74 protein-coding genes and 1 tRNA gene are annotated in these 90,826 nt (G+C 56.0%); 36 read left to right on the forward strand and 39 right to left on the reverse strand.

Annotated features, from left to right (window positions below):
- Positions 1 to 400: 400 nt before the first annotated feature.
- The 9 genes from VLX68_02875 (at position 401) to VLX68_02915 (ending at position 9,077) form a co-directional block, all read left to right on the forward strand.
- Positions 401 to 1,069 carry a helix-turn-helix domain-containing protein gene (locus VLX68_02875; protein ID HUI91169.1) on the forward strand — a complete coding sequence of 223 codons (669 nt, stop codon included), beginning with the start codon at positions 401 to 403 and terminating at the stop codon, positions 1,067 to 1,069.
- A 5-nt stretch (positions 1,070 to 1,074) separates the two neighbouring features.
- Positions 1,075 to 2,412 (forward strand): TolC family protein, encoded by a 1,338-nt coding sequence (locus VLX68_02880; protein HUI91170.1) that lies wholly within the window; start codon positions 1,075 to 1,077, stop codon positions 2,410 to 2,412.
- Between the two features lie 131 nt (positions 2,413 to 2,543).
- Positions 2,544 to 3,461 carry an HlyD family efflux transporter periplasmic adaptor subunit gene (locus VLX68_02885; GenBank protein HUI91171.1) on the forward strand — a complete coding sequence of 306 codons (918 nt, stop codon included), beginning with the start codon at positions 2,544 to 2,546 and terminating at the stop codon, positions 3,459 to 3,461.
- Positions 3,462 to 3,807: 346 nt separating this feature from the next.
- Positions 3,808 to 4,836, forward strand: coding sequence for an ABC transporter ATP-binding protein (locus tag VLX68_02890; GenBank protein ID HUI91172.1), 1,029 nt, complete (start codon positions 3,808 to 3,810; stop codon positions 4,834 to 4,836).
- 13 nt (positions 4,837 to 4,849) lie between these two features.
- Entirely contained in the window at positions 4,850 to 5,581 is a 732-nt protein-coding gene (locus VLX68_02895; GenBank protein ID HUI91173.1) for an ABC transporter ATP-binding protein, read from the forward strand.
- On the forward strand, positions 5,578 to 6,684 hold the full coding sequence (locus VLX68_02900) for an ABC transporter permease (GenBank protein HUI91174.1): 1,107 nt from the start codon (positions 5,578 to 5,580) through the stop codon (positions 6,682 to 6,684). The genes VLX68_02895 and VLX68_02900 overlap by 4 nt, the downstream gene beginning before the upstream one ends.
- On the forward strand, positions 6,681 to 7,808 hold the full coding sequence (locus tag VLX68_02905) for an ABC transporter permease (protein HUI91175.1): 1,128 nt from the start codon (positions 6,681 to 6,683) through the stop codon (positions 7,806 to 7,808). The genes VLX68_02900 and VLX68_02905 overlap by 4 nt, the downstream gene beginning before the upstream one ends.
- Before the next feature lie 126 nt (positions 7,809 to 7,934).
- The gene (locus tag VLX68_02910) at positions 7,935 to 8,456 is read left to right on the forward strand and encodes a zinc ribbon domain-containing protein (GenBank protein ID HUI91176.1); all 522 of its coding nucleotides are present in this window, start codon (positions 7,935 to 7,937) and stop codon (positions 8,454 to 8,456) included.
- A 24-nt stretch (positions 8,457 to 8,480) separates the two neighbouring features.
- Entirely contained in the window at positions 8,481 to 9,077 is a 597-nt protein-coding gene (locus VLX68_02915; protein ID HUI91177.1) for a methyltransferase domain-containing protein, read from the forward strand.
- Between the two features lie 13 nt (positions 9,078 to 9,090).
- Here the strand turns inward: VLX68_02915 and VLX68_02920 are convergent, their stop codons facing one another.
- From VLX68_02920 to VLX68_02980, 13 genes are all read right to left on the reverse strand, one after another.
- On the reverse strand, positions 9,091 to 9,762 hold the full coding sequence (locus VLX68_02920; GenBank protein ID HUI91178.1) for an isoprenylcysteine carboxylmethyltransferase family protein: 672 nt from the start codon (positions 9,760 to 9,762) through the stop codon (positions 9,091 to 9,093).
- 62 nt (positions 9,763 to 9,824) lie between these two features.
- The gene (locus VLX68_02925) at positions 9,825 to 11,606 is read right to left on the reverse strand and encodes a DUF4153 domain-containing protein (GenBank protein ID HUI91179.1); all 1,782 of its coding nucleotides are present in this window, start codon (positions 11,604 to 11,606) and stop codon (positions 9,825 to 9,827) included.
- Between the two features lie 394 nt (positions 11,607 to 12,000).
- Positions 12,001 to 13,002, reverse strand: coding sequence for an OmpA family protein (locus tag VLX68_02930; GenBank protein HUI91180.1), 1,002 nt, complete (start codon positions 13,000 to 13,002; stop codon positions 12,001 to 12,003).
- The gene (locus VLX68_02935) at positions 13,002 to 13,397 is read right to left on the reverse strand and encodes a hypothetical protein (protein HUI91181.1); all 396 of its coding nucleotides are present in this window, start codon (positions 13,395 to 13,397) and stop codon (positions 13,002 to 13,004) included. Before VLX68_02935 ends, VLX68_02930 begins: the two co-directional genes overlap by 1 nt.
- Before the next feature lie 268 nt (positions 13,398 to 13,665).
- Positions 13,666 to 15,165 carry a radical SAM protein gene (locus VLX68_02940; GenBank protein HUI91182.1) on the reverse strand — a complete coding sequence of 500 codons (1,500 nt, stop codon included), beginning with the start codon at positions 15,163 to 15,165 and terminating at the stop codon, positions 13,666 to 13,668.
- 440 nt (positions 15,166 to 15,605) lie between these two features.
- The gene (gene recN, locus VLX68_02945) at positions 15,606 to 17,270 is read right to left on the reverse strand and encodes a DNA repair protein RecN (protein ID HUI91183.1); all 1,665 of its coding nucleotides are present in this window, start codon (positions 17,268 to 17,270) and stop codon (positions 15,606 to 15,608) included.
- 169 nt (positions 17,271 to 17,439) lie between these two features.
- Positions 17,440 to 18,342 carry an NAD(+)/NADH kinase gene (locus tag VLX68_02950; GenBank protein ID HUI91184.1) on the reverse strand — a complete coding sequence of 301 codons (903 nt, stop codon included), beginning with the start codon at positions 18,340 to 18,342 and terminating at the stop codon, positions 17,440 to 17,442.
- A gap of 139 nt (positions 18,343 to 18,481) precedes the next feature.
- The gene (locus tag VLX68_02955; protein HUI91185.1) at positions 18,482 to 19,828 is read right to left on the reverse strand and encodes a hypothetical protein; all 1,347 of its coding nucleotides are present in this window, start codon (positions 19,826 to 19,828) and stop codon (positions 18,482 to 18,484) included.
- Positions 19,829 to 19,833: 5 nt separating this feature from the next.
- The gene (locus VLX68_02960) at positions 19,834 to 20,955 is read right to left on the reverse strand and encodes a prephenate dehydrogenase/arogenate dehydrogenase family protein (GenBank protein HUI91186.1); all 1,122 of its coding nucleotides are present in this window, start codon (positions 20,953 to 20,955) and stop codon (positions 19,834 to 19,836) included.
- Positions 20,952 to 21,704: a hypothetical protein gene (locus VLX68_02965; protein ID HUI91187.1), complete on the reverse strand. Its 753-nt coding sequence runs from the start codon at positions 21,702 to 21,704 to the stop codon at positions 20,952 to 20,954. The genes VLX68_02960 and VLX68_02965 overlap by 4 nt, the downstream gene beginning before the upstream one ends.
- A gap of 540 nt (positions 21,705 to 22,244) precedes the next feature.
- On the reverse strand, positions 22,245 to 22,868 hold the full coding sequence (nadD, locus tag VLX68_02970) for a nicotinate-nucleotide adenylyltransferase (protein HUI91188.1): 624 nt from the start codon (positions 22,866 to 22,868) through the stop codon (positions 22,245 to 22,247).
- Positions 22,869 to 22,912: 44 nt separating this feature from the next.
- Positions 22,913 to 23,680, reverse strand: a complete 768-nt coding sequence (bamD, locus tag VLX68_02975) for an outer membrane protein assembly factor BamD (GenBank protein ID HUI91189.1) — start codon at positions 23,678 to 23,680, stop codon at positions 22,913 to 22,915.
- A gap of 530 nt (positions 23,681 to 24,210) precedes the next feature.
- A complete protein-coding gene (locus tag VLX68_02980) occupies positions 24,211 to 25,005 on the reverse strand; it encodes a tetratricopeptide repeat protein (GenBank protein HUI91190.1) in 795 nt (264 codons plus the stop codon).
- Between the two features lie 110 nt (positions 25,006 to 25,115).
- Between VLX68_02980 and VLX68_02985 the strand changes: the two genes are divergently transcribed.
- The 5 genes from VLX68_02985 (at position 25,116) to VLX68_03005 (ending at position 32,337) form a co-directional block, all read left to right on the forward strand.
- Positions 25,116 to 27,731: an LptF/LptG family permease gene (locus tag VLX68_02985; GenBank protein ID HUI91191.1), complete on the forward strand. Its 2,616-nt coding sequence runs from the start codon at positions 25,116 to 25,118 to the stop codon at positions 27,729 to 27,731.
- Complete coding sequence (locus tag VLX68_02990; protein ID HUI91192.1) at positions 27,728 to 28,108, forward strand: response regulator; 381 nt, start codon at positions 27,728 to 27,730, stop codon at positions 28,106 to 28,108. Before VLX68_02985 ends, VLX68_02990 begins: the two co-directional genes overlap by 4 nt.
- A 10-nt stretch (positions 28,109 to 28,118) precedes the next feature.
- Positions 28,119 to 29,876 (forward strand): diguanylate cyclase, encoded by a 1,758-nt coding sequence (locus tag VLX68_02995; protein HUI91193.1) that lies wholly within the window; start codon positions 28,119 to 28,121, stop codon positions 29,874 to 29,876.
- 209 nt (positions 29,877 to 30,085) lie between these two features.
- Entirely contained in the window at positions 30,086 to 30,934 is an 849-nt protein-coding gene (locus tag VLX68_03000; protein HUI91194.1) for a sigma-70 family RNA polymerase sigma factor, read from the forward strand.
- Between the two features lie 482 nt (positions 30,935 to 31,416).
- On the forward strand, positions 31,417 to 32,337 hold the full coding sequence (locus VLX68_03005) for a ParA family protein (protein ID HUI91195.1): 921 nt from the start codon (positions 31,417 to 31,419) through the stop codon (positions 32,335 to 32,337).
- Here the strand turns inward: VLX68_03005 and VLX68_03010 are convergent.
- Together VLX68_03010 and VLX68_03015 are read right to left on the reverse strand one after the other, a co-directional pair.
- Entirely contained in the window at positions 32,302 to 33,156 is an 855-nt protein-coding gene (locus VLX68_03010) for a hypothetical protein (GenBank protein HUI91196.1), read from the reverse strand. The two genes, VLX68_03005 and VLX68_03010, sit on opposite strands and share 36 nt — an antisense overlap.
- Positions 33,153 to 33,983 carry a hypothetical protein gene (locus VLX68_03015; protein HUI91197.1) on the reverse strand — a complete coding sequence of 277 codons (831 nt, stop codon included), beginning with the start codon at positions 33,981 to 33,983 and terminating at the stop codon, positions 33,153 to 33,155. Before VLX68_03015 ends, VLX68_03010 begins: the two co-directional genes overlap by 4 nt.
- A 69-nt stretch (positions 33,984 to 34,052) precedes the next feature.
- Between VLX68_03015 and VLX68_03020 the strand changes: the two genes are divergently transcribed.
- The 4 genes from VLX68_03020 (at position 34,053) to VLX68_03035 (ending at position 39,873) form a co-directional block, all read left to right on the forward strand.
- A complete protein-coding gene (locus VLX68_03020; GenBank protein HUI91198.1) occupies positions 34,053 to 34,436 on the forward strand; it encodes a spore germination protein GerW family protein in 384 nt (127 codons plus the stop codon).
- A 109-nt stretch (positions 34,437 to 34,545) separates the two neighbouring features.
- The gene (locus VLX68_03025) at positions 34,546 to 35,991 is read left to right on the forward strand and encodes a right-handed parallel beta-helix repeat-containing protein (GenBank protein ID HUI91199.1); all 1,446 of its coding nucleotides are present in this window, start codon (positions 34,546 to 34,548) and stop codon (positions 35,989 to 35,991) included.
- A gap of 523 nt (positions 35,992 to 36,514) precedes the next feature.
- Positions 36,515 to 39,565, forward strand: coding sequence for a hypothetical protein (locus VLX68_03030; protein HUI91200.1), 3,051 nt, complete (start codon positions 36,515 to 36,517; stop codon positions 39,563 to 39,565).
- Between the two features lie 2 nt (positions 39,566 to 39,567).
- Positions 39,568 to 39,873 carry an STAS domain-containing protein gene (locus VLX68_03035; protein ID HUI91201.1) on the forward strand — a complete coding sequence of 102 codons (306 nt, stop codon included), beginning with the start codon at positions 39,568 to 39,570 and terminating at the stop codon, positions 39,871 to 39,873.
- A gap of 281 nt (positions 39,874 to 40,154) precedes the next feature.
- On the opposite strand, the gene VLX68_03040 is transcribed toward VLX68_03035, so the two are convergent.
- Positions 40,155 to 41,939, reverse strand: a complete 1,785-nt coding sequence (locus VLX68_03040) for a hypothetical protein (GenBank protein HUI91202.1) — start codon at positions 41,937 to 41,939, stop codon at positions 40,155 to 40,157.
- Positions 41,940 to 42,354: 415 nt separating this feature from the next.
- Between VLX68_03040 and VLX68_03045 the strand changes: the two genes are divergently transcribed.
- Positions 42,355 to 42,693, forward strand: a complete 339-nt coding sequence (locus tag VLX68_03045; GenBank protein ID HUI91203.1) for a hypothetical protein — start codon at positions 42,355 to 42,357, stop codon at positions 42,691 to 42,693.
- 21 nt (positions 42,694 to 42,714) lie between these two features.
- Here VLX68_03045 and VLX68_03050 read toward each other — a convergent pair whose 3' ends face one another.
- The gene (locus tag VLX68_03050) at positions 42,715 to 43,569 is read right to left on the reverse strand and encodes a glycosyltransferase (GenBank protein HUI91204.1); all 855 of its coding nucleotides are present in this window, start codon (positions 43,567 to 43,569) and stop codon (positions 42,715 to 42,717) included.
- 101 nt (positions 43,570 to 43,670) lie between these two features.
- Here VLX68_03050 and VLX68_03055 point away from each other — a divergent pair, with 101 nt between their 5' ends.
- Together VLX68_03055 and VLX68_03060 are read left to right on the forward strand one after the other, a co-directional pair.
- Positions 43,671 to 44,267 carry a rhodanese-like domain-containing protein gene (locus tag VLX68_03055; protein HUI91205.1) on the forward strand — a complete coding sequence of 199 codons (597 nt, stop codon included), beginning with the start codon at positions 43,671 to 43,673 and terminating at the stop codon, positions 44,265 to 44,267.
- 10 nt (positions 44,268 to 44,277) lie between these two features.
- Complete coding sequence (locus tag VLX68_03060; protein HUI91206.1) at positions 44,278 to 44,799, forward strand: NUDIX domain-containing protein; 522 nt, start codon at positions 44,278 to 44,280, stop codon at positions 44,797 to 44,799.
- A gap of 10 nt (positions 44,800 to 44,809) precedes the next feature.
- On the opposite strand, the gene VLX68_03065 is transcribed toward VLX68_03060, so the two are convergent.
- The 4 genes from VLX68_03065 to VLX68_03080 form a co-directional block, all read right to left on the reverse strand.
- Positions 44,810 to 45,685, reverse strand: a complete 876-nt coding sequence (locus tag VLX68_03065; protein HUI91207.1) for a hypothetical protein — start codon at positions 45,683 to 45,685, stop codon at positions 44,810 to 44,812.
- Positions 45,686 to 45,875: 190 nt separating this feature from the next.
- Positions 45,876 to 46,319 (reverse strand): hypothetical protein, encoded by a 444-nt coding sequence (locus VLX68_03070; GenBank protein HUI91208.1) that lies wholly within the window; start codon positions 46,317 to 46,319, stop codon positions 45,876 to 45,878.
- A gap of 92 nt (positions 46,320 to 46,411) precedes the next feature.
- Positions 46,412 to 47,437 (reverse strand): FecR family protein, encoded by a 1,026-nt coding sequence (locus VLX68_03075; GenBank protein HUI91209.1) that lies wholly within the window; start codon positions 47,435 to 47,437, stop codon positions 46,412 to 46,414.
- A gap of 10 nt (positions 47,438 to 47,447) precedes the next feature.
- Positions 47,448 to 48,029 carry a sigma-70 family RNA polymerase sigma factor gene (locus VLX68_03080; protein HUI91210.1) on the reverse strand — a complete coding sequence of 194 codons (582 nt, stop codon included), beginning with the start codon at positions 48,027 to 48,029 and terminating at the stop codon, positions 47,448 to 47,450.
- Positions 48,030 to 48,240: 211 nt separating this feature from the next.
- Here VLX68_03080 and VLX68_03085 point away from each other — a divergent pair, with 211 nt between their 5' ends.
- The 8 genes from VLX68_03085 to VLX68_03120 all read left to right on the forward strand — a co-directional run bounded on the left by VLX68_03085 (position 48,241) and on the right by VLX68_03120 (position 56,903).
- Entirely contained in the window at positions 48,241 to 49,683 is a 1,443-nt protein-coding gene (locus tag VLX68_03085; GenBank protein ID HUI91211.1) for a serine/threonine-protein kinase, read from the forward strand.
- Between the two features lie 191 nt (positions 49,684 to 49,874).
- Entirely contained in the window at positions 49,875 to 51,170 is a 1,296-nt protein-coding gene (locus VLX68_03090) for a hypothetical protein (GenBank protein HUI91212.1), read from the forward strand.
- Positions 51,171 to 51,668: 498 nt separating this feature from the next.
- A complete protein-coding gene (locus tag VLX68_03095; protein HUI91213.1) occupies positions 51,669 to 52,541 on the forward strand; it encodes a hypothetical protein in 873 nt (290 codons plus the stop codon).
- A gap of 126 nt (positions 52,542 to 52,667) precedes the next feature.
- Positions 52,668 to 53,165 (forward strand): sigma-70 family RNA polymerase sigma factor, encoded by a 498-nt coding sequence (locus VLX68_03100; GenBank protein ID HUI91214.1) that lies wholly within the window; start codon positions 52,668 to 52,670, stop codon positions 53,163 to 53,165.
- A gap of 284 nt (positions 53,166 to 53,449) precedes the next feature.
- Positions 53,450 to 53,629 (forward strand): hypothetical protein, encoded by a 180-nt coding sequence (locus tag VLX68_03105; GenBank protein HUI91215.1) that lies wholly within the window; start codon positions 53,450 to 53,452, stop codon positions 53,627 to 53,629.
- 22 nt (positions 53,630 to 53,651) lie between these two features.
- Positions 53,652 to 54,404, forward strand: a complete 753-nt coding sequence (locus VLX68_03110) for a hypothetical protein (GenBank protein ID HUI91216.1) — start codon at positions 53,652 to 53,654, stop codon at positions 54,402 to 54,404.
- On the forward strand, positions 54,404 to 56,155 hold the full coding sequence (locus tag VLX68_03115; protein HUI91217.1) for a caspase family protein: 1,752 nt from the start codon (positions 54,404 to 54,406) through the stop codon (positions 56,153 to 56,155). The genes VLX68_03110 and VLX68_03115 overlap by 1 nt, the downstream gene beginning before the upstream one ends.
- Positions 56,156 to 56,159: 4 nt before the next feature.
- Entirely contained in the window at positions 56,160 to 56,903 is a 744-nt protein-coding gene (locus VLX68_03120; protein ID HUI91218.1) for a hypothetical protein, read from the forward strand.
- A gap of 118 nt (positions 56,904 to 57,021) precedes the next feature.
- Here VLX68_03120 and VLX68_03125 read toward each other — a convergent pair whose 3' ends face one another.
- Both VLX68_03125 and prfB read right to left on the reverse strand, forming a co-directional pair.
- Entirely contained in the window at positions 57,022 to 57,780 is a 759-nt protein-coding gene (locus VLX68_03125) for a Nif3-like dinuclear metal center hexameric protein (GenBank protein HUI91219.1), read from the reverse strand.
- Between the two features lie 256 nt (positions 57,781 to 58,036).
- A complete protein-coding gene (gene prfB / locus VLX68_03130; protein HUI91220.1) occupies positions 58,037 to 59,089 on the reverse strand; it encodes a peptide chain release factor 2 in 1,053 nt (350 codons plus the stop codon).
- A gap of 336 nt (positions 59,090 to 59,425) precedes the next feature.
- Between prfB and VLX68_03135 the strand changes: the two genes are divergently transcribed.
- Complete coding sequence (locus tag VLX68_03135) at positions 59,426 to 61,816, forward strand: vitamin B12-dependent ribonucleotide reductase (protein HUI91221.1); 2,391 nt, start codon at positions 59,426 to 59,428, stop codon at positions 61,814 to 61,816.
- A 120-nt stretch (positions 61,817 to 61,936) separates the two neighbouring features.
- Here VLX68_03135 and VLX68_03140 read toward each other — a convergent pair whose 3' ends face one another.
- From VLX68_03140 to VLX68_03155, 4 genes are read right to left on the reverse strand one after another with little or no spacing between them, the layout of a single operon-like run.
- Positions 61,937 to 62,446 (reverse strand): hypothetical protein, encoded by a 510-nt coding sequence (locus tag VLX68_03140; protein ID HUI91222.1) that lies wholly within the window; start codon positions 62,444 to 62,446, stop codon positions 61,937 to 61,939.
- On the reverse strand, positions 62,443 to 62,934 hold the full coding sequence (gene lepB, locus VLX68_03145) for a signal peptidase I (protein ID HUI91223.1): 492 nt from the start codon (positions 62,932 to 62,934) through the stop codon (positions 62,443 to 62,445). Before lepB ends, VLX68_03140 begins: the two co-directional genes overlap by 4 nt.
- Before the next feature lie 7 nt (positions 62,935 to 62,941).
- The gene (locus tag VLX68_03150; protein ID HUI91224.1) at positions 62,942 to 63,301 is read right to left on the reverse strand and encodes a PIN domain-containing protein; all 360 of its coding nucleotides are present in this window, start codon (positions 63,299 to 63,301) and stop codon (positions 62,942 to 62,944) included.
- A complete protein-coding gene (locus VLX68_03155; protein ID HUI91225.1) occupies positions 63,298 to 63,495 on the reverse strand; it encodes a type II toxin-antitoxin system VapB family antitoxin in 198 nt (65 codons plus the stop codon). The genes VLX68_03150 and VLX68_03155 overlap by 4 nt, the downstream gene beginning before the upstream one ends.
- A 140-nt stretch (positions 63,496 to 63,635) precedes the next feature.
- Between VLX68_03155 and hemW the strand changes: the two genes are divergently transcribed.
- Positions 63,636 to 64,778 carry a radical SAM family heme chaperone HemW gene (gene hemW, locus VLX68_03160; protein ID HUI91226.1) on the forward strand — a complete coding sequence of 381 codons (1,143 nt, stop codon included), beginning with the start codon at positions 63,636 to 63,638 and terminating at the stop codon, positions 64,776 to 64,778.
- A 10-nt stretch (positions 64,779 to 64,788) separates the two neighbouring features.
- Here the strand turns inward: hemW and greA are convergent, their stop codons facing one another.
- Positions 64,789 to 65,274, reverse strand: a complete 486-nt coding sequence (gene greA / locus VLX68_03165) for a transcription elongation factor GreA (GenBank protein HUI91227.1) — start codon at positions 65,272 to 65,274, stop codon at positions 64,789 to 64,791.
- A gap of 326 nt (positions 65,275 to 65,600) precedes the next feature.
- On the opposite strand from greA, the gene recF reads away from it, so the two are divergent.
- From recF to gyrA, 5 genes are all read left to right on the forward strand, one after another.
- Positions 65,601 to 66,698 (forward strand): DNA replication and repair protein RecF, encoded by a 1,098-nt coding sequence (gene recF / locus VLX68_03170; GenBank protein HUI91228.1) that lies wholly within the window; start codon positions 65,601 to 65,603, stop codon positions 66,696 to 66,698.
- Entirely contained in the window at positions 66,695 to 66,988 is a 294-nt protein-coding gene (locus tag VLX68_03175; GenBank protein ID HUI91229.1) for a DUF721 domain-containing protein, read from the forward strand. The genes recF and VLX68_03175 overlap by 4 nt, the downstream gene beginning before the upstream one ends.
- Before the next feature lie 21 nt (positions 66,989 to 67,009).
- Positions 67,010 to 68,947 (forward strand): DNA topoisomerase (ATP-hydrolyzing) subunit B, encoded by a 1,938-nt coding sequence (gene gyrB, locus VLX68_03180; GenBank protein HUI91230.1) that lies wholly within the window; start codon positions 67,010 to 67,012, stop codon positions 68,945 to 68,947.
- Positions 68,948 to 69,081: 134 nt separating this feature from the next.
- Positions 69,082 to 69,858: a 5'/3'-nucleotidase SurE gene (surE, locus tag VLX68_03185; protein HUI91231.1), complete on the forward strand. Its 777-nt coding sequence runs from the start codon at positions 69,082 to 69,084 to the stop codon at positions 69,856 to 69,858.
- A gap of 164 nt (positions 69,859 to 70,022) precedes the next feature.
- Positions 70,023 to 72,590 carry a DNA gyrase subunit A gene (gene gyrA, locus VLX68_03190; protein ID HUI91232.1) on the forward strand — a complete coding sequence of 856 codons (2,568 nt, stop codon included), beginning with the start codon at positions 70,023 to 70,025 and terminating at the stop codon, positions 72,588 to 72,590.
- 126 nt (positions 72,591 to 72,716) lie between these two features.
- Here gyrA and VLX68_03195 read toward each other — a convergent pair whose 3' ends face one another.
- The 11 genes from VLX68_03195 to VLX68_03245 all read right to left on the reverse strand — a co-directional run.
- Positions 72,717 to 75,152 (reverse strand): SLBB domain-containing protein, encoded by a 2,436-nt coding sequence (locus VLX68_03195; GenBank protein HUI91233.1) that lies wholly within the window; start codon positions 75,150 to 75,152, stop codon positions 72,717 to 72,719.
- A 291-nt stretch (positions 75,153 to 75,443) separates the two neighbouring features.
- Positions 75,444 to 76,391, reverse strand: coding sequence for an NAD-dependent epimerase/dehydratase family protein (locus VLX68_03200; protein ID HUI91234.1), 948 nt, complete (start codon positions 76,389 to 76,391; stop codon positions 75,444 to 75,446).
- Entirely contained in the window at positions 76,388 to 77,086 is a 699-nt protein-coding gene (gene ftsE, locus VLX68_03205) for a cell division ATP-binding protein FtsE (protein ID HUI91235.1), read from the reverse strand. The genes VLX68_03200 and ftsE overlap by 4 nt, the downstream gene beginning before the upstream one ends.
- Positions 77,083 to 77,892 carry a class I SAM-dependent methyltransferase gene (locus VLX68_03210; GenBank protein HUI91236.1) on the reverse strand — a complete coding sequence of 270 codons (810 nt, stop codon included), beginning with the start codon at positions 77,890 to 77,892 and terminating at the stop codon, positions 77,083 to 77,085. Before VLX68_03210 ends, ftsE begins: the two co-directional genes overlap by 4 nt.
- 5 nt (positions 77,893 to 77,897) lie before the next feature.
- On the reverse strand, positions 77,898 to 79,181 hold the full coding sequence (locus VLX68_03215) for a peptidylprolyl isomerase (GenBank protein ID HUI91237.1): 1,284 nt from the start codon (positions 79,179 to 79,181) through the stop codon (positions 77,898 to 77,900).
- Between the two features lie 4 nt (positions 79,182 to 79,185).
- The gene (locus VLX68_03220; protein HUI91238.1) at positions 79,186 to 80,109 is read right to left on the reverse strand and encodes a peptidylprolyl isomerase; all 924 of its coding nucleotides are present in this window, start codon (positions 80,107 to 80,109) and stop codon (positions 79,186 to 79,188) included.
- Positions 80,110 to 80,155: 46 nt separating this feature from the next.
- The gene (gene mfd, locus VLX68_03225; GenBank protein HUI91239.1) at positions 80,156 to 83,584 is read right to left on the reverse strand and encodes a transcription-repair coupling factor; all 3,429 of its coding nucleotides are present in this window, start codon (positions 83,582 to 83,584) and stop codon (positions 80,156 to 80,158) included.
- Positions 83,585 to 84,417: 833 nt separating this feature from the next.
- The gene (locus tag VLX68_03230; GenBank protein ID HUI91240.1) at positions 84,418 to 85,014 is read right to left on the reverse strand and encodes a hypothetical protein; all 597 of its coding nucleotides are present in this window, start codon (positions 85,012 to 85,014) and stop codon (positions 84,418 to 84,420) included.
- Between the two features lie 776 nt (positions 85,015 to 85,790).
- A tRNA-Lys gene (locus VLX68_03235) sits at positions 85,791 to 85,862 on the reverse strand.
- 408 nt (positions 85,863 to 86,270) lie between these two features.
- Positions 86,271 to 89,690 carry a hypothetical protein gene (locus tag VLX68_03240; GenBank protein HUI91241.1) on the reverse strand — a complete coding sequence of 1,140 codons (3,420 nt, stop codon included), beginning with the start codon at positions 89,688 to 89,690 and terminating at the stop codon, positions 86,271 to 86,273.
- Between the two features lie 19 nt (positions 89,691 to 89,709).
- Positions 89,710 to 90,826, reverse strand: a 1,117-nt coding sequence (locus tag VLX68_03245) for a glycosyltransferase family 9 protein (GenBank protein ID HUI91242.1), incomplete at its 5' end; no start/stop codon positions are given.

Below are 90,826 nucleotides of genomic sequence, written 5' to 3' on the forward strand. Positions count from 1 at the left end.
AAGTTCCATGGTGTCTCCAAGCAACACTTCCCCCTTTATTTAAAAGAAATGGAATTTAGATATAACAACAGAAAGAATAATCTGTTTCAAATAATCACTCAAAAGCTGAGCTTTTTGGTGCCAAATCGTTTATAATCACCTAGAGAAGATATCTGGTGGGGCAACCACTTCGCGGTTTCCCCTGGCCCCGGCTTTCCCGCGCGACGCGGGACGATCCGGGGGCGCACCCCTTCCAGCAAAGGTGCGCGCGAGTTCGCTCGCATCGCGCTCGCGAGGCGTCGCACCTTCGCAACGCAACCATTAAGGAGGGCCGCCGCCGTGCTTCGCGGCGGGGCGCCCGGATTTTTTATATTGATTTATCTTTTAATTTCCGTTATATTTAACCATACGGTTAAACCATATGGTCAAGCAAAAAATAAAAAAGGCATTACCTCCCCCTGATCTTACCACCGAGCAGAAGATCCTTGCCGCGGCGCGGCAGGAGTTCTGCGAGCGCGGCATCGACGGCACCCGGATGCAAGCCATTGCGGACAGGGCCGGCGTGAACAAGGCGCTGCTGCATTATTATTTCAGGACAAAGGAAAAACTTTTCCATATCATTATACGCGACCTAGTCACCACCATCTGGGGCAAGATAAACCGGGAGCTCGACAGCGCAGGCACGCCAGCGGATGCGCGCACCGTGATTTCCACGCTGGTGTCCGCGTACATCAATACGTTCGCGCAAAACCCGGAATATCCCCTGATCTTGATTCATCAGCTCCTGCATCGCGACAAGAACGTGCCTCTCATTCTCAACCAAGTGATCGCATCGCTCGGTGAAGGACCAAAAAGGCTCACCTCGCTTCTGAGCAGCGAAATCCGCGCAGGTAGAATCAGAAAAATCGAACCCATCCATTTTATTCTAAACCTCATCGGCATGATCATGGTGACCTACGTTTCCCGGCCCGCGTCAGAAATGCTCTCGCGGGCTTCGGGACTTACCCTCACCTATGATGAGGAATTTTACGAAACAAGAATAAAGGCCATCACCGACATGATTTGCGAAGGAATCCTGCTCAAGGAGTAATAACAATGAGAAAAAATGGCGAGATTTTTAAAGTGGTCATTGTCCTTCTCTGCCTTCCGGCCATCATTTTCAGCCTCAGCCTGAGGCAGGCGCAGGAATCCCTTTTGTACAACAATCTCGACATCGTCGCGGCGTACCAGGACTACTGCAAAAAATCCTTCGAGGAGGCGGAGGCCAAGTCGGGATGGTGGCCGTCGCTCGACGTAGTGGGATCGTATGATTATTTCTCGGAGCGAAACTCCATAAAGTTCCCGGACAACCTCCCCGTGCCCCCGGCGAGCCCGCTGTCGGCCCTGGCCGGAAAATCGCTCACCATGGGCAACTACTACCGCGCCGAGGCCGGCCTCGACCTGAGTTACCCGATCACGTCCGCGTTTGTCAACATCTTCAACGTGCGGTACCGGCACCTCGGCCTCCAGATGAAGGACGCGCAGAACGAAGGGCTTAAGAGCCAGCTTTCCTTTAAACTGGGCGCGCTGTATTTCCTCTGGAGCCTGTCGTACGGCCAGGCCGAGGTGTACCAGACGCTCGTGACGCAGCTCACCGAGCAGGCCGCTCAGGTGAAGAACCTCAAGACCGGCGGCGTCGCGTCGTCGTCGAACGTGCTCGATGCGCTGGCGCGGCTCGCGAGCGCAAAGGCCGACCTCGTGACCGCGCAGAACCAGACCGACTCGCTCAGGCTTGAACTCGTGGACTTTACCCAATGTAAAGATTCGGCCCCCGTGCCCGAGGAGTACTCGTTCGACCTCGATCCGGCCGCGCTCATGGCGCTCGACACCGTGACGCTCAACGACACGCGGCCGGAGCTCGCGGCCATGGACCTCGGCATGAACCAATTGCTCGCTCTCCAGGACATCATCCGCGGCCAGAAATATCCCAACCTCATCGCGGTCGCCGGATACCGGTACGGAAACCCCGGGCTCAGAATGGGCGGCACCGATTTCATGGGCTATGCCGAGGCCGGCCTGACCCTCAAATGGAACCTGTTCGACGGGTTCAAGGTGACCAACCAGAGAAAGCAGACGGCGCAGCAGGCGGAGATCATCAAATACCAGAAGCAGCAGCAGATTGACGCATTTAACAATGCGATCAAGAACGCGAAGTTGCAGATCACGCGGGCGATTCGCCAGCAGGACGCGGCGCAGGCCTCGCTTGCCGCCGCAGAAGCGGTGGTCACCGATGCAAAGAACAGCCTCACCGCGGGCATCGTGACCCAGACCGATTACCTGAATGCGCTCACCGCACGCGCGCGCGCCGCCCTGGCCGTGAAGCAGGCCGCGTTCATGAGGAACATGGCCGTACTGCAACTGTATTTCGCGTCAGGAAAGGAACTTAAGTTTTAAAAAAAATCACCGCTGAGACACAGAGGACACAGAGAAAAAAGTGAAGAGTGAAGAGTAAATAAAAGAATGTGTTTTTACTTGCTGCTGACCGCTGAAAACTGACTGCTCATCAATAAATGAAAGAGGTGCATATGAATACCAGACAACCCGCGAACGTCCTGAAAATCATCCTGCTTATCACGCTTGGATTTCTCCTCTCCTGCAGTTCCATGAACAGCAAGAACTTCATCGGCTCGGCCGTGGTCGAGGCGCAGACCTACCAGGTCGCCACCACGGCCCAGGGCACCATCGTTGCGCTGTACAAAGAGGAAGGCCAGCAGGTGGCCAAGGGCGAGCTCATCGCCGTCATCGACACGGTGCCCCTGGTGCTCAGGGTCAACGAGGTCAACACGTCGCTCGCAGAGCTCCTCGGCAGCATTGCCGCGCAGAAAGACCAGCTCTCGTCGCAGGAATCCGACGTGAAGGGCGTCGAGCGCGAATACAAGCGGATCGCGGAGCTCGTTGCCCAGGGGTCGGCGCCCTCGCAGCAGAAGGACAACCTGCAGACCCAGGTAGAATCGTCAAGCCTCAGGGTGCAGGCCAACAAGATGTCGCTTACGGCACTCGCGGCAAAAATAAGCACGATCAACGCGCAGAAGGCCGAGCTCATGAACCAGATCGCGCACTGCTACGTGCGGTCGCCGGCGCCGGGCACGGTCTTGACAAAATATAAAAACCTCGGCGAGGTGGCGCTGCCCGGCAACCCGGTGTTCGAAATCGGCGCTTACGACACCATGCAGGTCGATTTCTACGTACCGCAGACCATGCTCGCCGGGTTCAGGCTCGGCCAGGCCGTACGGATAAGACTGGATGATCAGGGAAGCGGCAATAAAAAGAAAGAGACGTTTGTTCCCGCACAGATTACCTGGATTTCAAGCGATGCAGAATTTTCGCCGAAAAATATCCAAACGAGAGAAAGCAGGAATGAATTGGTTTTTAAGATTCGAGCATTAGCGGCTAACAAAGACGGGATATTAAAAAGAGGACTTCCGGTTGAGGTATGGAGATAAATTTAGGTTATCTGGCGATACGATTTTAGCCGCGCGTGAAACGATGGCAACAAATCATATTTCCCCTCTCCGATTCGGAGAGGGGCGGCCCGCAGGGCCGGGGTGAGGTCGCCTTTTGTCGATAGATGTTCGATGGGCGCCACGGCCGAAGTTGACTAATCGGAACTCCGCTGCCGCGTTAGGGGCGACTGGAGGCCGCGCCGGAGCGCGGTGCTGCCCGGCCCTCGCCGAAGGCATATAGGGGCCGTGGCAGCCCGAGCCGAAGGCGAGACCGGAAGGACGGCCGACCCGAGCCTGAGGTTTGCCGAGGGCGAGGGGAACGCCCAATTGAATTAAAAAGACTATTATGAATTATTCCATCGAAATAAAAGACCTTTACAAAAACTACTCCGGCGAAAAAGCACTCGACGGCGTGAGCTTCAATGTTCCGCACGGCTGCCTCTTCGGCCTTATCGGCGCCGACGGCGCGGGCAAGAGCACGCTCATGCGCATCCTGACCACGCTCATCGACGCGGACAAGGGCGAGGCGCGCGTGCTCGGCATGGACGCGCAGAAGGATTACAAGAAGATCCGCACCATGATCGGCTACATGCCGCAGAAGTTTTCGCTCTACCCCGATTTGTCGGTGGAGGAGAACCTCACGTTCTTCGCCGACATCTTTGACGTGTCGGCGGCCGAGCGCGATGCGCGAATGCAGCGGCTGCTGTCGTTCGCGCGGCTCGAGCCGTTCCGCGGCAGGCGTGCGGCAAACCTTTCAGGCGGCATGAAGCAGAAGCTGGCGCTCTGCTGCTGCCTGGTCCATACCCCGCGGGTGCTGTTTCTCGACGAGCCCACCACGGGCGTTGACCCGGTGTCGCGCAAGGAATTCTGGGAAATTTTGCGCGACTTGCGCAGCCAAGGGATCGCTATCCTGTTTTCAACGCCCTACATGGACGAGGCCGGAAAATGCGACGACCTGCTGCTGCTCGATCACGGCAGGGTCATTGCCGCCGGCACACCGGCCGCGCTCGTGTCGTCGTTTCCGTACCTTCTTTACAGAGTGGAAAGTCCGGCCGGATCGCTCGCCTGGCCGCGCGGCAGGGCCCTGCCACAGGGGATTGCGGCGATATACCCGAGTTCCGGCGCACTGCACGCCACCTGCTCGGACACGTCCATGGACGAAGACCGGCTGTTATCCCTGGTGCATCCGGCAGTTCCGGCCGCTCAAACGGCCGCCCGCATCCGGCCGGGAATCGAGGACGCGTTCATTTATCATTTGTCAACTCATCCCGCGGCGCTTTCCGCCCCTCCTGTCGGGCGGGCGCAATCCCCTCTTTCAAGAGAGGGGAAGCCGAGCGAAGCGGGGAAGGGTGAAGTGGAAGAACTCAACGGATAGAATTTTCGGTCCTATGGCTCTCTCAATAGAAACAAAAGACCTCACCAAAAAGTTCGGCGGCTTCACCGCGGTCGACCGCATCAGCATCGCTGTTGACAAGGGCGAAATCTTCGGCTTTTTGGGCGCCAACGGCGCGGGCAAGACCACGGCCATCCGCATGCTGTGCGGCCTGCTCAACCCCACCAGCGGGGAAGGCCATGTGGCAGGGTTCGACATCATGAGGCAGACGGCCAGCATCCGCACGCGCATCGGGTATATGTCGCAGAAATTTTCGCTGTATTCCGACCTCAAGGTCATGGACAACCTCCGCTTCTACGGGTCGCTCTACGGCCTTTCGGGAAAGGCCCTTGACGAACGCATCAGCGCCATGGCCGGCTTTCTGGGCCTGCTCGACCTGCTCGGCCGCACCACGTCCGATATTCCCTGGGGATGGCAGCAGCGGCTCTCCCTGGCCTGCGCCAATCTTCACAAACCGGAAATTCTTTTTCTCGACGAGCCGACGGGCTCGGTGGACCCCGTAAGCCGCCGCAACTTCTGGGACCTGATTCAGGAGCTTTCCGCCGGCGGCACCACCGTGTTCGTCACCACGCACCATATGGACGAGGCCGAATATTGCAACCGCATCTCCATCATGGTGAGCGGCAGGATAGCGGCCGTGGACTCTCCCGCCGCGCTCAAGCGGCGCCACGGCGTTGCCACGCTGCACGACGCGTTCCTGGCCATCGTGGAAGGGGGCGCGCAGTGAACCGGCGGCTGTTTGCGATCCTGCGCAAGGAAACGTGGCACATCCTGCGCGACTGGCAGTCGCTCATCATCATCATCGCCATGCCCACGTTCATGATGTTTCTGTACGGCTACGCGTTCGACGTGAACATCAACGACGTGCCGGTGCTCATCGTCGACCCGCAGCCCACGCCCGAAACCGCGGCCATCGCAAGGGCCGTGGACCACAGCAGCCTGTTCAAGGTCTCGGGGACCGTGCGCACGCTGCAGGACCCGCTCGAGGTGTTCAAGACCACGAACATCCGCGCCATTATCCGCTTCATGCCGGGATTCACCGCCGACCTGCGCCGCGGCGGCGCGCCCGCAACGGTGCAGGTGCTCATCGACGGGGCGGACCAGAACCTCGGCACCATCCTGCGCAACGCCGCCGAACCGTTTTTACAGAAAACGGTGTTCGACCTGCTGCAATTGCGCATGCCCGCGGGCATCACGGTGAAACAGACCATTCTTTACAACCCGCAGCAGAAGGCCGCCCAGTTTTTCGTGCCCGGTTTGGTCGCGCTGTTCCTCATGATGATCTGCGCGCTGCTCACGTCGCTCACCATCACGCGCGAAAAGGAGCACGGCACCATGGAACAGCTGCTCATTTCGCCCGTGCGGCCCGTCGAAATTCTTGTTGGTAAAATCGCGCCCTACATCGTGCTTTCCGCGCTCGACGGGTTCATCATCCTCGCGGTCGGGCGGTTCGTGTTCGGCGTGCACATCATGGGCAGCCTGCTCCTGCTCTCGGCCGCGGCGTTCATCTTCATTTTCGTGGCGCTGAGCGTGGGCCTGCTCGTGAGCACCGTGGCGAAAAAACAGGAACACGCCATGCTCATGGTCATGCCGCCCACCATCCTGCCCACGGTGATGCTGTCCGGGTTCATTTTTCCGGTGGCGAGCATGCCGGTATGGCTGCAGGTTCTGTCGGCAATACTTCCCCCGACTTACTTCCTCCAGATCATCCGCGGGGTGATCCTCAAGGGCGTGGGGATGGCGGTGCTGTGGCCGCCCGTGCTGGTGCTGTCGCTCATGGGACTTTTTCTGCTCGCGCTGTCGGTGCGGGCGTTCAGGGAGAAGGCATGAACTTTCTCAGACTGGTAATCCAGAAGGAATTCGCCCATATCAGGGCCGACGAGATTACGATACGCCTCATGATCGCGCCCGTGTTCGTGCTCATGTTCATCCTGGGCTACGCCATCACCACCGAGGTCAAGAACGTCACCATCGCCGCGGTTGACAGAAGCGACACGCCGGCGAGCCGCGACCTGGTGCAGACCATCCAGCACAACCCGTTCTTCATATTCAAGGGATACGCAGGCTCCGAAACGGAAGCCCGGCTCATGCTTGACAGAGGCGACGCGAGGCTCGCCTTGCTGATTCCCGCCGACTTCGGCAAAAACCTCGGCAACGGCGCCGCCGACGACGTCGGGCTCCTGGTGGACGGACAGGACGCGAACTCGTCGAACGTCTCGTCGGGCTACATCCAGTCCATCATCCTGCTGTGGAGCCGCGGCATGCTCAAGCAGCGCCTCGCTGCCGCCGGCGTGAATGTGCGCACCGTGCTGCCCGTCGACGTCCGGCCCGAAATCTTTTTCAACCCCATGCTCAAGTCGTCCTGGTACATGATACCGGCCCTCGCCGTGGTCCTGGTCACCATGATCACGGCGCTGCTCACGGGATTTTCCATCGTGCGCGAGAAGATGTCGGGGACGCTCGAGCAGCTCATGGTGACGCCCATCGGCCCGGTGCATGTGGTGATGGGCAAGGTGGTGCCCTACGCGCTCATCGGGCTGGTCGAGCTGACCGTGGTGCTGGTGCTCGCTACGCTCTGGTTCCGCGTCCCGTTCCACGGCAACTTCGGCGTGCTGCTTTTGTTCGGCGCCGTGTACATGATGTCGTCGCTGGGCGTGGGTATCCTCGTTTCGACTGTGGCGCGCACCCCGCAGCAGGTATTGTTCATGCTGTGGTTCTTTCTCATTTTCTTTTTGTTCCTCTCAGGACTCTTTCTGCCCCTCGAACAAATGCCCGCATGGGTGCAGAAGCTCACCTACATCAACCCGCTGCGCTATTTCATGTTCGTGCTGCGCTCCATGTTTCTCAAGGGCAGCGGGCTTGCCGAGCTGTGGCCGCAGGCCGCGGCGATGCTCGTGATCGGCACCGTGCTGTTCGGCGCGGCATTGGCGGCGTTTCAGAGAAAAGTTTCATAAAGATTTTCCGGGGGAGAGGTATACTGCTGACCGCCGACCGATGACCGCTGTCTCCTTATCACCACACGCGCCGGGATTCAAGTATTTTTTCATCAAGCCATTATCTGATTTCGGAGTTAGATAACCATGCCTTTTTACGAATTCTCCTGCCCAAACTGCAACACCATATTCACCTTTTTCTCGCGCACCGTGAACACCAAGAAGATCCCTGATTGTCCGAAATGCAAAAAGCGAAAACTCGAGCGCCGCATATCCCTGTTCGCCGTGGGCGGCGGGTCGAAAAAGGGAGAAGATGACCAAGCCGGAGCTAAGCCGACCGACGACCTGCCCATTGATGAGGGAAAAATGGCAAAGGCCATGGAGACGCTTGCAAGCGAAGCCGGCCGCATGGACGAAAACGATCCGCGCCAAGCGGCAAACCTCATGCGAAAGCTTTCGGACATGACAGGGCTTAAATACAACGACAAGATGAACGATGCGCTGGCGAGGCTTGAGTCCGGCGAAGACCCTGATGCGATCGAGGCGGAAATCGGCGACTCGCTGGAAAACGAGGACCCCTTTATTTTACCCGAAAAGGGCGAGACCGGCAAACCGGCCGCTCCTAAAAAGACGAAAATGGAACGGGACGAAAATGTTTACGATTTGTAAATATTTCCTCTCTTGAGGTTACAAATGCCAACACAATCGGACCTCGAAATACGGCGCTTCAACGAATGGGCAAAGACCTACGACCGTTCGTTTCTCCAGCGGCTGTTCTTCGGCCCCATCCATTCGAGGGTGCTTGACATTTGCAATTCATCCGCGGCGCCGCCCGCGAGCGTGCTCGACGTCGGCTGCGGCACGGGCAGGCTGCTCTATCTGGCGGCGACGCAATGGCCGGGGGCGAAATTTTCCGGCGCCGATCCCGCCCCCAACATGATCTCGGCGGCCCGGCGCCTCAACCCGAACGCGGAATTCACGGTTGCCAAAGCGGAATCCCTGCCGCTGCCGGATCACTCGGCCGACCTCGTGATGAGCAGCATGTCGTTCCATCACTGGGAGGACCAGCGCAAGGCATTGAAGGAAATCGCGCGGGTGCTGCAACCCGGAGGAAGGTTCTGCCTGGCCGACCACACGGCGGTGCTGGCAAATCTTCACGGGGAACACGCGAAAAGCAAGGGGCAGCTCAGGCTGTTGTTCGAAGAAGCCGGGCTTGACGTGGTGATACAGAAGAGAATGTGGACGAGATTCGTGCTGATTTCGGTGGGGCAGAAAAAGGCCGATCGCTGAATCAGGCGCAGGGCTACCATACGAAAGGTATCAAACGGTATCTTATTTTTTTCATGTACGCATCATATCCCTCCAGCCCTTTGGAAAGCACCGCCTCTTCATTTTTAATCCTGAATGATATTAGGCACGGAATGATTGCCGCCGGAATCAACGAATAAAGCGAGCCCAGTACAAGCGGCGCAAAACCAAAAATGACCGTGAATGCCAGGTACATCGGATGCCGGATGACCGCATACATTCCCGTGTCGATGACTTTCTGGCCCCTCTGAACCTCAATCACGCGTGACGCAAAGCTGTTTTGTTTCATGACGGCAAAAAGCATGATGAATCCGGCAAACATCATGACCGCAGAAGCAATCACCAGTTGCATCGGCACGCTTGACCAGTGAAACCGATAATCGAGCCCCGAAACCAGCAGCATCAAAAGAGCGCAGAGAACCAGCAGGGCCATGACGACCTGCTGGGGCCTTTCCTTCTCGTCACCTCTCACCCTTTTCTTAAAATAATCCGGGTTGTCAAAAGCGAAGTACAGCAAGACGGCGAGAAACGGCAGGATAAATGCGCCGAGAAAGAGCCAGCCGTTCAAGAAACGAAGGCTGCCGGCGCCCAGGAATAAGGGAATGCCGAACATCAAAAGGCACAACAGACCGTTGACAAATGCTTTTTTGACAAGAGCGAACGGCACGTCTTGTCCTGCCACTGGAAATGAATCTCTTACGCACCGATTGCCGCGAGGGCTGAGCAATTTCATTGAACAGCCCTCTTCACTTTTTTCACCAGAAAATCAACATTGACCGTTGACAAATCCAACCCGGTTTCTTTTTTCCTGCCCGACAGGTTTTCGAACATGCACAGGATGCTGAAGTTTCCGTCTTCATGAAGGTACAACCCCACTTTTCCACAGCCCGCCGCGGGTCCCTTTTCAAATGCGGCAATCACGTCCTTGAGAAGTATTGTCGATGACCCGGCGCCCGGCGAGGAAAAAACAAACCCCTGCAGCATGCCGTCATACGCGACCGTTAACCGGCCCTTTTCGATGACGGCGGGTTTCTGCGCATTGCGGGTCGGGACGCTCATTTTGACAAAATAATCAAAATCATTTTTGTCCACCGCGTACGTCGTGTCGTACAAAGAGTAGCCGAACCATTCCTTTTCATCATAATTCCATTGCCACCGTTCCTTGTATGAGATCCCCAATTGCAATGCGAATGCCTTTGGCGTCAGCGTGTCCTTGCTGTTGGAGAATCCCGAAAACACGCCGAGCCTGTCGTAATCGTACAAATATTTCGTGATGGAGCAAATGTCTGCTTTCACCTTTTTCGGCAGTTCATCGCGGGATTTCGCAAGCTTTCCGTTTTCGATCAGGGAGTATTTTCTCAAAATGGCATTAAGCCTTGCCTTTTGGTTCAGGAAAGACACATTGTCCGCGCTCCATGGCCCGAAACTGGAGCAAAAGGCGAACGCGAAGAGCGAAAGCGGCACCATGATCAGGTTTTTGTTTTTCCGCACCGTCATGAAGACCGAGATGAACAGGAGCCACACCGCCAGCTCGACCACGTAATATCGCCGGAAGGTGACGCCGTATTCCGATGCCCTTGTGTAAATCGCAACCGCCAGCAGCACCAGCAGCGGGAACTGGAGATAGTAAAAGGGCCGGCCGAACCACGCGCTCCATTTTGAATTCTCGTCCTTCTGGAACGGAAAAACGATCATCAACGACGCGATGCCGAAAGCGGCAAACGAAAGCACGAGGTACGAAACCATGCCGTCCGGCAGTTTCCACTGTGCAATGATTTTTCCCGTGTACGCGTAGAGAATGCCCAGGTACACCGTCGTGAGCGGCAGCAGCACGAACAGGGCGATGTTTTTGATCCACCCGGGTTTGTAGGCGGTGATTTCCTCGGTATTTCTCAACTCGGGCACGCCGGCCAGAAAGAACAGCGGCGTGAAAATCCACAGTGTCACTATCACTATCCTGATCTCCTGGTGTTCTAGGAGCTTGGTCTTGAACAACGCGTCGATCGCCGCGAGCGCCGTACTTGTCCCGCCGAGGATGACCACGGTGTAAAGCGCGGTGATGAGGGACCGGGAAAACAGGTTCGCGTGAAGATGCCAGAACAGTGTGTCGCAACGCAGGCAGCTTTTCACGGAAATAAACGGCAGAAGGCAGGAAATCACGAGATAGAGCCAGAACATCGATTCATGGGAGGTCTTCAATGCCGCGTTGGGAAGGGAAAAGAAATACAGTGCCGTAAAAGCGACGGAGCACAATTCCAGAATTAGCGCAAGCTTTTTTTGTATCCATTCCGATTCGGCCGCCATCCGAATTGAATACAGCAAAGGAACCAGAACAAGAATGCTCATGAACAAATTGCGTGAAAAGTAATTCAAGGAATTTAGCTTGAAAATGTCCATGAAGAGATGGTTTGCGGCGCCGACGATAAGAAAAAGCGTCAAAAAGGGGAAGCGGCGCACTGTTTCTTGTGTGGCTGATGACAATTCGCGGAGGGAGAGGAGTTTGAATTTCATCGTAATTGTCGCCTTTCTGGAATTTTCATCCAATAAAATTAGGTTACATTATAAATCACTTCCCGCGCTCTCAAAAATCAAGTAAAGAATTCACCCGCCAAGCAGGTGGCCTTAGTTAAGCCTGTCTGGGCGTTCCGCGGCTTCGCCGCGGCGGCGTCCGGGCAGCACCGCGCTCCAGCGCGGCCCCCAGTCCGGCCTGACGCTTGGCATAAGTCAACTTCCATTCTTGTTTTTTGTGGCGCATCATTCTTGTTTTTCTTCCCCGCCATTAGCGCCGCCAGGTAAATGGCTGCGTCATCCGCCCATAGGACTGAATTTGTCTCTATAAAAATAAAAAGGCCCGTGCCATTTGACACGAGCCTTAATTACAATCGACAACCAACGAAAAACGAATTTACTTTATGTCAATAACCACCAGATCCACCCGCCTGTTCTTCGCCCTTCCCTCTTTCGTGCTGTTGGTCGCGATGGGCCGCTTGAACCCGTAGCCCACGTACGAGAGCCTGCTTTCCGGGATGCTCTGCGAAACAAGGTAGTCGCGCACGTTCTTGGCACGGCGCGTGGACAGGTCCTTGTTGTAGGCCTCGGTGCCGATGTTGTCGGTATGGCCTTCCACGGCCACGCGGCACTTGGTATACACCATAAGAATGCCCGCGATCTTCGCGAGGCTGGTCTTGAGGTCGGGCGTCAGGTCGGCCTTGTCAAAGCCGAACAGCAGGTCTGACACGGAGATGATGGTGCCGCGCGCGTCCTTTCTCACCTTGATCAGCTCGCTCTGTAGCGACATGAACTTTTTCTCGGCATCCTCGCGTAGCTTGCGGTTCTTCTCGTTTTCCGCGTCGAGCTTCGACCTCAGTTCAGACGCCTTGTCCCGCTCGATGCCGGCGATCTTGTCGCCGATCTGGTTGATCTCGCTGTGGATGGAGTCCCGCTTGGCCGAGATGTTCGCGAGTTCGTTGTCGAGGTCGTTGCGCTGGAACTGGAGCATGGCGGCCTCTGCCGAAAGCGAGCACGCCTTGAACATTTCGAGCGCGCGCTTCTCCTTGACGCCCGACCCGAGCCAGTTGAGGATGCCTTTCTTCTGCTGGCCGCCGGGGAAATTCTCGAGCATGTACTGGTAGGTGACCTCGATGCGCGCCAATGCGTATGTGTAAAGATCGATGTCGGTGAGCTTGCCGCTCGCCCGCTGCTGGTAGGCGTCCTTGAGTTCGTTCTTGAGCTCGAGGACGGCGTTGGTCAGCGCCGCGGGTCCGTGCGTGGGGCTCGAGGTGTCGGGTGCGGCGGCGGGCGCGGCCGCTGGCGCGGGCGCCGGAGCAGGCTTCGAAGCCGAATCTGCCGCTGCCCACAAGGATATCGCCGCCGTCGCAAGGATGATGGGAAGAAGAATGCGTTTCATTACTTGCCTCCCTTCATCTCGTCGAGCACCTTCTTGTAGGTGTTCAACTGCTCATCATCGTCGCTGAGTTTCTGGCGCGCGCTCTCCACGACCTTTTCGGTTTTGGCCAGCTCGATTTTCGACAGGGCCAGGCGGTAATAAATGATGGCCAGGTCGAACGCGGCAAACGCGTCTTCCTTCTGGCCGGCCTGGTCCCTGATATTGGCCTGCGATACCAGCGAGTCGCCGCTGGTGATGTCGGGAGACTTCAGGTTGTTCTGGTCGCAGTAGTTCTTCAGCGTCGTCGCCTCGGTCTGGTCGGCACGCAAAAGCATGTTGTATCCCGTGTCGTCGCAACCGCCCATGCACAGGACAAACACCGCCGATGCGATGCCGGCAAGCAATTTCCTTATCATAAGAAACCTCGCCTGTTAATGGTGAAGTGCTGTGAAAAAAATATAATTGGGTTTTGGGGGTAATGCAAACCAATATTTGGCCGTTGTGGAGCCAAAATTAAAAAAATCTGGGCGTTACCCTGCTACGCAGGGCCGGTCTCCCTCCGGGCCACCTAACGCGCGGCGATAGGAAATTTGCCGCGTTTTGTATTCTTCCTATCGGTAAATTACACCGTTTCCCCTCTCCTTGTGGGAGAGGAGTCGGGGTGAGGTCTGGACAAAAGTAACCTTATGCCTCCGCATCGACCGCAACCGCATCGGCTGTTTTCTTCCGGCTATTCTTATTTGTCATCAACCTGCGCACCGGTTCCAGCCACAACCCAATCCTTCTTTGCACAAGCCATACAAGCCCCAGCCACAGCACCCACAAAAAATACAGGTTGTGCACTTTGCAAAACTTCACAGCCTGCCGCAGCCAGTACGACGGCCTGCGGTAAAATTTGAAAAAGCTTTTCCTGCCGAATTCCTCGATGAACTTGGTGGGATAGATGCTCGTGCCGCGTTCCTTGCCCGCGGGCGTGTTGAAGTCCTCGTCTGTGACCTTGCCCTGCTCGCGGGCCCTCTGCCATAGGATGGACCCGTAGGTGTAGTCGAGGATCCAGAAGCTCGTGACGTCGAGCGGCAGCGACGCAGCGAACTCGTAGGTGCGCCTGAAATGCTCCACGGTCTCCATGGGCGCGCCGAAAATGAACATTCCCGCGGTGTAAAGCCCCGCCCTGTCCGCGAGCCGCACCGCGTTGCCGATGGTCTCCACCGACGCGCCTTTGTTGTAAAAGTCAAGCACCTCCTGGTTGCCCGACTCGAGTCCGAAAGTGATGAGCACCACGCCCGCCTTTTTCATGAGGGAAAACAGCTCGGCGTCGGCCGCGTCGGCCCTTCCCTGCACCGCCATGGTGAGCCTGGCGCCAAGGCCGATGATACCGCTCAGGATCTTCTTGGCGCGCACTTTGTCGGCGGTGAAATTGTCGTCCACGATGCCGAGGATCCGGTAGCCCTGTTCTGCGATGAGCCGTATCTCCTCCACCACGTTTTCGGCGCTGCGCGACCGGTATTTCTGGTACGCGAGCGCGGCGTGCGCGCAGAACGTGCATTTTTTGGGGCAGCCCCGCGACGTGATGATCGTGGTGATGTCGCGGCTGCGCTTGCCGAGAATGGAATACCCCTTGTTGTCGCGCAGCAAATCGCGGCGCGGAAATTTTATCGTGTCAAGGTCGTCCACATAATAGTATGGCTTGCCGGTTTTCACCGCGCCGGAAGCGTCGGTGAAAATCACGCCGGGCAATTGCTCCGGACTTTTCCCGGCCAGCACCGCCTCCACGATCTCGACGATGACCTTTTCCGCCTCGCACGCCACGGTCAGCACCGTGCCCGGTATGGGCCGTGGGTGCAGGATGCAGTCGGGACCGCCCACGATCACGGCCAGGCCGGGGCGCATGGCGTTGATCTTCCGGATGATGCCGAACGCGTTTTTCCTGCTGAAGCTCAAGAGCGAGATGCCCACCAGGTCGGCATCAGCGATGAGCGCGGAAAGATGCTCATCGGTATATTTCTCGGCGTTGTAGTCGCAACAGTCAACAGCATAGCCCGCGTCAATCAATTCAGCGGCAAGGTAAAGTATGCCCAGCGGCGGGGAAATTGTTTTTTCCTGCTGGGTGAACTCCTCGTCGTTCCCGCCGAATATTTTCACGTCGCCCGCGGGATAAATAAAGACAATTTTTTTCTGAGGCATTTAGATTTTTCTCACTTATAAATAAAGAAAAATTTGGGCGCCCCGCCGCTTTGCGGCGATGGCCGGGCAGCATCGCGCTCTAGCGCGACCTCCAATCCTGCCTGGCGCTGGGCATAAGCCAGACGCCCTTCTGTGTTTTCTTCTTCGCCATCAGCGCCGGCCCCGAGGCAGGAGGAACAGCCGCTTGTGCTGTCCGAGCCTGCTAATCTTGCTTCTTGCCGGCCTGGCGAGTTCACAAGTGGCCCGACTGCCGAGGGGGATCCAGGCGGCGCTGCAGGCAAAAGCGTTCTTTGCCCACTTTCTTTCGCTGTAGAAAGTAGGTCGGGATCCAGGGGCTGAAGGCCCCGGCTCCTTGCCGCGATTCGTCGTGCTTAGGCACAACCCCACTATTTATAATGAAATACCAAATCTTTTTAACAGAAAATATGAATTTCGATCAATTATTTCTTTTTCAGCAATTCCTCAGCATGCTTCTTGGATATCTCGCTTTCACTCCCCAGCATGCGCGCAATTTCGGCGACCTTTTCCTTTTCGGAAAGTTTTTTCACCATGGTGACGGTGCGGCCGGCCTGCGCGTCCTTGTACACGTGGTAATGGTGGTCGGCAAGGCTGGCGATCTGGTGCAAATGCGAAATGCAGAGCAGCTGGTGCGTGGCGCTCAGCGCCGCGAGCGCCTTGGCCACCTCTTTCGCGAGCATGCCGCCGATGCCCGAGTCGATTTCGTCGAACACGAGGATCGGTATATTGTCGTGCGCGGCGAGCACGGCCTTGATGGCAAGCATGAGACGCGAGATCTCGCCGCCCGAGGCAATCTTTACAAGCGGGAGGACCGGTTCGCCCGGGTTGGTGCGCACCGCGAATTGCGCGTCCTCGAGGCCGAAGGCCTGCGGCGCCTCGAACCGAACGAACTCGGTGTGCCATTCCCCTCCGGTAAAGCCGAGCTTCACCATCTGGCCTGTGATGGCCTTGTCGAAAACCGCGGCGTGCTTCCTGCGCGCGGACGAGAGGCCGCGGCCCGTCTTGAGGCATTCGTCAAGCGCCGCCTTTTCCCTGCCGGCAAGAACGCCGCGGTCCGCATCGGTGTTGACCAGCGCATCGAGGTCGGCCTTGAGCGCCTGCTCCTTTGCCAGCAGGCCGTCAAAATCGCAGGCATATTTCTTTTTGAGCCGCTGGATCTTGGCGAGCCTCGCGTTTATCGCATCAAGCAGTTCGGGACTCACCGATGCTCCCGATTTCTCAAGGTACTCGCCGCAAAACGCCTCGAGCGCCGAAAAAACCGCCGAAGGCGCCTGCAAATCGTTGAGCCAGGCTTGCGCCGAAGCGTCGTACCGGCTCAGGAGCTCCAAGTTTTTCCTGATAATGCCGATCTGCCTGCTTATCGAGGTCTCGTCGCCGCCGAGGATGTCGTTGATTTGCGCCACGCATTCGATGCGCTGGGCCGACGTTGACGCAAGGGAAAGTTCTTGCTCGAGCTTCGCCTCCTCGCCCACGGCAAGGCCGAGCGTCTTCAACTCGTTGTACTGGAACTCGAGCACGTCGCGTTTTGCCGCAAGGTCCGCGCTGCGTTTGTCATGCTCGGCAAGCGCGCCGCGGGCCGCGACGTACGCCGCAAAGCGGACGGCGTATTCGGCGGCCGGTTTGTCGACCCCCGGCAGGCGATCGATGGTGCGCTGGCCGTTCTGCGGGTCGAGCAGCGACTGGTGCTCGTGCTGTCCATGGAAATCCACCAGGTTGTCGCCAACGGTTTTGAGCACGGAGAGCGGCACCGGCACCTGGTTGATGTACACGCGGTTCTTTCCGCTCCTTGAAATAACGCGGCGCACGATGCACGCGCCGCCCTCCACCCCGATGCTGTTTTGAACGAAAATATCGGCCAACGGCTTTCGCATGGCGGAAAGCTCGAACACGCCGCTCACTTCCGCTTCGTCAAAGCCGCTGCGCACCTGCTCGGCCGACGCGCGCTCGCCCAGCAAAAGGCCGATGGCGCCGACGAGGATCGACTTGCCCGCGCCGGTCTCCCCCGTGAACACCGAGAAGCCGGCGGAAAATTCCACCTGCACGTCCTCGATGAGGGCCAGGTTTTTTATGTGCAGTTCGCGGATCATGATTTTTCCAAATGCAAAGAAGAATTCGCGACAGAGACTCGCAGGACACGGAGATTATAAATAGTTTAAAGTTGAATGCGTCTTCCATTGTCACTTCCAACTTTCAACATTCAACGTTCAACTTCATTTCATTTATCTCAATGCTCTCTGTGTCTCCGTGGTGATTTTTTTATTCTTCCGGCCTTTCCCCCGCCTTGAGGTCCTTGCCCCAGCCGAGCTTGGTGCGCAGCAAGTCGAAATGCGAGCGCTCCGAAAGCTGCAGCAAATTGGTCTGGTCGCCGCAGTAGCTCACCACGACCTCGTCGCCCATGGTCAGGCGCATGTTGTCAATGCCGTCGGCGCTGATCATCACGCTGGCGTTTCTGCCGCCCGCCACGAGGCGCACCTGCTTGTCGCACGGCAGAATGAGCGGACGCTCGGTGAGCGAGTGCGGGCATATCGGCGTGAGCAAAAACGCCTTCACCGTTGGGTCGACGATGGGCCCGCCCGCGGAAAGCGAATAGGCAGTGGAGCCTGCCGGCGACGCGATGATGAGGCCGTCGGAAACGAACTCGGTGATGAACTCGCCGCCGCACCACGCCTTTATCGACACGAGCTTGGGCTGGTCGAACCGGTTGATGAAAATGTCGTTGAGCGCGCGCATGGCCTTTACTTCTTTACCTTCGCGCATGATGCGCGCCTCGAGCAGCATGCGCATGGTGGTACGGTAGTCGCCCTTGCTCATTTTGTCAAGGTCGGCCTCGAGGCTCTCGGGCCCGATGTCGGTGAGGAACCCGATGCCGCCCATATTGACACCGATCACCGCCTTTCCCGAGAAATGCGACAGGTGAACCGCGGAAAGGAACGTGCCGTCGCCGCCCACGGATATCAGCGCTTCGCTTTTGGCAAGCAATTCTTCCTCACTCGCGCACACGCCCGCGGGCCGTGAAACGTGCGACGTGAGCGCCGGGTGGAAAAATACCGGAACCTTGGAGGCGTTTGACCATTTGACAATCCGGTCAAGGACCGAAAGGATTTTCTGATTTTTTTTGAAGGCAATAATGCCGTACGAGGTAATTGGCTTCATGTTCATAATAATAATCCCTGATTTATAAGGAAGCAACCAGATTTCAGCGGTCAGCAGTCAGAAATCATCTTTTTTCTTATCACTCTTCAATATTTATTCTCTGAGGTCTCTGCGGTGAATTTTTCTTTGCGTTCTTTGCAAGAAATCATTCTCTAAATTCACAGACTGATTTAAGAATTTCCTCAAACCTGGGCCACCGTCTTAAAATCGCCCCGTCATTCACCGTCGTCTTGCCCATGCAACGCAAACCCGCCACGGCAAACGCCGCGGCCACGGGCGCCGGCATCTCCCCTGAAATATCGAAACCGTCGAACTGGCGGTCGCCGTCGATCACGAGGCCGTCGGGCATTTCGCCCACGCGGGCGCCGAGCTGATTGACGCATGAGACAAGCTGCGCGATGGCGTCGGGCTCGTCGTTGCGCAAATCGGCAAGGCCGCGGAACACCGACTGGCCCTCGGCGAACGCGGCGAGCACCACCATGGCGGGCAGCTGCGCCGCATACTGGAACAGCGGCGCGCACTCCACCTTCCTGCCGCTGTGGCCGAACTTCTCGAGGGCCACGGTCCCGCACGAGCCGAACGACGTTTCGCCGGTCTCCTGCGTGGCCACGATGCCTCCCATTTTCTTGAACAGCGCGAGGGTCGCCGTTTCCCACGACTCCAGCCCCGCGTTTTCGATGATGAGGCTTCCCTTGGGCACAATGCATTTCGCCACGGCGAAAATCGCGGCGAGCACGTCGTCGCCCGGCACGCGCACCTCGACCTGTTTCTCCTCGCGTTTCGAAAAATCGGCCGCGACCGTGAACATGACCGGGCCCTCGGACTTTTTCCCCAGCTGCATGAAGCGCATGCGCCGCACGAGCGGGTCTTCGGCGTTATCGCGCAGGCTGCTCGTGACGCTCAGCGTGTAGCCGAACGCCGGAAGAATGTGGCGCAGCGGGCTCGCCAGCACCGTGTCGGTGACCAGCGATACCTGCTTTTTTAGTCCCAGCGCAAGTCCCAGGATCGGGTGCACCTCGTCGGTCCGCTTGACCGTGTCGCGCACCCTGAAATTGTCTCCTCCGTCAAGCGACAGCGCGGTTTTGCCGTTGACGCCGCTTGCCTGCAGCCCGCACCCCATTTCTGCGGCAAGCTTTGTCCATTCGTCAAGCCTGGCCTTCGGCAGCGGGTCGATCACGAGCGTTTTCTTTAGTCCCAAAAGCAGAAAAACGGTAAAATCGCGGTAAGGGATTTCGTCGTACGACAGCGTGATCGGCGGCGGAGCATCCCCGTTCACCGGCTGCACCGTGCAGCTATCGCCGTCGCAGGTAAACGCGGCATGGCCCGCGAGCATCTTTTCCCACCACGGCACGAGCGGGATGTCGCGCAGAGGCGATATCCGTGCCGGGGCGCCGGCGGCGAGCCCCATGATAACGGCCGTGAAAAAACAGTCGCTTGACGGCGGCAGCACCACCGTCCCCTTCATTTCCCGTGCAGCACGAACCTCAAGCACGCCGTTCACTCCCTTTCCCATGCTGTCAAACCGAGCCCGTGAAAGAGACCGACGGCGGCAGCCGCAATATCCTTGGTTTCAAACGCGAGCCGTATGGTGCCGGCATCGTTTTCGCGCACCTTGATCACCTCGATGTCCTTGATGTTGATGTTCTCCTTTGCGCACGCGTTGGCCATCAGCGCGATCATGCCGGGCTGGTCCTTGACCACGACGTACACGTCGCACGGCGCCTGGATGAACCCCTTGCTCGACCCCGGAATTTTTGCCCGGGTGGCCGCGGCCGAATCGAACGATTCCTTGAGCGCATCGGCCAGCAACCCCTGTTTCATGCCGGACAGCACGGCGATCACCTCGTCGATGACCGGCGCGATGCGCGATTTGTTGGTCAAAAGGATATCGTGCCACAGGGCGTAGGGCGACGACGCGATGCGCGTCATGTCGCGGAACCCGCCCGCGGCGAGCGACAGCGTGCCAGGGACCCGCCTGTCCATGGCGGCGGCCACGTTGACAAGCGCAACGGCCAGCAAGTGCGGTGTGTGGCTCACGGCGGCGGCGATCGTGTCGTGCGTTCCCGGGTCGAGCACCGCGTGCCGGCAGCCGAGTTTCGCCTCGAGAAAGGCGGCGAAACCCTTGACCACCTCTCCGGGCGTGTTTTCCCGCGGCGTCAAGACATAGAGGGCGTTTTGGAACAGGTACGGGTCGGCCAACGACGGACCGCGCTTTTCCGATCCGGCCATGGGATGCCCGCCGATGAAATACGCATGTCTTGGCAGGCAACGCTGCGCCGCGGCGACGATTTCGCTCTTGGTGCTGCCCACGTCGGTGATGACGCACCCTGCGGGAAGGTCGAGCGCGCCGAGACGCTCGATCGCCGAAATGATCGCGTGGATGGGAGAGCATAAAAACAGGCAACCGGTGTTTTTTATCACGGTGTCGAGCGCGGCATAGGGATGGCCCTCGTCGATGCAGCCCAGCGACAACGCGGCAGTGATGCTCTCCTGCGACGACATGCCGATGATGCGGCCCGTGTAGCCCGACGCCTTGAGCGCAAGCCCGATGGAGCCGCCGAGCAGCCCCACGCTGTAGATGGCCACATTTTTTGGAGCAAATGCAGGGAGAGGGCTCATTCCGGCTTGTCCAGTGTGCGGTTGAAAAGGTACAGCATCTCGCCTTCTTTGGTGAGCGGTATGATGCAGTCGCGGTAAAACCCGAGCATTTCCCTTACGTCAATAACATGCCTGACGCCCCGGTCGGCCTTTGCCTGGGCCGCGGCCACTTTCACGCGTATCCGTCCTATGATCTTATCCTCAACCTCTTTTCTGGTAAGCAGCGCGAGCATGCCGCGGCGGTCCTTGGAACGTATCAACGCGGTATACCGCGCAGGGTCGCGGCGGAATTTGCACTCTCCCACATAAAGTGCGCCGTAATGGATGCGCCGGGCAATGGCCTGCAGCGCATAGACGTCGTGCTCGACGCTCGAGCCGAAATGCCCGTCTTTTCCCGGCCGGCAGATGCGCGGCACCAGCTTGAGATATGCCGCCATGATTTTAACGGTCAGGTTGATCGCGTCCATGTTTTTGATGTGCAGTCCCGTGGGAGGCAGCGACACCGTGCGCCGTGTTTTTGGCAGCCCCTTGCAGAACGGTCGCTCCTCGGGAACGCAGAACCTTCCGAACAGTGCGTCCATTTTCTCCTGGTGCCAAAGCCGAAGCGAAAAAAGGCTCTGCCGCGCTGCACCCGCAAACCTGCTCTTTCCGGGCTTATACACCGACGGATTGAACCTGAATTGCGCACGGTCGATGAGCTTGAAGATGATTGTCTCCTCAAGCCCCTCGAGCAGCGCGGAGATGTTTGCAAGGTTGAAAGTGTCCGGCATCCTCGGTCCGAATTTTGATTTATGATTAAGGACAGGCCTTAAATATAAATAATGATAGGTTTTTGAGGGGAGGAAGACTGGAGGGAAGGGGTATCAATTTATTATTGCTGATTTAGATAATAAGCATGGCGCCCCGCCGAATACGGCGGCGACCGTCCTTCCGGTCTCGCCTTCGGCTCGGGCTGCCCGGCGCTAAGCCGCTTCGCGGGCGTCAGGGCAGCACCCGCTCCGGCGACGGCCTCCGGTCGCCCCCGGCGCGGAACATCATCCTCTCCTTTGCGAACTCATCAAGCGACCTTCGGTACAGGTCCCGCCTACCCTAGCGTTGAATAATTTTTGACAAAGGATAATCCCCTTTGGATTTATTTTTCAATCTTATTGATTGAATGTGTCATTGCGATGAGCTGTTTGCGACGAAGCAATCTCCCATTAAAAAAATAAAACAATATTCACCACCCCCTGGTCGGGTTCGGGGCTGAAAGCCCCAAGAATCACAAACCAAATGGCAATGGTTGATTTCCGATCGAGCCTGGGAAGATTTTACCTTTTGTAAAGCCCGTGCTTTTTAATATACCGCTCCACTCCCACGGGTAGCAGATGCTCGCACGAATATCCTTTTAACAGATATTCGCGTATCATGGTGGAGCTTATCGCCCATTCGGGCGAGGGGAACTCGCGGATGTCTGCGCCGGCAAGTTCAGGCGGCGCGGCGAGCGTGTGGCCGGGACGGTGCGCGACGCACAGGGTCACGGACGCGAGGATGTCCTTGTAACAGTGCCAGGTGGAGATTTCCGGCAGGTTATCAGACCCTATGATAAAAAACAGCCGCCACGACTGGTGCCGCGCCGAAATGGCTCTAATGGTGTCGATGGAATACGACACGCCGCCGCGCCTGATCTCTCCGTCCCATACCGACAGGCCGGCCGACATTTTAACGGCAAGCTCGGTCATGGCGAGCCGGTCATCAGCGCTTGCTATGCCTTCGTTGTATTTGTGCGGAGGAATGCCCGACGGAACAAGATACACCTTTCGCAAACCGAAAAAATCGCGCGCAAGACACGCAGTGGCGCAATGGCCGTTGTGGATGGGATTGAAAATGCCGCCCAGGATCCCGACGGCAGGTTTCTTTTTTTGTAAAGTCTTTTTGCGGCTCGATGGTTTCATGAAGCCAGCGCCCTTGCCTGCAAACAGCGCATAACGACGCGCCGTTACCTGGGCAGTTTGGATTTGAGGGTCTGGGCCTTTTTGATGATCGCCTCGTCGCTGGTCTGGTGCAAAAGCCCTTCGATCACCGTCGAAGCCTCACCGGTCCTGTTGGTTTTGATGAGGTCTTCGGCGGTGCCGAGCAGTGCCAGCGGCACCAGCTTGCTCTGCGGGTATTCATCCTCCACCAGCCGGTAATACACGATGGCGGATTCAAACTCATCGATTTTTTCGTAAAACCGCGCGGTCTGGTATGCCTTTTCCGCGAATTTGTCATCAGCCTTGGCAACGTAGAATCGCGCGCTGTCGGCGAGCGGGCTTTTCGGGAACAGGTCAATGAAGTCCCGGAGGCGCGTCTGCGCCTCACGTGTGGTGGTCTGGTCAAGTTCGGGTGCGGCCGACAGCATGAACATGGTATAGCCGAGAAGAAAATACGATTCCTCGTAGAACGCGGAGCTGGGATAAGTCTGGACGATGCGGTCGAACCCGGACTTTGCCTCTTCGTATTTCTTGAGCGCAAGCTGTGACTTTGCCTGGTAATACAGCATCGAATCGTAGGCGTTGTGGCCCGGGCACTGGGCAAGCACGTCGGTAAGAATGTTTTCAACGTCCCAATATTTTTTTTTGTTGAACTTCTCGACGGCCTTTTTGAATTTGCCGTCGCAGTCGTAGAGATGTTTGGCCCTCGGCAGTTTAACGGTATCAGCCGCCAGCGCAAAAAAGGCAAAAACAAGCAGCAACGTGATGACGGAGGAGAGTGATTTTTCTTTCATTTCATTTCCTGTTTTTGCCGAGCCTCATGCCCGGCAATGCACCTCAAAATACTTTTTATTACGTGCAAGTGGTATAAAGTGATGGATGAGTTCGCGAACTTTTATTAAAAGAAAATTAGGCTGGGCGTTCCCCTCCCCTCACACAGTTCGGGTCGGGTCGGTCTCCCTACAGGCTCGGCTACTCGCCTCGTTGCCGGACCGCCCGCGTCTTGATATACCACTTCAACTAAAGAGTGGCTACTCGACGACCGGGCCGTGTTAAAAGCCGGCATGAGGCAAACGACATAGTAAAATGCGCGAAGCGCAACTACCTTACATCAGGGAACAAAGTGACAATTCGCATTTGCTCAATTGATTTTGCTGCGCGTTAGGCCGGAACGGAGGTCGCTCTGGAGAGCGATGCTGCCCGGACGCCCCGCAAAGCGGCCTCGCGCCGGGCAGCCCGAGGCGTAGCCGAGACCGGAGCGAGGGCCGACCCGAGCCTAAGTCTTGACGAAGGCGAGGGGAACGCCCAGATCTTTTTTTATTAGCTACTTCATATCGCTTAAATACTTCTGCGCCCGGGGCACATACTCGCTTCCCGGATATTGCTCGATCAGCTTTTTCAATTCCGTCTTTGCAAGTTCGTTTTGTCCCATTTTCATATAGCACATGCCGAGCTTGAGCTGCGCGGCGTCGGCCTTGGCGCTGTTGGCGAAGGTGAGTACTTTCTGGAACTGTAAAACCGCCTTTGTCCAGTCGAGCAATGCGTAGCTGCATTCGCCGCTCCAGTACCAGCAGTTGGCGGTAAAGGCGCCGGCGGGATACTGCCTGATGATATCGGAAAACATTTTCTGCGCCTGCTCGTAATTTCGGCTGTTGAAGGCGCGCAGCGCGGCCTGGTAGGCATCGTTCTCGGATCCGGCCGCCGGAACGGCCGGCGCGGGCGACGGCACCGGGGCGACCGTCGCTGTTTTAGCGGGCAGCCTCGACGCGGATGCGTCCTGCAGCGCCGCAACTTTTGCCTGCAGGTCCTTCACGGCCTCTGCGAGAAACGCAAGCCTGGTTTCCAGCTCCTCGATTTTCGCAGAGGAATTGTTTGCCCCGTCCGCCGAAACAACGGCCGGTCTCTTGTCAATCTCGGCGAGCCTGGCGTCGACGGCGTCAATTGCGGCCCGGGCCTCGCGCGCGGCCTTGAGCGCCTCCTCGGAATTTTCCTTCACTTGCACAATGTCAATCTCCGGAAGCACTGAACCGTCCTGCGTTCCGGGCGCCGTGCCGGCGCAGCCGGAGAACAGCGCAAAGGCCGCGCCGTAGGCAATCAAAGCACCTGATGAATGTTTCATGGTTCCTTTTCCCCAATAAAAAGTAGCCTATTAAAGTATATATTCATCCGGAGGCCGGTCAAATCAATGTTTCCTTGAAGGCCGCTCAACAACGAGGTATTTTAAAAAAAATGATTCTCTACCGTTACATCATCCGGGAGCACATTCTTCCGTTTTTGTATTCCCTCGGGATCATCATTTTCATATTGTCCATGCAGTTCCTGGTGCAACTGCTGCCGAACATCATCGCAAAGGGGCTGAGCCCCGGTGTCGTGCTAGAACTCTATCTTATCAACATCGCGTGGGTGATGGCGCTCGCCATACCCATGGCGATCCTCGTCTCGACGCTCATGGCGTTCGGCCAGATGTCGGGCAACAACGAGATCATGGCGATCAAGGCGTCGGGCCACAACGTCACCTTCCTCCTGGCGCCGGTGTTCGCCGCGGCCTGCGTGCTCACGGTGCTCACCAATTACTTTAGCAACGACATCCTGCCCGACGCCAACCACCATGCCACGAACCTGCTCACCGACATCTCGCGCAAGAAGCCGGCCGCGCTCCTGGAGCCGGGCGTGCTCATCACCTCGTTCGAGAATTACGCCCTCTACGCGAAAAAGGTGAACGCGAACACCGGCGCGCTCAGGGACGTCAAGATCTTCTCCCAGGTGCCGGGCGAGGACCCGTCCACCACCGTGGCGGACCACGGCGAGGTCACCTTGACAAAGGATGAAAAGCTCCTCAGGCTCACGCTGTACAACGGCGAAACCCACCGGCAGAGCGTCAAAAACAAGAATGAATATTTCGTGGGCCGCTTCAAGCGGCAGGTCATTTTCATCAAAAACGTCGACACCGAGCTCAAGCGCACCAACTCGAGCAACCGGAGCGACCGCGAGATGAGCTCGGAAATGATGCTCGACGAGATCGCGCAGTACAAAAGAACGAGGGCGTCGTATTTCAAAAGTTTTGCGGGCGTCATCGACTCGTCGCTGTCGCGGATCGACGCGCTTGAGCGTATGGCCCGGGACACCGGCGCCGCGGCACCGCGCGATTCGGCCGCCGATTCGGCGAAAACGTTCGCCGCGTGGCTCTCGATGTTCAACACGCCGGCGGCGAAAGAAATAGGCGCCACCGACGCCCGGAGCGCGCAGAGCCTCTCGGGCCGCCTCGCATCCCAGGCGCGATACGAAACCCAAAAGATTGCCCAACTCATGGTGGAGGTGCATAAAAAATTTTCCATCCCGGTTGCGTGCATCGTTTTCGTGCTCATCGGCGCGCCGCTGGGGATCATGGCAAGGCGCGGCGGCATCGCGGTGGGCGCCGCCTACAGCCTGTTCTTCTTCATTGTCTACTGGGCGTTTCTCATCGCCGGCGAAAGCATGGCCGATAACTTGGTCATATCGCCGTTTGCGGCGATGTGGACCGCCAACATCGTGATCGGCGCCTGCGGCATCTTCCTGCTCCTGCTCATGATAAAAGAGACGAAATTCATCTCCTTCGGGTTTTTCTGGAAGCTGTACCACGCCGTGTTCGGAAAGCCCGCTGAGGGAGCGGGGGCCGGGCGCGGCATCGGAAGCACCCTGCGCCTTTACTGGAAGGAATCCGTGGAGGTCCCTTACCGGCTGCTTTCGCGAGTCATCGGCATACTGCCCGCCTATCTCATCAGGAAATTCTTGGGATACCTGGGCGGGCTGTTCATCGTCATCGTCATAACGGTGATCGTGGTCGACTACGTCTCGAACCTCAGGCGTTTCGAGGATGCGTCGTTTTTCACGGTCGCGCTGTACTACTGGTACTACCTTCCCTGGCTCTTCGGGTTCGTGTTCCCCATCGTGATTCTTCTTTCGTCAATGGCCTCCATCGGCTCCATGGCGCGCCAGAACGAGCTCACCGCCATCAAGGCCGCGGGCGTCAACATCCGCCAGCTCACCCTTGCGCTGCTCGTGCTCGGCATGCTGTGCGCCGGATTCGGGTTCTACATCAGCGAAGGCGTTCTGCCGCAGGCCAACACGGCGCGGCGGCAACTCGACGACCAGATGCAGGAGCACCGGTCGGTGGCGCGCGGGGCTCCGGCGCCGCCGCGCGGCAAGCCGCCGGCCACGCATCAGGAATACCGCCGCAATTTCTATTATTTCGGCGACAGCCGGAACATCTATTTCTTCAGCGACTTCCGCACCGAACCCCTGTACGCGCGCTGCGTGCGGCGCGAAACGTTCGACGGCCACGTCATCAGCAGAAGGATAGCCGCCGACGCCGCCGATTACAAAAACGGCAAGTGGAAATTCGTCAAGGGCACCGTGACCACTTTTGTCAGGGACTCGGCGTCGGTGCGGCCCTTCGACACGCTCGCCGACACCATTTTGTCGGTGAAGCCGGAGGACATGGTGGCGCAGATCAGAAGTCCCGAGGAAATGGGCTACTGGGAGCTGGCAAGTTACATCAATAAATCGCGGCGCCGGGGCGAGGACGTGTCGAAATGGCGCGCGCAGCTCGATTTCAAGATCGCGCTGCCTTTCATGAATTTCATCGTGATCCTACTCGGCCTTTCCATTTCGGCGCGCGCGGGCAGGAAAGGCGGCGCCGTGCTGTTCGGGATCGGGCTCATGCTCTGTTTTTCGTTCTGGATCATATCACAGTTCGCCATTTCGTTCGCGCAGAACGGCCAAATCCCCGCGCTCGTGGGCGCGTGGTTCGGCAACATCCTGTTCCTGGCGGTCGCGTTGCCGCTGTACCAGAGGGCGTCCCGATGACCGTGCCGGCGAAGCCCAAGGTGCTCCTCGTGGACGACAGCCACGACATCCTCGACCTTCTCGAGGTGTTCCTGTTTGGAAAGTATGACTGCGTTACGGCCCTCAACGGTTTTGAGGGGCTCAAGACCGCGCGTGAGCTTTCGCCCGATCTGATCATCACCGACATCATGATGCCGGTGATGGACGGCATCAAGTTTTTCAACAGCCTGCGGCAGGACCCGAAAATGGCCGCCATTCCCGTCATCGCGATTACCTCGTTTGTAAAGAAAACAAACGTCAAAAGTCTTGTGTCCATGGGGTTCAGCGCGGTGCTGACGAAGCCCTTCAAAAGGGACGTCATCATCGGCGCCGTGGAAAAGACGCTTAAAAGACAATGACTGGGTTCAGATGAAACACGGCAAACGGAACATAGCACTGGCGATCGGCCTGCTCGCCGCAGGAACGGTGCTCCATTTTATCGGAGGCGCCGCCGCGCGGTTCGGCGAACCGGTGGCGCTGGCGGCGGCGCTGGCGGCGCTCTTGTTCCCGGGACCGCGCCGGCGCCCCAGGCCGTCGGCCATTGACATAGAGGAATCAGGCGGGTCTGCGATGGCCCGCGAGATCGAGCACGAAGTGACGAGGGAGACCACCCGCGTCAACGTGCGCGTTCTCGGCGCGCAATACCGCAAGGAGCAATGGGCCGCCATCGAAAAGGTGGTCGACTCCATGCTCGACACCTTTCTTCATCTCATGCGCCGCAGGCTCGACGCCCATACCATCGCGGTATTATTCCCTACCAACGACGGGGGATACAAGATCCGCAAATACGATTCACAAAGCGACTGCATCAACGCGGAAGCCGTGATCTATCCCGGCAAGGGCGTACTGGGCAGTTTTCTCAAGGACGGCCTCAAACAGCTCAACCTGCACGACATCGTGAGCGACAGCGTGACGCTCCACTATTATACCCGCGACGCTGGGATCCGCTCGCTCATGGCGAGCCCCATCGCGGCCGACGACGGCGTGGAGCGCGGCACCGTGATCGTCGACAGCACCAAGCAGAAACACTTCTCCGATGAAGACCATGCCTACCTGAGCACCGTGGCGCGCCTCATCGGCATGGCGGTGTATTACGCGTACGTCTTCACCGACCACAGACTCGAGCATCAGCGAATCGCCGCGATGAGCACCATCGAAAACGACTTTTTCCAGTACAAAAGCATCGACGCCATCCTCGACAAAATCATCGAGATCATTCCGTTCGCCATCACCTGCGACCGCATCACCCTGAGCCTGCTCAACCACGACAGGGAGACGGCCACGGTGTACCGTGCCTGGGGCGCGGGAGCAGAGGAGTTCAAGGGAATCACGTTTTCGCTGTCGGATAAATCGCTGGCCGGCCTCCAGTATGCCAAGAACATGGCCTTTGCGCGCAATTTCGCAGATGACCGCGTGGAAATCCGATACGCCGAGGGCGAGCCACAGTCCGGCGATTTGCAGTCGTTCCTGGCGTACCCCATCGGGGTGGGCGAATGTATGGGCGGCGTTTTGCTCGAGTCGGCGAAAAAAGACGCCTTCACCGAGGCCAACCGCGACCTGCTCGGCCGCATCGCAACATCGGCGGGGCTCGCCATTGTCAAGCTGCGGCTGTACGAGCAGGCGCAGAACCTCGCCACGCACGACGGACTCACCGGGCTCATCAACCATCGCGAGTTCCAGTCGGCGCTCAAGGCCGAGATCACGCGCGCCATTAGGTATAACGATCCGCTGTCGCTTGTTTTATGCGACATAGACTTTTTCAAGAAGATCAACGACACGCACGGCCACCCCTTCGGCGACCTCGTTCTCAAGGAGATCGCCAGCAAGCTGCAGTCGAACATCCGGGACGGCGTCGACGTCGCTGCGCGGTACGGGGGCGAAGAATTCGCGCTGGTGCTGGTGAAGACCGACGGCAAGGCCGCCAAGGAGACCGCCGAGCGCATCCGCCAGAACATCGCCGACGCGCCGTTCAAGGGCACGCATGGCGAAAAACTGCGGGTTACCATGAGCTTCGGCATCGCGGAGTACCGCGAGCACGCCAAGCAGCTCGACCAGCTCATTACAAAGGCGGACAAGGCGCTGTACCGTGCCAAGGAAAACGGCAGAAACCGGGTGGAGATATTTTAATTTTTCCTTGAAAAATCTTCTCCGATACGCTAAAATATCCTGGGTCATATTTTTACACACCCCGGCACAAAAATGTTGTATTTTGGAGTGCACCCAATTTATTTACATTGGTTTTTCGCTGCGCCCGTAACCGTACCATGCAAGGCCGTAACCGGTAGGAGCCTTCGTTTTTTTTCCAAAAGCATCCTGTGAAGGCATAGTCTGTCCCTATGGAAAAAAACCAATTTCTCACTGAAGAAAACTCGCTGGCCCTTTACCTCAAAGAAATCGGCAAAAACAAGACCCTTCCGGTTGAAGAAGAGGCGCAGACCGCGGTACGCATCCGCAAGGGCGACCGCAAGGCGCTCGAAAAGCTCGTGAAGGCCAACCTCCGCTTCGTAGTGTCGGTCGCGCGCAACTACCAGAACCAGGGGCTCCCCCTTTCCGACCTCATCAACGAGGGCAACCTGGGCCTCATCCGCGCCGCCAAACGCTTCGACGAAAAAAAGAATTTCAAATTCATCTCCTACGCCGTATGGTGGATACGCCAGGCCATTTTGCAGGCGCTCGCAGAACAGTCACGCATCATCAAGCTGCCGCTCAACCGCGTGGGCACCATCCATAAGATCGGCAAGGCGCAGAGCAGGCTCGAGCAGAAATACCGGCGCATCCCCAACGTGGAGGAGATCGCCCGCGAGCTCAAGCTTGACGAAGAAGAAGTTCAGGAGACCATCAAGATCGGCAACTCGCACATGTCGCTCGACGCGCCGCTCCAGCAAGGCGAAGACAGCAAGCTTTTGGACCTTCTCCAGGACGAAGACCAGGAGCTGCCCGACGACGGCGTCATGGAAATATCGCTCCAGGAGGAGATCAACCAGACCCTCGACACCCTCACCTGCCGTGAAAAAGAGGTGATCAAACTCTACTTCGGCATCGGCGAGGAGACCGCCCACACGCTCGAGGAGATCGGCCAGCGCTTCAACCTCACCCGCGAGCGCGCCCGGCAGATCAAGGAAAAGGCGCTGCGCAGGCTCAAGCATTCGTCAAGGAGCCAGCGGCTGAAGGTGTACCGAGCTTAACAATTTCCTTTTAGAAATCTGGCGTTACCCCGTTTGCAGGGGCGAATAATATTTCGCCCCTGCAAACGGGGTCTGTTCTCCTTCCGGTCACCCCTTCGGGTGCTTCTCCCTCGTCAGGGATTTCCAAGGGTCACAAGGGTCGTCGGGCTTCGCCTCGGGCTGCCACGGCCCCTATATGCCTTCGGCGAGGGCCGGGCAACACCACCGCGCTCCAGCGCGGCCTCCAGTCGCCCCTAACGCTCGATTATCGGTATATATCCGTATTTGTCAATGTCGTTTTCGGATTTCATCGCAGTCCTTTTTCTGTTGCAATCAGCATGTATTGATTTTTTGGTTGAAAAATTTTGGCATTATCGTCACGATGTTTATATATTACAATTATCTTACCTTTAACGTTACAGGAACGGGCATGAACCGCCGTCGTTCCTTGCCAGCCTGTCATAAAAAAAAATCAGATTGGATAAGGCTTTTCTGACAGTGCCATGAAAACCATTTCGGTTTTGAATTACAAGGGCGGCGTGGGCAAGACCACCCTTACCGCATGCGCCGGACAGGCCCTCGCGCTTACGGGCTTCCGCGTCCTTGTTATCGACAATGACCCGCAGCACAACCTGTCGTTTCTGCTGGGTGCGGACGGAAAGCGGCCCACCATCCGGGACGTTTACCATGGTTCGATAGGAATCGCCGCGCAGCAACTCCTGAAATCAATTATAAAAACCTCTCTTACAAATCTCAGCGTCGTGCCGTCGTGCAGCGAATTGTGCGCCAGTGATATCAAGGATCCTTTCCTGCTTAAGAAATGTTTTGTCTATTCCGCCCTCGATCATTTGTTCGACTTTATCCTGATTGACAATAGTCCCGGCATGGACCTGCTTCAGGAATCGTCGATTCATGCATCCAACGAAATATTCGTGCCCACCGAACTTTCACCGTTCGCGATCAACGGGATTTGCGAAATGAGAGACATGCTGACCCGAAGGTTCCCGGACGGGTGCTCGATTTCAAAGATCATACCGAATTTTTACCGGAACACCAAGTCGCATGATGCGGCTATTTTTGATCTTGAGGAATATTTCCCGGGAAAAATAACCCAAACCGCCATTCCCTTCGACAGCGTGTTCGACGCTCTTGTAAAGGAGCGGAAAATCCTTTATCTGCACCGCCTCAGCTCAAAGGCGGCCGCCTATTGCATAAAGCTCATTCACGAACTTTTTAATCTCGAAGAGGAAGCAACCTGGCAGATGGTCATGGAAAAAAGAAAAGAGAACATAAGCGCGGAAGCACGAACCCGTTTTCTTGCGCATCCGTTAACCAAAAAAAAGTCATCGCCGCAAATTGCACCGAAAGAACCTGCAGCTCCCCCGCCGTTACTTTCCGGCCCAATCGATGGTCAGCCCCTTTGACCATCCCAGCACCGGGTGATCGGCGAACGCGGCGTTCACCGCCGTGCCGCGCCAAGCAACCGTGACCCCGAAGCTGATCATCACCGGATTCGTGGTAAACGCCGCGGCGAGCGCCGCCCTGTTGAACACCCAGTACTCTTCGGCCAGCGACAGACGGAACCGCCACTGGCCGTCGTCCTCCGCCTCGCAGAGAATACCCTGGCTGCCCAACGCGTTGGCCGTCGTGTGCACGCCTGCGCGGACGGTAAAAGGCGCGGTGTATCCTTCAGTGGCCGCGTTTTTTAGGGGAATGTGGAGACACGACAGGGAGATCGCGGCGATCCTGAACGGAATTAATGCCGAGGCTCCCGCGTCGAGGCGCGTCTGGGCAGGTTCATCGCCGGTGTAGAGGCCGGCCCGGTATCCCGAAATCTCTACTGAAGGATTGACAAAAGGTATTTTGGTTGTTCCAAGCGACAGCGTGCCCTGCTGTTCAAAATAGATGCGCAGCGCATCGAAATGGGCGAACGAAAGTTTGGCGGTAAATCCCTTTACCGAGCAGAACCCGCCCAGCCCCACCTGGACCATGTGGGACGACTCCAGGTTGTCCATTGGGTCAAAGTAATCAATGCCGGCGACCGTGACGCCGTAACGAAAGGTGTCCGCGTAAAAACATGCGGGAGTAAACGGCTCGCGGCCCGAAATCCCCTTTTGTTGGATAATGGCGCCGAAGGTGGCCATGGAATACCCGAGGGGGACTGGCTCCCTGCTGGCAGGAAAAACAAACCCGGCAATCAAGAGAATTAAAATGGCGATGCCTTGTGGCCGGCGCGGGGTCATCTCCAGAGGATTCCCTTCTTCCGAATCATGTGTTTGTTCCCATTTTCGGATATTTCCGCCACCACGAAAAACGGGCCTGCAGGAGCGGGCCTGCCGCCGGCCGCAATGCCGTTCCAGAGAAACTGCCGCGAAGGAGGCGTGGGCAGATCCAGATATTTTCTTCCGTCAAATCCGTAAATTGAAACAACGGCCGTTGCCGCGGCCGGCAGGCTGAGCTGAATTGACAGAAAATCATCTTTGCCGTCGTTGTTGGGGGTGAACGGAATGGGCCCGATATCGAGCTGGGCTCCGCTTGCACGCCACATTGCGTCACTGTTCGGCTGGCCCGGTGATGCCTTTGACGCAACGACCCATGCCTCAGGCAGCAGCCCGCTCACGGTGAGCGACACGCGCGCCAGCGACTGGTCGGTCCATGAATCAAACCAGTGCGAGTCCCACCCCGCGCTTTCGCAAAGCACGCCTGAACTGTCCCATACATACAGCGTATCATGATAATTGTCAAGCGCGCGCCACCGAACCGGCTGGATGACAGAAACGGTCGCCGGATATTTTGCCGAAAACAGCGTCATGTCCTTGGTAAGTACCACAAACCCGTTGGCGGGCACGAAAAAATCCGTTGCCGTGATGAGGCAGGAGTCATCCAAATGACCGTATTTCCAGTTTTTAATGTTGATTGACACACCGGAAGTGTTGGCAAGCTCAAGCCATTCGGGGCAATCCGTCTGCGCCCTGGGGAATATTTCATTTATTTTGATTGCCGTCCCGGGTGATTGCGGCCACGCCGCACAAATATACCACCACGCCACTGCGGCAACAGCAAACGCCAATTTTTGTTTCGGAACCCGTGCGCGATACATAATTTATGAAAATAGATAATAGAACAAAGGAGAACTAAAATGAATCTCACCGACGTCATCAAGACCGCGATGGACCAGATTCAGTATATTGCCAAAACGGAAACCGTGATCGGCGAGCCGATTCAATCGGGGAACGTCACCCTGATACCGGTGTCAAAAATTTCAGTGGGATTCGCCGCGGGCGGCGCGGGAAATGAGAGCAAGGCCGGCTCAGGCGCAGGCACCGGCGGCGGCATCAACATCACGCCGGTCGCGTTCATCACCATTGTGGATGACAAGGTGCAGGTACACCCGGTTTCAAAATCCGACCCGGGATTGGGGAAAATTCTCGCTTTAGCGCCCGACCTCATTAAAAAAGTGGCTGCGTTCATGAACATGAATAAGAATGAGGCAAAGGATAAGAAAGAGGATAAAAAGCATTAAAAATCATTTTGACTGCTGATTGTAGCTTTTCATTTTCCCAATTCTTTCCATATCCTTTGTATCCATCCCGCGCCTCCCTTTATACTGTTTTCATGTATTTTTCATCCCTATGAATACAGGTACATATCCAAAAGACGACCCAAAATACCTCTGGGTCATTCCTTCGGACGAAAACGACGGCCAAGGAACCTTTGACCGGCCTTTCGGCAGGATCGCGGCAGCGTTAGCCAAGGTAAAGCCGGGCCAAGTGATCGTGCTCAAGGCCGGAACCTACCCCGGCGATGTGACGGTTGAAAGGTCCGGGATTTTCGACAAACCCATTTACCTTGTTGCAGACAAAAGCGCAGCGGTCGTTGTTGCGGCGGCATGCTGGTATTTCTACGACGCTTGCGATTTCATCGTGTCCGGCATCACCTTTAAAGATTCTCCCCTGGGAAGTTTAGCGCTTACCGGAGCCTGCGAGCGCAACCGGTTTGAACACTTGTCGTTCATCGATTGCGGCAGCCGGCAAAAAGCGTCATGCACCATGTTCTTCGGCGGAGCAGGCGCTTCATGCAACATGGTTGAATTCTGTAATTTCGAAAGGTCTTTGCAGCTATCCGGCAATGCGGGAAAGAAACCTGATGACATTGTCGTCGGCCTCATGATTTCGGAAGGAGACAGCCGCGAGGGTCAGCCGATCACCAATCATGTCGTCCGCAGGAATAGATTCACCAACTATGATTACGGCGTCCTCATCGGCGCGGAAGACGCCACTGCTCGGCAGTATGGGCATATTATTTCGTTCAACACGATCGAGAACTGCGGCCGCGAGGGTATTATGGTTAAATGCGGTGACACCCAGGTGAAAGGCAATGTGCTAACGCGCTGCCTGTGTCACTCGATTTCCGTGGTCACGGGCGAAGGCAGCGTGGTCGAGGACAACCGGATTGTCGACTGCGGCATTGGTATCCGCGTTGCCGGGAAAGGTCATACCGTTGTGAACAACTGCATCGTGCGAAGCAGCAACGAGGCCATCTGCGTCATGGAGAAAAACGGAGCGGACGGCGTCGCGTCCCAAAACATTTTCATCGAACAGAACACCTGCGCTCTTTGGTCGCAAAAAGCGCAACCGTCGCTGCCGGCCATAAGCATAGCCTCCGGATCAAGCGCCATCATTAAAAAGAACTTGTTCTGGGGTGCGGGTGACCCGTACCGTTTTACAGGCGCAGGTAACAATAAGGAAAAGCATCTTATTTTCGACAATATTTCAACCTACGGCAGCACCGCGCCTGACGGCGTGACAGCCGGCCGATTTAAATTGGGTTCACAAGAGCAGGATAATTTTGACAATGATTCCGGTTACGGAGCAAGCGGCTGGATGTGCAGGCCCGAGCCATATGATCCAGACAAGGAAATTCTTAATGAGTCTTTGTGCGGACAATCAAACACACCTAATGAAATGGAATATCTTGAAAAAGATGATGAGCGCGGAAATGAAACAGGGATCAGCGGAGCTCTCCTGAAGTCCATGTTTTTCAGCGAAGACGAATCCAGGAGGAATTCATCTCTATAATTTCTTTTTACATCTTCTCATATTTTCTCTGATTTTTTCGTCAACGCGTCTCATTTTGAAACCATACTGCCTTTTTTCCTTCATTATTTATCCAATAATCTACAAATTAATTATTTTTTAGCAATTTCATTTGCTATTATATATATATTCAACGAACGTGCCGGATTTCTTACTCAATCACCGGATTATTGGATATAACCAATTTTATTTATATCCTTCCAATTTCAATAATAAATTTCAAATTTATTTTAAATTCATATCTTATTGTAATTCAATATGTTACAGTTACAAAGTTACCACGTTATTATCACTATTTGCTTGACGGATGAAATGTATCTATTTATTTTGAAAAGTCTATTATAATTATTGAAATCCACCTCGGCCAGGAGCGATGATTTTGAAAAAGTCAGCAAAACACAAGGCATCAAACCCAAAGTCTGCAAAACACCACTCTGTAAAACAAAAAAAAATAACTGGAAAATCAGAGTCTCAAAAAGCCGTCCGTCAAAAACCGGCTTTTATTGTGCCCGAGATAAAGCCTGCAAACCTGCCCCGGGAAATGAGGCCGTGGGCGATCTGGATCTGGAATTTCAACATCACTAGGGAAGAAATTGCCAGCCAAATAGCCTTCTTTATTGAAAAAGGTTTCGGCGGCGTGGCGATAAAAGCAAGCAGAGACATGACGCCTTCATTTCTTTCTGAAGAATTTTTCAGTTTATTTCTTTTTGCGTTGCAAACCGCTCAGAGGGCGAAAATCGGAATACGGCTTGCCGAGGACTTTTCTTTGCCTTGGAACGGCGCGTTCGACAACATCGCAGGAAAAAACCGGCACCTCAGGGCGCAATGCCTGGTGCTTGAGCATTCCGAGGTTATTCATAGTAAAACCGTTTTTGAGAGGATCATCGCCGACCCTCAAAACGCCATTGTCCAAATAGGGAAAATCGAAAACGACAGGGTCATCGTTTCCAAAACAAAAACAATTCCCGTGACCCAGGACAAAAACACGGTGTCTTGGAAGGCGCCCGCAGGGTCGTGGCAGGTGATGATATTCAGGAAAAAATATGTAGCAGACCCTGTCTGCGCCTATATACCCAATGCCTTCAGGGAGCAGACCGCACGATCCTACATCGAAACGGTATGGGAGTCCTTTAAAAAAAGGTTTTCAAAATTCATGCCTCTCACCTTCGAGGGCTTCATCACAGAGGTTCCCGCCTACCTTCCTGCTGACAATTCCATTCCCTGGGATGACGATCTGGTGGTGAAATACCGCTCAAAGTACAAAAAAAACCTTGTTCCGCTCCTTCCCAGCCTGTTTTTCAATTCTGAAGCTGCGCATATTAAAAACAGGCCGCACGTATACTCGTTTCTGGCCCAATCCCTGCATGAACGGTTTACGCTTATTCTTGACAAATGGTGCAAGAAATACAGGCTTTCTCACTGGGTGCTCTGCGCAGAGCGGCCGGTGCAGAAGGCAGCGAACATGCTGCGCGACTGCACCGCGATTCCCGTTCAAGGCTTCGCCTCCGTGGGGATACAGAACCAAGAGGGCTGCGAGGAAAACGCCGGCATCGTGCGGGCCATGGCGGACGCCAACGCCAAGGAATTCAGACGCGAGACCATAACCGTGATCGGCAGGAACCGTCAGGGTAACGCCGCCACGCTGCAGAGTCTCAAAAGCGAAATTGACCAGAATGTCCTGTCGGGCCCGTCGCGCATCGTTTTAGACGGATGCTTTTTCTCGGTCGACCACCGGAGTTACGTTAAAACGCCGTACAACCCGTCATGGTATTCGCCCGGCGCCGACAACATGCTCCTGCTGTGCGACTACGCGGCGCGCGTGAAAAAGCTTATCGGCCCGCTCCAGCTTTCGCGCCAAGCGGCCATCCTCATGCCATCGAACTCCATCCTGGCCGACTACCTGCCGGGCAACGACGAGGCGGTGCGCAAAGGTATGCTTTCGCTCCATAAAACCATGGACGAGCTGTCCCACCTCACCCTGGACTTCGACATCATCAGCGAGGAGCAGCTGTTGTCGTGCTCGCTCTTTTCGAACGGTGAATTCAACACGCCCAGCAAAGCGAGAAAAGGGAACTACCAGGCCCTCCTCATCCCGTATGCTCGCCTTGTCTCAAAAAACCTCTTCGTTTTTCTCGAACGAATGGCGAGCAAGAAATCGACGATCGTCTTCATCGACGAGGCGCCGCAGGGTACCATCGACGAGGGCGTCACGCCGCCGTTCACGTCGCGTGTGAACAAGATCGTGCACTCGAAATCGGGCCGGGTGTATGTGTCGCCGGCCGCCAACCTCGAAAGCATACTCGCGCATGTCAAGTCGATGGTGGCGGTCACGGTGCAGGGGAAGAAATGCCCCGACATCGTTGCCTCCTCGGGAAGCGCGGGGAGCCAGACCGTGTACTGCCTGCAGAATAGGTCGGACTCACTCGATTACTTCGCCGCGGTGGAGGTGCCCGAAGAGAAGTATTTCTACTTCTCCGACTGCGCCTCGGGGGAAACCCACGAGATCATCGATGTCCAGCGGAAGGACGATACCTGCAGGATCAACCTCAATTTCTCACCGCGGCAGACCTATTTCATCATCGCGACGTCCCAGAAACAGGCCGTGACGTCGATGCCCAAGGGTCGAAAGCCCCCTATCAACGTCATCGGCACCGTGCAGCGCAACTACCGCATCGTGCTCAAGGACCAGTGGCAATTCTCGCCGTGCTCCCTCAACGTGCTGCCGCTGGCTGCATGGAACACCCGCATCGGCCTGTCACGCGAGTTCGGCGGGTATTCCCATTTCTACGAGACCTATTTCGAGGTGAAGGAACTGCCCTCCATGGCCGTGTTCTCTTTGTGCGGCGTGGGCGGAGCGTGCGCGGTGCTTGCAAAAGGGGAAAAGTCTGTTGAGGTGAACATCAACGGCACGCGCATCACCGAGACCGGCTCGCTGGCTCCTGCCGCGCTCCTTGCACTGTTCCCGCCGCCGGCGCCGGCGCAGTCGCTGACGGGCGTAATCCAGGAGCCGCTCCCCGCGGAACACGGACACAAGCCCTGCCTCGACCTCTACTGCAAAAACGTGCTCTGCTTCAACATCAAGGACTCGCTGCGGAAAGGGCTCAACAGGATTTCCGTTAGGACGCTCGGCCTCGTGTTCGATCCCATGACCATCACCTATCCGCCGCTCATCGCCGGCACCTTCAACATACTCAAGGGCAGCAACGGCTGGGTGATCGATACAACCGAGCCGATGGTGGGACATGATTCATGGACAAAATACGGCTACCCGTACATGAGCGGGTGCGGCACCTACAAGCAGGTCTTTGAGATTCCGAGCGACTACAACCGGCTCGTGCTCAAGTTCTCGCAGGTGTCGGGCCCTGTTTCGGTGGGGCTCAACACCACCAAGCTCGGCACCTACACCTGGCATCCGATAGAAATGGACATCACCGACGTGTGCGAGTCGAAGCGAAACGAGCTGTCGGTGAGCGTGATGAACACGATCGACAACGTCATCAGAATGAACGGAAGGCCGTCCGGGCTCATCGGCGAGGCGTACCTGGACGTGTATTGACCATGGCGACCCTTACCTATAAATTCGGTGAAAAACTGTTCCTCGGCAACGCCGACGCCCTGAGCGTGATCGTCGACAAGATGTTCGAAAACAGGGACGCGGCGACCATCGTGTTCGACATGGAAAATGTCAAGCTGTGCGACTCCTACGGCCTCAAGTTCCTCATCAATTACCAGCGCAGGGCGAACAGCACGGGCAAGAAGCTCGTGCTGTACCGGCCCGACCAGTTCCTCCGGGAGATGTTCGCGAGCACCAAGCTGTCGCATTTCTTTTTCATCGCCGATGCTCTTGACGATATGGGAAAATAAAAGATCGCTCTTCAGTCCTTCCCCGTGGCCACAGGCCCTCCGGCAGAAACGCCCGCCGGCATACGGCATGCCTGTTAGATCATTGAGAAGCCATTCTCTATGCCGCAAAAGAGATAGCCGCAGTAAAAGAAACTAAAACCGCCAATCAAACGCCGCAAAGAAAACGGGCACATCCGTCGCGAAATGACGATTTGTTCCGGCAGGAATGCGCGAATGAAAAACGGGCGGGGGCTTTTCAGCCCCGCCCGTTCGATACAGTGCCACCTTGAAAAATAGCCGGATTAGTTTTTGGTAATGTAGATATCGTCAACCGTGTACGTGGACCCGACCACGTACGCCCCTCCGGGCACGGCCGGGCATTTGAAACCGACAAGCATGGTCACCGCGGTAAAATCCACCTTTGACGCCCATGTCGAAAGAGGGATCCAGACCTCATGCCACTTGCCGTCCGCAACATACCCGTAATCGGTCGCCTTTACAAACAGCGTGTCGGCGCTGTCGCCCGAGGCCATTCCGATCCCGATTTCAGGCGTATTTCCCATCAGCGCCACGTGCAATTTTCCCGCCGCGTAAACCGTGAGCGACTCCGGGGTATACGACTCAAATCCCCATTCCGAATAATGCGCTCCGTTGGTGGTCAGCTCATACGCCTTGGTCCCTTCGAAATGGTCGTACGGCGTCCAGTTGAAGTAGGTCTTGTTGCCGAGGGAATCCGGCAGGTCCCAGACGGAATAACTGCTGCTCAGGACGCCTCCGGTCGAGGGACGTTCGGAAAATATGACAACGCCGTCGATGACGATGATTTTTTTTATGCTGATGGTAAAGGTCTTCTGGAAAAAACCCCCATAACTGTCGGTGACTTTGACTACCACCGAAAACGTGTTTTTCAACGAATCGTACGCTATGGGACTTTTGGTATTGAGCGCGCCCCATGCTATTGCGAACAGCGCGGTGTCACCGCCCACCAGGGTAAACTGGTAGGTCTCGGAAGCCGAATCCCTGTCGACCGCGTGCAGGATTCCCACCGTGGTGCCGGCCGCCGAGTTTTCAAGGACCGACGTATCGCTGATCAGGATGTCGGTGGGCCGGTGGACGATGGTGACGGTGAGCGCCGAATCCACGGTGGCGCCGGAATCGTCCCGCGCGCGCACGCGGATGGCGTAAGCGGCCTTGACCTTTGCGTCAAGCGGGGCGTTTACCAGAAGCGAATCTTTCCTGATGATAAAGCTCGCGTTGTCGCCCGCGCCGGCGCCGGCCGCCAGCGAATAGGTGAATTGGTCGCCGACGTCCGCGTCGGTCGCGGAAAGTTTCCCCACGAACGCCCCCGCCGCGGCCGTGTCGAGCACCGAGGCATTGCTCAGCAGGACCGCGCTCGGGGCATGGTTGACATGTGCGACTGTTATGGTGAACGCCTGCTCGACGGCCGCGCCGGAATCGTCCAGGGCCTTTATCCTCACCGTGTAGGACGCCTTTACCGTCGCGTTGAACGCGACCGCGGTAAGCAGCGAGTCCCCGCTCACCGTGAAACTGGCATTGTCGTCCGAACCAGTCCCCATCGCGAGCATGAAGGTGTGATGGTCGGCCGCATCGCTGTCCGTGACGGAAAACGTGCCCGTGAGCGAGCCGACCGCGGCGTTGTCCCTGATGCCGGCGCTTACGAACGCGAGCGCCGTTGGAGCATGATTGATATGGAGGATGGCGATGATGAAGGTCGTATCGAATGATGCCTGGTTCTGGTCTTTGGTCCGTACGCGGATCGAGCAGGTCTTTGTAACGTTATAGTCAAACGACACCGCGGCAAGAAGGGAGTCGTTGCGGATGATGAAACTGGCGTTGTCGGCGGCGCCAACCCCCGAGACAAGCGAATAGGTGAACACATTGCCCGCATCCGGGTCCTGCGTTGAAAAAATCCCGACCGCCGTGTTGGATGCCGCGCCTTCAACCAGCGTCGTGTTCGAAAGTGAAATGCCGGTTGGCGGGTGGTTCGATTTCGTGGGCGAGCACCCGGAAAACATGAGCGCCGCAACGGCCAGAGCGGAACAGAGCAGAAATACTTTTTTAATCATGCAACCTCCCTTTTATAATTCCATGTTGAAAATCCGGTTATTGAACTGCAGGTGACTGTTGTGAAAATCAAACCAAAATAGGTGGGCGGAAGTTGCAGTGTCAAGCCGCAAAATCTTTCCCCATGGAAAAAATCCGTTGTTTACCGGTTGCAACGTTCCGAGGCCGCGAATCTCGTTTGTCTCAGCCGTTGGCCCATGATATTTTTTTACCTTGTCAAATCGAATTGCCTTTTTCAATTGCCATAATCACAAACACGACCTGCAAAACTCAATGATTTCTCATGTCATCAACACGATCTCTCGCCTCTCTTCTCTTTCTTCCGCCATCATCGACACCTCATCACTTATTTACCTTTCGAAAATCAATTGCCTCTCGCTGCTCGCCGGATCATGCAGATTGTATTCCATACGGGAAGTGGCTGACGAATTCAATGAAGGAATCGCGGGCATTGAAATCATCGCTGCTCCAACGAAAGATTTATCCACGGATCAGAAATTGATTCAAGTCTGCGTCATCAACAAATTTCCCCTTATCTCGGAGGATAAAAAGCTGCTGGTGGAAGCCCAGCGATGCAATATCATTTATTTCAACTCGCTGATAATGCTCAATTTTCTGCTTCTCAAGAAACAAATCACCGGCGAAAAATATTCATCCCTTGTTCAAACTTTAAGGTCTGTTGCGAGATACGGAGAAAACGTATGGCGTTTTGGAGAGCTGGTGAACAAACTTGTCAAAGCAGAATCAAATACCTAACCGGCCCGGGCCAGACCCGTCTCACCAGGACAGCAGCCTCTTGACAAGCCGCGGCACCGAGCCCACCCATCCCTGCGGGCCCACGATCTTCATCACCTGCTGGTGGTTGTGCATGTAGTCGCGGAACCATTTCATGCGCTGGTACACTCGGCTGCCGCCCGTGGCCGCCTCATGGTGGATGACGATGGCGTCGCCGACATACCGTCCGAACTTTTTCTGGCGCGCCAGCCGCAGGCCGAATTCCACCTCGAACAGGTATCCGTTGCCGATGATGTCGGGGCTGAACCCGCCCGCGGCGAGGAAGGCTTCGCGCCGCACCGCCATGTTGCAGCCGCGCGGATTGTTCACCACGCAGGCGCCGGGCATGTCGAAGTTGCCGAAGAAGAGGCCGATCCAGTTGAACCAGCCCACGATCCTGCCGCTGGTCTTGCGGTCTTTCGGAAGAAAGAGCCCGAAAATCCACTCGTTGACGATGCAGATGATCTCTTCGAGCGGCGGCCGCTTCCTTGACAGGCGCACTTCCCTGCCGCCGGTGTAAGGAAGGTCAGGGTATTGTTCGAACGCGACACGGTGCGCCTCCATCCACCCGTGCACCGGCACTGCGTCGTCGTCGAGGATGAGGATGATGTCGGCAGACGAGTTTTTGATGCACGTGTTCATAGTGATGGTTGTGCTCGGCGACGGAAGTTTCTCAATGCGGAGGTTCGGATCGGCCGCAAGCGACTGCTCCAATTCCGGTCCCGGCATGTCGCCCTGAAGGCCAAGGCAGATCCTGAGCGTAGGGTACAAAACCCGTATGCCGGCCACCGTCGTTTTGAGGTTTTCAAACCTTTTATAGCTGGGGATAACCACTTCGCATGTTAACGGAGACGCCATCTGATTCCCGGAAGATGTGATTTGGTATGCTATCAAATATATTTTGTGTAGCGGATGACGAAAAGCCGAATGCTGTTTTTATTGTACGGAGGACTGGTGGAATGCGATACTTTTTTCTTATCATGTGCATTTTTTTTGTCCAGTCAGCGCCAGCGTATCATGCGCTGAGCGCGGACACCCTTTCCGCGTGGATAACGGGCGGACCGCCATTCAGTTTCATCCTTATTGACGTGCGCGACACCAGCGAGGTCGACACGGTGATGGGAAACGCCGCATGCCGGCCCTATCATATGTCGCTCAACCAGGGCGTGTTCGCCGCCAATTATTCGCTGATCCCGAAAACAAGCAACGTGATCCTCTACTGCAGATCGGGCGGCCGCAGCGCCCAAGCCGCGACCATGCTTGACGGCGCGGGCTTTGCCAGTGTTTACAGCATGTCCGGCGGATTCAGCTTATGGACAGGACCCAAACAGCCCCGCGCCAACCTTCTGCCGATTTCGGATCTGCCGGAAAATTCCATGACGGCGAACACTTCTGTGGCGTTTTCAAGAACTGCCGGGCATCTAAAAACAGAAACAAGTACCGGTATGACATGTCATTTTACCGGGCATCGCAGCATTATAAGACTCGTTGATCTTAAAAACGGTTCAACCCAGATTTTCGACACCAAAGGGAAAATTTTAAAATTTTGCTGGTAATAAGGCTGCCGTGATCCAACACACGCATTTTAAATTCTGCCCCAAATGCGGCAGGCGCGGCATTAGCGCGGCCGATGCAAAAAGCATGCATTGCAAGTCATGCGGATACGTGTATTTCCACAACTGTACGGCGGCCGTGGCGGGGATTGTGGAGACCTCGAAGGGCATCATCCTCACCGTCAGGAACGCTAACCCCAAAAAGGGAAAGACGGACCTCCCGGGCGGTTTTACCGAATATAACGAATCAATGGAAGAGGCGCTGGGCCGGGAAATAAAGGAAGAATTGAATATCGGGATTTCCCGCATGAAATATTTCGGGTCGTTTCCCAATGTATACCGCTATGAGAATGTAACGTATTTCACCATTGACACTGTTTTTATTTGCAAACCGGAATCTCTTTCAACTCTGCGTATGAATGGCGAGATTGCCGCCGTGATGTATGCGAAGCCGGAGGCCATCGACTTCTCACGGATCGGTTTTCCCTCCACCAAACGCGCTTTGCGGAAATACCGGGCGCTGAAAATCCGTTAGAGGCGGATTATTATTTGTAAAACCTGCCCGCCCACAGCCTGCCGCTTTTGTCAATAAGCAGCGATTTGACGCATTGACCCGCGAACCCGACGAGTTCGGCGCGGCCGCTTCCCGGCGCAACGCGGAAAAGCCCTTTCTGCGTGCCCAGAAAAAGCGTGTCGTGTGAATCTTTTTCAATGGACCAGACCAGATTGTCTTTCGGTTCAAGCAGTATGGTCCTGCACCGGTCCCTGGCGATGATTGCGCAAAGGCCGAGCCCGCCGGCGATAAAAAGCGAGTCGTAGGCGTTCACCACCCAGCACACGACCCCCTTGCAGTACTCACGCGTGCCGGTGCCGCTTTCCCTGTCAAACACCGATATGCCGCGCATATGCGCCACGGCGATTTCTTTTCCGAGAAAGGCGATGTCATGCGCATCGTACAAGGGCTTGAACATGATCATGCTGTCGTTGCGCTCGAAACGTATGCCCATTATTCCCGCGATCCAAAGTCTTCCCCGCTCGTCCTGCTTCATGGACCATGCCGCATATTGCGCCCATGACACCGGAAGCAGCGTGTCTTTTTCCGCTCGGTAAACGCCGGAATAATACGACGACGCGAACAATGCCCCGTTTTCCCTGAACACCATGGAACGGAGCGGCAGCCTCCCCACGCGCCCGATGCGGCGAAACGCCTCGGGATGGTCGGGGTGAAACTGGAAAATGCCGTCCTCGGAGGTGGAGAAGTAGATCGAGTCGTTGTGCTGCTTGATGGAATAGACCCAGGTGCGCGGGATGGGATGAAAGGGACAGGTGTTTTGTTTTTTTTCGCAGGAGACAAGAAAAAATATCAGGACAGTGCCAAGGATGATTTTTATCCTGATGATTGTGACGCGGCGGATGTGCATGGAATAAAAATAAACGATAGGGAGTTAGGTCGATGAAGAAAAAAGCCCCTGAGGTTTTTCAGGGGCTTATCACCTTAGGCGACTGAGGTTTGTGATGCGTCATTCCAGCGAAAGCGGGAATCCATGTCTCACCTGGTGACTGGACTCCCGCGTGCGCGGGAGTGACGTCGGCAGTCAGTATCCAATTACATTAATTCACCTGACGGTTGATTGTTTCCTGGTCGACGTTCTCCCGAAGAGCATCGGCAAAGGAACGTTCTAGGACAATTGGTTTAGCACTCGGATCGTTACCGTCAATGATAACAACAAGCTGGGGATTATCAATCCAGGGCTGAACTTGCACGGCATCAAACGAGAATTCCTTATTTTCCAAAACTGTTTTTACTTTACCTTTCTCAACCCATCCTGCTTTTCTGTCCCCGTCTTGGACTTTCAACGCATCCTTTGCTTTTTCCACAACAACATACCGGCCTTGTTCCTCCATGACAAACAACGGCTTTTCATACACTTTTCTGATCCGGTTCTGATACACCGGCACATCCTTCTGCACCGGAATCGCATACATCTGCTTTTGCGCCCACGCTGCGCACGGCAGCAGCATGCCCACGGCAATCAATACTCTTAGATATCTCATAATATCCTCCTTTGTCAAGTCTCGTTTTCCTTTTCTCCGACGAGCGCATGGTTTCCCGGGATTCTCCCCGCGCCCAAAATTATGCAAAACATTTATTCTGTTTTATTCGCTCCTTTTACGTCTTCAGGCATCATATGGCTTTCTCCAGAACTGCCGGGCAGCGTGCCTGATCCCGGCCTGGAAAGAGCGCCCTCAATATAGTCCCGCAGGAATTTCTCACGCACCCTGAGCATCTGGCTGTTCTGGATCATCACATTGATGATGGAGTCCCGGTTCGCGAACGCGCCGTCGCCCTGTTTGAGCATGGCCGTGATCGAGGGCCTTCTCTCATGCTCGAGTTTCACCGCGCCCTCCACGACATTCACCATGGCATAGACGCTGTCGGCAATGACGCTGAACACCGTGCCCACGGCAACGATCCGCACCGTGGGTGTCTGCACCACAAACTGCCTGAACTTGTTTTTCTCGACGGTAAAAAGCGCCGTTCCCTTGGTGAGTTCGACCAAAACCGTTGTATCGGTCCTTGATTTCACGTTGATCACGGCCGCCGGCCCCGCCTCGATGCCGGTCTTGCCGCCCAGCCGTATGAGCGCCTCCCGGTCCTTTTTCACCGGTACTTTTCCGACGCGAATGTTGACGGAGTCAAACACCAGCACCATGTTTTTCTTCTGATCCGATCCGTTCCGCACCACAACGGTTTCAGGCAATGCCGTATTGTTCTCCGGGCCGTATTTCCCGCTCTTCACCGAGGGGCTCACGTGTCTGAAGTTTATGGACGCGTAGTCGTTGAAGGGGCCTTTTACGAGAAAATATCCGCAGACCAGCGCCGCGATGATCCCCGCAGCAATCGCGAATTTATAAATAGAAGATGCCGGAAAAGAATATTCATGACTCTTAAAAGCGGCTTCTTTTCTATGCAGTGTCTGAGCTTTTAAAATAATGGCATCGACGGTTTTGTCAACCAGCTCCTGCGGCACTTTGTTTTCCGGATTTTCCCCGGCTATCACCGCCAGCAATTTCTCCCTGCACGCAGCACAATCGGCAAGATGCTCCTCAAACGGCGCCGATTTGTTTCCGCGGCAGTATTCCAATATCTGGCTTTGCTTGAGACAGTCCATATAGGCCTCATTACTTCGCGACGACGCGACGCATACCCTTTTTTATTTTTTGAACAATCTTCGCCTTCTTCGAATAAATGGTATCAACCGCCACGCCCATCACCGTTGCAATGGTCTCCGGCGGCATGCATTCTTCAAAGTAAAGATGGTAAAAAAGCCGTTCCTGCGGCGAGAAATCGACAAGCAAGCCCTTTATTTTTTCCATTATCTCGCCATTTTCAAGGGGAAGGAACCCTTCCTCTTCGTCAATGACATTCTCGGGCGGCTCGACCGGTCCTTTTCTCCTACGGTTGAGCGCATTTATCGCCGTTGTGCGGGCAATGGTCATCAGGTAAGTGCCCAACCCCGCCTTTTCAGGGACATACGCCTTGAGCTTCCTGCAATCACCATCGAAAAGAGAGACAAACACCTCCTGAAATACATCCTTTATTTCATCCTGGTCCTTCGCCGAATATCTACGAAAAACCCACGTTATTGTCTGCATCACCAGCCTCCCGTACCGGCTGATCAGTTCGTTGAGCGCGCCCTTGTCGGGCGGCTGTGCAACACACCGCGCTACCAGGGATGCGTCATCGGTGAGGTGTATTTGCATAAGGGTCGCCCCGGAATCACTATTCGCTGGTACCTGACTACATATACAATTATTTTAAAAAAACCTACCCGACTATTTAACTTTGATTTTGCCGATTTAAACGATGACGCTGATTTTAAACATTGAAGAAGAGCTTGCTTACATTATAGCTCATCCTATTTACTTGTGCAATAAGCGTATGCAATTCGATTGAAAAAGATGGACCCGCTTCATGGCTGTATCCTACGGCGTTCCGGCTGAATTCATCAACGCCCTCTATAAAAAAGACGGCGTCATAGCGCTCGGCTTTGAGCAGTATCTGTGCGAATCGCTGATCGGATCGGGCGGGCTTGGCGTGGTGATCAAGGCGAAGAAATCCGCGGGGCTCACGGTCGCACTCAAGTTCCTCCACACCCAGGCGCAGGGTGACGCGGGCGACATTCTTGAGCGGTTCAAGCGCGAGATCCGCGCCACCAAGATCGTGGGCGACATCTCGGACTCCTGCGTGCGCGTGTATGAGTGCGGCGAATACGCCCTGCAGAACTTCGGCTCCATCCCGTTTTTCAGCATGGAATACGTTCCCGGCCTGAGCCTCGAGGACTTCATTCTGCTGCGGGAGACGCCGTTCACCCCGCTCGAGATATGGGTGCTGGCGCGCCAGATCGCCATGGCGCTCGACGACATCCACGCCAAGGGCATCGTGCACCGCGACATTAAACCCAGCAACATCCTCGTGCACGAAACGAGGCGCATCGTGAAGGTGACGGATTTCGGCATATCGCGCGACGTGTCGTCCGACACGGGCGTCACCATGGCCATGGACGACGGCATTCCGGTGATCCTCGGCACCCCCAACTACCTTTCGCGCTACTACTTCGACACGGTGCCTGTTGACAAAAGCGACGTTTTCGAGAAGAGCCCGGGCCGGTTCACGCGCAGGTCGACGGGCGAGCATGTCACCGCCGACTCCGCCGGCCGATATGTGTGCGCCTACAAGGGTGAAAAGCTCGACATCAGCGTGCTGGCGTCCACCATCCTTTTCGAGCTCGCCACGCGGGTCAATCCCTTTGCCGGCTCGCCGCTGCCCTCCATCCTCACCGACATCATGCGCGGCATGCGCCTCGACCTCAAGACGTTTTTCCGCGACCATCCCGATTTCTTCCACGACCAGGCGCGGAAAAAACCCGCCTTCATCGAGCGCCTCGCCCGGATTATACGGAAGGGATACAACGCGCCGCGCAGCAGGACCTACGCAAGCGCCGGCGAACTGATCCGCGACCTTGACGGCGCGATCAAGTCGTTCTGCGGACGCGTGCCCGGCGCGGCCGAAAAGGACGACATCATGGCCACCATCCTGGGCAAGACGCTTGTTGACGAATACGAACACGTGCTGCGGCGGTGCGAACGCGCCGTGCGGGACAACGCCGAGGCCGACGACAAGACGAATATCAACCGGATCATGCTCTTGTACAAGCTCAAGAAAACAGAGCGCCTCATGGCGTGCCTCGACCTTCTGCATGCGAAAACCGCCGAACTTGCCAGGAAAAAGGAGCCGGAGCGGACCAGCTGCGCGTTTCTGCTGGAATTGTGGGAGAAGCTCGAGCGCTTCGGTATCGAGGATCGGTATCGGGAAAACAGCGCGCTGCTTAAAACCGCGCTGCAGAACGCGCCATGATAAAAAATTCACCATGGAGGCAGGAGAGCACGGAGAAAAGAATGGAGTTGGAGGTTGAAGGTTGAAAGCAGCAGCAAGAACAAAGCACATTTAACTTTCAACTTCCAACTGTAAACTGTTGGTTCCCTCTGTGTCCTCTGTGTCTCTGTGGCAAATCTTATAACAGGTGTAGAACACTCACAGGATCTCCCATGCCCGATGACACCGTCATGCAAGTGACCAAGCGGTTCACGGAACCGCTTTCACTCGAGAACATCTCGGGCGTATGCCCGGGCTTTGTGCGCGCAAAACAGATGCTTAAAATCGGCAGAGACGTCATTGCATCGGACGAAATCCTGGTGGAGGAGGTCGCATATCCTTCGCTGGAAAAAATGACCGCCGAGCTCAAGAGCCTCGGGCTCAAGGCCGGGCTGGCATCGTCATTCGAGCACATGTCGGCGCCGCCGCCAAAATATGCCTACACCGACAACAAGGAGCTGTTGACGTGGTACATCACGCCGGTGCCGCCGGTCACGCTCGCCATGCTCCTCGCGCAAATCAAGGACCGATTCCCTCCCCATTACACCTGGAACAGAATGGCGTTTGTCCGCGATGCGCTGACTGCGGTGCGCGAAAGCTTCAGGCTGTCGTTCAAGGTGCGCAGAAATCCCCTGGCCGCCGTGAGAGACGCCTTCGATACCACGCGACGCGCATGGCCGCAGCGGCTCCCGTCGCGCGAGCGTCTCGCCCTTGCCGCCCTGCTTGCCGACATCATGCGGAAAAAACACAACGCAGGCATTTTTCACAACAACATCTTCCCGCACACCGTCTTTTTCTCCCAGGCCGTCACGCCGAGGTTCCTCAACAATTATTCGGGTGTCGAGCCAACCGTGATGGCCCAGTATATCCCGCCGGCCATCCGGCACCGCGACGCGGCGCTGTCTCTCGGTGCACAATCGCAAGACACCTACAGCGTCGCGCTCGCTGCCTATGAGCTTGTCACCGGCGAGCCGCTCAACGGGCCCGCGTTCGATCTCGACCCTCCGGTGGCTTTCAACCACCCCGTTCCCGACTTTCTCACGAAACGTTTTTCAGGCGTTTTATCGTTTATCAATCCCTGCCTCGGCTTCGCCCGCGCACTGTGGGACGCGGTGTTCAGGCACTACGACGAGTTCCTCGCGACGTTTAACGAGTCGAACTGGCCGCGCTTTCGCAGGCTCAACGAGGCGACCGGCTCGTTTGCGCGCTCGATTCCCTTTGTCCGGAAATTCCTGAACATCTGGTTCCCGACGCGGACCGCATGGGCGCTGCGCATCGTCCTCGATTACCGCGCCAACGAAAGCATCTTCGGCGCGACGGGCAGATTGTTCAAATCCTCCCATGTCAAAAAAAACGCGGATTGCGCGTTTCTGTCCCGCGCTTTTCCCAAAAGGCCGTTTTCGCAAAAGTCAAGGTTGGCAAGGCTGATACAGGAAATCATTGATGAGAATACAGTGAGAGAGCCGTAATCGGTTTTTTATTGATAAGATTAAAATGAGCGTTCCCCCGCTTCGCGGGGCCGGCCTTCTTCCGGGCTCGGCTGTTCGCCTCGTTGCTGGACCGCCGAGTCGCCTTCGTCTCGATACGCCGCTTAAAAGCGGCTACTCGACGACCGCGGCGAAGTTCTGCTTCGTCAACAAACCATTTTGGCGCCGATCGGACAATTTCTCCGCATCACAATTTAATAGGTATGATGTATGGCAGGCCGGAAATATCGCGAAAATGCAATATTTGGACCGGCCGTGCAAGTTTTCGGATGCGAAATAATAAAAACAATTTGGGGCGCGGCCGGGCCGCGGCCAGGGGGATGCTTCCCCCACCAGATTATTTTTATCTTTTCATATCAACCGCACTACCATGAGATAACCCTGTATTCCCTTGACACTGCCTCCCCAATCGTTTTAATTTACTGATAGCGAGAACTCATCCCCCCATCGGAAACAAACCCTTATACTGGAGGAAACGGTATGAAAGTCCTGGCAAGGATCCTTTCTGTTCTGGCGGTTTCCTGTCTGTTGTTCGTCATGCTCGCCGGCTGCGGCGTGAGCGAGAAGAAACTCAGCGACGCGGAGCAGCGCATGCAGACGCTGCAGGCCAACGGCGTTCCCGACTCGATGCTCACCGAGGCGAGGGTAATGATCGCGCAGGCGCGGACGGCGAAAAAGCTCGGCAACGGCATCGGCGCCAAGGCCGATTACGATTCCGCAATGTCAATCCTTACGAAGGCCGAGGGCAGTTACGGCGCCACCACGGCAGAGGTCCAGCCGCAGGTCGAGGCGGCGCGCAAAGCGCTCGGCGAGAAAAAACTCAACCTGTCCGGCGCCAACCTGAAGGAGGCGGACAGCCTTCTTGGGGTCATCGACGCGCTGGTAAACGCTAAAAACTGGCCCGATGCAAAGGCCAAATGCCAGGAAATAACCGCCATTTTCGCCGGCCTTGAAAAAGACGAGCAGCTTGCAAAAGAGGTGAAGCCGAAAATCATCGGCACCTGGATCGGCATATTTAACGACAAGGAAAACGGCGCCAAGGCGGTGGAGAAAAAACAGTACACCTTCGCCGCCGACGGCAAAGTTGACATTACAGAAGAGCGGTCGGGGCTGACGAGTCCTGATCTCAAGGAGGATTGGAAGTTCCAGTCGGCCGGCAGGTACGAGTTGAAGGGGGACACCATTCTCATCTCGGTCACCCATGAAAAACGCCTCAAAATGGTCTACCAGCATCTCAAGCAGAAAAAATGGGTAAAGGACGAAAAACCGCTGTATGACTCGGTGATCACCAGCGGCAAAAAGGACCGGTACGTGGCGTTCGGGGACCTCAAGGATAATTTCAAGAAAAAGTAATGCCGCCGGTTTTTCGCATGGAGGAAATGAAGGCGGGCTGCGATGCCCGCCTCTTTTTTTAATCGGAAAAATATTTTTGAGCGGAATGCCTTTTCATCCGTGTCTATCATAGAGAACCGGCACTGTATGAATCAAGATCCCGGGACAGTTCCTGCGCAGGAGCTGTACGAAAAATACGGTTTTCTGATCCACCGCATCTGCCTCCGCATCCTCGGCTCGGAAGACGACGCCAAGGACGCGCTGCAGGCGGTGTTTCTAAAGCTGCTGCAGCAGTACGCCGGAATCCGGGATAAGGAAAGGACCGTTCCCTGGATTTTCAACACGGCCAAGCACCACTGCTTCAACATGCTCAGGGCGAATAAAAAATTCGTTGACGGCATCGAGCCGGACGATATCGCGGAAGTGAAGGATGAGGGAGATTGTTTTGAAAAGAGAAACCTGATAAAAATGATCTTCATGAACCAGAGCAGGAAAGTTCGGGACGCGGTGTATTACACCTATGTGGAAGAGTTTGACCAGCGGGAGATACAAAAGATTACCGGCCAGTCTCCCGCCACCATACGGAGAAATCTCATTAAATTCAAGAATAGCCTTCCCGGAATCAGGAAAAGGCTCGGGATATGAATAAAAAAGCTGTTGCGATCTTGATTTTTTTTATATTTACGGGGTGTAATACCTCCTCGCACTATGAAGCCTGCCCGGGGTGCATCAGCCCGTCGGTAGTCCTATCCTTCTATAACGCCTCGACAAATCAGAAAATAATCCTTTCGGGATTGACTGCGATCTATTCCAACACCGACACCATTTCGGTTTCTTCAAATTCAAGGACCGATTCCGATTGGTGCTTTTTCAGCCCTGCCGATTCGGCTTACTCGGTTTTCCACGGACCCGGCAGTTATAAAATCATAATGAATGATCCGTTATACGCACAAGATTCCCTCGATACGATAAGGGTCGTCGACGACGGCACCGTTTGCAAAAGAATTTACACAAGGTACTTTGACGTCGGGCTGGTTCCGAAGTCTTTGGCGAAAACAGGCAGAAAACAAGCTCTCATCATCCGCCAGTCAACAAAACTCGGATGCTGATTCGGGATTAACCGGAAATTTTATGGAACATGAATTTGACAAGATAGAACTGCTCTCCTACTTTGCGGGAGACCTCCCAGCCGCAAAACGGGACGCAATCAAACGGCATGTTGCATCGTGCGAACAATGTGCCGGGTATCTTGCATCGCAGGAATCCGAAAAGGCTGCCTTTCTACGGGAGCAGCCGTTCGAGACGACCGCAGCCCGGTCAAGCGTTCGACACACAGGGAAGCTGCTGCTCTACACCCGCAGACAGGCATATGCGCTTGCCGCCTCGCTCATACTGTTGGTAGGCGCGAGTTACCTGTTCCTGTCGAGCAGGCCCGAGCCCGGCTACCGGATCAAGGGCGAAACGGCACTCAAACTGTTTGTGAAGAACCGCGAGGGCGGCGTTGAAAAACGCGCAGGCCGGGAATATTTCACCGGCGAGAAGATACAGTTCTTGTATTCCTGCGGCGCGAAAAACAATTTCGCGCTCGTCAGCATGGACACCGCGGGCGCAGTCACGGTGTATTACCCGCAGTCGCGCGACAGCTCGCTTTCGCTCGAGCGCGGCCAGGACCTGCCGCTCCCCAACAGCATCGCGCTCGACGAATACACCGGCCGCGAGCTGTTCATAGGTATCTTCTCGGAAAGGCCCTTTTTCGTGCCGCGCCTTGTTGAAAAGCTTAAAATTTCATTTGACAGACGCCACTCCATCGATTCAACCGCAATTGACGATAAGGAATTTACGGCCGTGCCGTACCTGCTTTCCATTCAACGGGAGAAGCGCTGATGCCGAAGCATTCACTGCTCCTCATCATCCTCCTTGCCTCGTCATTTCTTGCTTTTGGCGAACGTTACGCGCTGCTGGTGGGCAACAGCACGGCGTCCGGCAATTATGCCGAACTCAAGTATGTCCAAAATGATCTTGCCGCTCTTTCGGACATCCTCATCGATTTTTGCGGGTTTGCAAAAGAGCATCTGGTGATTCTTTACAACCAGACGCCGCAGGATTTCGAGCGCGCGCTCGGCGATTTTTCCGAACGGATGAGCGGCTCAAAAGGCAACATGTTCCTTCTTTATTATTCTGGTCACGCCGACGTTGCCAACCTCAAAATGGGAAGCGGCGATTACCCGCTCAGGACGCTGAAGGACAAGCTCACTGCCTTCCCCGCCGACATCCGCATCGGCATCTTTGACGCGTGCCAGAGCGGCAGCTTCACGCGCATCAAGGGCGGCAGGCTCGACGAGCCGTTTCTGTTCAGGGACGACGCCAAGACCAAGGGCCAGGTGATCCTCTGCTCGAGCTCGATAGACGAAAACGCGCAGGAGTCCGACCGGTACGGGAACTCCGTTTTCACGTTCCACTTTGTCAATGCGCTCCGCGGCAGCGGCGACATGGCCGGCGACGGCCGCGTAACGCTGGGCGAGGCGTACCAGTACGCCTACAACCACACCATCTCGAGCACGGCAGGCACCTCGGGCGGCGTGCAACACCCCTCCTATCAGTTCCGCATCCAGGGCGAGGGCGACATCGTGCTCGCCGACCTCAACATCCGCACGCGCGGCATCCTGCTTTCGGGCGACGTGGCCGGCGACATCACCATCCTCAGCGACAAGGGGATCGTGGTGGCAGACCTTGCGAAAAAGGCGAATACCGGCGTCATGATCGCGCTTAAGCAGGGCGCCTACCAGGTGATCAACGGCAGGGGCGAGCAGCGCTTCATCGCACGTGTCAAGGTTGACGAAAAGTCCGTGGTCGCGGTGAAAAACGCCGACTTTTCACCCGACGAACAGGCCGCGGCCAATAAAAAGGGCGAAGAGACCCGGCGCGGGGCGCAGATCGGCATTACCCTGTCCGGCGAGTACGGCATGTACAACTTCACCGGTCTTTCTTCCGCCCTCGCGCAGCGTTTCGCGGGTTTCAACGCGTTCTCCATGAGCCCGGGGTTCGCCTTTCCGAAATACCTCATGGTGCCGGCGATAACCGGTGAGGTCATTGTCAGGAAACAATACGAGGCGCACCTGGGGTTTGGAAATTACTACACCGCCTCGTCTTCACATTACAACGGGGCTGAAATGAACCTGACCGATAATTCGTCCTACGCCTGCCGGCTGCAGGTGGCGCAGGCGCTGAACGTCACGGCGATCGACATCGGCGGCGGCTACCGTTTCCAACTACCCTATGTAAAAAATTTCTCCCTGCACGTGGGGCTCATGGTTTACGAACCGGAGTTGAAAGTTCAGTCCACGTTCTATGATTCTCTGTACGACAGGGAAGTCTCCGGTTCGGCCACCTACCGGGGAACCGCCGCGGCGCCGTACCTTGCCGTCGGCTACACCTGGCCCGCGCTCAAATGGCTGGACATCGGCGCGAAAATCCGCTACCGGTACCAGTACGGCACATGCGGGCTCGGCATCGATTCGCCCGTCCCGGAGCAAAATCCCGCCGGAGCCGCGCTGACGCCGCTTTCCTGCAACTTTGGCGGGCTGGACGGCAGCGTGTTTATCAACGTGCATCTTTCATTTACAAGATCGGAATGATTTTATGAATACCGTTTTTCGAAGCATCCTTGTCACCGCCGTGGCCCTCCTTGCGGGATGCGCCTCGAACATGGCGCCGAATAGCATCGGCACGCCCCAGAACCCGCCGTTCCCTACTACGCAAAGCATCCTGCCGCTGGCCGCGGGGAACCAATGGGATTATTCCTACACCGCCTACGACCCGCTCGGGAACAAGATCAGCCCGAGCAGGGTCAACCTCGTGCTCACACTTCCCGCTGTTTACGGTCTTGTCAATGACACCCAGCTCGTGGCCATCACCCGGCAGAATTACCAGCAGGACTTTCCGGCATACGTTTATAAATACGAATGGGACAACCGCGACAGCGGCGCGCTCGTGGTGCACCGGGGAGCCTATGCGCTTGACAAGCGCGGGTTATACGTCATCGGATGGTACCGCGATAGCGTAACGCACCTATTCCCGGCCGAAAAGCTGTGGCTCGCCTACCCCGCCGATAGCGGCAAGACATGGACCTACAATCCCGATTCCGCAAACGATTCCGCCTTTGCCGTCACCATGGAAATCCTGTCAACGCGAGCGCAGTTTTTTGTGCCCAACTCAAGCATGGTGACGGGCGGCGCGTTTTACAAATGCTACCTCTACAAAGAGACAGGCATCGGATATGTGAGCTATTATTACTACAACCCGGACATCGGCTGCGTGGGGTATCTCAATTACAGCAGCGGGAAACTGACGGCAAGCTATTACTTGAAAAACTTCAATGGATAATTATTGCACCTCGGCGGTCCGAGAACCTGTCTTGCCTTGCTCATTCATATATGACGGCAAACAATCATCTGTGGTTGGAGAAAAAGGGCGGCGGAAGCGAAGTTTGCGGAACGAACACTCACACCAGCGTCGGCACATCCAGAAACGCCGTCTTAACCTCAAATTCCTTTTCCAGTTTTTTCCCGACCGCCTTGACACCGGGTTTTTCCGAATGATAATGCCCCAGGTATAGCACGTTGAGATGTCCTTCGAGCGCTGCGTGATGGTTCCAATGTGAAGCCTCTCCGGTGATAAAGCAGTCAATCCCCTTTTCAATCGCCTCCGGAATGGCGTCTGAACCGCCGCCGGAAACGATGGCGACGCGCCTGCATTCCTTTTTTCCGAATGGAAGATTGAAAAACTCGCCGCCGATGATTTTCCCGCACGACCTTCCTATTGCGTCAACCGTCATTTCTTCCGGCAAAACGCCTTCACAGCCGATGTAATTGCCCTTGTATTTTCCAAATGGCTTTACCGATAAGAGTCCAAGCGCCTTCGCGAGCACGGCATTGTTGCCGACCTCGGGATGCAGGTCGAGCGGCAGGTGCGCGGCGTACAGGCTGATGCCGTGATCGAGCAGGAACCGCACCTGCTCGCGCCCGGCTCCGCGAATGCTTTTGAGGCCGTCCCAGATCAGGCCGTGGTGCACCACGAGCATCTGGCACCTTTTCGCGGCGGCCTTTTTATACGCCACCATGCACGCATCAACCGCCAGGCCGATTTTTTTTACCTGCTTAACGCCTTGCACTTGAAGGCCATTGCAGGACGAGTCTTTGATTTTTTCGATTTCAAGAAATGAGTTTAGATAGTTGACGATATTATCTCGGCTGGTTGTCATAATATTTTCCTGTTCTTATTTTTTTTCAAATGAACAGCTATATTATTTCAACTGATTATTTTTCCACAACGACCGCGGCTACAAGGGTGCGCCCAGTGAGAGGTTCGGGCTTGCAACTGCCGGCACCTGGCTGCACCCAGGAGGGGGTAGCGGAGTACCGGCGCGCAAATACTTTGTCGAAAACGAGAATATTGAAAAAAGCGCGCCGGGACGCAGCGAGGGGGAAACCTCTCCCACTAGTAAATTGATAAATTTTCTATTGGAAATTCAGCAAATAAGCCTCAATGAACATATCCAGGTCCCCGTCCAATACTCCCTGCGCGTTCGACGTCTCCACCTCGGTACGGTGGTCCTTCACCAGGTTGTACGGATGGAGCACGTAGGAGCGGATCTGGCTTCCCCATTCGATCTTCTTCTTCACCGCAAGCTTGTCCTGGCGCTTCTTGTCCTCCTGCTCCTTGTAAAACTGCTTGACGCGGCTCTTGAGAATCTTCATCGCCACATCCCGGTTCTTGATCTGCGAGCGCTCGTTCTGGCATGCCACGACGATGTTGGTGGGGATATGCGTCATGCGCACTGCGGAGTCGGTCTTGTTCACGTGCTGGCCGCCGGCGCCGCTGGAGCGGTAGGTGTCCACACGGATGTCTTTTTCGTCAAGCTCGAAATCGTCGGCGTCCTCGATCATGGGATAGGCATACACCGACGCGAACGAGGTATGGCGCCGTGCATTGGCGTCGAACGGCGAGATGCGCACGAGCCGGTGCACGCCGCATTCCGCCTTGAGATGACCGTACACGTAATCGCCCTGCACTTGGGCAGTGACGCTCTTGAGACCCGCGCCCTCGCCGGGCTGGCTCTCGAGCACGGTGTAGGAGAAGCCCTTGTTCTCCATCCACCGGCAATACATGCGGAACAGCATCTCGCACCAGTCGCAGCTCTCGGTGCCGCCGGCGCCGCTGTGGACGGTGAGGATCGCGGGCCGGTCGTCGTCCTCGCCCGAAAGCTTGCGCACGAACTCGAGATGCGCTATTTCCGATTCAAGCTGCGACGCGTGCTCGGTGAGCTCAGCCGTAATACCCGCGTCAGGATCATGCAGTGATAGGTTAAACAATTCAAGAATGTCGTCGGAGTCTTTTTTCGTCTTGTCCCATTGGGTGATGACGTCCCTGAGGCTTTTTATTTTCTTGAGGGTCGCCTGCGCTTTTTCGTTGTCGTTCCAGAACCCTTGTTGTGTCGTTTCCTGTTCGCTTTCTAAAAGGGTTTTTCTCTTTTCATCAACGTCAAAGATACCTCCGCAGGTTTTCGACACGGCCCGCTAGGTCCAACAGATGATTTTTTTCAAGTTTTTCAGCCATTGCAACTCCTTTTTTATTTCATGGATGCTTTAAAATACAATAATAATTTCAACTCTCATAAATTTCTTGCCAATACGTATTAAATACGATAATATTAAAATTGTTGGAACACAATATGTTTGAAGTTTTAGCAAACAACATACCATATATTGTATATTTTTTACTTTTTAATCTTGATTTAAAACCGTTCCATTCATATTTTAAAAACACGCCCTTTTTTAAATCGTAGTATAATGAAGATAAAATGAAGCGTAAATATTCAAGCCTTGTCAATTAAGGAGTAATGTCGCATGTCATTAGAAACTTCGTCGCTGGGCGGCGCTGCAAACAAAACCGTGAAGTCGGCGGTGGTGAGGACCGCTCCACAGGTCGAGGCGGAAATCAAGGGTGAAACAATTCATGACCGCCTCCTCAAAAAAAAGGTGAAGCTCTCCGACAACGCGCGCATCGTGCTCGAAAAGCGCTACCTTAAAAAGGACGATAACGGCGCCGTGCTCGAGGGACCCGAGGAAATGTTCTTCCGCATCGCCGAAAACATCGCGGGCGCCGAGAAGAAGTTTTCCGCCGACGCGAACGCCGACGTGTGGACCGAAAAATTCTACAACGTCATGACCGACCTGGACTTTCTTCCCAACTCCCCGACGCTCATGAATGCGGGCCGCGAGCTGCAGCAGCTCTCAGCGTGTTTTGTGCTGCCGGTGGGCGACTCCATGGAGGAGATATTCGAATCAGTCAAGAACACCGCCCTCATCCATAAGAGCGGCGGCGGCACGGGATTTTCCTTCTCGCACATCAGACCCAAGAACGACACCGTAAAATCCACCAAGGGCGTTTCGAGCGGGCCGCTGTCGTTCATGCGGGTGTTCGACGTGGCCACCGAAACCGTGAAGCAGGGCGGCACGCGCCGCGGCGCCAACATGGGGATCCTCAACTGCACGCACCCCGAGATAATGGACTTCATCGAGATCAAGGAAAAGGACGGCGTTTTAGCCAACTTCAATATCTCGGTCGGCATCACCAAGGAATTCATGGAAGCGCTCAAGCGCGACGGTGAGTACGACCTCAAGAACCCGCGCTCGGGAGAGGCCGTGGGCAAGCTCAAGGCGTCGCAGGTGTTCAAGCGCATCGTGGAGCTTTCGTGGAAAAACGGCGAGCCGGGCATCGTGTTCCTCGACAAGATCAACGCCGACAACCCTACGCCGCAGCTCGGCGAGATCGAAAGCACCAATCCCTGCGGCGAGCAGCCCCTGCTTCCTTACGAGTCGTGCAACCTCGGCTCCATCAACCTCGCGCACATGATCACCGAAACCAACGGAAAAAAAGAGATCAATTACCTCAAGCTCGGTAACACGATCCGCACCGCGGTCCGTTTCCTCGACAACGTGATCGAGGTGAACTCCTATCCCCTCCCGCAGATCGAGAAGATGACAAAGGGGAACCGCAAGATCGGCCTCGGCGTAATGGGTTTTGCCGACCTGCTCATCGAGCTCGGCGTGCCCTACAATTCTCCGGCGGCGGCCAATGTGGCCGAAGAGGTCATGAAGTTCATCCACGAAGAGGCGCGCCGTGTGAGCGCGTTCCTCGCGCAGGAGCGCGGGGTGTTCCCCAACTTCAAGGGATCGGTGTACGACCGCGAGGGCGGGCTCAAGGTGCGCAACGCCACCGTGACCACCATCGCGCCCACGGGCACCATCAGCATGATCGCCGGCGCCTCAAGCGGCATCGAGCCGCTGTTCGCCATTGTCTATGAAAAAAACGTGCTCGACGGCCAGCACCTGCTCGAAGTGCACCCGGAATTCAAGCGTGTGGCGCAGGACGAGGGGTTCTATTCAGACGAGCTCATGAAAATGGTCGCATTCTCGGGCAGCCTCAGCAAGATCTACGGCATTCCACGCCGCATCCGCGACATCTTCGTCACCGCGCACGACATCGAGCCGCGGTGGCACATCAGCATCCAGGCCGCGTTCCAGAAATACACCGACAACGCCGTTTCGAAGACCGTCAACTTCAAGAATGAAGCGACCGCAAAAGACGTCGAGGAGGTCTTTCTTTACGCATACGAGCTCGGGTGCAAGGGCGTCACGGTGTACCGCGACGGCACCAGGAAAAACCAGGTGATCACCTCTGGCACGTCGGCAAAAAAGGGCGCGACCCAGACGGGCGGCGACATCGCCATACCCGGCACCATCCATCCGCGGCCGCGGCCGGCCGTCACACACGGCCGCACCTATAAAACGAAAACCGGGTGCGGCAACCTGTACGTAAACGTCAACGCCGACAACATCGGGCTGTGCGAAATTTTCACCCAGATGGGAAAATCAGGCGGCTGCCCCGCATCAAACTCCGAGGCGGTTTCACGGCTCATTTCCCTGGCATTGCGGGCCGGGGTCGATCCCAAGTCCATCGCGGAGCAGCTGCGCGGCATCAGGTGCCCGATCCCCACGTGGATGGAAGGCGAGATGATCCTTTCATGCGCCGACGCAATCGGTCATGTGCTCGAACAGGGCATCGCGGACTTTGAAGGCAAGACTGAAGGCGTGACCAGCGGGACCGTGGCGAAAATAAAATACACCGGGCTCGACCTTGGCTTCTGCCCGCAATGCCCGCAATGCGGCACCATGCTGGTGCATGAGGAAGGCTGCGCAACGTGCAAGACGTGCGGGTATTCAAAGTGCGGATGATCGCCACTTGTAAACCTCACTGCAAAGGCGCAAAAGTCGCAAAGAGAAATTTACTCCAGAAGATATTCTTATCCAACCCACCTTTGCGTTCTTTGCGTCTTTGCGGTGATTTGATATGAACTAGTGTAGCGTCTTAATCTCTTTCACCTCGGCAATTTTCCATTTGCCCTCAATCTTTTTCCAGGTCATTTCAATTTCGCGCGCATCATACTGTTTTGGGCCGCCCTGAAGATCGGTGCCGATTCCCTCCGCAGTCATTGTCGCGGTGGCGCTTGCGCGTCCCGGCGCCATGGTCAACGTCACGTCCTTAAACACCACCTTAAGCTCCGCCACCATGTTGATGCCCTGGGCAAATAACCCGCACACTTCATCGAGCCCGGTGATCTGGGGAACCGGCTCGCCCGGCGCTATGATACAGTCCGCTGCAATCACCTTCCTGAGTATGGCGACCCGCTTGAAAAGGTCGACGCCTTGTATCGTAATGCCCCTCGGCTTGTACACGGCCGCCGCCAAAAGGTCGAGGTTCTTGCGGATGCGGCGCTGGTCCCAGTCCTGCGTCATGAGCCAGATGATCATGCCGGCAACAAGGACAAGGACAATGATGAGCACATTTCTCTTGGTGTTCTTCAAAATAACGGTCCTCCCACGATTCTGCGTTTGTCAACGCGGCCCAGCGCATGTTCCTCGATCGCGGTGCCGCGATTATCACCCACGACAAAATATTCGTTTTCTCCCGTCACGACCTCGGGCATGTTCCATTGTTCGCGATGCACGACATAGGGCTCCTGAAATTCTTTACCATTGACCAATAGGATTCCGTTTCTGAAACCGATTCGTTCATTCGGCAGGCCGACGATGCGCTTGAAAAGCATAACGCGCGTCCCGGCCATTTTGATCGCCACCACATCCCCGCGCCGCGGCGGCCCGAACCGGAAGCGGAGCGTGTTGACAAAATTCACCGACCCGTTGGCATACGAAGGTTCCATGCTCGCGCCCCTGAGATGGACGGGAATAAACAGGTATCTGAATGCGATAAAAGCGATGGCAGCGATAATGATCGCCCGGACAAGCGTCCGCCGTGGAGATTTGCCGACGAGAAGACGGAGATACCAGGGCATGGAAGGTTCAGGTATATTCGATTTCAAAAGATGTTGCCGCTGCGAGAAGACTTTTGTCACGCGTATAAAAAGAGCACCGGGCCATCAGGGCCGCCGCAAGTAAATGAATGTCGACGAATCCCAAACCGATGCCATAGAGTCTATGACGATCGACAAATAAAAAATACTCATCATCTGATATTTTCTTAATAACGGGCAGATCATTCAATAAGGCTAATATGCTTTTTCTATTTTTAAAATTTCCGCACGCCAATTCACTTAGGATGAACGGATGGATTACAACTTCGCCGTCATCAAGCAAACGAATTAAAACTTCATCTGATTGCACGAAATGGTCAACCCAAACCGACGTGTCGGCCAGAATCACCTTCCACCAGCCCTTCTTCTCCTGATATATTTGAGATGCCTTTCCGAGCCTCCAAGCCTTGCCAATCTCTTGCTGCTTTCTCTTGAGATGAGGGACTCCAACCCCATTCTCACGAGAGATGTCTTTTCTTTAACCCCTGTTAATTCGGAAGCTTTTTTAAGGGTCTCCTCATCAATGATAAGCGTCGTTCTCATGCATACCCCCTTATGCATATAAATATGCATTATTCGAGCATATTATTCAAGACATTTTAGTGACGGCATCGTGGAGCATTTTTCAGCGCCTTGATCCGTTTAAGTTTTGAATTATTTTTTAAACAATCGGAAAATATGCCATGGCCAACCCCTCGCTCTCCCTTTATGTCCATGTTCCTTTCTGCGTTAAAAAATGCCTATACTGCGATTTTTATTCCGTCCCCTATGAAAAATTCCTCGCGGATGATTTTATTCAAACGGTGGTAAAAGAATGGGCTCTTGTCAAAAAAGAGAAGAATCTTGAAGATCCAACACTACAAACGCTTTTTATCGGCGGCGGGACGCCCTCTGTACTTTCCGTCGAACAATGGAAATCAATGCATCGGGCATTGACAAGTCAGTTCAATCTGGCTCAAGGTATTGAATGGACAATCGAGTGCAATCCGGATTCATTCACTCAGGAAAAAGCACAACTTTGGCATTCGATGGGCGTAACAAGGTTGGCTTTCGGTGTTCAATCATTTGTGGATGAAGAACTGCGGATTTTGGGCAGGCCCCATTTTGCCGGAGAGGCGTTTGCGGCATTACATTCCCCTGCGCTTCGACAATTCAATTCCATAGGGCTCGACATCATGTACGGCCTTCCGAATCAAACGATTGATTCCTTTGAAAAAACGCTTGCCGCCGCGCTTTCAGCGCAAATCGTGAAGCATCTTTCAGCATACGAGTTGACAATATGCGAAAATTCGCCGTTCGGCAGGGAGAAAAACCTCCCTCTGCCCGACGAAGACACCGTTTGCGACATGGCGCGCCTGATATTCAGAAAGTGCCGGGAGGCGGGATTTGAACGGTATGAAATCTCGAATTTCGCAAAGGAGGGACACCGGTGCAGGCACAACGAAGCGTATTGGAATCATGAGCCATATATCGGCTTGGGCCCCGGCGCGCATTCATACGTGCACCCAAAACGGTGGGCAAATATCGGGGATGTTAAAAAATACGTATCGATGATCAATGATGGAAAAAGAGCGATTGACTTTGAGGAAACGATCGATAAAAAGAAATTGGCGGATGAAATGATATTTTTAAGTCTGAGGACGAGTGACGGGTTGGATGAAAAGAATTTTTCCAAAAATACCGGGGAACAATTTTATTCGGGAAACAGGAAAAAAGTACTAGAGGATATGTTGCGTGAAAAACTAATTATTCATGAAAAATCAAGATGGTCCTTGACAGAAAAGGGAATGTTACTTACCGATAGCATTGTCAAGAAACTTATCTAAAAGCTGACCATTACTTTCCCGCCCTCGAAATCTTCAAAATCTCATATTTCAAAATCCCTTTCGGCACCTTAATCTCCACCTTCTCCCCCTCCGCGTGCCCCAGCAATCCCTTGCCCACCGGCGACGACACCGATATCTTGTCCTGTGCTATATCGGCCTCCACCTCGGAGACGAGCGTATAATCGATTTCTTCCTTTGTGTCAAGGTCCCTGATGCGCACGGTGGTGCCCAGTACGGCTTTGCCCTGAGGCAGTTCTCCCTCATTGACGATCCGCGAGCGCGAAAGCTTGTCCTCGAGTTCCCTGATTCTCATCTCGTTGAACGTCTTCAATTCATTTGCCGCCTCATATTCGGCGTTTTCGCCGATGTCACCGTGCTCGCGCGTTTCGTGCAGCTGGATGGAAATTTCTTTTCGCTTCACGGTTTTCAGCTCCGTGAGCTGCTCCTGCAATTTGTCGTAGGCTTCTTTGCTCATGTAAATGAGACCGTCGTCCACGCCGACCTCCGTTTGGTGGTGTCAGGCTTATAATAAAAAATTCCCCGCCCCCTGCGCAGGGACCGGGAATTTGCGTTGCCTGGCGTAAAATGTCCTTACGGTATAAATAAAAATTATAGGCTTTTGGCAAGTCAAGTGGTTTGATAAATATTTTGCGCGCAGCTGTATTTTTCTTGATGAAATCCGACCAAAATCCCGCTTTAATTTTCGGCCATTTTCAGCATCAATCCGTCTTGCATTTGGTTGACAAAATGAAAGGAGTTTTTTCCGAAGAATCCATAAAAAGACTATATATATGAATAATCTATAATTTATATTTTCATTATATGTATTTATCCCGCCTTCACCTTGATAACTTCCGAAATTACAAAGACTTATCTTTAGACATCCCCGAAAGAGGAGCCCTTTTTTCCGGCCCGAATGGAAGCGGCAAAACAAACCTGTTGGAAGCTGTTTTTTTGCTGTGCACAGCACGGTCCCAGCGCGGTGCTGCACGGGGCGATCTGATACGGTTTTCTTCGGATTATTCCTATGTGGAAGGCGTGTTCAGCAAAAAGGAAAACGGCGCCGAAACACAGGTTTCCATCGGGTTCAACCGCGAGCAAAAAGTGAGCATGAAAGTGAACGACCGCGCCATATCCTCCTTTTCCCAGTGGCTGGGGCACGGCATGGCGGTTTCGTTCGGGCCCGACGACCTAAAGCTCGTGCAGGGCGCGCCCCGGGAGCGCAGGAACTTTCTTGATATTTTCATCAGTCAGATAGACCCGGCCTATCTCGACTCTCTTATTATGTATAAAAAAAACCTCACGCAACGCAACAATCTCCTGTCAAAACGTTTCGCGGACGCCCAACTTGATGCCTACGAAGACGCAATGGTGCTTCATGGGGCGCCCGTCTTTGCAAAACGCCACGAGCTGTGCGCCGCCATGGCGCCGGTTTTTGCCAATTATTACGGCGAAATAAGCGGCGGCTCCGAATCGGCGGCCATGGAATACCGGCCTTCGGTGAAATGCGATTCCGGAGCGGAAAAAGACTGGAAAAAGGAATTTTACAGCAGCCTTAAAAACGCAAAAAACAGGGACATTCAGAACTGTTATTCTTCGGTGGGGCCCCACCGGGACGATGTTGCCTTATTCGTGAATGGAAACGACGCCAGGTCTTTCGCCTCGATCGGGCAATGCTCCACCATTTCCCTGTCGCTGCGCATGTCATCGGTGCTGGTAAGCGGCCGCTACCGCAAAGAAGCCATGATCTTTCTTTTTGACGACGCGGTGAGCTACCTTGACGCAATGAGAACCTCCCGCGTGTTCCCGCTGCTCGAACGACGCGGCCAGCTCCTCATTACCGCGCCGTCCAACCGGGAGCCCCGCCTTGCCGACATGCCGCATTTCACCGTTCAGGAAGGAGCCGTGACCGCCCGGTGAACGATTCAAGCAAACCTGAGAAAATCGGCGACATCGTGGAAGCCGTTTTATCCGAGCGAGGCTACCTGACGCCCTGCCGCGAATGGGGCGTGGTGCGCAGGTGGCCCGAGCTGGTGGGGAAAAAAGTTGCGTCGGTCACCGAATGCTCGCGGGTGGAGAACGGCGTGTTGTTCGTGCGCGTCGCGTCCGCGCCTTGGCGCCAGGAAATCAGTTTTGTCAAGCAGCACCTGCTCGACTCGATAAAAAAGGAAACGCCGTGCACCACGATCCGCGACATCGTGTTTTTCTGACATCGCAGAAAGGCATCTTCCATGAATGACCATGTTGCTGACCAAAGCCAGTACAGCGCGAAAAACATCAAGATACTCAAAGGGCTCGACGCCGTGCGCAAGCGGCCCGCCATGTACATCGGGAGCACGGGCTCGCCGGGGCTGCACCACCTCGTGTACGAGGTGGTGGACAACTCCATCGACGAGGCGCTCGCGGGGTTCTGCACGAACATCGATGTGACCGTGCACAAGGACAACTCGGTGTCGGTGACCGACAACGGCCGCGGCATCCCGGTCGACTGGCACGAGGAGGAAAAGATGTCGGCGCTCCAGCTCGTGCTCACCACGCTGCATTCGGGCGGCAAGTTCGACAACACCTCCTACAAGATCTCGGGCGGGCTCCACGGCGTGGGCGTCTCCTGCGTCAACGCGCTGTCGGTGTGGCTCGAGGCCGAGGTGTACCACGGCGGCAAGGTCCATTTCATGAAGTTCAACCACGGCGTGCCCGAGGAGGATGTCAAGGTGACCGGCACGACCGATAGAACCGGCACCACAATCCGCTTCAAGCCCGATGCCGCCGTGTTCGAGACCACCGAATACAGCTTCGACATCCTTTCCAAGCGCCTGCGCGAGCTGGCGTTCCTCAACAAGGGGATCACCATCACCATTGCCGACGAGCGCACCGAGGACAAGAAACACACGTTCTGCTACCCGGGCGGCCTCGTGTCGTTCATCAAGTACCTCGACGAAAACAAGGTCGCACTCCACGATGAGCCCATTTACTTCCACGAGGAGCGCGACAGCACCGACATCGAGGTCGTGATGCAGTACAACGACTCGTACGTCGAGAACATTTTCTCTTTTGCAAACAATATCAATACGGTGGACGGCGGCACGCACCTGGCGGGTTTCAAGCGGGGGCTCACGCGCGCCGTCAACAACTACATCACGAGTTACAACCTGCTCAAGGGAAACAACCAGCTCGAGATCAAGGGCGAGGACCTGCGCGAGGGCCTCACCGCCATCATCAGCGTCAAGCTTCCCAATCCCCAGTTCGAGGGCCAGACCAAGGGCAAGCTGGGCAATTCGGAGGTCGCCGCCACGGTGGAGGCGGCCGTGGTGGAGGTGCTTGGCGCGTACCTTGAGGAAAACCCGCCCGTTGCCCGGAAAATCATTGAGAAATGCATCAACTCTGCCATTGCCCGCGAGGCGGCACGCAAGGCGCGCCAGCTCGCACGGCGCAAGACGCTCATGGACGGCGGCGGCCTTCCCGGCAAGCTCGCCGACTGCCAGGAACGCGACCCGGAAAAATGCGAGCTGTTCCTCGTCGAGGGCGACAGCGCCGGCGGCAGCGCGAAAATGGGCCGCGACCGCACGTTCCAGGCGATTCTGCCGCTCAAGGGAAAAATCCTGAATGTGGAAAAAGCGCGCATCGACAAGATCCTCGAGCACGAGACCATCCAGGACATGGTTCAGGCGCTCGGCACCGGGTTCGGCGCGTCCGAGGACGAGGACGGGTTCGCGGGCGACAAGGTGCGCTATCACAAGATCATCATCATGACCGACGCCGACGTCGACGGCTCGCACATCCGCACGCTCCTGCTCACCTTCCTGTTCCGGCATATGACGATGCTGATCGAAAAGGGCTTTGTTTACATAGCGCAGCCGCCGCTGTACCGGGTAAAAGCGGGCAAGGACGAAAAGTACCTTTTCACCGACGATGAAAAAGACAGGATCGTTGAGGAATGGAAGGAAAAGAAAAACCTCACGGTGCAGCGATACAAGGGACTCGGCGAGATGAACCCTGACCAGCTCGCCGCCACCACCATGAACCCATCCACGCGCTCGCTCCTGCAGGTAAAACTCGAGGACGGCATCGAGGCCGACAAGGTATTCACCATGCTCATGGGCGAAGACGTTGAATCGCGCCGGAAGTTTATTGAAGAGAATTATTATAAAGTAAAGAATTTGGATATTTGATCTTCGATTTTCGCCTCACCCAAACTCCCCCGACCCCTCTTCCCCTCTCCACAAGTGGAGAGGGGAAGAGGGGTGCCCCGAACTTGACGAAGGGGTGAGGCGCGAACGATAAAATAAAATCAAACAAACACACTATGACCAAGCGCCTCAGCATACTCTTGACAAACGACGACGGCTACGACTCGGCAGGCCTCAAACAGATGTATTCCGCGCTGAACGCCGAGCACGACGTAGTGGTGGCGGCGCCGGAAACCGAGCAAAGCGGCATCGGCCACGCCTTCACCCTCGACCGGCCCCTGCATTACCGCGATCTGCCGGCAGAACTCGGGATGAAGGGGTATATCATCAACGGCACGCCGTCCGACTGCGTGAAGTTCGCGCTCAGCGTCCTGCTCAAGCATAAGCCCGATTTCGTGGTGTCGGGCATGAACATCGGCGAGAATTCCGGCATCTGCGCCTTTTATTCGGGCACGGTGGCGGCGGCGCGTGAGGGCGCGTTCTGGCGCGTGCCGAGCGCCGCCTTTTCCCTGTGCGCCAACGCGGGTAACTTCGTGGAGCCTTACTGCCAAAGGGCGCTCGCCATCTTCAGGGGCATCGCCGAAATCGGGCCGGCCGAGAACGGCAGATGCGTATTCTACAATGTCAATTTTCCCGGCTGCGCGCCCGGTAAATGCCGCGGCGTCAAGGTGACGCGCCAGAGCACCGCGTTCTTCGACGACCGCTACCGGCGCGTGGAGACCGCGGTGCAGCAACCCGGCTATGTGGTGTACGGCGACAAGAAGGACGTCGAGGAACTTGACACCTACGATTCGCGCGCGCTGATGAACAACTACATCACGGTTTCACCCCTGGGGTTCGACGCGACTGCCGAGTGGGCGCTGCCGCTGTTGGGCGGTTTGGAGGACCTATAATGTTTGATTTTAATCCTGAAAAAAGGGTTTACCGCCAAGATTATAAAGTTTTTCCAGGGTGTTTTAACTCAATCTGTTCTTGGTTCCTTTTGCGATCTTTGCGAAAAATCTTTTCAAATCAATACAAGAAAGTTCAGCCAATCCTGTCATAAGGAGACGGTTTCATGCCAGAAGACAACCAAGCCCAGCCCCAGCAGCAGCCCTTGAGCATATCCCCGGTGCTTATCGAAGACGAGATGCGCAAGTCGTATCTCGACTATTCCATGAGCATGATCACGGCGCGGGCGCTCCCGGACGTGCGCGACGGGCTCAAGCCGGTGCACCGCCGCGTGCTCATGGGGCTCGAGGACATCGGTCTCCAGCACAACAAGCCCACCAAGAAATGCGCCAACGTCGTCGGCCACGTCATGGCCAAATACCATCCGCACGGCGACATGGCCATCTACGACACGCTCGTACGCATGGCGCAGGACTTTTCCCTGCGTTATCCCATGGTGGAGGGCCAGGGAAACTTCGGCTCCATCGACGGCGATCCGCCCGCGGCCTACCGCTACACCGAGTGCCGCATGACCGCCCTTGCCGAGGACATGCTCGCCGACATTGACAAGGACACGGTTGATTTTGTGCCTAACTATGACGATTCGCTCAAGGAGCCGTCGGTCCTGCCCGCAAAGTTGCCCTTTCTCCTGCTCAACGGCAGTACCGGCATCGCCGTGGGCATGGCCACGAACATGGCGCCGCACAACATGAACGAGGTGGTCGACGGCATCGTGGCCTGCATCGACAACCCGGACCTTGGCGTGCTCGACCTCATCAACATCATCCCCGGACCTGATTTCCCCACGGGCGGCGTCATCTACGGCAAGAACGGCATCCTCGCCGCGTATAAGACTGGCAACGGCAGGCTCATCGTGCGCGCAAAGGCCGAGGTGGAGAAGGAGGGCGACCGCGAGCAGATCGTGGTGACCGAGATACCCTACATGGTGAACAAGTCCGCCCTGCTTGAGCGCATGGCAGAGCTCGTGCGCGAAAAGGCGCTCGACGGCGTCTCGTTTCTGCGCGACGAATCGGACCGCTCGGGCATGCGCATCGTGATCGGCGTTAAAAAGGAGAGCTTCGCCGACGTGGTGCTCAACCAGCTTTACAAGTTCACGAGCCTGCAGGACACCTTCGCCGTCAACAATCTCGCGCTTGTCAATAAGCAGCCGCGTCAGCTCCCGCTCAAGGACCTCATCATGCACTTCATCGACCACCGCCATGCCGTGGTCACGCGCCGCACGCAGTACGACCTTGCCCGGGCGCAGGAGCGCGCACACATCCTCGAGGGCCTCAAGATCGCCATCGACAACATCGACGAGATCGTCGCGCTCATCAAGGCGTCGCCGTCCACCGACGAGGCGCAGCACCAGCTCATGGAGCGCTTCAAGTTTTCCGAGGCGCAGGCGCACGCGATCCTCGAAATGAAGCTTGCCCGGCTCACCGGCCTGGAGCGGGGAAAAATCGAGAGCGAGCTCGCCGAGCTCGCCCGCCTCATCGCCGAATACAGTGCAATTCTCGCCAGCCGCGAGCGGCGCATGGCCATCATCAAGACCGAACTGCTCGACCTCAAGCAGCGGTTCGGGGACGCGCGACGGACGCAGATCGTGGATGCGTCCGACGAGGACATGGACATCGACATGGAGGACATGATTCCGGACGAGGACATGGTGGTCACCATGTCGCACGCCGGCTACATCAAGCGCTGTGCCGCCACCGCCTACCGCACCCAGGGCCGCGGCGGCAAGGGCGTGATCGGCATGGAGTCCAAGGACGACGATTTCGTGGAGACGCTGTTCGTTGCGTCGGCGCACACCCATATCCTGTTCTTCACGACAGCGGGCAGGTGCTACTGGCTCAAGGTGTACAAAATCCCGGAGGCTGGCAGGCAGTCGCGCGGGAAACCGATCGTCAACCTGCTCAGCCTGCGGCCGGAGGAAAAAATCGCGGCATTCGTACCTGTCAAGGAGTTCGACGAGTCGCATTTCATCATCACCGCGACGGAGCGCGGCGTGGTGAACAAACAGCCGCTTCTCTCCTATTCCAACGTCCGCAAGGACGGCATCAACGCCATGCACCTCGACGAGGGGGACCGCATGATCGAATGCAAACTGACCAACGGCAATAATGACGTCATCCTCGGCACCGCAAGCGGCCAGGCCGTGCGGTTCCACGAGAGCGCGGCGCGCGAGCTCGGCCGCAACACCCGCGGCGTGCGCGGGGTCAAGCTGGTCGGCGACGACCGCGTTGTGAGCATGGTGATCGTCGACGAATCGAACCAGCTGCTCACGGTAACGGAAAACGGCTTCGGCAAGCGCACGCCCGTGGCCGAATACCGCAAGACTAACCGCGGGGGCTCGGGCATCATCAACATCAAGACCTCGGAGCGCAACGGCTCGGTGGTGGCGCTCAAGCGGGTGAGCGACAAACACGACATCATGCTCATCACAAAGAACGGCATCATCATCCGCTGCGACGTGGGCAGGATATCGGTGATCGGCCGCAACACGCAGGGCGTGCGGCTCATCAACCTCGATGAGGGCGACAAGGTGGTTGATGTCGCGATCGTGGAAAAGCAGGCGGAGGCGGACAACGCGTCCCCGGCACAGGCAAACGGCATTCCCCAAGCACCTTTCAACGGAAACGCCGCAGCGCAAGCGGAACGCCATGGCACCGCCAACACGCCGGAGGCATGACGGCGCGGCATAGGGGTACCGCGGCAGGCTGGTCCTGATGAGGAGAATTAGGCTTGGGAGAGCTGCGGACATGCAATAAAAAAAGGCCGGCCTGTTCAGGTCGGCCTTTTTCCGTGAGCAAGAGCGTTATCGCGTGAGAATGATCAGGGTGGCTATGATGGATAAAATCGACGCGATCTTGAAAATAGAGTCCACGGTGTCCATAAAGGTCTTGAAATTGTTCTGGTATTCGATTTTCTGCGGCACCACAATCACGTCCCCGGGTGCAAGCGAAGCCTCCATGACATTCTCTTTTTTATTTGAGACGATCCTGCCGTTGGCCTTGAATATGTACACATTTTTCTGCGAGGCATTTTCCTTGAACCCGCCCGCCATTTCCACATAATACTTTGCTTTAACATTCACGTTGTCGAACCTGAAGGTCGCGGGATTGAACACCTCTCCGATGACCGAAACGGTGCCCATGAGCTTTGGTACGAATATACTGTCGCCGTCCTCAAGATTGAAATTCTCGTAATGGGCGGGAACAGTAAGGTCGATCACGATCCGCCCCGTGGATCCCTGCGACCGCAGTTTGGTCAGGAGCGCCATCTGCTGCTGCAGCAGCGCCTGCGCGTCGGCCGAGCTCTGCCCCTTTGAGGCAAGATCGGTCGAGAGCTTTACCACATCCTCTTCCAGCCGGTTCACGTACTCGTCATTTCGCTTCTGCTCCAGTTTCTGCACCGATGTCCTGGTCACCAGCGCCGCGGGAAGGTATGCTTCCGGTGTAAACCCTCCGGCCCGCTCGATGAGATGTCCCAGGGTTTCTTTTTCTAAAATCACATATTCACCGGGAAAAACGAATTCGCCCTTTAGCACGACCCGCCGTTCATCCTCCCAGCCTTTTTTGGTGCGGATGTAAACCCGGTCGAATTTTTTAAGCAAGATATTGTTCAGGGAATCGTCGTTCAGCGCGCAGGAAACGCAGAAGCTTATCTTTTCGGTGGACACGATTTCGCCGTTGTAGTTACGGCGGTAAATCTCGCCGTGCTGCGGACTTGCCTCTTCGGCAAGACCGCCGGCCTTGATGATGAGGTCGCGGACCTTCATGTTTTCAAGGAGCTTCTGCTGCCCGGGGTTGGTCACGGCGCCGTCGATGGTGACATTTCTCTCAGGCTCGAAATAATCGCGCGAGTAAATAACGACTTCGTCGCGCGGCTGCAGCGGAATGTTCTGGTCTGAAGCGTGGTCGTCCAGCGCCTTTTTAAGATTGAACGGGATGAGCCGGTTAAGGAACGAAGGCGGCTCCTGGCGCAGGACAAGGGCGTAGTCGAAGTAGGTCTCGGGCTGCAGAGCATGGAAATCGGGGATAATGTCGGACACCTTTATGCCAGGCTTGTATTCATATTTGCCCGGCCGCATGACGTTGCCTGAAAGATAAACGGCGTTCTTGTTTTTTTCGACAATGGGGAAAATTTTAATGACATCACCGTCCTGTACCTCGAAATCGGGAATAGATCCCGGGGTTTCCGACGTCAGATCGAGCACCACCTGAAACTGGTTGTCTTTGTAACGCTCGACCTGGATCCGGCTGACCCATCCGGTTGGTGAAACCCCTCCCGCCAGCTGGAGCGCTTCCTTGAGCGTGGTATTAGGTTTGATTTCATATAGCGCGCTTCGCCGCACGTTGCCCGCGATGGCGACCATCTTCTTCACAACCGGGACCATGATGACATCGCCCGATTTGAGCCGAAGCCGCGTGTTGTCGCTGCCCGACATGAGAAAATCATAGAAATCGACCGTAGCGATGGTGCTACCGTTCCGCTTGAGCTGGATGTTGCGCAGCGACCCGCGCCTTGTGGGACCTCCCGCCGCAAACAGCGCGTTTGTAACGTTTGACAGCCCACTTACGGTGTAATACCCCGGCGATTTCACCTCGCCGACGATGAACACACCGATAGATCGCAATTCACCCAGGGAAACCGTTGTCTGTACGCCTTCGATGTTCTGCACGCGGTCAAGGATGTTTTTCTGCAGCGCAGTGTAGGGCAGTCCCGCCACGGGCAGCGGTCCGATGCGCGGTATATTGATTTTTCCGTCCCTGTCGATTTTGAGCCGGTATTCCTCATTGATCCTCCCCCATAGCAGGACAATGACCTCGTCTCCGGTGCCTACGATGTAATCTGCAGGCGTTGCGCCGTAATCTGCGGGAACAAACGTTGTGGGTTTTGTGCCGGTAAAAATATCGAGTCCGAAAATCGTAAGGGTTTTGAGCAGTGAATCAGGATCGACAATCTTGTTCCGCAACATGTTCTCGTATATGGAAAAAATACCGGTCGAATCGATTTTCTTTCGGGCAGCTGTTGTGTCAAGTGAAAGCGTGGTATCCCGTTTAAGGGTGTCCTTGGGCTGGGCCTGCGTCGCCGCGACCCTCTTTTCCATTGTCTGCCTCAGGTTTTTTATTTCAACATCAGACAATCCTTTTTGTTTGAGGTATTGCATCAGGGCCAGGCTGTCTTTAAAATCAGCTTGGTATTGGGCAAAACATACCCCAAAAAGAAAGACAAAGATTAAGGTTGTCATTCTTGTCGTTGTTTTCATTCTCTTAAACCCTTACTTGAAATGGATGATATATCGTACATCACTATCAAGTGATTAATTATACCACTTTATCATAATTTACAATAAGAGACAATAAAAAAATAATTTATTTTCTCAATTTAATTGCGTTTAAATGATTGTCGGACCGGAAACTACTATTAGTTGTGCTTTTACAAGGCAAGAAAAACAAGAGGATCACAAATAAAGATGATTTTTATGGTGCTTTATCCCTCAAATAAATCTGCCACTTATCAATTAATTTCCCCCTCATAATTATACTTTGTAATATTCCCTATACCACGCCACAAATTTCTTTATTCCCTCATCAATGTTTGTCTTAGGAGAATATCCGAGTTTTGACAATTTTTGGATATCCGCCACCGTTGCCGGCACATCGCCGGCCTGCATCGGCCTGTATTCCATTTTTGCTTTTTTCCCAAGGTTCTTTTCAATCTCACCGATGAAATCCATGAGATTTTCAGCTTTGCTGTTTCCTATGTTGTAAATTTCATGCCGTACCGGATGCGAAAGCGCGAGTAAAACGCCCTCGACAATATCATCGATGTACGTGAAATTCCTTTTCATGTTTCCCTGATTAAAAACTTCAATCGGCCTGTTTTCAAGAATCGCCTTGGTAAAAAGAAACAGGGCCATGTCCGGCCTTCCCCACGGACCGTACACGGTGAAAAACCGAAGGCCCGAACAGTTGAGACCGTACAGGTGGCTGTAACAGTGTGCGGTGAGCTCGTTGGAACGTTTGGTGGCCGCGTAGAGGGAAATGGGACTGTCCACCCTGTCGCCCTCGGAAAACGGCAGTTTCGTGTTTCCGCCGTACACCGAAGAGGAGGAGGCATAAACGAAATTCTCAACCTGGTGATGACGCGCGATTTCTATGAGATTAAGAAACCCTTCGTTGTTCGATTTCTGATATGCAAACGGGTTTTCGATGGAGTACCGGACGCCCGCCTGCGCGGCGAGATGGCAGATTTTAGAAAACCTATATCGTGACGCGATGGATTTCAGTTCGTTATAATCGCAGATGTCCATCCGGTAAAAATGGAAGCCCCTGCAAGACTCAAGCTTTTTAAGACGAGCTTCCTTGAGCGATGGATCGTAATAAGCGTTCACATTGTCGACACCTGCGACTTCCTCACCCTGTCCGCACAGCCGCTTTACAACGTGGAACCCGATGAACCCGGCAGCTCCAGTGACAAGGATCATGCGTACTGCCTCCCCGTTTTCGGCCGCACCGTGCTGTCGGCGCCGTGGATGAGGGCGCCCCTGTCGAGCACCAGTTCACGGTAATGGTACTGCTGCTTGAGGTACACGTCATGCGTGGCCATGATGACCGTGGTGCCCCAACTGTTGATCTTCTGGAACAGAAGCATGATCTCCTTTGAAACGCCCACATCGAGGTTGCCCGTGGGCTCGTCGGCAAGCATGATCCATGGGTCATTGACAATGGCCCGCGCAATGCACACGCGCTGCTGTTCGCCGCCCGAAAGCTGCAGCGGAAAATACGCGCATTTGTGGGAAAGGCCGGTAAGGGCGAGCACCTCGAACACCTTCCGCTTCACCTGGCGCTCCCCGAGGCCCGTGACGCGCAGCGCGAAGGCGACGTTCTCGAACACGTTGCGGTCGGTAAGCAGGCGGAAGTCCTGGAACACGATGCCCAGCTTGCGCCGCAGATAGGGGATGTCCCGGCCTTGCATGTATTTCGAATCGTACCCGCCCACGAACACCTGGCCCTTGGTGGGGAGCTCCTCCATGTAGATATGCTTGAGGAGCGTGGTCTTGCCCGCGCCGCTGGCGCCGGTGAGGAACACAAATTCGCCCTTGTCAATAAAGAAAGACACGTCGGTGAGCGCCTCGAAGGCGCCGCCGTACGATTTCGTCACATGAGAAAACTGGATCATGCGCCGTCCTTTTTCCGCAGCAGAAAATGCACCCGCTCGGAGCAGGCGGTGTGCTTTTTAAACGAGAAATCGTCCCACATGCCCAGGATATCGAATAGCCGCGGGGGGACAAAGCCCTTTATGACGTTCACGGGAAACACCTTTTGCTCGTGGTGTTCCATGCTCTTGGTATACAGGCAATCGTCGCTATTGTCAAGCGACAGCGCAAGCGCTCCGGCACCATCGTCCCGCGGCGCGGCGCCTGAACCGTTGTTGCGGCTGAAAATCGTGAAGTCGTTATACTGCATGTTCTTGAACGGCTGATAATAGCTGTGCCTGAAATAAAAATGCTCGCCGAAATCGTCGGCGTCAACGTATTCGTTGAAATTGGCGGTCGAATTATACACCGTGGTCACGTCGAACAGAAAAAGGCCGTCCCGGTAGAGGTGCGCATAAACCTCCGAAAACAGCCGCTCATATTCCGCTTTGTCCAGCAAATAATTGATGCCGTCGTACAGGAAGAGAACGAGGTCGAAGCCGGCCCGACCCCTGAGCGGGAGCAGCCGGCCGTCGGCGCAGACCACGTTTTTGAGGCGGCGCCGCGCCTGGACGCACATCGGATGCGAAAGGTCGGAGGCGATGTAGTGAAACCCCGCAGCGCAGAGCCGCTCCCCCAGCATGCCCGTTCCCGCCCCGATTTCAAAAATCGACGGCCGCGCCGCCGCGCAATATCGATGGATGATTTCTTCGATAAGGGAGTGCCACCGGTGGTATCCGACATGCGCCATGAGCCGGTCGTAGAGCGGGGCAAGTGCGCGATAGTTCACGGACATTATAACCTTATGTCAACGTATATCTCGCGGCGCCATTTGCTGACAAGGTCGATGAGCTTCTTCTGCGCCAAGATTTCCCGCGTCTTGTCGGCGAGCAGTTCGTAGTCGTCTTCCAGGGTAAGCTGCCTGGTTTTCTTCCGGTCGTCGAGGCGGTAGAGCGTGATCTCATTACCGTCGCGCAGCGGCTCGCTGATGCCGCCGACCGGAAGGCTGTCGATCACCGCACGCAGCGCCTCGGAGAGGCTGAACAACGGAATCCATCCCATGCGCCCCTTGTGCGCCCGGGACTCGGCGTCGGTGGAAAGGAGCTTCACCGCGGCGGCAAAATCGTCACCGGTTTTCGCCGCGGCCCTCACCGAGTCGAGCCGCGCCATGATTTTAACGACGGCCGCCTCGGGCGGCGTCACGCGCACGAAAATCTGGCGCACGTGCACCATCTGGTCCTTCTTGGCAACCACCTGCACGATGTGGAACCCCAGCCGCGATTCGAACACGTCGCTGATCTGGCCCACGCCGAGCGAGAAGGCGGCCTCCTCGAATTTGAGCTCGCTGAGGGTGCCCTTGGCCACAAACCCGAGGTCGCCGCTGTCGGCCGCGGACGCGTCCTCCGAATACTGCTTGGCCAGCGCGCCGAAATCTTCGCCCTTGTCAAGACGCCGCTTGATGCCGCCGATCCGGACATAGGCGGCCTGACGCAGGGAATCGGCCGTGGTGAGCGTCACGGTGATCTTCGACAGCAGCACGCTCTCGCCGATGGCGGGAAGGCTGTCCTTGTAGTCGCGGTAGAAAGTCTGTACGTCGTTCTTGCTCGCGTTCACCTGTCCCACGTAGAGCTGCTGCACCTTCTGCTTTATCAACTGCTCCTGCACCTGGCTTCGTAGCTGCGCCTTGAACTTGTTAACGCCCATGCCGTATTTGTCCCTGAGCTCGTGCTCAAGCGCGTCCATGGTCATGGAGTTCTGCTGGAGGATCTGCGCGATATGGCCGCTCACCGCCTGGTCGACCTCGGTCTCCTTCACCACGATGTTCGAGTCCTTGGCCGCATGCACGATGAGCACCTTGCCGTCGATCAGGTCTCCCAGGTATTGCTTCCGCAGGCCCTTGATGCCCGCGGTGTCGGGCTTCTCTCCCGCGGCGGTCTGGCGGGCGACGATATAGGCGTCGAGCTCCGAAAGGAGGACCACCGAATCGCCCACGACCGCGGCGATGCCGTCGAGCCGCTCGAGCGCAAGGGAAGCCGCCGCCAACACCAATAAAAAAGAAAATGCCGTTCTTAGGTTCACGGCGTCACTCCTTGATTTCCTGGGTTGCTGTGTCGGAAAGCGTGTCCGCCGTTTTCGGCGCGGCAGCCTCGGCAGGGGCGTTTTGGTGCTGGTCGGCGATCACCTCGAGGTGCGTCTCCACGATCATTTTGGTGCGCAACGACGCGATGAGCTGCTCCACCGCGGCGTTTTGCATTTTTGCGGCGAGGATGTTGGTGATGTCGTCCCGCACCTCGTCAAGCTTGCAGAGCGCGCCCTTGGGCTGCTTGTCGAGCACCCGCACGATGCAGTAGCCGACGGCGATCTTGATGACGCCGGTGGTCCCGTTCACCGGCGTGGCGGCCACCTCCTGGGCAAGCTCGGGCGGGATCTCGTCGAGCTTGACATACGGTATATTCCTGTCGTCGGGCGGCGGCACTTTGGAATACTTCGCGGCGAGGGACATGAAATTGTCGGCCGTCACGAGGCCGCGGACCTTGCGCGCGGTTGCGGCGTCGTCGCACACGATCTGCAGGTATTTCGCCACGTTCTTTTCGCGCACGAACCGCGCCTTGTTCTCGCCGTAGTATTTTTCAATGAGGCTGTCGGGCACGCGGATGTCCTGCAGGGGGACGGCATTGCGGCTCGTGAGCTCGGCGCACAGCAGGTCTTCCTTCATGCGCCGCAGCCGCTCGCGGATGGTTTCCTCTTTGTCTATTTTGAGCCTGAGCGCCTCGTGGTACAGGATCTTGTTGTCGACCCACTGCTTCACGTAGTTGACGATCTGCTCGCGGGTGATGAAATCGCTGTAATCGGGCGGGATGCTCTTGTACAGTTCGTCAAGTGTCAGCACCGACGATCCGACGCGCGCGATCACCGGGCTCGCGGGCCTGCTTTTGCAGCCGGCGCCGGCAAGCGTGATGCAAAAAACCGCGGCAACGGTGCGGAACATAAGGCTCAATGGTTTCATAGGCGTGAAAAAAAATACATGATGGGGCTGGGCAAATCCATGCGCTTTATGCGAGCGGCGCAAGCACGTCCCGCGCCTCGAGCGCCTGCTCGCGCACGGTCCTTGCCGAAAGAGCGGTGCGCAGCTGCACCGGCTCGCCGTTGACGATCTCGAAACGGCGTTTCGATTTTGAAAAAACGCGGCCGATGGCGTCGCGCACCGCCGCGGCCTCGCCCTCGAAGAACATGCCCAAGATGCCGTCCTGGGCAATGCTCACCTTCGAACAGCCGGCAACGCGGCCGAGCACCTTGATCTTCATGAGCAATAAAAGCGACAGCACGCTTTCGGGCATGGGGCCGAACCGGTCGGCGATTGCCCGTTCGACTTCGTCAACGTCTGCGGCCGATTTCGAGGCCGACAGCTCCTGGTACACCGCGATGCGCGCGCCGCCGTCCTCGATGTAATCGGTGGGAATGTACGCCTCGAGCGGGATGTCGAGAACAAGCTCCTTTTCCTTTTCGGCGGGTTTGGCCTCGCCGCGCAGTTCCTTGACCGTCTCCTCGAGCAGCCTGCAATAGAGCTCGAATCCCACGGCCGCGATGAACCCGTGCTGCCGCACGCCCAGGATGTTTCCCGCGCCGCGTATCTCCAGGTCGCGCATGGCGATCTGGAACCCGGAGCCCAGGTCGGTGTACTGCTCGAGCACCCGCAGGCGCCGCAGCGAAATCTCACGCGCCTCCTTGAACGACGGCGCGAGGAAATACGCGAACGCCTGTTCCGAGCTGCGCCCCACGCGTCCGCGCAGCTGGTACAGCTGCGACAGCCCCATGGTGTCGGCGCGGTTCACGATGATGGTGTTGACATTCGGGATATCGAGCCCGTTCTCGATGATGACCGTGGACACGAGAACGTCGTAGCGCCCGGCGATGAATTCCTTCATGATGCGCTCGAGCTCGCGCTCGTGCATCTGCCCGTGCGCGCACACCACCCGCGCACGGGGCACCAGCGCCTCGATCCGGTCGCACACCCCGCCGAGCGTCTGTATGCGGTTGTGTACCGCGTACACCTGGCCGCCGCGCTCGATTTCGTTTTCGATCGCGGTCTTCACGATCTCGTCGTGGTATTCCATGACGTGCGTCTCGATGGGCAGGCGGTTGCGCGGCGGCGTGTTGATGATGGAAAGGTCGCGCGCGCCGATAAGCGACATGTGGAGCGTGCGCGGGATGGGCGTGGCGGTCATGGAAAGCACGTCCACCTTGTACCGGTACTGCTTGAGCCGCTCCTTGTGCCGCACGCCGAACCGCTGCTCCTCGTCCACCACGAGCAGGCCGAGGTTCTTGAATAAGAGGTCCTTGGACAGCAGCCGGTGCGTGCCGATGAGGACGTCCACGACGCCGTCCTTGACTTTCGCGACCACCTCGCGCTGCTCCTTGGCCGACAGAAACCGCGACAGCATGGCGATGCGCACCGGAAAATCCGCCATGCGCTCCCTGAACGTGGCGAAGTGCTGCGCCGCGAGGATGGTGGTGGGCGCGAGCACCGCGACCTGGTACCCGTCCATCACGGCTTTGAAGGCCGCCCGCATGGCCACCTCGGTCTTGCCGAAGCCAACGTCGCCGCACACGAGCCGGTCCATGGGCTTCTTGGACTCCATGTCGGCCTTTACTTCCGCGATTGCGCGCGCCTGGTCGGGCGTCTCCTCGTACACGAAGGCGTCCTCGAACTCCTTCTGCCACATGGTGTCTTTTGAAAACTGGATGCCCTCGTAGTACTGGCGTTTGGCATACAGCTCGATGAGCTCCTGCGCCATCTCCCGCAGCGATTCCTTGGTGCGCGCCTTGAGCCGCTCCCACGCTGCCGTTCCGAGCTTCGACAGGGCCGGGACAACCGACTCCTTCCCGATATATTTCTGCACCTTGTGGAAATCCTCAACCGGAACGCTGAGCCGGGCGTTTTCGTGATAGGCGATCACCATGCAGTCGCGGCCCGCGCCGCCCGCTACGATGTGCTCGATGCCCACGAACTTGCCGATGCCGTGGTCGATGTGCACCACGTAATCGCCGGGCGACAAGGCGTCGTATGAGGGAAGGGCGGCGCCCTGCCGCTCCTTTTTGTGCACGATCTGGCGCGTGGGCTGCCGGTTGAAAATCTGCAGGTCGGTGTAGTACAGCCGCCGGTTTGTTTTGTCGACAAAGCCGCGCGAAAGAAACCCGGTACATACCTTTACAAAAGGGCATTGCTGGCCGATCAACTCAAGGAGCCGCTCCGCGTATCCCTGGTTGCCGCACACGATCACGGTTTCGTCGCCCGCCGCGTTATGGGCGTTCAAATCGGCGATCAACGGCTCCATGGCTTGCGGAAACGCGGGCTGCTCGGCCATGGCGCAGGCATGTGTCCATGCGGCATCGCTGCCCTCGGCCGTGCCTACGAACACCCGCGCAAAAAGCCCGATGGCGTCCGTGATTTCCTGTTTGGCAATGAGCAATTTTTCCGGCGGCGACACATACGGCCGGAACGCGGCCGGCACGCGCTCAAGGTGGCGGGAGTAATTCTGCACGCATTCGTCAAACCGTCGCCCCGGCGGCAGAAGGTCGTCCCATACGAAAACGGCATCGCCCGGCAGATAATCGAAGAGCGTTGCCTCGGGCAGCGAGAACCAGTGGAAAAACCATTCGATGCCGTCGTGGTCCAAAAGTGTTTTCCACTGGTGAGAAAGCTTTGAAAACCCGCCCTCGTCGCCGTGCTTGTCAGTCGCGAATTTCCCGAGTGCCGCAAGACCCGTTTCGATCTGGCCGCCGGTGATGCAGTATTCCTTCATGGGAAAAATTTCCACCGATTGCCGCACCTGCGTGGTTTTCTGGGAAAATACGTCGAACTCGCGGATCGACTCGATCACGTCGCCGAAAAATTCCAGCCGCACCGGGCCGTCACTGATGAACGGATAGATGTCCACGATGCCGCCGCGCACGCAAAAGGTGCCCAAGTCGCTCACCACGGTCTCGCGCCTGAACCCGTTGTCGGTGAGCCACGCCGACAGCGTTGCAATCGATATCTCCCGTCCCGTGTCGAGCCTGATGATCCTGTTGAAAATCTCCCTGGGCGGCGGCACCTTCTGAAACAGCGCCGCGTGCGGCGCCACGTACACCGCCTTTTTGCCGTTTAACAAATCGGAGAGCACCCGGATCCTGCTCTCCACCACGGGCCCGAACGGCGATTTCATATTGTACGGAACTGCATCGCGCGACGGAAAAAGAGCTACGGAATCCTCGCCGAGCAACGACGCGCATTCGGAAGCGAGCACCTCGGTCCGCTTGCTGTTCTCCACGCACACGAGAACGGACTTGCCCGACATGGCAAACATGCTGGAAACGAGAAACGCGTCGCTCGAGCCCGCGCAGCCGGTGAACAGGGCCGACTCGGGCCTGCGGCCGAGCCATTCGGCGATGCCGGGGAAGGTGCCGCGGGAGAGGAGTTTGGAAAGGGGGTCTATGGGCATGGGTGATTCCGATTTAGCAAATTATACCAGGAAAATACCTAAAGGGATAGATACCTGTGTGGGAAACCCGGTAGTCAATAAGCAAAAATAATTCTTGGAAGATTGATGACGCGGTTGATAGAAGCGTTGAAGAGTTGCCACAAGAAAAGTGGCTATTTTCAAGCACCCTTCTCCTGCTTAAGGTTATAAAATGGCTTGAACTCGGGTTGCCTTGTCGCCGTATGCAAGCGGCGTTCTGAAAATTTACGTTGACGGCATGCTTGATGATTCAACCGCTTCCCTCGCTCCTTTGGAAACACAATTCGGATCTTCAGCGTCTTTGCAAATAGGATATTGTCCCGCTGGCAGCAGATTCATCGGCAAACTGGATGACATTCGAATCTACAACAGGGTCCTGTCGGACGCCGAAATAGCGGGTGTCCATTCGTTATCAAATTGATTAGAGAAATTTCCTAACTCCTTCGCTCCGCGGCTTTGTTGGCATAATGAAGAAAAACGGCCCCCGGATAAAGCGCGCCGCATGTGGTCCGGCGCGCCGGCGCGTTCTAAAATCCCGTCTTTTTTTTACAGGGAATTTGAGACATCTGAACTGGCTGGCAGAAGCAACATCAATCCGGGCACGCTTAATCCTTGATTCCAGCCGGGCTTAATGTTTACAGGTTTCAAGCAGGAAACTATGAAGAAAGAAATTTGACCTGTCCACACTATTGGCACAGTCGGAACCATTTTCTTCCAGAAAACACTTGAGGATTCTCACGGCAGCCTGTGATATCACGGCGGCAGCGTTCAATGATGTTTTTGATGTTTTTAACTTCCATGCGGCGTTACCGCTTTCAATGAATTTCTACTGAACTTGTATTTTTTCCAACTATGATCCGTGAAACTTTAGAAATCGTGGAACCTCGTCCCAACAGATCAAAATGCGGTATGCATGGAGAGATTGGAACCGGAATAAAAAATTTAGAAGAACGCTGTATTATTTGCGTTGTTGGTTTTTTATTAATTGTAAAACTCCAAGTTGGAGACCAACCAGACGTCATAATCAAAGTAGGATCCATAATTATTACATCGCACACATGCCAATAATAGGTATTTGGCGGAAGAACAACCGTGTCTTGAGTTTTCACCGTTGTCATGACAAAAAGTGAATTCGTGCTATCTAGAAGACCGATACAATTCGGGATTGTATCATAAAAAGATTGTGTTTTACCGAAAGAAAAGTTTGTGTCTAAAGAGATTTCAACCTGGTACATAATGATACCTATACGCGGCACCCAGACAAAATTCCATACAGCAGAATCCATTGTTATGCCATTTGCGGGGCTTATCAAATATGGACTAGGTAAGACGTTTTGCCCCAGGATTCGCATAGTGAACATCAATAGGATTATTGCCATAATTCTGTAATTTAGCCGTGCTTTAAAGCCCACAGCAAGCTCCTTATTTTGAGGTACTGATGGATCTGTCTCCCAAATATATGGCAAAAAGCAGAGAGAAGCAATTTTTTTTCACTGCTCCAACAGTCAATTTTTCAACATGCTGTTGTGTATGCCGTAGTATCTGTAGTGCCCTTTTAACTCCGTTATCAAATACTTTAGTTGCTGTTTTTTTCCGTTTGGGACTTCTACGATTGAACAGGATGGATCGAGAACCGGTTCAGCCATGGAGAAATATAAAATGGCTGAGGTCGCTTAAACATATATCTCGAAATAAAATGTTTTCTGGCGGGAAACATTTTCTTAGAGAGGCACTCAAATAGTCTGGATGTTGGCCTTTTGCAAGGGTATATATCGAGTGAAGGTGAGATCTATTGGGATAGCGCCAATATCACCACTCTTGGAAGGGATGCTCCTATGCGAACTTTTTTAGGTATTACCTTAGTATCTGGAAATAGCCTGATTGAGAATGATGTTTCCCATTTGTCTTAGAGAAAAAAATGTGTCATGCCCATTAGTTATGGTATTTAAAGTGTCCGGTTTCGAGTCCGGTATTAAAGCGTGTTTAAGTGTACTAAAGTGCGATTGATAAAAATTCTGAAAGTGAATTACCCCGCCCATAGGGCGGGGCTTCTGTAATAAAATGTCAAAACATGAAAATTGTTGGACGCCATTCATCCCCATTTACAGAACGGAGTATTCCGTCATTTTCTAATAAAAAAAATGCCCATTTTCCACTGATATTCGAAGGAAAACAGGCATTTTATTTTTGAGCTAGGCGGGATTCGAACCTGCGACTCTCGCCTTAAAAGGGCGATACTCTACCACTGAGTTACTAGCCCATTGCTGATGCCGGCGCAATTTAAAAGTGATATAAAATATATCTCCTGCAAGAATTTTTGCAATGATTGGAGCTTCCAAAATCATTTGAGATGGGCGTTCCCCTCCCCTTCGCCAGGGCTCAGGGTCGGGTCGGCCGTACCCCTTCGGGTGCTTCCAAGGGTCGTCGTCCTTCGGCTCGGGCTGCCCGGCGCGAGGCCGCTTCGCGGTGCGTCCGGGCAGCACCACGCTTTAGCGCGGCCTCCGGTCCTGCCTAACGGGGCGGCGCGCTTCCAGTTAGTCAATGAGCAGCTGCGGCGCCCATCCAGCACCGAAAATCAATCAGCAATACCAAATTCGCAAACAACCTTCTGCCGATACGACAGAGGGGGAGACTTTCCCCACCAGATAATTTTGATTATTGTTGTTATTTACAAGTACGCCTTCACCTGCATCGACAAAACGTGCAGTCCGGTCGAGTTATAATAATTCTTCCCTATCTCCCCATGGTACCTCAGATCAATCGTAAAATGCGAGGCGAAGTCTACGTGACCCGTCGCCTCGATGGTGTGGGTGGTGCCACTGGCAAAGCCCTGGGCGATGCGGGGGTCCATGATGTTATTAAGGCCGACGGACGAATAGGCGTATGAGACCTCGACCTGGCCCTTGTTGAACACCTGCCACTGCACGCCGGGAACGATCCGGTAATACCAGCCGCCATTGGCGGCCGAGTCCTGGAACGCCCAGCCGCCGGCCTCCTTGCAATACAGCGTAAGCGGGTGCAGGGGATTGAATTTTTCGGTGAGCATAGCGTGCCGGTCGCCGATGTCGTAGCCGCTTTCCTTGTAGGAATCTTTTCTCCACAGCTCCAGCGTGCCGCCCTCGATGCCGGCAAACCACGGTTCCTTTGTCCGGTCCAGCCCGAGGCCCCAGTCGATGCCCTGCTCGTAGTAGTCGGTTAATTTTTTAGAAAACGGCTCGGCATACAGCTTGCCGTGAAGACCCTTGAGGCTGTCGGGCGCCCATTCGACATTCTGGCGATACGACAGGTCCGAAACCTGCAGGGCCACCGAGTCCCCCAGCTGCTTGGCCGAGAACAGCGACATATACCCCGGCACCCACGACGCGGCAGGCAGGGGATTTGACATTGACAGATGCTCCTCGCAGGTGAGCGAGCCCATCCACGTCAGGTCGCGCAGGATGCCCTTCCCCGCTTTCTTGACAGGAGAGAACGACCAGTTAAGCAGGAGGCGCGTCTTGCGCGCCCTGCCCTGCTGGGTGCTGTCGTACACCTCGCGCTCCTGCAGGTAGTAATCGCCGTTCGCCTTGGGTATGTAGGTGTGGAGCGAATCGCTCCACACGGCGTCGCCGCGGCCGGGCTGCGCGTAGACCCCCACCTTCTGGTAGGAGGACGCCTTTTCGATGTTGACGCGGTATTCCTGGTGCGAGGTGAAGCCGCTTGACTTCGGCGACACGTCGCTCTGTGCGGTGACCAGCACGGTCGAGGTCTGCTGTGCGTTGAAAATGTCAAGATCAAGATAGTGGCTCGTGAGGTCCACCTTCCATGACTTGGTGACGGCCTTGGAAAGCGACTGGTCCCACGAGAAGCTCCGTCCGGTGTCCTGCGCGCTAAGCTCGCTGCCGGTTCCCTTCCGGTAAAGCTGGTACAGCACCGCTTCGCGCAGCAGCCACGGCGCCCAGGTCACGGTGGCGCCGGCGCCGAGCCGGCCGGAGTTGCCCGTGGCCTGGTCCATGCGCCATTCGTCGCCTGCCGAAAGCTGCCATGCGGTTCCGAACAGCGGGAACCGCGCGTCAACGTCGTCGCGCCTGGTGTTTTCGCCCCAGAGAAGATGGCGAAACAGGCTTCCCTGGTACTCGAGCGAATAATTCCTGAATGCCGTTGCCTGCGCCGCACCGCCGATCCGGTCCGTGTGGAGGATGTTGTCGTGCCGCAACTGGCCGTAGTTGAGCTCGGCCCACGTTCCGGGCAGGATTGTTCCACCCGCGCTGGCCTGCCAGTTCTGGCGCAGTCCCGTGCGCATGTCGCTGGTCGTGTCGTCCCAGGATTGGCGGCCCTCGTAGGTGCTCACCACCTCCCGGGTGAAGTTGGGCGTGATGTACTGTTGGCCTGCCGAAAGCCAGAGCGAGCGCTTGTCAAATGATTTTCTCCCCAGCAGCAGGCTGGCATTGGATGCGGCTCCTCTATTGTCGTTGTCGTCTTTCGACGAGGCAAGGTTTTTGTCCTGGTCTGTTCCCGCAATGTCAATATCCGCCGAGACCAACTTGTGCGGCGCGAGAGACACCTTTATCTCGCCGTTTGCCGTGCCCTGCGGAAGCGGGAGCTGCGTGGAATCGGTGGCCGTGCCCAGCCCGGGCCCTACGTATTTGTAAATAGCGCCCGGTATCTCGGGGTGCGCGTTCTTGGCCGCCGTGTCGACCGCATAGGCGCCGTTTCCCTGTCCCCGCTCCGAAAACCACACCGCGTAAAACCCGGCGTTCTGGCCCGGCTGCTTGGGATCGTACGGGGTGAACACGTAATGGCTGTCGCTGAGGGTGTACAGCGGCCGCACCTGACTTTCCTGCGCCACCTCCTCGGGAGCGATGAGGCGGCCGCTCGGGTGCTGCGGCGGGACGTCGCCCGCCTGCGCTATGAGCGCCATGTCGCTGGGGGAAATGGAATTGTCGAGGGGACGGTTCTTGTCGTCGCCCTCGTACCAGAACCCGCCGTCCACCTTCACCGACGAATCGGGCAGCGCCCCAGACACGTTCGCGCCCGCCAGCATGCGCTGGTAATCGAACAGCCGGTACTGGTATTCCACCCGGATGATGTCGTCGTCGCGGATGAGGGTCTTGGGGGTGAAGGTGATGGTGCCGAGATCGTAGTTCACCGTGAAATCGGCCTGGTCTCCCTCAGCGGTTTTCTGGCCGTTTACCGTGAGCGAAACCGTGCCGCGGATCGGCATGATGAAGCTCTGTTCGCCCTCGCCGGTGAGGTAATAGGGTCCCTGCAGCCCCGCCTTGCCCTTGATGGTCTGGATGGTGTACTTGCCGCCGCAGATGGCGCCGAACGCCTTGACGCTGTACCGGGACGAGGCAATGCCCGCGAATCCCGGTTTGCCGCCAGGCTCGCCGCCCATGTACGCTGCGGAGATGCCGGTGAGCTTTTTCTGGTCGCCGGTGAATATGCCCGTGAGCACTGGCCAGTAGGCGTACTGGTCTCCCACCACGACCGAATAGTGCGGGTTGTCAAGCGCGACATAGATCCGGTCGAAATCCGAGAGCTCGCGCGTTCCCTCGATGTTCGTGCCCTGGTCGGTGAGGTGTCCCGACAAAACGGTGTGCGGCGCCAATTCGCCCGACAGGCTCACGTCGAGCGCCTGCTCGAGGTTCATGCTGCCCGCGGTGCCCACGCTCACATTGACGCTCTTGTACCCGCTCAGCGTGACGTTCTGCTCCGCGAATTCCTCGGCCTTTGCCCTGAACAGCGAATCGCGCACGAGCACCACGGTGTCGTGGAGGCCGGCAAAGCGCTTTTCAAAAAGGGAATACAGCCGCGGCATGCCGAAATCGCGGGTGACGCACTGGACGCGGAGCGTTACGCCCTTCTGCACCGGCTCGGAAAACAGGAGGGAATTAGATTCGTCAATAAAGGTGAACGAGGGGACGTACAGCGATTCCGCCGGCGCACGGCCGGCGCTGTCCTTTACCGATGCGGATTTCAGCGTGACGCGGATCGTCGCCGTGTCGATGAAATATCGTCCCAGCGGATACGGCCCGGGGCCGCCGTTGCCGACAATGGTGGTGTCGAGGCCGGCGCATAACCCGGCCGACACCGCAAGGCAAAAAACCAATCCTGTCCTGAACGTAGCACTATTCCTTATTTGATTGGGCCGTCCTGACAACGGCGTTAAAAACGGTATCGCTAGAATTTGCGGCAACGGGCCTGGGGCCGGTGCATTCCCGATAGGGAGGCTTGATCTCACCGTTGTTCCATACCACCGTGATGTTGTCTGCGCACGGCGCAAAGAACTGCGGCCTGCTCGGACCATAGACGGCAACAATGGGAGTGCCGAGTGCCGCCGCCGCGTGCTGCGCAAAACTGTCGAGGCACAGCAGCACGCACGCCTGTTTCAGGAGCAACTCCAGTTCGCCGAATGTAGGGAAGACAATCCGGCACGGTGCCTTGAGCCGGGAAACAATGGCATCCGAAACCGGCGCGTCGTCCTTCCCGCAAATGATGCGCGTCTCGAGTTTCTCCTGCGCCATGAGCCGGTCGATCACCTGCGCGAATTTCTCGGCCGGCCATTGCTTTTCCGGATTGAACGTGCCGGGATGGACGAGCACCAGCCTGCGGCCCGCCGCAGGCCCCGGAACCGGAATAGTTTCTTTTGTCAATGCCGGCCAGAGCGGCTTGGCGCATGGTTCCGCGTCGCGGCCGGTGATGCAATGAACAAGGTGCGACCACCGCGCCGTGAGATGGCGGCAGTTTTCGGGCGTGGCATAGGCATTGGTGCACCACGGCCCGCCGCCGAAATCGCTGAACGATATCCGGCGGGGGATGTTGCAGGCGAGCAAAAAGGCAAGCCCGCGTATGTCGCCGACCAGATCGATCGCCATGTCGAAACGCTGGCCGCGTATCCGACGGACGCAGGCATATACGGCGCGCACCGATCGCACAAATGGCTGTTTGAAAAGCCAGGGAGGGGAAAACGGGACAAACCCGTGCACCCATCCGCTGGCGCACAAAAACTCGCACGCCGATTGACGGGTGATAAGGTGCACCTCACTGTTTGTAAACGCCGTGCGCAGCGCGGCAAGGGTATGGGAATATTGCAGCGTATCGCCCAAAAGATAGCCGTCCTGTATTAAAATTTTTTTAGGCGGGTTTTGCATTTTTTTTGACGGATAGAAAAGAAAATTGAGGACGCGGAGTGGAATCCATAAAATAAAGGAAATAATGAATGACAGGATGATAAAGGATCGCTTA

This window comes from Chitinivibrionales bacterium (assembly GCA_035516255.1).
Taxonomy (GTDB): domain Bacteria; phylum Fibrobacterota; class Chitinivibrionia; order Chitinivibrionales; family FEN-1185; genus FEN-1185.

What these genes read in the sequence shown, in the direction of transcription:
- VLX68_02875 (HUI91169.1), top strand. Translation starts at nt 401, where the DNA reads ATGGTCAAGCAAAAAATAAAAAAGGCATTACCTCCCCCTGATCTTACC.
- VLX68_02880 (HUI91170.1), top strand. Translation starts at nt 1,075, where the DNA reads ATGAGAAAAAATGGCGAGATTTTTAAAGTGGTCATTGTCCTTCTCTGC.
- VLX68_02885 (HUI91171.1), top strand. Translation starts at nt 2,544, where the DNA reads ATGAATACCAGACAACCCGCGAACGTCCTGAAAATCATCCTGCTTATC.
- VLX68_02890 (HUI91172.1), top strand. Translation starts at nt 3,808, where the DNA reads ATGAATTATTCCATCGAAATAAAAGACCTTTACAAAAACTACTCCGGC.
- VLX68_02895 (HUI91173.1), top strand. Translation starts at nt 4,850, where the DNA reads ATGGCTCTCTCAATAGAAACAAAAGACCTCACCAAAAAGTTCGGCGGC.
- VLX68_02905 (HUI91175.1), top strand. Translation starts at nt 6,681, where the DNA reads ATGAACTTTCTCAGACTGGTAATCCAGAAGGAATTCGCCCATATCAGG.
- VLX68_02910 (HUI91176.1), top strand. Translation starts at nt 7,935, where the DNA reads ATGCCTTTTTACGAATTCTCCTGCCCAAACTGCAACACCATATTCACC.
- VLX68_02915 (HUI91177.1), top strand. Translation starts at nt 8,481, where the DNA reads ATGCCAACACAATCGGACCTCGAAATACGGCGCTTCAACGAATGGGCA.
- VLX68_02925 (HUI91179.1), bottom strand. Translation starts at nt 11,606, where the DNA reads ATGAAATTCAAACTCCTCTCCCTCCGCGAATTGTCATCAGCCACACAA.
- VLX68_02930 (HUI91180.1), bottom strand. Translation starts at nt 13,002, where the DNA reads ATGAAACGCATTCTTCTTCCCATCATCCTTGCGACGGCGGCGATATCC.
- VLX68_02935 (HUI91181.1), bottom strand. Translation starts at nt 13,397, where the DNA reads ATGATAAGGAAATTGCTTGCCGGCATCGCATCGGCGGTGTTTGTCCTG.
- VLX68_02940 (HUI91182.1), bottom strand. Translation starts at nt 15,165, where the DNA reads ATGCCTCAGAAAAAAATTGTCTTTATTTATCCCGCGGGCGACGTGAAA.
- recN (HUI91183.1), bottom strand. Translation starts at nt 17,270, where the DNA reads ATGATCCGCGAACTGCACATAAAAAACCTGGCCCTCATCGAGGACGTG.
- VLX68_02950 (HUI91184.1), bottom strand. Translation starts at nt 18,342, where the DNA reads ATGAACATGAAGCCAATTACCTCGTACGGCATTATTGCCTTCAAAAAA.
- VLX68_02960 (HUI91186.1), bottom strand. Translation starts at nt 20,955, where the DNA reads ATGAGCCCTCTCCCTGCATTTGCTCCAAAAAATGTGGCCATCTACAGC.
- VLX68_02965 (HUI91187.1), bottom strand. Translation starts at nt 21,704, where the DNA reads ATGCCGGACACTTTCAACCTTGCAAACATCTCCGCGCTGCTCGAGGGG.
- nadD (HUI91188.1), bottom strand. Translation starts at nt 22,868, where the DNA reads ATGAAACCATCGAGCCGCAAAAAGACTTTACAAAAAAAGAAACCTGCC.
- bamD (HUI91189.1), bottom strand. Translation starts at nt 23,680, where the DNA reads ATGAAAGAAAAATCACTCTCCTCCGTCATCACGTTGCTGCTTGTTTTT.
- VLX68_02980 (HUI91190.1), bottom strand. Translation starts at nt 25,005, where the DNA reads ATGAAACATTCATCAGGTGCTTTGATTGCCTACGGCGCGGCCTTTGCG.
- VLX68_02985 (HUI91191.1), top strand. Translation starts at nt 25,116, where the DNA reads ATGATTCTCTACCGTTACATCATCCGGGAGCACATTCTTCCGTTTTTG.
- VLX68_02990 (HUI91192.1), top strand. Translation starts at nt 27,728, where the DNA reads ATGACCGTGCCGGCGAAGCCCAAGGTGCTCCTCGTGGACGACAGCCAC.
- VLX68_02995 (HUI91193.1), top strand. Translation starts at nt 28,119, where the DNA reads ATGAAACACGGCAAACGGAACATAGCACTGGCGATCGGCCTGCTCGCC.
- VLX68_03000 (HUI91194.1), top strand. Translation starts at nt 30,086, where the DNA reads ATGGAAAAAAACCAATTTCTCACTGAAGAAAACTCGCTGGCCCTTTAC.
- VLX68_03005 (HUI91195.1), top strand. Translation starts at nt 31,417, where the DNA reads ATGAAAACCATTTCGGTTTTGAATTACAAGGGCGGCGTGGGCAAGACC.
- VLX68_03010 (HUI91196.1), bottom strand. Translation starts at nt 33,156, where the DNA reads ATGACCCCGCGCCGGCCACAAGGCATCGCCATTTTAATTCTCTTGATT.
- VLX68_03020 (HUI91198.1), top strand. Translation starts at nt 34,053, where the DNA reads ATGAATCTCACCGACGTCATCAAGACCGCGATGGACCAGATTCAGTAT.
- VLX68_03025 (HUI91199.1), top strand. Translation starts at nt 34,546, where the DNA reads ATGAATACAGGTACATATCCAAAAGACGACCCAAAATACCTCTGGGTC.
- VLX68_03035 (HUI91201.1), top strand. Translation starts at nt 39,568, where the DNA reads ATGGCGACCCTTACCTATAAATTCGGTGAAAAACTGTTCCTCGGCAAC.
- VLX68_03040 (HUI91202.1), bottom strand. Translation starts at nt 41,939, where the DNA reads ATGATTAAAAAAGTATTTCTGCTCTGTTCCGCTCTGGCCGTTGCGGCG.
- VLX68_03050 (HUI91204.1), bottom strand. Translation starts at nt 43,569, where the DNA reads ATGGCGTCTCCGTTAACATGCGAAGTGGTTATCCCCAGCTATAAAAGG.
- VLX68_03055 (HUI91205.1), top strand. Translation starts at nt 43,671, where the DNA reads ATGCGATACTTTTTTCTTATCATGTGCATTTTTTTTGTCCAGTCAGCG.
- VLX68_03065 (HUI91207.1), bottom strand. Translation starts at nt 45,685, where the DNA reads ATGCACATCCGCCGCGTCACAATCATCAGGATAAAAATCATCCTTGGC.
- VLX68_03070 (HUI91208.1), bottom strand. Translation starts at nt 46,319, where the DNA reads ATGAGATATCTAAGAGTATTGATTGCCGTGGGCATGCTGCTGCCGTGC.
- VLX68_03075 (HUI91209.1), bottom strand. Translation starts at nt 47,437, where the DNA reads ATGGACTGTCTCAAGCAAAGCCAGATATTGGAATACTGCCGCGGAAAC.
- VLX68_03080 (HUI91210.1), bottom strand. Translation starts at nt 48,029, where the DNA reads ATGCAAATACACCTCACCGATGACGCATCCCTGGTAGCGCGGTGTGTT.
- VLX68_03085 (HUI91211.1), top strand. Translation starts at nt 48,241, where the DNA reads ATGGCTGTATCCTACGGCGTTCCGGCTGAATTCATCAACGCCCTCTAT.
- VLX68_03090 (HUI91212.1), top strand. Translation starts at nt 49,875, where the DNA reads ATGCCCGATGACACCGTCATGCAAGTGACCAAGCGGTTCACGGAACCG.
- VLX68_03095 (HUI91213.1), top strand. Translation starts at nt 51,669, where the DNA reads ATGAAAGTCCTGGCAAGGATCCTTTCTGTTCTGGCGGTTTCCTGTCTG.
- VLX68_03100 (HUI91214.1), top strand. Translation starts at nt 52,668, where the DNA reads ATGAATCAAGATCCCGGGACAGTTCCTGCGCAGGAGCTGTACGAAAAA.
- VLX68_03105 (HUI91215.1), top strand. Translation starts at nt 53,450, where the DNA reads ATGAATGATCCGTTATACGCACAAGATTCCCTCGATACGATAAGGGTC.
- VLX68_03110 (HUI91216.1), top strand. Translation starts at nt 53,652, where the DNA reads ATGGAACATGAATTTGACAAGATAGAACTGCTCTCCTACTTTGCGGGA.
- VLX68_03115 (HUI91217.1), top strand. Translation starts at nt 54,404, where the DNA reads ATGCCGAAGCATTCACTGCTCCTCATCATCCTCCTTGCCTCGTCATTT.
- VLX68_03120 (HUI91218.1), top strand. Translation starts at nt 56,160, where the DNA reads ATGAATACCGTTTTTCGAAGCATCCTTGTCACCGCCGTGGCCCTCCTT.
- VLX68_03125 (HUI91219.1), bottom strand. Translation starts at nt 57,780, where the DNA reads ATGACAACCAGCCGAGATAATATCGTCAACTATCTAAACTCATTTCTT.
- VLX68_03135 (HUI91221.1), top strand. Translation starts at nt 59,426, where the DNA reads ATGTCATTAGAAACTTCGTCGCTGGGCGGCGCTGCAAACAAAACCGTG.
- lepB (HUI91223.1), bottom strand. Translation starts at nt 62,934, where the DNA reads ATGCCCTGGTATCTCCGTCTTCTCGTCGGCAAATCTCCACGGCGGACG.
- VLX68_03155 (HUI91225.1), bottom strand. Translation starts at nt 63,495, where the DNA reads ATGAGAACGACGCTTATCATTGATGAGGAGACCCTTAAAAAAGCTTCC.
- hemW (HUI91226.1), top strand. Translation starts at nt 63,636, where the DNA reads ATGGCCAACCCCTCGCTCTCCCTTTATGTCCATGTTCCTTTCTGCGTT.
- recF (HUI91228.1), top strand. Translation starts at nt 65,601, where the DNA reads ATGTATTTATCCCGCCTTCACCTTGATAACTTCCGAAATTACAAAGAC.
- gyrB (HUI91230.1), top strand. Translation starts at nt 67,010, where the DNA reads ATGAATGACCATGTTGCTGACCAAAGCCAGTACAGCGCGAAAAACATC.
- surE (HUI91231.1), top strand. Translation starts at nt 69,082, where the DNA reads ATGACCAAGCGCCTCAGCATACTCTTGACAAACGACGACGGCTACGAC.
- gyrA (HUI91232.1), top strand. Translation starts at nt 70,023, where the DNA reads ATGCCAGAAGACAACCAAGCCCAGCCCCAGCAGCAGCCCTTGAGCATA.
- VLX68_03195 (HUI91233.1), bottom strand. Translation starts at nt 75,152, where the DNA reads ATGACAACCTTAATCTTTGTCTTTCTTTTTGGGGTATGTTTTGCCCAA.
- VLX68_03200 (HUI91234.1), bottom strand. Translation starts at nt 76,391, where the DNA reads ATGATCCTTGTCACTGGAGCTGCCGGGTTCATCGGGTTCCACGTTGTA.
- ftsE (HUI91235.1), bottom strand. Translation starts at nt 77,086, where the DNA reads ATGATCCAGTTTTCTCATGTGACGAAATCGTACGGCGGCGCCTTCGAG.
- VLX68_03220 (HUI91238.1), bottom strand. Translation starts at nt 80,109, where the DNA reads ATGAAACCATTGAGCCTTATGTTCCGCACCGTTGCCGCGGTTTTTTGC.
- mfd (HUI91239.1), bottom strand. Translation starts at nt 83,584, where the DNA reads ATGCCCATAGACCCCCTTTCCAAACTCCTCTCCCGCGGCACCTTCCCC.